The sequence below is a fragment of the Nitratireductor sp. StC3 genome (assembly GCF_003015025.1).
GTDB lineage: Bacteria > Pseudomonadota > Alphaproteobacteria > Rhizobiales > Rhizobiaceae > Mangrovimarina > Mangrovimarina alexandrii.
Window position 1 is genome coordinate 443,491 of record NZ_PYBP01000002.1, and the last position, 107,024, is coordinate 550,514.

General features: G+C 66.8%; 103 protein-coding genes and 1 tRNA gene (1 of these 104 running past the window's edge). 47 read left to right on the plus strand and 57 right to left on the minus strand.

The genetic code is table 11. The features are described 5' to 3' along the window. Positions 1-508 carry the 5' portion of a caspase family protein gene (locus C7T96_RS06645; protein WP_158264315.1) on the minus strand. Its footprint begins 2,900 nt before the window's first position, so the window shows 508 of its 3,408 coding nt (coding positions 1-508); the start codon lies at positions 506-508; its stop codon lies beyond the left edge, outside the window. Between the two features lie 384 nt (positions 509-892). Between C7T96_RS06645 and lysM the strand changes: the two genes are divergently transcribed. Together lysM and C7T96_RS06655 are read left to right on the plus strand one after the other, a co-directional pair. Beyond that, positions 893-1,408 carry a peptidoglycan-binding protein LysM gene (gene lysM / locus C7T96_RS06650; RefSeq protein ID WP_106570382.1) on the plus strand — a complete coding sequence of 172 codons (516 nt, stop codon included), beginning with the start codon at positions 893-895 and terminating at the stop codon, positions 1,406-1,408. Between the two features lie 90 nt (positions 1,409-1,498). Continuing rightward, positions 1,499-2,119, plus strand: a complete 621-nt coding sequence (locus tag C7T96_RS06655; protein ID WP_106570383.1) for an alpha-ketoglutarate-dependent dioxygenase AlkB — start codon at positions 1,499-1,501, stop codon at positions 2,117-2,119. A 48-nt stretch (positions 2,120-2,167) separates the two neighbouring features. Here C7T96_RS06655 and C7T96_RS06660 read toward each other — a convergent pair whose 3' ends face one another. The 10 genes from C7T96_RS06660 to C7T96_RS06705 all read right to left on the minus strand — a co-directional run bounded on the left by C7T96_RS06660 (position 2,168) and on the right by C7T96_RS06705 (position 9,455). Continuing rightward, on the minus strand, positions 2,168-2,938 hold the full coding sequence (locus tag C7T96_RS06660) for a class II aldolase and adducin N-terminal domain-containing protein (RefSeq protein WP_106570384.1): 771 nt from the start codon (positions 2,936-2,938) through the stop codon (positions 2,168-2,170). Further along, complete coding sequence (ureG, locus tag C7T96_RS06665; RefSeq protein ID WP_106570385.1) at positions 2,935-3,597, minus strand: urease accessory protein UreG; 663 nt, start codon at positions 3,595-3,597, stop codon at positions 2,935-2,937. The genes C7T96_RS06660 and ureG overlap by 4 nt, the downstream gene beginning before the upstream one ends. Beyond that, entirely contained in the window at positions 3,594-4,250 is a 657-nt protein-coding gene (locus C7T96_RS06670; protein WP_238719790.1) for an urease accessory protein UreF, read from the minus strand. The genes ureG and C7T96_RS06670 overlap by 4 nt, the downstream gene beginning before the upstream one ends. Continuing rightward, positions 4,247-4,528, minus strand: a complete 282-nt coding sequence (locus C7T96_RS06675) for a YrhK family protein (protein WP_106570386.1) — start codon at positions 4,526-4,528, stop codon at positions 4,247-4,249. The genes C7T96_RS06670 and C7T96_RS06675 overlap by 4 nt, the downstream gene beginning before the upstream one ends. A gap of 69 nt (positions 4,529-4,597) precedes the next feature. Beyond that, a complete protein-coding gene (locus C7T96_RS06680; protein ID WP_106570387.1) occupies positions 4,598-5,104 on the minus strand; it encodes an urease accessory protein UreE in 507 nt (168 codons plus the stop codon). Then, a complete protein-coding gene (locus tag C7T96_RS06685; protein WP_106570388.1) occupies positions 5,104-5,706 on the minus strand; it encodes a glutathione S-transferase family protein in 603 nt (200 codons plus the stop codon). The genes C7T96_RS06680 and C7T96_RS06685 overlap by 1 nt, the downstream gene beginning before the upstream one ends. Positions 5,707-5,760: 54 nt before the next feature. Further along, entirely contained in the window at positions 5,761-6,354 is a 594-nt protein-coding gene (locus C7T96_RS06690; protein ID WP_106570389.1) for a hypothetical protein, read from the minus strand. Positions 6,355-6,502: 148 nt separating this feature from the next. Then, complete coding sequence (locus C7T96_RS06695; RefSeq protein WP_106570533.1) at positions 6,503-7,048, minus strand: peroxiredoxin; 546 nt, start codon at positions 7,046-7,048, stop codon at positions 6,503-6,505. Between the two features lie 294 nt (positions 7,049-7,342). Beyond that, positions 7,343-9,055, minus strand: coding sequence for an urease subunit alpha (gene ureC, locus C7T96_RS06700; RefSeq protein WP_106570390.1), 1,713 nt, complete (start codon positions 9,053-9,055; stop codon positions 7,343-7,345). A 4-nt stretch (positions 9,056-9,059) separates the two neighbouring features. Next, entirely contained in the window at positions 9,060-9,455 is a 396-nt protein-coding gene (locus C7T96_RS06705; RefSeq protein ID WP_199190423.1) for a hypothetical protein, read from the minus strand. Positions 9,456-9,553: 98 nt separating this feature from the next. On the opposite strand from C7T96_RS06705, the gene C7T96_RS06710 reads away from it, so the two are divergent. Further along, complete coding sequence (locus tag C7T96_RS06710; RefSeq protein ID WP_106570391.1) at positions 9,554-10,042, plus strand: hypothetical protein; 489 nt, start codon at positions 9,554-9,556, stop codon at positions 10,040-10,042. Positions 10,043-10,082: 40 nt separating this feature from the next. Here C7T96_RS06710 and C7T96_RS06715 read toward each other — a convergent pair whose 3' ends face one another. From C7T96_RS06715 to C7T96_RS06730, 4 genes are all read right to left on the minus strand, one after another. Further along, on the minus strand, positions 10,083-10,388 hold the full coding sequence (locus C7T96_RS06715; RefSeq protein WP_106570392.1) for an urease subunit beta: 306 nt from the start codon (positions 10,386-10,388) through the stop codon (positions 10,083-10,085). Between the two features lie 4 nt (positions 10,389-10,392). Then, the gene (locus C7T96_RS06720) at positions 10,393-10,977 is read right to left on the minus strand and encodes a HupE/UreJ family protein (RefSeq protein ID WP_245414079.1); all 585 of its coding nucleotides are present in this window, start codon (positions 10,975-10,977) and stop codon (positions 10,393-10,395) included. After that, positions 10,974-11,327 carry an urease subunit gamma gene (locus C7T96_RS06725; RefSeq protein ID WP_106570535.1) on the minus strand — a complete coding sequence of 118 codons (354 nt, stop codon included), beginning with the start codon at positions 11,325-11,327 and terminating at the stop codon, positions 10,974-10,976. The genes C7T96_RS06720 and C7T96_RS06725 overlap by 4 nt, the downstream gene beginning before the upstream one ends. 118 nt (positions 11,328-11,445) lie before the next feature. After that, on the minus strand, positions 11,446-12,285 hold the full coding sequence (locus C7T96_RS06730; protein ID WP_106570394.1) for an urease accessory protein UreD: 840 nt from the start codon (positions 12,283-12,285) through the stop codon (positions 11,446-11,448). 164 nt (positions 12,286-12,449) lie between these two features. On the opposite strand from C7T96_RS06730, the gene C7T96_RS06735 reads away from it, so the two are divergent. Continuing rightward, on the plus strand, positions 12,450-12,704 hold the full coding sequence (locus C7T96_RS06735; protein WP_106570395.1) for an acyl carrier protein: 255 nt from the start codon (positions 12,450-12,452) through the stop codon (positions 12,702-12,704). 1 nt (position 12,705) lies between these two features. Beyond that, positions 12,706-13,923, plus strand: a complete 1,218-nt coding sequence (locus tag C7T96_RS06740) for a beta-ketoacyl-[acyl-carrier-protein] synthase family protein (protein WP_106570396.1) — start codon at positions 12,706-12,708, stop codon at positions 13,921-13,923. A 73-nt stretch (positions 13,924-13,996) separates the two neighbouring features. On the opposite strand, the gene C7T96_RS06745 is transcribed toward C7T96_RS06740, so the two are convergent. From C7T96_RS06745 to aroA, 5 genes are all read right to left on the minus strand, one after another. Beyond that, on the minus strand, positions 13,997-15,769 hold the full coding sequence (locus C7T96_RS06745; RefSeq protein WP_106570397.1) for an alpha/beta hydrolase: 1,773 nt from the start codon (positions 15,767-15,769) through the stop codon (positions 13,997-13,999). Positions 15,770-16,024: 255 nt separating this feature from the next. Further along, complete coding sequence (gene rpsA, locus C7T96_RS06750; RefSeq protein WP_106570398.1) at positions 16,025-17,725, minus strand: 30S ribosomal protein S1; 1,701 nt, start codon at positions 17,723-17,725, stop codon at positions 16,025-16,027. A gap of 210 nt (positions 17,726-17,935) precedes the next feature. Next, a complete protein-coding gene (cmk, locus tag C7T96_RS06755) occupies positions 17,936-18,595 on the minus strand; it encodes a (d)CMP kinase (protein ID WP_106570399.1) in 660 nt (219 codons plus the stop codon). Next, positions 18,592-19,296, minus strand: a complete 705-nt coding sequence (locus tag C7T96_RS06760; RefSeq protein ID WP_106570400.1) for an SDR family oxidoreductase — start codon at positions 19,294-19,296, stop codon at positions 18,592-18,594. Before C7T96_RS06760 ends, cmk begins: the two co-directional genes overlap by 4 nt. A gap of 18 nt (positions 19,297-19,314) precedes the next feature. Then, positions 19,315-20,655 (minus strand): 3-phosphoshikimate 1-carboxyvinyltransferase, encoded by a 1,341-nt coding sequence (gene aroA, locus C7T96_RS06765; protein ID WP_106570401.1) that lies wholly within the window; start codon positions 20,653-20,655, stop codon positions 19,315-19,317. A gap of 270 nt (positions 20,656-20,925) precedes the next feature. Between aroA and C7T96_RS06770 the strand changes: the two genes are divergently transcribed. Together C7T96_RS06770 and C7T96_RS06775 are read left to right on the plus strand one after the other, a co-directional pair. Further along, a complete protein-coding gene (locus C7T96_RS06770) occupies positions 20,926-21,327 on the plus strand; it encodes a TIGR02300 family protein (RefSeq protein ID WP_106570402.1) in 402 nt (133 codons plus the stop codon). A 145-nt stretch (positions 21,328-21,472) separates the two neighbouring features. Next, a tRNA-Ala gene (locus tag C7T96_RS06775) sits at positions 21,473-21,548 on the plus strand. A gap of 149 nt (positions 21,549-21,697) precedes the next feature. Here the strand turns inward: C7T96_RS06775 and C7T96_RS06780 are convergent. Next, entirely contained in the window at positions 21,698-22,474 is a 777-nt protein-coding gene (locus tag C7T96_RS06780) for a helix-turn-helix transcriptional regulator (protein ID WP_106570403.1), read from the minus strand. Between the two features lie 121 nt (positions 22,475-22,595). On the opposite strand from C7T96_RS06780, the gene C7T96_RS06785 reads away from it, so the two are divergent. Continuing rightward, a complete protein-coding gene (locus C7T96_RS06785; protein WP_106570404.1) occupies positions 22,596-23,822 on the plus strand; it encodes an MFS transporter in 1,227 nt (408 codons plus the stop codon). Positions 23,823-24,278: 456 nt separating this feature from the next. Here the strand turns inward: C7T96_RS06785 and C7T96_RS06790 are convergent, their stop codons facing one another. Both C7T96_RS06790 and C7T96_RS06795 read right to left on the minus strand, forming a co-directional pair. After that, on the minus strand, positions 24,279-25,091 hold the full coding sequence (locus C7T96_RS06790) for an aspartate dehydrogenase domain-containing protein (protein WP_106570405.1): 813 nt from the start codon (positions 25,089-25,091) through the stop codon (positions 24,279-24,281). Positions 25,092-25,141: 50 nt separating this feature from the next. Beyond that, a complete protein-coding gene (locus C7T96_RS06795) occupies positions 25,142-26,677 on the minus strand; it encodes a malonyl-CoA decarboxylase family protein (protein ID WP_106570406.1) in 1,536 nt (511 codons plus the stop codon). Between C7T96_RS06795 and C7T96_RS06800 the strand changes: the two genes are divergently transcribed. After that, positions 26,637-27,617 (plus strand): NAD(P)H-quinone oxidoreductase, encoded by a 981-nt coding sequence (locus C7T96_RS06800; protein ID WP_106570407.1) that lies wholly within the window; start codon positions 26,637-26,639, stop codon positions 27,615-27,617. The genes C7T96_RS06795 and C7T96_RS06800 overlap by 41 nt on opposite strands. A 26-nt stretch (positions 27,618-27,643) precedes the next feature. Here the strand turns inward: C7T96_RS06800 and C7T96_RS06805 are convergent, their stop codons facing one another. Beyond that, entirely contained in the window at positions 27,644-28,315 is a 672-nt protein-coding gene (locus C7T96_RS06805) for a TetR/AcrR family transcriptional regulator (RefSeq protein ID WP_106570408.1), read from the minus strand. 209 nt (positions 28,316-28,524) lie between these two features. Here C7T96_RS06805 and C7T96_RS06810 point away from each other — a divergent pair, with 209 nt between their 5' ends. The 8 genes from C7T96_RS06810 (at position 28,525) to C7T96_RS06845 (ending at position 36,878) form a co-directional block, all read left to right on the plus strand. Then, positions 28,525-29,670: an acyl-CoA dehydrogenase family protein gene (locus C7T96_RS06810; protein ID WP_106570409.1), complete on the plus strand. Its 1,146-nt coding sequence runs from the start codon at positions 28,525-28,527 to the stop codon at positions 29,668-29,670. A 47-nt stretch (positions 29,671-29,717) separates the two neighbouring features. After that, positions 29,718-31,280, plus strand: coding sequence for a class I adenylate-forming enzyme family protein (locus tag C7T96_RS06815; protein ID WP_158264316.1), 1,563 nt, complete (start codon positions 29,718-29,720; stop codon positions 31,278-31,280). Further along, positions 31,281-32,327 carry a peptidase M29 gene (locus C7T96_RS06820; RefSeq protein WP_106570411.1) on the plus strand — a complete coding sequence of 349 codons (1,047 nt, stop codon included), beginning with the start codon at positions 31,281-31,283 and terminating at the stop codon, positions 32,325-32,327. It begins immediately after the preceding gene. Beyond that, positions 32,324-33,091, plus strand: coding sequence for an alpha/beta fold hydrolase (locus tag C7T96_RS06825; RefSeq protein WP_106570412.1), 768 nt, complete (start codon positions 32,324-32,326; stop codon positions 33,089-33,091). Before C7T96_RS06820 ends, C7T96_RS06825 begins: the two co-directional genes overlap by 4 nt. 114 nt (positions 33,092-33,205) lie before the next feature. Beyond that, entirely contained in the window at positions 33,206-34,204 is a 999-nt protein-coding gene (locus tag C7T96_RS06830; RefSeq protein WP_158264317.1) for an ABC transporter substrate-binding protein, read from the plus strand. A gap of 27 nt (positions 34,205-34,231) precedes the next feature. Further along, positions 34,232-35,008, plus strand: a complete 777-nt coding sequence (locus C7T96_RS06835; RefSeq protein ID WP_106570414.1) for an ATP-binding cassette domain-containing protein — start codon at positions 34,232-34,234, stop codon at positions 35,006-35,008. Between the two features lie 17 nt (positions 35,009-35,025). Then, positions 35,026-35,937 (plus strand): ABC transporter permease, encoded by a 912-nt coding sequence (locus C7T96_RS06840; RefSeq protein WP_245414080.1) that lies wholly within the window; start codon positions 35,026-35,028, stop codon positions 35,935-35,937. Between the two features lie 296 nt (positions 35,938-36,233). Next, a complete protein-coding gene (locus C7T96_RS06845; protein WP_245414081.1) occupies positions 36,234-36,878 on the plus strand; it encodes a 2-dehydro-3-deoxy-6-phosphogalactonate aldolase in 645 nt (214 codons plus the stop codon). Between the two features lie 16 nt (positions 36,879-36,894). On the opposite strand, the gene C7T96_RS06850 is transcribed toward C7T96_RS06845, so the two are convergent. Continuing rightward, positions 36,895-37,869, minus strand: a complete 975-nt coding sequence (locus tag C7T96_RS06850; protein ID WP_106570536.1) for a phosphotriesterase — start codon at positions 37,867-37,869, stop codon at positions 36,895-36,897. A 160-nt stretch (positions 37,870-38,029) separates the two neighbouring features. On the opposite strand from C7T96_RS06850, the gene C7T96_RS06855 reads away from it, so the two are divergent. The 10 genes from C7T96_RS06855 (at position 38,030) to C7T96_RS06900 (ending at position 49,889) form a co-directional block, all read left to right on the plus strand. Beyond that, positions 38,030-38,944 carry a phosphotriesterase-related protein gene (locus C7T96_RS06855; protein ID WP_106570417.1) on the plus strand — a complete coding sequence of 305 codons (915 nt, stop codon included), beginning with the start codon at positions 38,030-38,032 and terminating at the stop codon, positions 38,942-38,944. Positions 38,945-38,979: 35 nt separating this feature from the next. Then, positions 38,980-39,708 carry a creatininase family protein gene (locus C7T96_RS06860; protein ID WP_106570418.1) on the plus strand — a complete coding sequence of 243 codons (729 nt, stop codon included), beginning with the start codon at positions 38,980-38,982 and terminating at the stop codon, positions 39,706-39,708. Positions 39,709-39,756: 48 nt separating this feature from the next. After that, positions 39,757-40,623 (plus strand): MurR/RpiR family transcriptional regulator, encoded by an 867-nt coding sequence (locus C7T96_RS06865; RefSeq protein ID WP_106570419.1) that lies wholly within the window; start codon positions 39,757-39,759, stop codon positions 40,621-40,623. 178 nt (positions 40,624-40,801) lie between these two features. Next, the gene (locus C7T96_RS06870) at positions 40,802-41,878 is read left to right on the plus strand and encodes an ABC transporter substrate-binding protein (protein ID WP_106570420.1); all 1,077 of its coding nucleotides are present in this window, start codon (positions 40,802-40,804) and stop codon (positions 41,876-41,878) included. Between the two features lie 138 nt (positions 41,879-42,016). Further along, complete coding sequence (locus tag C7T96_RS06875; RefSeq protein ID WP_245414082.1) at positions 42,017-43,546, plus strand: sugar ABC transporter ATP-binding protein; 1,530 nt, start codon at positions 42,017-42,019, stop codon at positions 43,544-43,546. Beyond that, positions 43,543-44,523 carry an ABC transporter permease gene (locus C7T96_RS06880; RefSeq protein WP_106570422.1) on the plus strand — a complete coding sequence of 327 codons (981 nt, stop codon included), beginning with the start codon at positions 43,543-43,545 and terminating at the stop codon, positions 44,521-44,523. The genes C7T96_RS06875 and C7T96_RS06880 overlap by 4 nt, the downstream gene beginning before the upstream one ends. After that, the gene (locus tag C7T96_RS06885; protein ID WP_106570423.1) at positions 44,520-45,449 is read left to right on the plus strand and encodes an ABC transporter permease; all 930 of its coding nucleotides are present in this window, start codon (positions 44,520-44,522) and stop codon (positions 45,447-45,449) included. Before C7T96_RS06880 ends, C7T96_RS06885 begins: the two co-directional genes overlap by 4 nt. Next, positions 45,442-46,917, plus strand: coding sequence for an FGGY family carbohydrate kinase (locus C7T96_RS06890; RefSeq protein WP_158264318.1), 1,476 nt, complete (start codon positions 45,442-45,444; stop codon positions 46,915-46,917). Before C7T96_RS06885 ends, C7T96_RS06890 begins: the two co-directional genes overlap by 8 nt. After that, positions 46,910-48,445, plus strand: coding sequence for an FGGY-family carbohydrate kinase (locus C7T96_RS06895; protein WP_158264319.1), 1,536 nt, complete (start codon positions 46,910-46,912; stop codon positions 48,443-48,445). The genes C7T96_RS06890 and C7T96_RS06895 overlap by 8 nt, the downstream gene beginning before the upstream one ends. Positions 48,446-48,515: 70 nt before the next feature. Beyond that, positions 48,516-49,889 (plus strand): cytochrome P450, encoded by a 1,374-nt coding sequence (locus tag C7T96_RS06900; protein WP_106570426.1) that lies wholly within the window; start codon positions 48,516-48,518, stop codon positions 49,887-49,889. Between the two features lie 49 nt (positions 49,890-49,938). Here C7T96_RS06900 and C7T96_RS06905 read toward each other — a convergent pair whose 3' ends face one another. The 7 genes from C7T96_RS06905 to rph form a co-directional block, all read right to left on the minus strand. Beyond that, the gene (locus C7T96_RS06905) at positions 49,939-50,766 is read right to left on the minus strand and encodes a cyclase family protein (RefSeq protein WP_106570427.1); all 828 of its coding nucleotides are present in this window, start codon (positions 50,764-50,766) and stop codon (positions 49,939-49,941) included. A gap of 113 nt (positions 50,767-50,879) precedes the next feature. Then, positions 50,880-51,260 carry a YraN family protein gene (locus C7T96_RS06910; RefSeq protein WP_106570428.1) on the minus strand — a complete coding sequence of 127 codons (381 nt, stop codon included), beginning with the start codon at positions 51,258-51,260 and terminating at the stop codon, positions 50,880-50,882. Beyond that, positions 51,250-52,161: a 16S rRNA (cytidine(1402)-2'-O)-methyltransferase gene (gene rsmI / locus C7T96_RS06915; protein ID WP_106570429.1), complete on the minus strand. Its 912-nt coding sequence runs from the start codon at positions 52,159-52,161 to the stop codon at positions 51,250-51,252. The genes C7T96_RS06910 and rsmI overlap by 11 nt, the downstream gene beginning before the upstream one ends. A gap of 78 nt (positions 52,162-52,239) precedes the next feature. Continuing rightward, on the minus strand, positions 52,240-53,400 hold the full coding sequence (gene hemW / locus C7T96_RS06920; RefSeq protein ID WP_106570430.1) for a radical SAM family heme chaperone HemW: 1,161 nt from the start codon (positions 53,398-53,400) through the stop codon (positions 52,240-52,242). Then, entirely contained in the window at positions 53,397-54,050 is a 654-nt protein-coding gene (locus tag C7T96_RS06925; protein WP_106570431.1) for a non-canonical purine NTP pyrophosphatase, read from the minus strand. The genes hemW and C7T96_RS06925 overlap by 4 nt, the downstream gene beginning before the upstream one ends. Beyond that, entirely contained in the window at positions 54,051-54,461 is a 411-nt protein-coding gene (locus tag C7T96_RS06930) for a VOC family protein (RefSeq protein ID WP_106570432.1), read from the minus strand. Positions 54,462-54,473: 12 nt separating this feature from the next. After that, on the minus strand, positions 54,474-55,190 hold the full coding sequence (rph, locus tag C7T96_RS06935; RefSeq protein ID WP_106570433.1) for a ribonuclease PH: 717 nt from the start codon (positions 55,188-55,190) through the stop codon (positions 54,474-54,476). A gap of 181 nt (positions 55,191-55,371) precedes the next feature. On the opposite strand from rph, the gene hrcA reads away from it, so the two are divergent. From hrcA to C7T96_RS06950, 3 genes are all read left to right on the plus strand, one after another. Next, positions 55,372-56,442: a heat-inducible transcriptional repressor HrcA gene (gene hrcA, locus C7T96_RS06940; RefSeq protein WP_106570434.1), complete on the plus strand. Its 1,071-nt coding sequence runs from the start codon at positions 55,372-55,374 to the stop codon at positions 56,440-56,442. A gap of 124 nt (positions 56,443-56,566) precedes the next feature. Next, positions 56,567-57,253, plus strand: a complete 687-nt coding sequence (gene grpE, locus C7T96_RS06945) for a nucleotide exchange factor GrpE (protein ID WP_106570435.1) — start codon at positions 56,567-56,569, stop codon at positions 57,251-57,253. A 177-nt stretch (positions 57,254-57,430) separates the two neighbouring features. Then, positions 57,431-58,066, plus strand: a complete 636-nt coding sequence (locus tag C7T96_RS06950; RefSeq protein ID WP_106570436.1) for a trimeric intracellular cation channel family protein — start codon at positions 57,431-57,433, stop codon at positions 58,064-58,066. Positions 58,067-58,085: 19 nt separating this feature from the next. Here the strand turns inward: C7T96_RS06950 and C7T96_RS06955 are convergent, their stop codons facing one another. Next, a complete protein-coding gene (locus C7T96_RS06955; protein ID WP_127599660.1) occupies positions 58,086-59,087 on the minus strand; it encodes an adenosine kinase in 1,002 nt (333 codons plus the stop codon). A 148-nt stretch (positions 59,088-59,235) separates the two neighbouring features. Here C7T96_RS06955 and C7T96_RS06960 point away from each other — a divergent pair, with 148 nt between their 5' ends. Continuing rightward, the gene (locus tag C7T96_RS06960) at positions 59,236-59,940 is read left to right on the plus strand and encodes a sulfate transporter family protein (protein ID WP_106570438.1); all 705 of its coding nucleotides are present in this window, start codon (positions 59,236-59,238) and stop codon (positions 59,938-59,940) included. 15 nt (positions 59,941-59,955) lie between these two features. Here the strand turns inward: C7T96_RS06960 and C7T96_RS06965 are convergent, their stop codons facing one another. From C7T96_RS06965 to cysG, 6 genes are all read right to left on the minus strand, one after another. Beyond that, positions 59,956-61,566, minus strand: a complete 1,611-nt coding sequence (locus C7T96_RS06965) for a GMC family oxidoreductase N-terminal domain-containing protein (RefSeq protein WP_106570439.1) — start codon at positions 61,564-61,566, stop codon at positions 59,956-59,958. 84 nt (positions 61,567-61,650) lie between these two features. Then, entirely contained in the window at positions 61,651-62,190 is a 540-nt protein-coding gene (locus tag C7T96_RS06970; protein ID WP_106570440.1) for a DUF934 domain-containing protein, read from the minus strand. Between the two features lie 2 nt (positions 62,191-62,192). Further along, positions 62,193-62,939 (minus strand): phosphoadenylyl-sulfate reductase, encoded by a 747-nt coding sequence (locus C7T96_RS06975; protein ID WP_106570441.1) that lies wholly within the window; start codon positions 62,937-62,939, stop codon positions 62,193-62,195. Beyond that, the gene (locus tag C7T96_RS06980) at positions 62,914-64,584 is read right to left on the minus strand and encodes a nitrite/sulfite reductase (protein WP_106570442.1); all 1,671 of its coding nucleotides are present in this window, start codon (positions 64,582-64,584) and stop codon (positions 62,914-62,916) included. The genes C7T96_RS06975 and C7T96_RS06980 overlap by 26 nt, the downstream gene beginning before the upstream one ends. A 33-nt stretch (positions 64,585-64,617) precedes the next feature. Next, positions 64,618-64,926 carry a DUF2849 domain-containing protein gene (locus tag C7T96_RS06985; RefSeq protein ID WP_106570443.1) on the minus strand — a complete coding sequence of 103 codons (309 nt, stop codon included), beginning with the start codon at positions 64,924-64,926 and terminating at the stop codon, positions 64,618-64,620. 22 nt (positions 64,927-64,948) lie between these two features. Then, positions 64,949-66,376 carry a siroheme synthase CysG gene (gene cysG, locus C7T96_RS06990; RefSeq protein ID WP_106570444.1) on the minus strand — a complete coding sequence of 476 codons (1,428 nt, stop codon included), beginning with the start codon at positions 66,374-66,376 and terminating at the stop codon, positions 64,949-64,951. A gap of 272 nt (positions 66,377-66,648) precedes the next feature. On the opposite strand from cysG, the gene C7T96_RS06995 reads away from it, so the two are divergent. Continuing rightward, positions 66,649-67,098, plus strand: a complete 450-nt coding sequence (locus C7T96_RS06995) for a host attachment family protein (RefSeq protein WP_106570445.1) — start codon at positions 66,649-66,651, stop codon at positions 67,096-67,098. 4 nt (positions 67,099-67,102) lie between these two features. Here the strand turns inward: C7T96_RS06995 and C7T96_RS07000 are convergent, their stop codons facing one another. From C7T96_RS07000 to C7T96_RS07025, 6 genes are all read right to left on the minus strand, one after another. Continuing rightward, positions 67,103-67,942 (minus strand): alpha/beta hydrolase, encoded by an 840-nt coding sequence (locus C7T96_RS07000; protein ID WP_106570446.1) that lies wholly within the window; start codon positions 67,940-67,942, stop codon positions 67,103-67,105. Next, complete coding sequence (locus C7T96_RS07005) at positions 67,939-69,054, minus strand: branched-chain amino acid ABC transporter permease (protein WP_106570447.1); 1,116 nt, start codon at positions 69,052-69,054, stop codon at positions 67,939-67,941. The genes C7T96_RS07000 and C7T96_RS07005 overlap by 4 nt, the downstream gene beginning before the upstream one ends. Positions 69,055-69,059: 5 nt before the next feature. Continuing rightward, a complete protein-coding gene (locus tag C7T96_RS07010; RefSeq protein WP_106570448.1) occupies positions 69,060-70,055 on the minus strand; it encodes a branched-chain amino acid ABC transporter permease in 996 nt (331 codons plus the stop codon). Positions 70,056-70,062: 7 nt separating this feature from the next. After that, a complete protein-coding gene (locus C7T96_RS07015) occupies positions 70,063-70,785 on the minus strand; it encodes an ABC transporter ATP-binding protein (protein WP_106570449.1) in 723 nt (240 codons plus the stop codon). Next, positions 70,785-71,564: an ABC transporter ATP-binding protein gene (locus C7T96_RS07020; protein ID WP_106570450.1), complete on the minus strand. Its 780-nt coding sequence runs from the start codon at positions 71,562-71,564 to the stop codon at positions 70,785-70,787. The genes C7T96_RS07015 and C7T96_RS07020 overlap by 1 nt, the downstream gene beginning before the upstream one ends. 133 nt (positions 71,565-71,697) lie before the next feature. Then, entirely contained in the window at positions 71,698-72,906 is a 1,209-nt protein-coding gene (locus C7T96_RS07025; RefSeq protein WP_106570451.1) for a substrate-binding domain-containing protein, read from the minus strand. A 337-nt stretch (positions 72,907-73,243) separates the two neighbouring features. On the opposite strand from C7T96_RS07025, the gene C7T96_RS07030 reads away from it, so the two are divergent. Next, positions 73,244-73,801 (plus strand): LuxR C-terminal-related transcriptional regulator, encoded by a 558-nt coding sequence (locus C7T96_RS07030; RefSeq protein WP_106570452.1) that lies wholly within the window; start codon positions 73,244-73,246, stop codon positions 73,799-73,801. A 55-nt stretch (positions 73,802-73,856) separates the two neighbouring features. Here the strand turns inward: C7T96_RS07030 and C7T96_RS07035 are convergent, their stop codons facing one another. The 3 genes from C7T96_RS07035 to C7T96_RS07045 all read right to left on the minus strand — a co-directional run bounded on the left by C7T96_RS07035 (position 73,857) and on the right by C7T96_RS07045 (position 78,178). Then, positions 73,857-76,031, minus strand: a complete 2,175-nt coding sequence (locus C7T96_RS07035; RefSeq protein WP_106570453.1) for a transglycosylase domain-containing protein — start codon at positions 76,029-76,031, stop codon at positions 73,857-73,859. Positions 76,032-76,155: 124 nt separating this feature from the next. Then, positions 76,156-76,773, minus strand: coding sequence for a ribonuclease D (locus C7T96_RS07040; protein WP_106570454.1), 618 nt, complete (start codon positions 76,771-76,773; stop codon positions 76,156-76,158). A gap of 16 nt (positions 76,774-76,789) precedes the next feature. Continuing rightward, positions 76,790-78,178 carry a dipeptidase gene (locus tag C7T96_RS07045; protein WP_106570455.1) on the minus strand — a complete coding sequence of 463 codons (1,389 nt, stop codon included), beginning with the start codon at positions 78,176-78,178 and terminating at the stop codon, positions 76,790-76,792. A gap of 478 nt (positions 78,179-78,656) precedes the next feature. On the opposite strand from C7T96_RS07045, the gene polA reads away from it, so the two are divergent. Both polA and C7T96_RS07055 read left to right on the plus strand, forming a co-directional pair. Beyond that, complete coding sequence (gene polA / locus C7T96_RS07050; RefSeq protein WP_106570456.1) at positions 78,657-81,581, plus strand: DNA polymerase I; 2,925 nt, start codon at positions 78,657-78,659, stop codon at positions 81,579-81,581. Continuing rightward, a complete protein-coding gene (locus C7T96_RS07055; protein WP_106570457.1) occupies positions 81,582-82,217 on the plus strand; it encodes a LysE family translocator in 636 nt (211 codons plus the stop codon). Between the two features lie 98 nt (positions 82,218-82,315). On the opposite strand, the gene C7T96_RS07060 is transcribed toward C7T96_RS07055, so the two are convergent. The 4 genes from C7T96_RS07060 to rpe form a co-directional block, all read right to left on the minus strand. After that, a complete protein-coding gene (locus C7T96_RS07060; RefSeq protein ID WP_106570458.1) occupies positions 82,316-82,747 on the minus strand; it encodes a Fur family transcriptional regulator in 432 nt (143 codons plus the stop codon). A 145-nt stretch (positions 82,748-82,892) separates the two neighbouring features. Next, positions 82,893-83,597: an HAD-IA family hydrolase gene (locus C7T96_RS07065; RefSeq protein WP_106570459.1), complete on the minus strand. Its 705-nt coding sequence runs from the start codon at positions 83,595-83,597 to the stop codon at positions 82,893-82,895. Then, positions 83,594-84,151, minus strand: coding sequence for a thioredoxin family protein (locus C7T96_RS07070; RefSeq protein WP_106570460.1), 558 nt, complete (start codon positions 84,149-84,151; stop codon positions 83,594-83,596). The genes C7T96_RS07065 and C7T96_RS07070 overlap by 4 nt, the downstream gene beginning before the upstream one ends. 134 nt (positions 84,152-84,285) lie before the next feature. Beyond that, positions 84,286-84,972 (minus strand): ribulose-phosphate 3-epimerase, encoded by a 687-nt coding sequence (rpe, locus tag C7T96_RS07075; protein WP_106570461.1) that lies wholly within the window; start codon positions 84,970-84,972, stop codon positions 84,286-84,288. Between the two features lie 224 nt (positions 84,973-85,196). Between rpe and C7T96_RS07080 the strand changes: the two genes are divergently transcribed. The 5 genes from C7T96_RS07080 to amrB are packed head-to-tail and all read left to right on the plus strand — an operon-like array spanning position 85,197 to position 93,411. Then, positions 85,197-87,431: a caspase family protein gene (locus C7T96_RS07080; RefSeq protein ID WP_158264320.1), complete on the plus strand. Its 2,235-nt coding sequence runs from the start codon at positions 85,197-85,199 to the stop codon at positions 87,429-87,431. Positions 87,432-87,435: 4 nt separating this feature from the next. Beyond that, positions 87,436-87,858, plus strand: a complete 423-nt coding sequence (locus C7T96_RS07085; protein ID WP_245414083.1) for a hypothetical protein — start codon at positions 87,436-87,438, stop codon at positions 87,856-87,858. Then, a complete protein-coding gene (locus tag C7T96_RS07090; RefSeq protein ID WP_106570463.1) occupies positions 87,855-88,517 on the plus strand; it encodes a hypothetical protein in 663 nt (220 codons plus the stop codon). Before C7T96_RS07085 ends, C7T96_RS07090 begins: the two co-directional genes overlap by 4 nt. Before the next feature lie 35 nt (positions 88,518-88,552). Next, positions 88,553-91,630, plus strand: coding sequence for a caspase family protein (locus C7T96_RS07095; protein WP_245414084.1), 3,078 nt, complete (start codon positions 88,553-88,555; stop codon positions 91,628-91,630). Next, a complete protein-coding gene (amrB, locus tag C7T96_RS23990; protein ID WP_158264321.1) occupies positions 91,627-93,411 on the plus strand; it encodes an AmmeMemoRadiSam system protein B in 1,785 nt (594 codons plus the stop codon). The genes C7T96_RS07095 and amrB overlap by 4 nt, the downstream gene beginning before the upstream one ends. Here the strand turns inward: amrB and C7T96_RS07115 are convergent. Both C7T96_RS07115 and C7T96_RS07120 read right to left on the minus strand, forming a co-directional pair. Further along, positions 93,378-95,189 carry a hypothetical protein gene (locus C7T96_RS07115; protein ID WP_106570464.1) on the minus strand — a complete coding sequence of 604 codons (1,812 nt, stop codon included), beginning with the start codon at positions 95,187-95,189 and terminating at the stop codon, positions 93,378-93,380. The genes amrB and C7T96_RS07115 overlap by 34 nt on opposite strands. Before the next feature lie 159 nt (positions 95,190-95,348). Then, positions 95,349-96,431 (minus strand): serine protease, encoded by a 1,083-nt coding sequence (locus C7T96_RS07120; protein WP_106570465.1) that lies wholly within the window; start codon positions 96,429-96,431, stop codon positions 95,349-95,351. Between the two features lie 264 nt (positions 96,432-96,695). Here C7T96_RS07120 and C7T96_RS07125 point away from each other — a divergent pair, with 264 nt between their 5' ends. The 7 genes from C7T96_RS07125 (at position 96,696) to C7T96_RS24155 (ending at position 102,368) form a co-directional block, all read left to right on the plus strand. Continuing rightward, on the plus strand, positions 96,696-97,724 hold the full coding sequence (locus C7T96_RS07125) for a serine protease (RefSeq protein WP_106570466.1): 1,029 nt from the start codon (positions 96,696-96,698) through the stop codon (positions 97,722-97,724). Positions 97,725-97,953: 229 nt separating this feature from the next. Further along, positions 97,954-99,090 (plus strand): molecular chaperone DnaJ, encoded by a 1,137-nt coding sequence (gene dnaJ, locus C7T96_RS07130; RefSeq protein WP_106570467.1) that lies wholly within the window; start codon positions 97,954-97,956, stop codon positions 99,088-99,090. A gap of 114 nt (positions 99,091-99,204) precedes the next feature. Continuing rightward, the gene (gene pmtA / locus C7T96_RS07135; protein ID WP_106570468.1) at positions 99,205-99,813 is read left to right on the plus strand and encodes a phospholipid N-methyltransferase PmtA; all 609 of its coding nucleotides are present in this window, start codon (positions 99,205-99,207) and stop codon (positions 99,811-99,813) included. Positions 99,814-99,891: 78 nt separating this feature from the next. Next, positions 99,892-100,188 carry a hypothetical protein gene (locus C7T96_RS07140; protein WP_106570469.1) on the plus strand — a complete coding sequence of 99 codons (297 nt, stop codon included), beginning with the start codon at positions 99,892-99,894 and terminating at the stop codon, positions 100,186-100,188. A 141-nt stretch (positions 100,189-100,329) separates the two neighbouring features. Continuing rightward, positions 100,330-101,817 (plus strand): multicopper oxidase family protein, encoded by a 1,488-nt coding sequence (locus tag C7T96_RS07145; RefSeq protein ID WP_106570470.1) that lies wholly within the window; start codon positions 100,330-100,332, stop codon positions 101,815-101,817. Positions 101,818-101,909: 92 nt separating this feature from the next. Next, on the plus strand, positions 101,910-102,176 hold the full coding sequence (locus C7T96_RS24470; protein WP_348627226.1) for a DUF411 domain-containing protein: 267 nt from the start codon (positions 101,910-101,912) through the stop codon (positions 102,174-102,176). Positions 102,177-102,221: 45 nt separating this feature from the next. Beyond that, positions 102,222-102,368 carry a hypothetical protein gene (locus C7T96_RS24155; protein ID WP_164749906.1) on the plus strand — a complete coding sequence of 49 codons (147 nt, stop codon included), beginning with the start codon at positions 102,222-102,224 and terminating at the stop codon, positions 102,366-102,368. Between the two features lie 183 nt (positions 102,369-102,551). Here C7T96_RS24155 and C7T96_RS07155 read toward each other — a convergent pair whose 3' ends face one another. The 3 genes from C7T96_RS07155 to gshB all read right to left on the minus strand — a co-directional run bounded on the left by C7T96_RS07155 (position 102,552) and on the right by gshB (position 106,721). Continuing rightward, positions 102,552-103,628: a D-alanine--D-alanine ligase family protein gene (locus tag C7T96_RS07155; RefSeq protein WP_106570472.1), complete on the minus strand. Its 1,077-nt coding sequence runs from the start codon at positions 103,626-103,628 to the stop codon at positions 102,552-102,554. Between the two features lie 435 nt (positions 103,629-104,063). Continuing rightward, positions 104,064-105,596 (minus strand): YifB family Mg chelatase-like AAA ATPase, encoded by a 1,533-nt coding sequence (locus C7T96_RS07160; RefSeq protein ID WP_106570473.1) that lies wholly within the window; start codon positions 105,594-105,596, stop codon positions 104,064-104,066. Between the two features lie 183 nt (positions 105,597-105,779). Beyond that, complete coding sequence (gene gshB / locus C7T96_RS07165; RefSeq protein ID WP_106570474.1) at positions 105,780-106,721, minus strand: glutathione synthase; 942 nt, start codon at positions 106,719-106,721, stop codon at positions 105,780-105,782. Positions 106,722-107,024: the final 303 nt, after the last annotated feature.

Genomic DNA, 107,024 nt, shown 5'->3' on the forward strand with positions numbered 1-107,024 from the left:
CGCGGGACCGGATGACCCGGCGCGGGCGCGAATAGTCGTAAAGATCCTGCACGACGATCCGGTAGCGCTGCGCCTCGACCTCGAGCCTGTGCGTCCCGGTTTCCGTCAATTGCCATTCGCCGCATTCCGACATCGCGACCACCGCCCAGGACAGGCCGAACCGGCCTTCGCGGAACGGCTTGACCTCGAACCGGCCGGCTCGCGGTGCGTCGGGTGTTTGAAGTGGCACCATCGCGCGCGTCCATTTCCGCGCGAAGCCGACCCCGAGCGGACCCGGCGTTCCGCCCGGCAGCGGGATCACGCCGTCGCCGCCGAAGCGCACATCGTCGATCGTGACGACGAAAAGCCAGGCGCTGGTTCCCTGCGGAAAGGCGCGCCCGTCGCGCGACCAGCGCACCGTGACCGGATCGCCGGCCGCAATCACCGCGCCGGCCTCGATCTCCACGTTGATGTCGGCGGCGACGTCGCGTGCCTGGGCTTCGCGTTCGCCGCAGCGTTCCGCGGCCATGGCTGCCTGTCCGGCGAGCATCGCGGCCAGCGCCGCGGTCAGAAATCGAATGGGCCCCCGTGCGAGCATTTCTCCCCCCTCTGCCTTCCGGCGGAAAATGGACCGATTTGCGCGTCCGGTTCAACCGTCCTGTCCGCACCGGGCCGGTTCCGCTCCGCCAGCGGTCAAGACCCGAGGATCAGATCGGGCGCGCGCCTTCGAGGCGAACGGGGTCGACGAGCAGCCGCCTGATGGCGGGTGTCACCGAAACCAGGGGCCGCGGAAAACGCATCGCTGCCGCTCCCGATCGCGAGAGAGTCGTTTCAAAACGCGCGCGAGGTCTTCCCTTTGTCGTCTCCAGATGCAAAATTTCCGGCTGGATCATCACACTGGAGCGAGACTGCCATGGGACTCTTCGACTTCGTCAAATCGGTCGGCAAGAAAATCGGCATCGGAGGCGACGACGAGGCGCCCGACGCCGGGTCGGTGAAAAAGGAGCTCGATTCCCACGAGCTGGGCACCGAGAAGGTCGATGTCGAGGTCCAGGGTGACAAGGTGGTGCTGAAGGGCGTGGTTTCCGACCAGTCCGCCTTCGAAAAGGCGGTGATCGCGGTCGGCAACACGCTTGGCATCTCCAAGGTCGAGGCGAGCGAGCTCAAGGTGGTCGCGCCGGAGTCCGGGCTGAAGCTCGACAGTGTCGACATGACCGAGCTGGTGGCCGCCGCCGCGCCGGCCAAGGACCCGGTTTTCCACACCGTCGAGAAGGGCCAGAACCTGTGGAAGATCGCCGAGGCGCATTACGGCAAGGGCAAGGGCGCCAAATATACGGTGATCTTCGAGGCCAACCGGCCGATGTTGTCGGATCCCGACAAGATCTATCCCGGCCAGGTGTTGCGGATTCCGCATCTCGCCGAGGCCTGAACCGCCCGAGCCGGTTTCGGGTTGCCAGTCGCGAAGCGGCGGAACACGGTTTCCGCCGTTTTGCGTTTGGGAAGACCCGGGGAGGCCGCGATGACGGAACTGCCGTCCGGCGTGCGCCACGTCGCCAATTATCTCACGCCCGCCGACCAGGCCGCGCTGGTGGACGATATTCGCGCCGTTGTCGCCGAGGCGCCGCTCTATACGCCCGCGATGCCGCGAACCGGCAAGCCGCTGAGCGTGCGCATGACCAATTGCGGCGCGCTTGGCTGGGTGACGGATCGCGACGGCGGCTATCGCTACCAGCCCACCCATCCCGCAACGGGTCGACCGTGGCCGTCGATCCCGCCGCTTCTCACCGCGATCTGGAACGCGCTTTCCGGCTACCCGCATCCGCCCGAGGCCTGCCTGGTGAATTTTTACGCGCCCGGCGCCAGGATGGGACTGCATCAGGATCGCGACGAAGATGAATTCGCCGCGCCCGTGTTGTCGATCTCGCTCGGCGATGCCTGCCTGTTTCGGGTCGGCGGCACCCAACGCGGCGGGCGCACCGTTTCGATCAGGCTGGAAAGCGGCGATCTCGTCGTGCTCGGCGGCGCGGGACGGCTTTGCTATCACGGTGTCGACCGTATCTATCCCGGCACATCGGACTTGCTGAGGCAGCCGGGGCGCATCAATTTGACCCTGCGCCGCGTGACCAGGCCGAAACCGTAGCGGCGTTGCGCCGTGGACCGAAACGGCGGCGGGCGCCGTCGGGAGCGCTCAGTTCCGGTAGGTCGAGCCCTCCTCGTCGAGGATCGCCTTCAACTCGTCGAGATGGCGCCGGGCGGCGGCGACCGGATAGGCGTCCATCTGCGCGGCCACCTTGCGCGCCACCGTGTCGGGCAGCCGACGCAGCGTCTTTCCGGTCCACAGCGCCTTGATGTAGGTTTCGCAGGCGCGTTCGAAATAATAGAGCCGGTCGAAGGTTTCCGCGACCGTGTCGCCGATCACCAGCACCCCGTGATTGCCCATCACCATCACCTTGACCTTGGGATCGTCGAGAAGCGTGGCGCACCGTGCGCCCTCCTCGGCGAAGGCGAGCCCGCCATACTGCTCGTCCACCACCACGCGCTCGAAAAACATCGCCGAGGTCTGGTCGATCGGCGGCAGGGTCGAATCGGCGAGCGAGGCGAGCACGGTCGCATGGACGGAGTGCACATGCATGACGCAGCGCGCGTGGGGGCAGTCGCGATGCAGCGCGCCGTGCAGGCCCCACGCCGTCGGGTCCGGCGCGTCCGGACGCCGCATCGTGTCGGGGTCCTCGGCGTCGAGCTCGATCAGGTCGCTCGCCTTGATACGGGAAAAATGCATCATGTTGGGATTGATCAGGAAACGACGGCCGGAAGGATCGAGCGCCAGCGAGAAATGGTTTGCGACCGCCTCGTGCATGCCGAGCCGGGCCGTCCAGCGGAAGGCGGCGGCCAGATCGGCCCGTTCCTCGGCGAAGGGCAGGGTCGCGCCCGTCGATCGGGCGGTCGCAACGACGCTCATGGCGTGGCTCCCGTTCGGTCCGGCTCGGCCTGCGCGGGCGCTACGCCGCGCAGGCCGCCGGTCTCGACGATGAAGTCGACAATCGCCGCGACGCCGTCGCCGCGCGACAGATCGGTGAAACCATAGGGTTTGCCGCTGCGCATGCGCGCCGCGTCGGCCTCCATCGCGCCCAGATCGACATTGACGTGCGGCGCGAGATCGGCCTTGTTGATGACGAGATAGTCCGAGCGCGTGATGCCCGGACCGCCCTTGCGCGGAATGTCGCCGCCCTGGCACACCGAAATCACGTAGAGCGTGAGATCGGCGAGATCCGGCGAGAAGGTGGCAGCCAGGTTGTCGCCACCCGATTCGATGAACACGATGTCGAGATCGGGGAACTTGCGGCTCAGGCCGGCGATTGCCTGCAGATTGATCGAGGCGTCCTCGCGGATCGCGGTGTGCGGGCAGCCACCGGTTTCGACCCCGACGATCCGGTCTTCGGAGATCGCCTGCAGGCGCGCCAGCATCTGCGCGTCCTCGGTGGTGTAGATGTCGTTGGTAACCACGCCGATCGAGAACTCCGCGCGCATCGCCTTGCACAATTTTTCCGTCAGCGTGGTCTTGCCGGCGCCGACCGGCCCGCCGATCCCCACGCGCAGCGGTCCATGCGTTTGTGTCATGAGCGGAACAGCCTCGAATAATGCGTTTCGTGCCGCATCGCGGCGATCTCCGCCATGATCGTCAGCGAGCCGAGATCGTCAAGGCTCGATGTCGCGGCGCGGCGCGCCGTGTCGGTGACGGTCTCCTCCAGGTCGGCGAGTAGCGCCACGCCCGCCGTCTGGCCGATGACGCCGAGACGGATCGCCGCCTGCAGCAGGTTGGAGGCGAAGGCCTGCAGGAAGGCGGCGACGGCCGCTTGGCAGGCAATGTCGTGGTCGCGCGCCGCAGCGGCGACGGCGACGCAATAGGCGCAGGTTTCGGGCAAAGCGTCGAGCGCCGGACAGGACCAGGCGGTCACCGCATCGCGAAACGCCGCGCCCTGCAAGGTCGATTCCAGATGGCGTTCCTTCGAACCGGCCAGCGCCTCGGCGAGCGCGTTGATTTCGGCGAGGTCGCCGCCATCCCCGGTCCGCCGCCAGGCCTCGCAAAACAACACCGCGTCGTTCCAGCCCGACCCGCGTCGCAGGACCATCTCGATCCAGTCGCGCAACGCGTCCTTGTCGGCGGCCATCCCGGCCGCAACCGCGCTTTCGAGCCCATGGCTGTAGCTGAACGACCCGACCGGAAAGCTCGGCGACAGCCAGGCCTGCAGCCGCAGCAGATCGCGCGTCACCGTTTCGCCGCCGCATCCAGATCGTCGAGGTCGCCGATCCTGAGATAATGGAGCTCGCGGACGAGCCGGATCGTCGGTTTCAGGCCGAAAAACGCCGATCCGACCACGAAGAACCAGATCGCGACGGTTTCCACGGAGGGATAGAAAAACAGCACCGACCCGACCAGGAAAAGCATCGCGGCCGAAAAGTCGACGCATGTGTAGCCGAGTTCGTAGACGGCGTAGAGCCGGCGATGGCGTTCGGAGCGGCTTCGGTTGGCGGGGTCGAAAAGGGTCACGGCGGTCGGTTCTCCCTGTGGCATTCCTCGTGCCCGTTGCCACCGTCAAACGCTGCCGCAACGAGGCGTTCAGCCATGGCCCTCTTCGCGCCGGCCAGGCCCGGCCGGTTCGTGCGCATGGCTGTGCCCGTGTCCCGAATAGGCGCCGCGCAGCGGGCTGAACGGCGCGCTGATCTCGGACACTTGGGCCCCCAGCCCTTCCAGCATCGCGCGGATGACATGGTCGCGCACAATGACGATCCTGTGCGCCTCGATCTGCGCGGCGAGGTGCCGGTTGCCGATATGCCAGGCAAGCTCGCTCAGATGCAGCCGGTCGCGGCCCCGGATATCGTAGAGCGCCTCCTCGGCGGCGATGATTTCGGCATGGCGGCCGTCGTCCAGCACCAGCACGTCGCGGTGCTCCAAAACGACCGTCTCGGGAAAGTCGACCAGTATCCTGTCGCCATGGGCGAGCGCGACAGTCTTGCGGCGCAGGTGGCGCTCGTCATGCGCAAGCACCGCCAGGTCGAAGGGAACCGGCCGCGCCGAATCGGCGGCGATGTCGGCGGCGCGCCGGAAATGGCTCGCCCGAAGCATCAGGATCCGCCGCCGGCGGCCTGGGCGCGCGCGCGCGCCGGACGCGCCAGCACACGGTCGAGATAGGCGTTGACCCGATCGGAGGCGATCGCGAATTTGGCGCCGCGGGCCCAGGCGCCGATATCGCCCAGCATCACGTCGACGGCGGAAAAACGGTCGCCGAGCGCGTAGTCGCGGTCCGCAAGACGCCGGTCGAGCGCCGCGATCTCGGCGGCGAAATCATGTGCCGTCGCCGGGCCGACATCGGCGCGCAGCGTCTCCGGCAGCAGGAAGCGGTGGCGCAGCTTGTTCCACAACGGCGCCTCGAGCTCCGATTGCAGAAAGAACATCCAGCCGTCCAGCTCGGCCCGGCCGGCCAGGCCCGGCTCCGGCCCCATGCCCTTGTCGGCGTGTTTTTCGGCGAGATAGCAGCAGATCGCCGCCGAATCCGTCACCACCGTCTCGCCGTCGACCAGCATCGGCACCTTGCCGGACGGGTTGAGCGCAAAGGCTTCGGGCGAGCGGATCTTGACCTCGACGAACTCGTAGGGCTGGCCGAGCTCTTCCAGCATCCACAACACGCGGCTGACCCGCGATCCGCGCGATCCGACGGCCTGATACATGATTTGTCGTCCTCCGCCGCGGCCCGGCCGCGTCTTGGTGTTCGGTGCGGTGCCCTATCCCGGTGTGTCGAACAGGCGCCAGATCCACGATATCTGGTAGATCAGCGCAAACGCAACGAAGGCGGCGTGAAAGACGCGATTTCTCGTCGACACCGCCACGATGCACAGGATGACGAACAGCACCGTGCGCACCATGTACTCGTTGCCGAAACGGGCGAAATGCGCCGTACCCTTCAACAGCGTGTCGACAATGTCGAGCAGGTAGGTCGACGCCAACAGGCCGAAGAACCAGGCCCGGCGGGCCAGGAAGAACTCTTCGTAACTTTGGTAGTCCCACATCGAATCGGGAAACAGCAGCGCGCACAGCAAAAACAAAACGACCGCGTAGGATATGATGAAGAGATAGACCCCGAAGGTCCAGCTCTCGACCTTGAACAGCCCGTATTCCCACCACCAGAAATGCACCAGCATCAACAGCAGCGACGCGACCCAGGCCAGGTGGACGGGATAGAGCGGATATTGGCGCGGATGCTGGATGATGCGCGCCACGCCCGACAAAAGCCGCGCGACCGCCAGGCCCACGACCATGCCCATCACGATGCGGATATGCGGATAGATCTGGGTTGAAGAAACCGCGTCCGTTTCCATCGTCCTCGCGTCCGTTCGTCAAGGCGGCGGCCAACTCCCGCATTCGATGGAACGGCCGGTCGCGCCACTATGCGCGGATTTTTCGCGCAAAAACAAACCCCGGCGCGCGCGGGCGGCCGGGGTTCGCTCGATCGACGATCGCGAAGGATCAGGCCGCTTCGGCAACCTTGTCCTTTTTCAGCGCCTCGAGGATGGTCTGCGGCGAGGACGCGCCGTAGGGGTCGGTCTCGCAATTGTCGGAGAAGCCTTCCTCCTCGAACCATTTCTCGACAACGCCGTCATTGACGACGGCGCCGTAGCGCCAGGAACGCATGCCGAAGCCGAGATTGTCCTTGGCCACCAGCATGCCCATCTTGCGCGTGAACTCGCCCGAGCCGTCGGGAATGAGCTCGACATTCTTCAGCCCCTGCGTCTTGCCCCAGGCGTTCATGACGAAGGCGTCGTTGACGGAGATGCAGTAGATCGCGTCGATGCCGAGGGCCTTGAACTCGTCGTAGAGCTTCTCGAAATCGGGAAGCTGGTAGGTCGAGCAGGTCGGCGTGAAGGCGCCGGGCAGCGAGAACAGCACCACGCGCTTGCCGGCGAAATAGTCGGCGCTGGTCTTGTCTTCCCAGCGGAACGGGTTGGGACCCTCGATCGTCTCGTCGCGCACGCGGGTGCGGAAGGTGACATCGGGCACTTTTTTGACGGTCATCTGCAACTCCTTCAAGCAATGTCCGGCGGCGCCCGAGAGGAACCAGGCGGCATCGCACGGGACGTTTTGGGATTTCCGGCTGCCGGGAGGAGGGTGACCGGAAACTCTCGGGGATAGATCATGTTGCACCGGCGAAGTGAAGCCCTTCGCAGCGCGGCAAACCGTTGCAGCCGGTCGGGAGCGCAAGGGCATCGTCATGGCGGAGACGATCGCGACGGGACCGCCCTGTCGGTCGAGTTGGGCCAGGACGCCTTCCGGCGCCTCGCTACGTCGCGCCGTGGGGCGCAAGCTGGTCTAAAACAAAAAATAGCGCTGCGCCATCGGCAGCACGCTCGCCGGTTCGCAGGTCAGCAGCTCGCCGTCGGCGCGCACGTCGTAGGTTTCCGGATCGACCTCGACGGTCGGGGTCGCGTCGTTGAGCACCATCGCCTGCTTGCCGATCCCGCCGCGGGTGTTGTCGACGGCGACCATCGCCTTGTCGACGCCGAGCGCGTCTTTGAGCCCCGCCGCCAGCGCGGCCTTTGAAACGAAGGTGACCGACGAGGCCGCCGGGGCGCGGCCGAAGGCGGCGAACATCGGCCGCATATGCACCGGCTGCGGGGTCGGGATCGAGGCGTTGGGGTCGCCCATCGGGGCGGCCGCGATCATGCCGCCAACCAGCACCATCTCCGGTTTGACGCCGAAAAAGGCCGGATTCCAGAGCACGAGATCGGCGCGCTTGCCGGCCGTCACCGAGCCGATTTCGGCCGCCATGCCCTGCGCGATCGCCGGGTTGATGGTGTATTTGGCGATGTAGCGGCGCACGCGCAGATTGTCGTTGTCGCCGGTTTCCTCGGCCAGCCGGCCGCGTTGGCGTTTCATCTTGTCGGCGGTCTGCCAGGTGCGGATCAGCACCTCGCCGACCCGGCCCATCGCCTGGCTGTCCGACGAGATGATCGAAAACGCGCCGAGATCGTGCAAGATGTCCTCCGCCGCGATGGTCTCCTTGCGGATGCGGCTTTCGGCGAAGGCGATATCTTCCGGAATCGTCGGCGACAGGTGATGACAGACCATCAGCATGTCGAGATGCTCGGCGATGGTGTTGACGGTGTAGGGCCGGGTCGGATTGGTCGAAGACGGGATCACGTTGGCGAGCCCGCAGATCTTGATGATGTCGGGCGCGTGGCCGCCGCCGGCGCCTTCGGTGTGGTAGGCGTGGATCGTACGCCCCTTGAAGGCGTCGATCGTGGTTTCCACGAAGCCGGACTCGTTCAGCGTGTCGGTATGGATCATCACCTGAACATCATGGTCGTCGGCCACCCGCAGGCAGGTGTCGATGGCGGCCGGCGTCGTGCCCCAATCCTCGTGCAGCTTCAGCGCGCAGGCGCCGCCCAGCACCATTTCGTGCAGCGCCGCGGGCAGGGATGCGTTGCCCTTGGCCGCCAGGCCGATATTCATCGGGAAGGCGTCGAAGGACTGGATCATGCGGCCGATATGCCAGGGGCCCGGCGTGCAGGTGGTGGCGAGCGTGCCGTGGGCGGGACCTGTCCCGCCGCCGAGCATGGTCGTCACGCCCGCCATCAGCGCTTCCTCGATCTGCTGCGGACAGATGAAATGAATATGGGCGTCGAAACCGCCTGCCGTCACGATCCGGCCTTCGCCGGCGATCGCCTCGGTGCCGGGACCGATGACGATGTCGACGCCTGCCTGCGTGTCGGGATTGCCGGCCTTGCCGATTGCCGCGATGCGCCCGTTTCTCAGCCCGATATCGGCCTTGACGATGCCGCTCGCGTCGACGATCACCGCATTGGTGATGACGGTGTCGACCGCACCCTCGGCGCGGCTTGCCTGGCTCTGGCCCATGCCGTCGCGCACCACCTTGCCGCCGCCGAACTTCACCTCCTCGCCATAGACGGTGAAATCCTTCTCGATCTCGATGAAAAGCTCCGTGTCGGCCAGCCTTATCCTGTCGCCGAGCGTGGGGCCGAACATCTGCGCATAGGCGGACCGCGAGAGTCTTGCCGGCATTGTCTTATTCCTCCCCGTCCTGCCGCCAGGCGGCGCTCCGATAACGCGCGGGGATCGGGTCGACGAGCGGGTCGTCGAAGCCCAGCGCCTCGAGCGCGTCGAACCAGCGGTCGCGCTGGCTTTCGGGCAGTCTGGTCCCGCACCAGGGGCAGTGGCCGATCAGGACGGTGGAGGCGCCGCCGTCGTGCACGATCAGGCCGTATTCGTCGAAGACTGCGCTATAGGCGATCAGCATATCGGGACAGGTGAACGGATCGTCGGCGTGTTCGGCGCAGCCATTTTCGAGGGCGTTTGTCATTTGCGTGCAGCAATGCCGCACGGTCGGGGTGGCGAAATCAGGCGGAAGACCGCCGGGATCGAGCCACAAAACACGAAAATCGGGAAAGAGCCGGCTCGACATCACATTCTCGACGGATTGGGAACGACAATGACGCGTGCCGCGTTCGGACAATCGGGTCGCGTGCGCGCCAGATTTGAGCGGTAAGGAGAGATCAGGTGATGGTTGATACGATGGACGGCGAGGCGGGAGCACTTCACCTGGCTGTCGGCGCGCTGCTCATAGCCGCCGCGATGTCGGTAACGCCGCTGGCCGCCCAGGGGCTCGACAGCGAGAAGGCGATCGATTCGATTGTCGGCTCCGATGTCGTTGAAGAAGAACAACAGGCCGCCGCCGCGCCGGAGCGCATCGTCAAGGCGATCGAAAACACGGCGCAAAGCGCGCGGGAAGTGCGTCACAAGTTCAATCTGGAGCGCATCGACATCGTCTTTCTTCCCGATGCGGCCGACAACAAGGCGCCGGGCGAGATCGACAGCAAGCTTGAGGAATATGCCGAGGAGATTGCCGATCTGCGCCGCGAGATCGAAGGCAACGCCATGCTTTACCACGCCATCGATTCGCGCTCGGTAATGGTCAGGGACGTGCTTGCGGTCGAGTTCGACGACCAGAACGGCGCCACCGTCTTCGCCGCCGCGAAACCCGCCCGATAGAGGCGGCGCGGCCGATCGGCGGGTTTTCGGGCCTGTCATCTCACAATTTTCCCATCACCATTTGCCGGAACCCGTAGACCCGGCGCGCGCCGCCGAGCGGGACCAGCGTCACGTCGCGCTCCTGGCCCGGCTCGAAGCGCACCGCGGTGCCGGCGGGAATGTCGAGGCGCATGCCGCGGGCGGCCTCGCGGTCGAACACCAGCCCGGCATTGGCCTCGAAAAAATGATAGTGGCTGCCGACCTGGACCGGACGGTCGCCGCTATTGGCGACCTTGAGCGTCACGCTCGGGGCGCCCGCGTTGAGCTCGATCTCGCCTTCGACGGTGATGATCTGACCGGGAATCATCGCGCTAGCCCGCCAGTGCCAGCCACAGACCGCCGAGCGCGGCGGCGGCTCCCGCGCCGCGCGCGATCGGGTGCGGCGCCCGACGAAGCAGACGCCCGCCCGCCTGGACGAGCGCGCCGCCCGCGGCCAGAAGCAGCGCGGTCGCCGCGACGAACCCCACGGCGTAACCGGCGGAACTGCCAAGCTCCGCGCCGTGCGCGTGGCCGTGAAACAGCGCGAACAACCCGACCAGGGCGGCGGCGCCGCGAACCGGTACCGGCAGCGCCAGCGCCGCAAGGAGGCCGATGGCAACGACGGATGCCAGGATGACGGGTTCCACGAAAGGCAGCGCCGTTCCCGCGTGCGCCAGCAAGAACCCGGCGACCATGATGGTGATGAAAGCCAGTGGCAGTTGCCAGAGCGCCCGTCCGCCGAGCGAGGCCGCCCATACCCCGGTCGCGACCATCGCCAACGCATGGTCCGCGCCCGAAAACGGGTGCGCGAACCCGGCGGCGAACGCGCCGTGCACATCCGGCCCGGAATGGGCAAGGGCGGGCGTTGCGGAGGCCGCGAGGATCGACGCGGCAATCATAACGGCGGTTCGCTTCACGGGGACCTTCCTTCCTGTGGGGATGTCGGGGTTGCGTCGGGGGGGCGCGCGCGGATCGGCTCGTGCACGGTGACCAGCTTCACGCCGTCGGGAAAGGTCGCCTCGACCTGCACGTCGTGGATCATGTCGGCCACGCCCTCCATCACCTGGTCGCGGGTCACGACATGCGCGCCGGCTTCCATCAGCTCGGCGACCGGGCGGCCGTCGCGGGCGCCTTCGACGAGGAAATCGCTGATCAGCGCGACGGCTTCGGGATGGTTGAGCTTGACGCCGCGTTCCAGGCGCCGCCGCGCCACCATGGCCGCCATGGCGATCATGAGCTTGTCCTTTTCCCGCGGCGTCAGATGCATGGGCGTCGTTCCGGGCAAGATCGCTGCATGGCCGCCGCGCCGATCGCCCCCGGTTGCCGGAATGGTCGCGCATCGGCCCCGCCGCGACGCCGGCCGGCCCATCGATGGATTTCGCGCATCAAAATGACCAAAATTTCGGCACTCCCGCTTCTTCGTTGAGCAAACCGATCAGCGGCACCAGCCGTTTTCTGAGCGCGTAGCCGTCCGCTGCGACAATCCTGGCAAGAAGCTTGCCAGTTCCGGCCACTTGCCAGGCGCTGACCCCGCCATCTTCGGCGACGATCGCGCGCGCGGCCGAGAGCGACCGCTGGGGCGCGCCGCCAATCTTGAGCACCGTCGCCATCGCCAGGCCGCCATTGAGCGCGCAAGGATGCGCGATCAGGCTGCCAACCGCGCCGTCCAGCGCGAAATCCTCCGCATGGACGAGGCGGCCCTGGCTGCGGACGCGCCAGCGATCCCGCATGAGCGCGCCGCCGATGCGCTCGCCCATCGCCAGACGGCCGAACAGCGTCGCTTCCACGAACAAGCCCTGCGCGTCGCCGTCGAGCTCGATATCGATTTCTCGCGTGAGCGCGGAGTGGTCGAACAGGATCGTCTCCTGCGGCAGCCATGCGATGCGGCTGCCTGCGCCGGCCCGGATCGTGCAGGCGATCCGGGCGACGTCGCCGCCGCTGCGGTAGATCTTTTCGCAGGCCTGGCTCGTCACCGACAGCGCCGTTTCGGGGCCGGCCTCGATCGACCAGGCGAGGCGGTCGCCGCCTGTCAGGCCGCCGGCCGTGTTGATCAACACCGCTTCCAGCGGGTCCGCCGCGCGCCTGGGCAGGCGGATTTTGGCCGCGCCGGCCTGGTGCAGGTCGCGCAGGCACGTGCGCGCGGCCGCGTGCTGAACGACGAGCCGCGCATGCCCGTCGGCGCGCTGGGGCAGGCAATCGGCCGGCGTGTCGATCAAAACGTCCATCACTGCGGCTCCGCGACCGTCGAGCTTAGCGGATGGTGGTGAATTGTCGAGCGGCGCCACGAGGCCGGAGCAAAGCGCCCGTCGCCTTATTGTGGCGGGAAGTGTAAGCGTCTAGAACACGCAGCAAGGGCGCATGTTCGCCATGCAGAGGGATCCGGGGATTAATGAGCGATCAACTGGCCGACGACATTCTGGATAAGATCGCGGACCATGCCGGTCTCGACAAGACCGAGATCACCGACGAGACCGAGCTGATGGAACTCGGTATCCATTCCCTGGAACTGACCGAGATCATCTTCGACATCGAGGAAAAATACGACATCGAGGTGGAGATGAACACGTCGGAGGCCTGGAGCAGGCTCAAGAATGTCGGCGACGTCGTCAAGGCCGTGCGCGCCTTGATCGAAGCCAAGCCCTGACATGTCGGATCGCGGCAACCGGATCGTCATAACCGGGCTGGGCGGCATTTGCGCGCTGGGGACCGATGTCGGCGCGATCTGGCGGTCCATGGCCGCCGGCAGGCCGGGTATCGGCCCGCTTACGACGGTGCCGCCGCACGATTTGAAGGTGATGATCGGCGGCGAGATCGCGCAGCTTCCCGACCACGGGCTCGAGCGGCGCCAACTCGTCACGATGGACCGCTTCAGCCTGCTGGCGACGATCGCCGCGCGCGAAGCCCTGCGCCACGCCAAGATCGAGGTGACGCCCGAGAACGAATACCGCATCGGCGCGGTGATCGGGACCGGCATATGCGGCTGGGAGGCGATCGAGGAAAGCTATCGCGCGGTCTTTCTGGAGGGAAAGAAGCGCGCCAACGTCTTCACCGTGCCGCGCGTCATGCCGGGCGCGGCCGCCGGCCAGGTCAGCATGGTGAACGGTCTGCGCGGACCGGTCTTCGGCGTGACCTCGGCCTGTTCGTCCTCCAACCACGCCTTCGCCGCCGCCCTCGATCAGTTGCGGGCCGGGCGCGCCGACATGATGCTGGCGGGCGGTGCCGACGCGCCGCTGGTCTATGGCGTCATGAAGGCGTGGGAATCGCTGCGTGTGCTGGCCAAGCAGGCCTGCCGCCCGTTCTCGGCCGATCGCGACGGCCTGGTGCTTGGCGAGGGCGCGGGCGTGGCCGTGCTCGAGACCTACGACCATGCCCGCCGGCGCGGGGCCCCGATCCTTGCCGAACTGGCCGGCATCGGCATGTCGGCGGATGCCTCCGACATCGTCGCCCCGAACGTCGAGGGTCCCGCGGCAGCCATGCGGGCCTGTCTCGCCGATGCCGGGCTTGCGACCGACGGGATCGACTATGTCAACGCCCACGGGACTGGGACCAAGGCCAACGACAAGATCGAGACCGAGGCGCTCGGACGGGTGTTCGGCGAACGCGCCGGCGATCTGTCGGTATCCTCGACCAAGTCGATGCACGCGCATTGCCTCGGCGCCTCCGGCGCGCTGGAGATGATCGCCTGCGTCATGGCGGTGCGCGAGGGCATCGTGCCGCCGACCATCGGTTATCGCGAGGCCGATCCCGAATGTCCGCTCGACGTGACGCCCAACGAGGCCAGGCGGCGCGACGTGCGCGCGGCGATCAGCAACGCCTTTGCCTTCGGCGGCACCAACGCGGTCGTCGCCGTCAAGCGGGTCTGAGCGCGGCGCGACGAGGCTCGACCGATCGGCTCTATGGTCGGGGCGGCTGTCTGGCGGCCCCGGCCGGGGCATCTCAGTTTCCGAACAGCTTGCCGAGCGCCTTTTCGAGCTTCGAGCGTTCCTCGGGGTCGGCGGTCGCCGGCATGATGAAGCGGTTCAGGAAAAGCCGCGCGTCCTTCACGGTGGCCACGCTGCCGCGGCGCAGATAGGACAACGTCGACAACAAGACGTTGTCGTCGCCGCACGCGGCGGGCGAATAGATCCAGTAGGACCCGTTCTCACCCTGTGCCTTTTGCATGCCGCACCGCTTGTCGGGTGGCGCGTCGCGCCAGAACAAGGACAGGATGTCGGTCAGCGCCGAGGGATTGTTGGCGTAGTAGCTGTGCTTGAGCATGTCCTCGCCGATCCCGGTCATGTCGATACTGTCGACCTCGGCGGTGTGCAGGATGTTGCGGCCGCCCTGGCCGGCGCGCGGGGCGTCGCCGTGCAGCTGTCGCGACACCGCCAGCGCCCAATCCTTGTTCGAGGCGTAGAGCGTGATCCGGTTGGCGATCGGACGGATGGTCTTCATCATCTCGGCGAACAGCCCGGCATCGAGATCGGGCGCGGTGAACAGCACCTGGTCGAAGGCGGGCCGCTTGCCCTTGTAGCGCAGCGCGAACAGTTCCAGCGCGTCGGTCATGGCGCGGTTGCCCATCGAATGGGCGATCAGGTGGATGCGCGTGGCGCCCGATTTGGCGACCAGATCCTCGAGAAAGCGGCTCAGGCGTCGGCCCGACAGGTTCACCACCGCGGTATCGGCGATATAGCTCATCACCGAAGCGCGCGACGGCCAGGAATAAAGCACCGGCAGGCCGTCGAAATTCATGTCGTAGGCCATCTGCGCGGTGCGCTGGGCGGCTTCGTGGAACGGCACGTTGAAACCGTGCACGAACACGAAGGCCTCTTGCGAGCCGGATGCGGCGGCCTGCTGGCGCATGGCGCCGAACACGGCTTCGGGCGATCCGGGAGTCACCGATTGCAGCACCACGTGCCGTTCCGGGTCCTCGCGGAACTGAAAGGTCCACCAGGACGGTTTCTCGATCTGGCCCGGGCGGTGTTGCTCGGGAATGCTCACCGTCGCCTCACCCATTTCCAGCTCGCCGCGCTGCCCGCCGTAAAACTCGTTCGGCACCGCGCTGCCCGAGCGGGCGCGGTCCGTGGCGTAGTAGATCTTGACCCTGGTGAATTCCTTTTCGGGATCCGGGTCGAAGGCACGGCTGCTTTCCTCCAGCCGGCGCGCGCTTTCCTCGTGGGCGGCGATGGCGCCTTTGGCCGCTTCGGCGGCCGTGGCGCCTGCGGTTTCCGCGATCGCGGCGAGCTCCAGCAGCAGCGGCGGGATCGCCTCGTCCAGCGCTGCCAGACGGGCGATCGCGAGCGCCCTTTCGAGCGTGGCGACCGCGGCCTCGGGATCGCCGAGCGCGCGCTGGTCTTTCGCCAGCGCCCGCAAGACGGGCACCAGCTCGGGCGCGCTCTGCCCGTCGCTGTCGCCGATCTGCGCGGCAAGATCCTGGCGGGCCTGCGCCGCGGCCGCCCGATCGCCCTTGCGCTCCTGCAGCTCTGCCAGGCGCGCCAGCAGGTCGCGCAGCGATCTAGGATCGGTCTCCTCGGCGCGGGCCGCCGTCAGCAGCGCGATCGCCTGGTCGACATCGCCCTCGCTGACCGCCTGCTCGATCCTGACGCCGAGCAGCGGATCGGTCGCGGCCGCCGGCGCAAGCGTTCCGGCGACCAGCGCCGCCGCCAGCGCGATGGCGCCAAGCCGTTTTCCCGTCGGAAAGATCGGGGACGAAAAAAACCTGCCGAACATAGCCCACCCGCGCCTGTCGAAATCCTGTTGCCGTGGCCGCCGTTCTAACGACTATCCCGGCTTCGCGCGACGGCACAATGAACGCGCACCCGTTCCCGGCCGCGGCGACCGCCGATCATGGCGCGCGAATGTGGAATATTTGCGGTTCGCCGCGCCGGCCGGCCAAAGCCGGCGTGCGGCCGGACGGCGCGGATAAGAAAAACCCCGCCGGATCGCTCCGGCGGGGTCTGGTTTCGAGCCTGGTTCGGCGAGGGCTTAGTTGTCGCCCTGCTTCTTGAGCGCGGCGCCGAGAATGTCGCCGAGCGAGGCGCCGGAATCGGTCGAGCCGAACTGGGCCACCGCCTGCTTCTCCTCGGCGATCTCCAGCGCCTTGATCGACACGTTGATCTTGCGCGTCTTCTTGTCGAACATCGTCACGCGGGCATCGACCTTCTGGCCGACGGCGAAACGCTCGGGGCGCTGCTCGTCGCGGTCGCGCGACAGGTCGGAGCGGCGGATGAAGGCCTCCAGGTCGTGATCGACCAGCTTGACCTCGATGCCGCCATCCTTGATCGCGGTGACCTCGCAGGTGACGATCGCGTTCTTGCGCAGATCGCCGGAGGCGGCCGCTTCGCCGACGGCGTCACGCGAAAGCTGCTTGATGCCGAGCGAGATGCGCTCCTTGTCGATATCGACGTCGAGCACCTGCGCCTTGACCATGTCGCCGCGATTGTACTCTTCGATCACCTGCTCGCCCGGGCGCACCCAGTCGAGATCCGACAGATGGACCATGCCGTCCACGTCGCCTTCCAGGCCGATGAACAGGCCGAACTCGGTCTTGTTCTTGACCTCGCCCTCGACGATCGCGCCGACCGGATGGCTGCTGGCAAACGCGTCCCAGGGATTTTCCAGGGTCTGCTTGAGGCCGAGCGAAATGCGGCGCTTCTGCGGATCGACCTCGAGCACCACGACGTCGACCTGCTGGGTGGTCGACAGGATCTTGCCCGGATGCACGTTCTTCTTGGTCCACGACATCTCCGAAACGTGGATCAGGCCCTCGATCCCCGGTTCCAGCTCCACGAAGGCGCCGTAATCGGTGATGTTGGTGACCGTGCCGGTGATCTTCTTGCCGAGCGGATATTTGGTGCCGATATCTTCCCACGGATCCGCCTCGAGCTGCTTCATGCCCAGCGAGATGCGGTGGGTTTCCTGGTTGATGCGGATGATCTGCACCTTGACCGTCTGGCCGATCGACAGGATCTCGGTCGGATGGTTGACCCGGCGCCATGCCATGTCGGTGACGTGCAGCAGCCCGTCGATACCGCCGAGATCGACGAAGGCGCCGTAATCGGTGATGTTCTTGACAACACCTTCCACGACCTGGCCTTCCTCGAGGTTCTGCACGATCTCCGAACGCTGCTCGGCACGGCTCTCCTCGAGCACGGTGCGGCGCGAGACGACGATGTTGCCGCGGCGGCGATCCATCTTCAGGATCTCGAAGGGCTGCGGATTGTGCATCAGCGGGGTGACGTCGCGGATCGGCCGGATGTCGACCTGGCTGCGCGGCAGGAAGGCGACGGCGCCGTCGAGATCGACCGTGAAGCCGCCCTTGACCTGGTTGAAGATGATGCCCTCGACGCGTTCGCCCTTGGAGAATTTCTCTTCCAGACGCGTCCAGCTTTCCTCGCGGCGCGCCTTGTCGCGGCTGAGCATGGCTTCACCGAGCGCGTTTTCGATCCGCTCGACATAGACCTCGACCGTGTCGCCGACATTGAGCTGGCCGTCCTTGGCCTTGGCGCCGAATTCCTTCAGCGGCACGCGGCCTTCGACCTTCAGGCCGACATCGATGATCGCCATGTCCTTCTCGATGGCGGTAACCGTGCCCTTGACGACCTGGCCTTCGCCGGCATTGGTTTCCTGGAAGGATTCTTCGAGAAGGCTCGCGAAATCGTCGCGGGTGGGATTGGATTGTGACATTGAAGCTCCTGGGTGCCCGACTGTCTGGCGGGCGGCACCGGCGGTTCGTGTTGCGTTACGCCTGTCGGCGCGCCCCGCTCTTGCGAGCAAATCGCCGCTTCTGGCGGCGGTCCGGTGCATCGGGACGCGGACGGACAATGATTGTATCGAAAGCAAAAAAGCGGATCGCCTGCCTCCCCGCATAGGGGACGAGCAGCGCGCCGCCTCGTTTCAGCTCCCGTTCCGGCCGGCAATCGCATCGTCGATGATCGCTTTTGCTGTCTGGAACGCGGTTTCTATATCCATTTCGGACGTATCGAGCAAGTGCGCATCGTCCGCCGGCCGCAGCGGCGAATCGGCCCGGCCCATGTCGCGGGCGTCGCGGCGCTCGATGTCGGCCAGGATGGCATCGTAATGGGCTCCGTCGCCGCGGTCGAGAATCTCGCGCAGGCGCCGTGTCGCGCGCACGGCGGCCGAGGCGGTGACGTAGAGTTTCACCGCCGCGTCGGGACACACCACCGTGCCGATGTCGCGCCCGTCGAGCACCGCGCCGGGCATCGCTGCCGCGAAGGCGCGCTGGGCCGCGACCAGGATGGCGCGCACGCCTGCCATCACCGCCACCTTGGAAGCGGCCTCGCCGATGGCGTGCGTCGACAGCGCTTCACGGTCGAGTTGGGCCAGGTCGATTTGCCGGGCCGCTGTTTCGGCCGCCGACACGTTGTCGAGCGGCAGGCCGTGGGCCAGCATGCGATGCGCCACGGCGCGGTAGGTCAGGCCGGTGTCGAGATGGCGCAGCCCGTAATGCGCGGCCAGCCGGCGCGCCAGCGTGCCCTTGCCGGACGCGGCCGGACCGTCGATGGCGATGACGAGCGGGGCGGACGCGCTGCTCATACCGACCTGGTGATGCCGCCGTCGATGCGCAGGTTCTGGCCGGTGATATAGGACGACCTGTCCGAGGCGAGAAACGCGATCAGTTCGGCGACCTCGTCGACCGTGCCGTAGCGGCCGGCGGGAATGCGCGCGCGGCGCTCTTCCTTCTCGGGCAGGGAATCGATGAAGCCCGGCAGCACGTTGTTCATCCGGATATTGTCGGCGGCGTAGCGATCGGCAAACAGCTTGGTGAAGGCGGCAAGCCCGGCCCGGAACACGCCCGAGGTGGGAAACGCCGCCTCGGGCTCGAAGGTGGCATAGGTGGAGATGTTGACGATCGCGCCGCCGTTTTGCGCCTGCATCACCGGCGTGACGAGACGGGTAATGCGCACGACGTTGAGCAGGTAGAACTCCATGCCGCGATGCCAGTCCTCGTCGGAGATCGCCAGCACCTCGCCCTTGGGGCCGTGGCCGGCGCCGTTTATGACCGCGTCGACGCGGCCGTAGCGCTCCATCGTCCGGTCGACGAAGCGCTTGAGGTCGTCGGGTTCGAGATTGGAGCCGGTGAAGCCGAGCCCGCCCAGTTCGCGGCCGAGCGCCTCGCCCTTGCCCGATGACGACATCACCGCCACGGCGAAGCCGGTTCCGGCGAGCTTGCGCGCCGCCGCGGCCCCCATGCCGGACCCGCCGCCGACGATCATCGCGACTTTCTGGTCACCCATCGCAGCCTTCCTTTCGCCTCACGCCACATCCGCTCCGAGCCCGGTCATCAGGTCCATGAACTCGGGAAAGCTGGTCGCGATCATCGTCCGGTCGTCGACCGCCACCGGGTTTTCGCTCGCCAGCCCCAGAACGAGGAAGCTCATCGCGATGCGGTGGTCGAGATGGGTTGCCACCGTGCCGCCGCCGAGCCCCTTGCCGTCCGGTCGGCCGCGCACGGCGAGCGTGTCGGCGCCCTCCGTGCAGTCGACGCCATTGGCCTCCAGCCCGCGCGCGACAGCGGCCAGGCGGTCGCTTTCCTTCACGCGCAATTCGTCGAGCCCCCGCATCAGCGTCTCGCCCTCGGCGAAGGCGGCCGCCACCGCCAGCACCGGATATTCGTCGATCATCGACGGCGCCCGCTCGGCCGGCACCGCGACGCCCTTGAGCTCGGATGCGCGCACGCGCAAATCGGCGACGTCCTCGCCGCCTTCCATGCGTTCGTTGAGCAGCTCGATCGAGGCGCCCATCTCGATCAACGTCGTGATCAGCCCGGTGCGGGTCGGGTTCATGAGCACGTTTTCGATCGTGATGTCGGAACCGGGCACGACCAGCGCGGCCACAAGCGGAAAGGCGGCCGAGGACGGGTCGCCCGGCACCGCGATCACCTGGCCGGTAAGCCGGCCCCGGCCTTCCACGCGGATATGGCGGGTGCCGTCGGCGTCGGTCTCGACCTCGATCGCGGCGCCGAAGCCGGCGAGCATCTTTTCGGTGTGGTCGCGGGTCATCACCGGCTCGATCACCGTCGTCACGCCCATGGCGTTGAGCCCGGCCAGAAGCACGGCCGACTTGACCTGGGCGGAGGCGACCGGAACCCGGTAGCTGATCGGCGCGGCATGTTTGGGCCCGTGCAGGGTAAGCGGCATGCGGTCCCCGTCCGCCGCCTCCAGCACCTGGACGCCCATTTGCCGCAGCGGATCGAGCACCCGGCCCATCGGCCGCTGCGACAGCGATGCGTCGCCGACGAAGCGCACGCGCATGTCGTAAGGCCCGACCAGGCCCATGGTCAGCCGCGAGCCCGTGCCCGCATTGCCGAAATCGAGCGGCGCCTCGGGCTCGAGCAGGCAGCCATTGCCGGTGCCCGTCACCACCCATTCGGCGCCGTCGCGCACGACGCGTGCGCCCATCGCCGTCATCGCCTCGCCGGTGCGCAGCACGTCCTCGCCTTCCAGCAGGCCCGAAATCCGTGTCTCGCCGGAGGCCAGGCCGCCGAACATCAGGGCACGGTGGGAAATCGACTTGTCGCCGGGCACGCGCACGCGCCCGACAAGCGCGCCGGAGCGGCGGGCGGTGGCGGGCGATTGCGTGGCGGGAGCGTTCATCGTGTGTCGATCCTGATGCGGGCATGATGCGCGATTGTCCGGCTAGGCGCCGGCGGCAAGGGCGGCGGTGTCCTATCACGGCTTTTCGCCACGGTCATCCCTGCCGGTCCGGGCCTGAAAATCAAGCGGGGCAAAGGCCGCATTTGGCTTTGACAGCACGCCAAACTGTGTTTATGGGGACCGATCTTTTTTCAGCAATGAAATGCCCGTTTCCGAGGCGTCAGGCGATGCGGCCGGCCAGAACGGGCCACATCGCGACGAGGCGCTGCCGTGGCTAAACCCGAACTAGGCACCAAACGCATTTGCCCCGAGACGGGTCGAAAATTCTACGATCTGGGCAAGGACCCGATCGTGTCCCCCTATACCGGCACCAGCTATCCGCTGTCTTATTTCGAGGCCGGCGCGGTCGTGGAGGAGGAAGAGGAGGTCGAGCAGACCGAGGTCGACACCGAGAGCGAAGAGAGCGGTGCGGAAATCGTTTCGCTTGAAGAGGCCGAGGAGGAAGAGACCGGCAAGAGCAGTGATCTTCCCGACATCGACGGCGACGATGACGACGATGTCGATCTGGGCGACGATGACGACGACGACACCTTCCTGGCGAGCGACGACGAGGACGACGATGACGTCACCGGAATCATCGGCGTCGGCGGCGAGGACGACGAGGAAACCTGACCGCCGAAAAATTCCCGCGCAGATCGCGTCCATGCGGGCTTGATCTTCGCGTCTGGCGGCGATAGAAGCCGCCAGCACTTACGCACCGACCCAAGCGGTGCGACGACCTCTTCGCCGGAAACGGCGCCGGTTTCGGCCGGAGTGTGGGGCCATAGCTCAGTTGGGAGAGCGCTTGAATGGCATTCAAGAGGTCAGGGGTTCGACTCCCCTTGGCTCCACCAATTTCACGCTGTACAGCCCGGAGACATAGGTCTCCCGTTTTCGACAATGGTTTTGTCGTTTTCTTGCAGCCTGCGGCCAGCGCCGGGACCGTCGGCGGGCCTTTGCGCGCCGCGCCGCGCTTGGCCGAATTGACCAATTTGCACATGCGTTAAAGCGCAGCGAATGGCGGCTTTGCGACAAACTCGCGCGGGCTGACGCCGAGGGTCCGTCGAAACATATAGCTGAACGCACTGGACGAGTCGTATCCCATGTCCAAGGCAACCGTTGTCACATTCTGACCGCTGGCCAAAAGCGAGACCGCATGCAAGACGCGGGCATGCCGCAGCCACCGCGACGGCGGCATCCCGGTCTCGGAGACGAAGAGACGTTCGATGGTCTTGCGGCTCGCGGGTGCGTCAGCGAGCCATGCCTCGACCGACCGAACCTTTCCCGGATCGTCAAGCGCCGCCTCGGCGAAGCCGCGAATGCGATTGTCTTGCGGCATCACCAGGGAAAGCGGCACATCCCGCGCCGACAGTATTTCGTGCCGAAGAAGCCCATAAAGGGCACGGATGTGTTTGGCCGTCCTGGCCTTGATGCCGTCGGGCATGGTCGCCCTAAACAACGCTCCGAGAAGCGGCGTCATCGCGAAGACGCGGCAAGCGCTGCCGAGCCTTTCGGCCTCATCGCGATTGACATCGACATAGCGCATCACGTTCTCGGACCCAAAGCGCAACCAGTGCTGAGCGTCTGGCGGTATCCAGACCGCCATGGCGGGGCTTAAGAGCAGAACGCGGTCCGATGTTCCCACATACATCGAACCTGAATCGGCCGAGATGAGCTGGCCGAACTCATGCGAATGCCAATCGGAATTCGCCCCTGCATCCTGCGTGTTCGTTTCACCGAGATAGGATGGTCTATCCGTTCCAAGCGGCTCACTGTTCATCAATGACGAATCCTCGATGCTAGAAGGCTAATCCTCGACGGAAAGACATAGCGCGAAGGGGTAGGCTTCGCCAGGAAACCGGACAGGGCGTGCAGCCTTTCGCATCGGACGGCAGTGCCAGATGAACAATCGCGCATTCATGACATGGTTCGCCCTGGGCCACCTCGCCAACGACTGGCCGATTGCCGCCCTTTGGCTGATCGTGCCTGCCGCCGGACTGTCCATGGGGTTGTCGCCCGTCGAGGTCGGCCTGCTCTTCACGCTGTTCAACCTGGGCGGTGCGCTGGCCTACATTCCGGCCGGCTGTCTGGCGGATCATGTCTCCAACCGTGGCCGTCTGCTGGTCGTGACGTTCTGGTGGGTTTCGATCGGGTATGGCGTGGCCGCCCTTGCACCGGGGTTCTGGAGCCTCGCCGTGTTGCTCGCGGTCGCCGGGATGGGCAACGCGGCCTGGCATCCGATCGCGACCGGCGTGCTGACGCGCGACAACAAGGACGGTCGGGCGAAGGCCTTGGGCATTCACGCCATAGGCGGGTCTTTCGCCGAGGTGCTGGCCCCATTGTCGGTCGGGTTTCTTTTGTCGGTCGTCGATTGGCGCGCTGCATTGGTCATCTCAGCGGTTCCCACCGTCCTGTGCGGGCTATGTTTTCTCAGGGTGGCGCGAGCTGTTCCGGCGGTCGAAAGCAGGACGGCCCTTCGCGAGGACCTCGCCGGCCTTATCCGGACGTGGCGGACGGGTCGCGGCCTGCGCATCGTTGCGATGATCTGCCTGTACAACATGGCATTGATCGCGCTTCTCAGCATGATCCCGCTCTACCTCACGGCGGTCCACGACCTCGCGTCGGCCAGCATTGGCATCATCTTAGCGGCGCTGCTTATCACCGGGGCGCTGGCGCAGCCGTGGGCGGGATCGCTGTCCGACCGAGCGGGGCGCGGTCCGGTCCTCGTTCTTGGCAATGGAACCGCTGCTTTCGCCGTCGCCGGCTTGGCATTCGGACCGCCCTTCTGGCTCATGATCCCGTTGATGGCAGTCGCCGTTGCCGCACTCGATGCGATCCGCGCGGCGATGTTGGCCGCCGCCGTCGATCACTCAGAGCGGAGCGAAGGCAAGACCCTGGGCCTCGCCTTTGTTCTCATGGATGGAGTCGGAGCCTTTGGGGCGGTGTTGGCCGGGATGGCGGCGGGTATCTCCTGGCAGCTCATGTTCGCACTCGCCGCCGCGTTCGCCGTGACTGCCGCGGTTCTCGGTGCGGGAAGCATGGCAAGTCGCGACCAGATCCCTTCTCGAGAGCGCGTGTCTAGAAAGAAAGGACACGCCGCCGCGAGGACTTGGAAGAACGGCTCTTAACGAGCCCGCGCCTCCTCCAGGACATGGACATGAGGAAGCGGAGACGGAAACCGCGAAGCGTTTTGGGAGCCGTAGAACAAGGCTCCTCATTCTCTGAACCGACATTGGTGGGATGGCAGCCTTGTCCTACACAGCCGCCCGTCCCGCGTCGTGTAGCGAAGGGCGGCACCGGTGGGATGAAAGACATATGTGGCCAACATGGAAGGATCATCGCGTTGCGGGCTTCCCTCGCATTGATTTTGCCGTGTTTTCCTGTCCAAAAACGGAAATCATATGTAGCAGTCTTCACATGTTTCAAGGCAGCGAACGTCGTTCGACGCCTCCGCGAAGGCCGGTGAAAGCTTGAGATGCGGCATCGGTTTCACGCCGGGCGCTTTGGTCGCCTCCCTTCCACAAGCCGGATAGGTTCGTGCGATTCGCGACAGGAAGCGCGACGAGACAATCGGCCTAGGAGCCTCACACGACGTCGATGGCGTCGAAGCGCCCGAGCCCGGTTTTGATGGAATAGAGCAGGGAAGCGAACATCTCCGTGCCCGAGACGCCGATCGCGGGTTGGTGTTTTTGGGTGCGCACCACCGATCCGTCGCGACCGACAGCCTCGACTTCGGCGATGGCGCAATCCAGATCCGGGTCGGCGACCAGCCTGCCGACGCAGCGGTCGAGCCCGACGGTCGCCAGCGCGCAGGTCACCATCGTGTTGACATTGCGCGGAAACAGGAGGGCGATCTCGCGAACGGGGCCCTCGAAGACCGTTTGCGCCCGCGCGATCGTCTCGGGCCTTATCCCGCTTACGGAAAAGTCGATGTTGAGCGGGTTCTTGCGAAAGGTGATGGTCACGTCGCGCCACATCGACCTTGATGCAACCAGGCTTGCCGCGCCGACAAGGGCGCCCGCGGGCAGGAGCAGCCGGGTGCCGTTGCGCCGCGCAGCCTCTGCCAGCGCTTCGTGGAGCTCCGCATCGGCCAGCGCCGACACCGATAGCGGCATATAGTCGGCAAAGGTCAGAAAATTCGCGCCGTGCCTGCGGGTGACGTCGGGGTGGGCGGCTTCCACGATCAGGGTCGGTCGACGTGTGGCGAAGCCGGACAGGTCGTCAAGGCGATGCGATGCATCGACGCCGGAGAGGCGTTCGGCGCGGCGTGCCCAGACAAAGGCCGGTTCGAGCCCGAGCGTTTGCCCGGCCGTGTCGGTCAGAACGTCATAGAGCTGTTTTCCGACATAACCGAAGCCGGCTATGCCGATGCGTGGGGCTTCAACGGCGTTTTGCAATCGGATCTCCTGTTTCGTCTGGCGTGGTCGGCTCCGGCAGTGCGACCGCGTCAGGCCGACCGTCTCTGGATCTTGTGGCCCGCAAGCCGACTTATCGCGGCGGTGGACGCGACGATCCCCTGTTTGCGGTACCGCAGCAGGTTGGTCTCGATTTCGCTCGGTTCGTAGCGGTAGCTGACCATCAGGCCGAAGCTGCGCGACCAGCCCTTCCGGGAGCGATCGGCCGGCCAGTGAAGCTGTTCGATCCGCGCACCGTTGCCGAGGTGGAAGCGCGCGACGCTGTCGACGGGCTGGCCGTCACCGCGCCGCGCTTCGAGCAGGTAGCGCGCGCCGCAACTCAGGATCGCGTTCTTTATGCCGTCGCCGTCATCCGCTGACGGACCGCGCTCGGCAGCGGTCTCGAGCGCGCCGACGACCGCCGCGGCCGCTTGGTCGTTCGTTTCGGCCCGCGCGCGTAGCCATTGCCGAAAACCCGGCATCGGCGAGAGTGTGACGAATGTGTCGATGTGCGGCGCACTGCGGGCGATTTCGGCGATCACGCGTTTGATCAGGGTATCGCCGAACGAAATGCCGCGCAGGCCCGGCTGGCAGTTGGAAATCGAATAAAACACCGCGCAGTTCGCATCTTCCCGGTCGAGCACGGTGCGCGACTCGTCCAACAGATCGTCGACGGCGGTCGGGATGTCCCGTGTGAGCGCGACCTCGACGAAGATCAGCGGATCGTCGGCGAGCAAGGGATGAAAGAAGGCGAAGCAGGCCCTGTCAGGCGGATCGATCCGCCGACGCAAATCGTCCCAGTCCTTGATTTCGTGCACAGCCTCGTAATTGATGATGTGCATCAGCACGTTGGCCGGGCTCGACCAGTCGATGCGTTGCAGAACGAGAAAGGCGCGGTTGAACCAGCCTGAGAGCAGGTGTGCCAGATCCGCCTCCAGCGGCGCCAGCACCGCATGGTCGTCGAGCGACGACAGCACGGTGGCGCGCATTGCGGCCAGTTCTGCGGTTCCGTCCTCCGCCTCGTTCAGGCGGCTGAAAAGCAGATGGCGCGGCGGCGTCGCTGCCGCGTGCACGGCGCGTGCCGCCTCCGGTCCTGGTTGGCGCAGGAACAGCGCAATGGTCTCCTCAAGCTTCGGCAGGGCGGGTTCCAGAACGGTCGCCAGCTGGCACAGGAAATCGAGCTTTGCCGCCTCATCGAGACTGCGATAACCGGCAAGTATGTCCTCGGCCTCCGAGCCGTCCACGGCATCGCGCTGACTGGATGCCAGCGTGACGCACCGTGCGACCAGGGCTTGCGCGCCTCCGGCCGTCACGCGGCGCCTGCGGCCGGAGGCGCGGCCGTTCATGATGGTGGCCAGAAGATAGCGCAGATTGGTCAGGTTCATCGTCGGAATCCGTGATGGCCGCCAGCGGAGAGGAGGCGGGATGACGCAGGCAATCGTGATTGAAGTACATTCAAAATTCAATACTATATTGTATATTATTGAATGAATGCGCTCCGGGCGCGTCGGTGAGAAAGGGAGGTTATTCTTGCAGGTACCGAAAACGATGAGGGTGGTCGAGATCGCGGGTTTCGGCGGTCCGGACATGCTGCGACCGGCCGAGAGGCCGGTTCCGACACCGGAGCGGGGCGATCTCCTCGTCCGGGTCGTTGGCGCAGGCGTCAATCGGCCCGACGTCGCCCAGCGCCAGGGTGTCTATCCGCCGCCGCCCGGCGCGACGGACCTGCCAGGCCTGGAAGTGGCGGGGCACGTGGTCGCCGTCGGACCCGGCACGTCGCGTCATGCCGTCGGCGATGCTGTCACCGCCCTCGCTAACGGCGGAGGCTACGCTGAATACTGTGTCGTGCCGGAACGTGCCGCCTTGCCGGTGCCCGGCGATATCGATCTGCTCACCGCCGCGGCAATCCCCGAAACCATGTTCACGGTGTGGCACAACGCGTTCGAGCGCGGCCGTTTGCAGGCTGCAGAAACCCTTCTGGTCCACGGTGGCGCAAGCGGCATCGGCACGATGGCGATCATGATGGCCAAGTGTCTGGGCGCCCGGGTGATCGTGACCGCCGGCTCGGACCAGAAATGCGGCGATTGCCTGGCACTCGGTGCCGACCATGCCGTCAACTACAAGAGCGAGGATTTTGTCGAGGCGGTCGAACGTTTTACCGACGGCCGCGGCGCCGACGTGATCGTCGACATGGTGGGCGGCGACTATCTCGAACGCAACCTCGCCGCCGTCGCGGTCGAGGGGCGGATCGTCCAGATCGCCTTTCTGGAAGGCATGAAGCCGGTTGTCGATCTGGGGTTGTTGATGCGCAAGCGCGCCAGTCTCACTGGATCCATGCTGCGCTCCCGCTCCGACGATGACAAGGCGGCGATCGCGCGCGCGGTCGAGGCGTGGGCGTGGCCGCATGTCGAGCGCGGCGCGATTCGCCCTGTGATCGACAAGGTGTTTCCGCTGGAGGCGGCGGCGCAAGCCCATGCCCGCATGGAAAGCGGCGCCCATTTCGGCAAGATCGTCCTCGAGGTCGCCTGACCGACCGTCTCGCGGACGGCTGCTGCCTATCGGTCGCCGCTTTCAGCGCTCATCCGCATGATGGCGCGGAAGGCGGCGTCCTGGCGCTGCCGGCGGCGATCGCGTTCTTCGCGCCGGTAGATCATCGCCTCGCCGAAAATCAGCGAATAAAGCAGCGTCGCCTGCGCCTCCGCGATCGCGGCGTCCGTGGTGAGCGCGGTCAACTGCCGGCGCAGATACTCGATCCGTTCGTGGTCGACCTTATGCAGCATGGCGCGAATCGCCGGCTCGCTGTGGCCCCAGTGGCGGATCGCCTGTTCGGTGCGGAAATTCACCCGACCCGAATTCGCCTCCAGGAACAGCTTGTGCAGCTTCTCCGACGGGGTGCCGCCGAGCTTTTCGACATGCTCGATCAGGGCCAGCGTCTCGCGCTCCTCCCAGGTCTGCAGGAGCTTGCGCATGAAGTCGTCGCGTCCGGAAAAGTACCAGTAGAAGCTTCCCTTGGTGATGCCGAGCTTCTTGCACAGCGCATCGAGTCTGAGCGAGCCGGGTCCCTTGCGGCCGAGTTCCCTCAGCCCGATGTCCAGCCAGTTTTCCGGTGTGACGTCGGGTTTGCGTCCGGCGTTGCTTTTTCGTCGGCGCAGATAGCGGCTGCCAGGATCGCCGCCGCCCGGATCGCGCTCTGCGGTCGTGTTGTCGTGCTTGTCCTTCAAGGCCATCTCAACCTCCGCGCGCCGTTCGTGCGCGTCTGCCTGGCGCCCAGTCGCTCATGCCGGCCACCACCGGCTCTGCGGCATCGTGAAACTTGTTCTATCAAAATCCACCGCTGCGCAAGTGTCAATTCCATACTATACGAAATGGTATTGACAGAACGATATCTCGACGGCATTCATGCATCGACAATGAGGCATGGAGGCACGATTCCGGCATGAAATTCGGAATTCCAAGAACGCTTTATGACGACGTTCATGAGCAATTCCGCGATACGGTAGTGCGCTTTATCCAGGCGGAAGTCTTGCCGCATTACGAGTCGTGGGAGGACGCCGGCCGCACGCCACGCGAGATCTGGAAGCGCGCCGGTGAGATCGGCATTCTGGGCACGAGTGTCCCGGAGGCCTATGGCGGCATGGGCGGCGACTTCCTGTTCGACGCCATCGTGCTGGAGGAACTGGGTCGTTTCGGCGTCGCCGCGCCGGCCTGGGACATGCACGCCTACATCATCGCCCCCTTCATTACCCATTTCGGGACCGAGGCCCAGAAACAGGAATGGCTGCCCAGGATGGCCGACGGCACGATGATCGCCTCGATCGGCCTGACCGAACCTGGCGGCGGCAGCGACCTGAAGGAATTGCGCACCTCCGCGGTGCGGCGCGGCGATACCTATGTCGTGAACGGCGCCAAGACCTTCATCACCAACGGCCATATCGCCGACCGGGTTCTGCTCGCCACCAAGACCGCGCCGGAAGCCGGCGCCAAAGGCGTGACGATGCTGTGGGTCGATCTCAACAGTCCCGGCATCACCCGTGGCAAGAACCTGAAAAAGATCGGCAACAAAGCGCAGGACACGGCGGAGTTGTTCTTCGACAATGTCGAGGTGCCGGCCGACTGCGTCATCGGCGGCGAGAACGAAGGTTGGCGCGTGCTGATGCACGGCCTCGTCCAGGAACGCCTCGTCGTGGCGGTTCGCTCCGCCGTCATCGCGGAGGCCGCCGTCGATCAGACCGTCGAACACGTCAAGCAGCGCAAGGCGTTCGGCAACACGGTCTTCGATTTTCAAAACACCCAGTTCAAGCTGGCCGAAATGGCCTCCGACGTCGAGGTGGCCCGCCCCTTCGTCGATCGTTGCATCACGCTTCATGCGCGCGGCGAACTCGACATGGTGACGGCGGCCAAGGCGAAGCTGTGGACAACCGAACTCGCCGATCGCGTGCTCGATGATTGCCTGCAGTTGCATGGCGGGTATGGCTATGTATGGGAGTTCCCCATCGCCAGGGCCTGGGCCGATGCGCGGGTCCACCGCATCTACGCAGGCACGAACGAGATCATGAAATACATAATCGGTCGCCAGCTCTAGGGTCGAACCCCGTCGATCTGGCCGCCTTGCGCCTGGAGGAGTTTGGCGTGGAGGAGACAAGAACGGTCGGTTCGCTTTTCGAGCGGGCCTGCCGGTTGAACGGCGAACGGGCGTTTCTGCTCGAAGACGGCCTGCGCCTGACCGGGCGTGAGGCAACACGCGCCCGCGCCAGTGCGGCCGCTGCCCTGTCTGCGAAAGCGGTCGGGCCCGGCGACACGGTCGCATTTGTCTGCGGGCCGTCCGTCGCGCATACGGTGTCGTTTTTCGCCGCGCAGCATCTTGGCGCGGTTTGCTGCTGTCTGCACGTCAAGGAAAGCGATCAGCGTATGGCAGGCACGCTGAGCGCGGTCGGGCCGCGCCTGATCGTGTGCGACGCCGACCAGGCCGAGCGCCTACGCGCGCTGCTTGCGCAAACCAATATCGCCGCACCCGTGCTTGTCGCGGGCGAACTGCTCGGGTCGGCTGTCGGTTCCAAGCAGATCCAAGCCGCGTCGCGTCGCGATGCCGACCCCGCGGTCATTCTTCTGTCCTCGGGCACGACAGGCGCTCCCAAGCAGGTGTTGCACACGCAGCGAACCGTGCTCGCCACCGCCGCGATGGCCGCGCCGGTCTATGGCGCGGAGGGACCCGACGACGGTGTCGTCATTCCCATGGCACCCTCCTTTGCCGCCTGGCTGCACACCGTGTTGCCGTTTCTTGCGATCGGCGCGAAACTCTATTTCGAAAAGGCCTTCGACGCCGCGCGTTATGCCGACATCATGGATCGCGAGGACCTGACCGTTGCAGCCATGGTGCCGACACTGTGGCGCGCGGCATTGCCGGCGCTCAGCGCCCGCACGCCGCGTCGGCTCAAGGTGGCGATGTTTTCCGGCGAGCCGGGAACGCCGGATCTGGTCGCGGCGCTCAAGCAGCTCGCCCCGCGCCTGCGCAGCGTCTACCTTTCCTCCGAAGGAGGGTGCGCCTGCGGCATCGTCGCCGATGAGGACTTGCTGGGCCGGCCCGGCATGGCGGGTGCAGCCGGCTGCGCCGTTGAAGGCGGGGCGCTGCGGGTCGTCGATGCGGTTTCCAGCGATATGACGCCGCTGCCGCCCGGCACCATCGGCGAAGTCGCAATTCGCGGCCCCTCCCTGTCGCCGGGTTATGTCGGCCAGGAGGATTTGACGGCTGAGGCCTTCCGGGCGGGATGGTGGCGCACCGGCGACCTGGGTTTTGTGGACGAGTCCGGCGTCCTGCACCTCAAGGGTCGGCTCGACAATCGCATCAATAGCGGTGGAATCAAGATTTATGCCGAAGAGGTCGAGGCGGCGCTGTTGAGCCTGGCCGAGGTGCGGGCCGTTGCCGTTGTCGGCATGCCGGACGAACGCTGGGGCGAGCGCATCGAGGCCCATGTCGTGCCGGCCGATCCCGCGACGACGGCGGCACAGATCGCCGATGCCGTGGCCCGGGCCGAGGTGCTGCCGAAGGCCATGCGGCCCAAAGCGATCCACATTCTCGACGCGTTGCCGACCGGACCGACCGGAAAGCTTTACCGCAAGGCCCTGCGCGAGCCCCGTGCTGCGACGCCGTCGGGACATTCCGCCGCGAGACCCGAAAAGAAAGGTGCTGCCTGAATGCTGGCCGATCGTATCGAGGAAAAATGGATCGACGTATTTGTCGCGCTGTTCGGCATGTGCGGGATCAAACCGGGCGACGATGTCGTCATTCTGTCCGAAACCCAGTCTCGGCAGCTCAATGTCCATCTCGCCGAACTCGCTTTGCTGCGGCTCAAGGCGCGTGCCTTCCATCTGGTGATGCCCACCCCGCCGCTGCCGGTCAAGCTGCCGATCCGCTCCACCGGCGCGTCTTTCGCCCTGCAAAGGAACGGCGTGGCCGTCGGTGCGCTGGCGCGGGCCGCCGTGGTCGTCGACCTGACGGTCGAGGGTCTGATGCATGCGCCCGAAACGCCGGAAATCCTCAAGGGCGGAGCCCGCATCATCAATATCTCCAACGAACATCCCGACGCGCTGGAACGACTGCTTCCCGACGAGGCGCTGAAGCACAAGACCCAGAGCGCCCGACGCCTCATGAAGGCGGGGCGGCGCATGCGCATCACCTCCGACGCCGGGACCGACATGACGGCCGACCTGGATGGCGCCGCCGCCGTTGGCATTCATGGCTACACCGACAAACCGGGCACGCTGGCCCACTTTCCGGGCGGCATCGCACTTGCCTTTCCTAAGGCGGGCGCCGTCAACGGTCGCCTGGTGCTCGATGCGGGCGACATCAATCTAACCTTCAAGCGCTATATCGAAAGCCGGGTGGTTCTCGATATCGAAGACGATTACGTCACCGCCATCGAGGGCAGCGGCACCGATGCCGAGTTGACCCGACGCTATATCGCGGCCTGGGGAGACCGCGAGGCCTATGCCACCTCCCATGTCGGCTTCGGGCTCAACAAGACCGCGCGCTACGAGGCGCTCGCCATGTACGACCAGCGCGATTTCAATGGCACGGAAGTGCGCGCCTATGCCGGCAACTTCCTGTTTTCGACCGGCGCGAACGAGTTCGCTGGCCGCTACACGCTTGGTCATTTCGACATCCCCGTCGGCCGCTGCACGATTGCGATCGACGGCACGGTGGTGGTCGACCGCGGAGAACTGACGGGAGAATTCGCATGAGTTCGGGCATCAGCTACAAATCCAGGGGCGTCGGCCCGGCGCTGGTCTTTCTGCACGGGGTCGGAGGCGGTGCGGAGAGCTGGGACGCGCAGCTCGCCTTTTTCGGCGATCGTTTCCGCGCGCTGGCATGGGACATGCCGGGTTACGGCGGCTCGGCGCCGGCGGCGCCTGCGGATTTTCCGCAATGGGCGGAGGCGTTGGCTGCCTGGCTCGACGAGATCGATGTCGAGCGCTGCGTTCTAGTCGGCCATTCCATCGGCGGCATGATCGCTCAGCAATTCATGACGCGCCATGCGCACCGGGTCACCCGGCTGGTCCTGTCGGCGACAAGCCCGGCCTTCGGCCGTCTCGACGGCGACTTCCAGCGCGACTTCATCCGCAGCCGGATCGGGCCGCTCGACGACGGCAAGACGATGAGCGATCTGGCCGCGCAGTTCATTCCGGGTCTGGTGGGCGCGGATGCCGACCCGGAGGGTATCCGCAATGCGGTCTCCACCATGTCGCGTGTCGCCCCGCAAACCTATCGCGACGCCATGCAGGCTCTGGTCCGCTTCGATCTGCGCGACTGGCTCGCCTCGATCGGCGTTCCGACCTTGCTGGTCGCCGGCGAGCACGACAAGGCCGCCCCCGCCAAGGTGATGGAGCGCATGGCGGAGAAGATCCCCGACGCGCGCTATGCCTGCGCGGCCGGCGCGGGTCATCTGGCCAATATGGAGCGTCCGGAGGTGTTCAACGCCATCCTGGCGGAATTCCTGGAAGCATAGAGGCCTCATTCAATACCATACCAGATGGTATTGACCGGATTATGGTTCCGTGGTCCTATCGCCTTGGAGCCAAAAACGAAGGCCCGACGCGGGCATGATAATGGAGGGGTACTGATGGACGTTTTTTCTCGGAGGACGCTTCTTGCGGCAACCGCATTGCTGGTATCGACCTTTGCCGCGCCGGCGATGGTGCAATCGGCCGCGGCCGACGAACCCAAGAAGATTGCGATCGCCAATTTCGGCCCGCACGGCACACTCGAACAGGTCGTTGACGGCTTCAAGCAGGCACTGACGGACAAGGGCTACAAGGAGGACGACGGCGTCGTCTACGAATACAGCCACGGCAATTTCGATCCGTCGCTGATCCCGCAAATATTGCGCAGCCTCGAGGCGACCTCGCCAGACCTCCTGATGACCATTACCACCCCGGTGACGCTGGCCTCCATCGATCTGATCGGCGACAAGTCTCTGCCGATCGTCTTCGGCGTCGTCACCCAGCCGGTCGCCGCTGGCGTCGTCCCCTCCTGGGACAAGGGCTCCGATCGGTATGTCGGCGCTTCCAATCTGCCGTCCATGAAGGCGGTGATCGGATTTGCGCGCGCTTTGCTCGGCGACGTGAAATCCTTCGGCATGCTCTACAATTCCGGCGACGTGAACGACGTGATCCTGCGCGACTACGCGGCATCGGTCGCCGAGGAAATGGGTCTGGAATTCCGCTCCGAAAGCGTGGAATCGCCGAACGACATTCAGCAGCGCACGATGGCGCTCGACGGGGTGGACTTCATCTACGTCATCCCCTCCAGCATGTTGCAGCCGACGGTCCCCGCGCTTGCTTCCGCCGCCGATCGCATGGAAATACCGGTCATCAGCGCCACGCCGGACGGCGTTCTGGAGCATGTCATCCTCGGCGCTTTCTCGATCTCATGGGAGAAGGTGGGCTATAATGCCGGCTTGCGCGCCGTCCAGATTCTGGAAGGTGCCAAGCCGTCCGAATTGTCAAACTACCGCCCGACCGAGGAAGACCACACCCCCTTCATCAGCGCGCGCAGGCTCAAGGATGCGGGGCTCGAACTGCCGGCCGCGCTCAAGGATTGCAACTGCGTGGTGGATTGAGCGGTATCTGACAGGATCGACGGACACATGCTGATCACCACAGGTCTCAGGAAGACGTTCAACGCGGGCACGATCAATGCCCGCACCGCCCTCGACAACGTCTCGCTCTCGCTCGACCAAGGCGATTTCGCCGTCATCATCGGTGGCAATGGTGCGGGCAAGAGCACGTTTCTCAACTCCGTTGCCGGGGAGGTGAGCGTCGATGAAGGCAGGTTGTCGATTGCAGGTCGGGACGTGACCGCCCTGCCGACGCATCGCCGCGCCGGTCTCGTCGCGCGTGTGTTCCAGGATCCGCTGGCCGGCAGCGCCGGCTCGATGACGATCGAAGAGAACATGGCGCTCGCCGCGCGTCGCGGTCTGACGTCGCGGCTGCGCTTCGCGCTTGATGGCAAGCGGCGCGAAACCTATCGCGAAATGCTGAGCGTCTTCGGGCTGGGTCTGGAAAACCGGCTGACCCACAAGGTCGAGCTCCTGTCGGGTGGCCAGCGGCAATCGCTCGCTCTGGCCATGGCCATCGTCACCACGCCCCGGCTCCTCCTGCTCGACGAACATTGCGCCGCGCTCGATCCGAAGACTGCGGACACGGTGATGCAGGCGACGCTCGCGGCGGTGGAGAACCAGCGCCTGACCGCGTTGATGGTCACCCACAACATGCAGCACGCCATCGACTACGGCAATCGCCTGGTCATGATGATGGACGGCCGCATCGTGTTCGAGGCGCGCGGCGACGACAAGAAGAACCTGACTATAGAACAGCTCGTCGATCGCTTTCATCTCGTCGACGACAAGATGCTGCTCGCCTGATCCTGCGAACTCCAATCATGACCCCGGCAATGGACATCATCAACGTCTTCTTCAACCTCATCCCGATCACGCTGCTCCAGGGTGTGATCTATGGCTTCGTCGCGCTGGGCATCATGATCCCGTTTCGGATGCTGTCCTTTCCCGACCTTACCGCCGAAGGCTCCTTCCCGCTCGGCGGCAGTGTCGCGGCCGCGGCCATCGCCGCCGGGATGCATTCGATAACGGCGACGCTGCTGGCCCTGGCCGCCGGCTTTCTCGCCGGTTGCGCGACCGCGCTCATTCACTTGAAGCTGCGGCTCAACACGCTCTTGTGCGGTATTATCGTCCTGACGATGCTGTTCAGCGTGAACATCCGCATCATGGGCAAACCCAACCAGCCGATTTTCGCCCAGGACAATCTGTTCGACATCCTGCTCGGCGAGTACGCCCGCGTGCTCCCGCTTCAGATTGGTTTGGTCGCCGTCCTGCTGGCCGCGACGACCGGCCTGCTGCTGCTGTTTTTCAAGACCGAGTTCGGCACGGCCATGCGTGCGGTCGGGGCCAATCCGCTGATGGCGCGCGCGCAGGGCATCTCGATCTGGCGCCACACCATTCTCGGCATCGGCCTTGCCGGCGGCCTGTGCGCTGTCGGCGGCGCGCTGCTAGCGCAGAACCAGAGTTTCGCCGACGTCAATATGGGTTTCGGCGTGCTGCTCAACGGATTGGCCGCGGTGATCGTCGGCGAAACCTTGGTCGGGCGTGATTCGCTCGCCCGGCAACTGCTGGCGCCGGCGGTCGGCGCGATCGCCTATTATCAGGCCATCAGCCTCGCGCTCGCTCTCGGCCTCGAACCAAGCGACCTCAAGTTCCTGACCGGCGCCTTCGTCCTTATCATGCTGGCCATTCCGCGCCTGAAGGGGCAGCGCCAGGCGGCGAGCACGCCGGCGTAGGAGCCTCTGATCACGCGGGGGCCTTGCGCCCACTCGAGGCGGCGGCGGTCCCGACCGCCAGGCAGATACGCAGTCTCGCCGTCTCGCGGTCCGCGACGAGCAGGAAACTAGCTTGGTCGCCCCGCGCTCTGGGTGCCCGGCCCATGCGCCCTGGCGCGCGTCGATTGAACGTCCGGGGCGGAGCGGCGTGCAGCCCGGCGCCGGAACGGGCGGCAGGTCTGCGACATTACCTGTCGCGTCACGGCGGCCATCGGTGCTATCCGGGCGGGCGACGATTCTATCGAAAGGACCCCGGTTTGAACGCGCATCCCGAAACGAGCTGGCCGAAACTCACCCGCGATCTGGTCGCCATCCTGCGCGGCGTCGGGCCGGGCGAGATCGAGGCGATCGGCGACGCGCTGGTCGAGGAAGGTTTCGAGGCGATCGAGGTGCCGCTCAATTCCCCCGACCCCTTGCGCTCGATCGATAAGCTTGCCGCGCGTCACGGCGCGCGCTGCCTGATCGGGGCGGGCACGGTGCTGACAGAGGCCGATTGCGGCCGCGTCGCAGATGCCGGCGGTCGGCTGATGGTGAGCCCGAATGTCGACCCGGCCGTCATCGGTGCGGCCCGCGCGCGCGGCATGGTCACCATGCCGGGCGTTTTCACGCCGACCGAGGCGCTGCGGGCGCTTGCCGCCGGCGCGTCCGGCCTGAAATTCTTTCCCGCCGGCGCGCTCGGACCGTCGGGCATTGCCGCGATCAGGGCCATCTTGCCCGCCGACGCGCTGGTCGCCGCCGTCGGCGGCGTCTCGGAGGCGAGTTTCGCCGATTATGCCCGTATAGGCGTGCGCGCCTTCGGGCTGGGCTCCGGCCTCTACAGGCCGGGCGACACAGCCGATACGGTGCGTGACCGCGCCAGGCGGGCCGTGGCGGCCTACGACGCGGTCTATGCCCGGAACTGAACGGCTACGCTGACCCTCAGCCGCTGAAGGCGAAGGCGCGCTGCGGATTCTCGACCAGGAATTTGTGCACCAGCGCCTCGCCGTCGAAACCGGCCTCGCCGGCTTCCTCGATGAAACGCGGCACCCATTTCTCCAGGATGTAGCCCATGCCGAGCCCGCCTTGCCCGTAGCTGGCGAACATGGTGCGCCGGGCGATGTCGCCGCCGACGAGAACCTGGTCGGCATGGCCGTGGCGGACGAGGTCGAGGATGCAGCGCGTGCGCACGTCCTCGGGATAATATTTGACCCGGGTGATGCCGTCGAAGGAGAAAAAGGCGCCGCTATCGGCGACCTTGCGGTGCAGCCAGGCGTCGGGATTGCGGTCGAGATGGGCGATCGTCAGCCGGGCCGGATCGACGCCTTCCTGCCTGACGAGATCGAGCTGCTCGAGCGCCATCGTGCCGAGCTCGGTGTGCGAATGGATCGGCGCGCCGGTCTGCTTGTGCGCGTCGAGAACGGCGAGCAGCACCTTGGTCTCGGCCTCGCTCATCGTGTTGTAGCCGGTGCCGAACTTGACCACGCCGCCCTTGATGTCGGTGCCGTCCATGCCCTCGGTGACCTCGGCGACGACATGGCGGGCGAGCTCGGCGCGGCTCTTTGCTGCGATCCATTGGGCAAACGTCGCGCCGGTGCCGGGCATCGTGCCGGGCCACATGATCGCCTTGTTGAAGCCCGCCGTGGCGATCACCTGCACGCCGGCCGCCTTGGCGATGCGCTTGACCGTACCGACGTCGCGACCGTAATCGATCGCGGTCGCGTCGTAGATCGTGCGCCCGCCCGCCTTGGCGAAGAGTTCCAGTTCGGCCTGCGACGCTTCGGGACTGTCGAGCAACAGGTCGACGTCGCCCTTTTCCTTCCACAGCGCCGGAATGCAGTAAATATGGTCGTGGGCATAGGTTACGCCCATCTCGGTCGGATCGATATCGCCGTCCACGGTTCGTACAAAACCCATCTTGTCGCTCCGTATGAAAATGATTTTCATACCGATTATATCAAGAAAATCACGTATAAGCACGTCAGAAAAAGTTCTGCGAAAATAATTGCAATAAGATGCGCATTTGCTACCTTAGGCGCGACGCGCCGCTGCGGGCGCATTTCGGCAAGAGGCATGCATGGCTTTGATCCGTACGGTGCTGGGCGACATCGAGGCCGATGGTCTCGGGCTGATCTATACCCATGAGCATCTCATCACCTGTCCGCCCGCCGTCCAGAAGGACCGCGATCTCGAGCTGTCGAGCTATGAATGCTCGCTGCGTGAGTTGACGATCTTCAAGGAATGCGGCGGCACGCTTCTGGTCGAGGCGACCACGCTGGATTACGGGCGCGATCCGGCCGCCATGGCGCGCATGTCGGCCGAGGCGGGCGTGCCGGTCGTCGCGGTCAGCGGTTTCAACAAGGCCGCCTATTTCCCGCTCTGGGTGGAGACGACGCCGCTCAACCGGATCGCCGACAAGCTCGTGCGCGACGTCACCGAAGGCATGGATGGCGGCCCGCATAAGGCCGGCCATCTGAAGTCCGGCGGCTCGTATAATTTCATTCACGCATTGGAGGAAAAGACCACCCGCGCGGTCGCCCGGGCCCACAAGGAGACCGGCGCGCCGATCTGGCTGCACACCGAGGCCGGTACGATGGGCCTGGAAATGCTCGATCTGCTGGAGGGCGAAGGCGTCGACCTGGAGGCGGTCGTGGTCGGCCATTCCGACCGCAACCCCGATCCCTATTACCATGCCGCGATCGCCAATCGCGGCGCCACCGTCCAGTTCGACGGCGTGGCCAAGGTGAAATATCATCCCGACAGCACCCGCATCGCCTGCGCCAAGGCGCTGATCGAGGCCGGACATGCGTCGCGCCTGATGATTTCGGGCGATATGGGACGCGCCTCCTACCTGGCCGGTTATGGCGGCGGGCCGGGCTTTGCCTTCATCGCCACCAAATTCATTCCGCGCATGCGCGGCGAAGGCATCGACGACGCGGTCATCGACACGATCTTCACGGCCAATCCCGTGCGCTGGCTCGCCCGGTTCTGACCGATCGGCCCCGAAACCCTGATCCGCGAGATCCCATGACCGTCGAAGCGAAATATCTGAGCCGCGATGCCTTTGCCGAGCGCATCGCCAAAATGCCCGCGGTCATCCTGCCGCTGGGCGCGACCGAGCAGCACGGCCACCATCTGCCGCTCGGGGTCGACATCATCCTGGCCGAGGCGCTGTCCAAACGGATCGCCGAGGCGACCGGCGCCACGGTGATGCCGGCCATGCCGTTCGGCTATTCCTGGGTGTGGCGCGACGATCCGGGCTCGGTCAGCGTCGAATCGCGCACGCTCGAGGACGTGATCTGCCAGGTGGCCGAAAGCCTCGCCCGCCACGGCGTGCGCCACGTCTTCCTCGTCAACGGCCACGAAGCCAACGGCGCGACGATGAAATATGCCTCGCGCCGGCTTTGGGATCACGCCGACGTCAAGGTCTGGCGGCTGTTTTATCCCGATCTCGCCGCCGTGATGGCCGAACATTGCGAAAGCCCGACCTGGCAGGGCATCGTTCACGCCTGCGAGTTCGAGACGTCGCTGATGCTGGCCGTCGCGCCCGACCTCGTCGACATGACCAAGGCGGTGCGCGAATATCCCGAGCGCGACCGCGGCTACTTCCAGGGCGGGCGTCCGATGGGCGAACTCAGCCGCAGCGGCGTGTTCGGCGACGCCACGCTCGCCACGGCCGAGAAAGGCGAGGCGATGCTGGCGATCTTTGTCGAGAACATGGCGAGAGCCGTGCGCGAGATTTGCGCGGACGGCTGACCTGCTTCATACCGGTTCCATCGCCAAACGAAGCCGCCGGGATGGGCCATGAATGACGTCTTCAGCCGTATCAGCAAGATCTATCCCAGCCTGAAGAAGGCGGAACGGCGCATCGCCGATCTCATTCTGGCCGACGCGGATTTCTTCCTGCGCGGCTCGATCACCGAGGTCGCGCAGGCGGCCGGCGTGTCCGCGTCGTCGCTGACCCGCTTCAGTCGCCATCTCGAGGTCGAGGGGTTCCGCGAGCTCAAGCTCTCGGTCGCGCAGGCCAAGAGCGCACAGAGCCCCTATTACCACCAGTCGGTACAGGCGTTGAACGAGATCGAGATCGCCGAGGGGCGTCTTGAATATCTCTACCTCCAGCAGATCGTCGCCGCGCTCAACTCGACCTTCTCCCGGCTGGACGCGGAGGCGCTGGTTGACGCGATCCGCGCGATCCGCTCCGCGCGCCGCATCCGCACCTTCGGGGTGGCCGTGTCCGGCCTGATCGCGTCCGAGACGGCGATGCGTTTCATGCGGCTGGGACTGGAGGCGAGCTATGTCGGCGACGCCCATTTCATGCGCATCGCCTCGAGCCTGCTCGGCGCCGGCGATGTCGCGATCTGCATATCGCATACCGGCCGCTCGCAGGAGGTGCTCGAGGCCGCCGACATGGCGCGCCGCCAAGGCGCCCAGGTCGTCGGGCTCACCGCGCCCCACACGCCGTTGTCGCGCAAGGCAGACATTTTGCTCGAACTGTCCGTTTTCGAGGAGATCGACATCTACACGCCGTCGATCTCGCATTTTGCCTATCACTACGTCATCGGCCTGCTGGCTTTTCATATCGGGCAGTCGTCCGACCTCGACCGGGATGCGCTGCTGGCCAAGATCAAGGCAGGGCTCGCGCCGGGGCAAAGCACGGAATCCGCACAATGAAAATATTTGCAAGTTTTTTTAATTTGTAAAATCAATTATTTAGCAGATTCATGATCCTGTAGGAAAATCTTTACATTTCTGGAGGTGATGCTAGAGTCGGCCGCGATGGAAACCGGTCGCGGCGCTGTTCTGAACGTTTCAGGCGCAGCGGGGCCGACCAACGCATAGGGGAACGGCAATGAGAATTTCGGGTATCTGCACAGCTTTCACGGCGCTTCTTCTCGCCTCGACCGCGCAGGCCGAGACAGAAGTGACGCTGCATTCGGGCCTGGGCCCCGCCGAGGGCGCGACCCTCGTCGACGTGTCGAAATACGAGGCCCGCCGCGACGGCGCCTACACGATCGGCTTTTCCAACGTCTTCACCGGCAATAGCTGGGTGGTGCAACTGCTGGAAGAGGCAGCCTGGCGTGCCGAGCAGTTCCCGGAAATCGAGCGCTACATCGTGACCGACGCCAATTTCGACCCCTCCAAGCAGGTGGCCGACGTCGAGGATATGCTCGCCCAGGGCGTCGACGCGATCGTCATCAATCCGACATCGCCGGTGGCGATCGTTCCGGTGCTGGAAAAGGCCTATGATGCCGGCGTCGCCGTGATCATCGTGGCCGCCGACGCCGAGACCGACAAGGCGACCGTTCGCATTCTGGCCGATCAGGTCAAGTTCGGCCGCGACGGCGGTGAATTCCTCGCCGAGGCGATGGGCAACGAGGGCAAGGTGATCGCGCTGCGCGGCATTGCCGGCATCTCCGTCGATACCGATCGCTGGGCCGGCGCGGAGGAAGTTTTCGCCAAGCATCCCGGCATCGAGGTGGTCGGCGAGGTCTATGCGCAATGGGCCTACGATCAGGGTCGTCAGGCCTGCGAGAGCCTCGCGCTCGCCCATCCGCAGATCGACGGCGTCTGGTCGTCGGGCGGCGCCATGACCCAGGCCTGCATCGAAGTCTTCAACGAACTCGGACGCGACCTCGTGCCGATGACCGGTGAGGCCAATAACGGCTTCTTCGGAGCCTGGAAGAAGAACCAGGAGGCCGGTTTCGATTCGATCGCCCCGCAAAACCCGACCTGGATGGTCGCCGAGGGCGTCGCCGCGGCGGTGGCGGTGTTGAACGGCCAGGAGATCTACACCCAGTACAAGGTGGTCGCCGAGCCCTATACCTCCAAGGATCTGGATACGCTCTATCGTCCGGACCTGAACGATTCCTACTGGGTCGGCTCGATCCTGCCCGACGACAAGCTCAAGGAGCTTTACGGCAACTGAGCCGCGCAACGCGCCATCGGGCCGGACGGTCGCTCGACCGCCCGGCCCGTATCCTGTCCGGCGCGGCCGGATGTGCGGGCAGTGCAAACGGGCTATGGTCCCGAAAGTCGATCGCAGTTCCCCGGCAGGGAAATGGCGATGCAGCGAGGATGCGTGAAAGACGTCATGGCGGCCACCGCACCCCTGATAGAGGTCGAATCTCTCAGCAAGTCTTTCGGGGCCGTGCGCGCGCTCCAGGACATGGCGCTCTCCGGGTATGCCGGCAAGGTCCATGCCGTCATGGGCGAGAACGGTGCCGGCAAGTCGACCCTGATGAAGTTGCTGTCGGGCGTGTTCCGGCCCGATTCCGGCTCGATCAGACTGCATGGCGCCGAAATGGCATTTCATCATCCGCGTGACGCCCAAAAGGCGGGAATCTCGACGATTTTTCAGGAATTTTCCCTGCTGCCCAACCTGTCGGTCGCGGAAAATCTCTTCCTGGGGCGGGAACGCCAGGACGGACGCAGGCTTGGCGCCGCCGAGATACGCCGCCGCACGCGCGAGGCGCTGGCCGCGCTCGACCTGCGCATCGATCCGGATTGGCGCGTCGGCTCGCTAAGCGTCGGCCACCAGCAGATGGTGGAGATCGCCAAGGGCGTGCTCGCCGATGCCTCGGTCTTCATCTTCGACGAGCCGACGGCGGCGCTCGCCTCGCATGAGGTCGAGACATTGTTTGCGCTGATCAGGCGGCTCGCCGGCAATGGCAAGGTGATTTTCTACATCTCGCACCGCCTGAGCGAGATCTTCGCCATTTGCGACGATATCACGATCATGAAGGACGGCCGTTTCGTGCGCACCGTCGCCACGGCTGAAACCGATGTCGACGAGGTTATCCAGGGTATGGTCGGCCGGCCGATCGAGGAACTGTTCGAGCCGCGCGCCGAGACGCTCGGTCCGGTTCTGCTCAAGGCGGAGTCTCTCGTGGGCGAGGCGGCGCCGAAGCCGCTTTCGATCGAAATCCGCGCGGGCGAAATCGTCGGCATTGCCGGCCTCGAGGGCCAGGGCCAGCAGGAACTGATGCGGCTGATCGCAGGCTTCGCCCCGGCGCGCGCAGGCGCCTTGACGCTCGCCGACAGGCGCGTCGAAGGCCTGTCCGCCCGGCGCCGGATGGCAGCCGGCATCGGTTTCGTGCCGGAAAACCGCAAGGATGACGGCCTCTTTCTGTCGCTCGATATCGGCGCCAACATGGCCACGGCCGAGATCGCGCGGCGCCGGCTCCTCGGCTGGGTGCCGGGAATGGGCGCGCGCATCGCCGAGATCATGCGCCAGCTTGCCGTCAAGGCGCCCGACGCGCGCACGCCGGTGGTCGATCTCTCCGGAGGAAACCAGCAGAAAGTGGTGCTCGGACGCTGGCTGATGGCCGGCGCGCGCGTTCTGTTGTGCGAGGAGCCGACCCGCGGCGTCGATGTCGGCGCCAAGCGCGAGATCTATCGCCAGTTGCGCAATTTTGCCGGCCAGGGCCGCGGCGTTCTCGTTACCTCGCGCGAATTGCCGGAGCTGATCGGCCTGTGCGACCGGCTGCTGGTCATTCGCAACGGTGAACTTGTGGCCGAGACGATGGCGCGCGAGGCAACCGAGGACGACCTTCTGCGCAGCGCCCTGCCGGCCGCCGAAAGCGAGGCGGCATGAGCGCGCTGCCCGCCGAACCCCGCCGCGCCGGCCTGCTGGCGCGGTTCCGCCAGGATGCCTTCTGGTATCGCCAGCGCGGCGCGGTCCTGTCCTTCGCCGTGCTTGCAGCGATGCTGGTGCTCGTGGCGGCCGTCGTTCCGGGAACCTTCTATTCCGCGACCAACCTGTCCAATCTCGCCGGCCAGCTCGCGCCGCTTTTTCTGGTCTCGCTTGGCCAGACCTTCGTGCTGCTGGGGGCCGGGTTCGACCTGTCCGTCGGCGCGGTGATCTCGCTGTCCTCGGCGATCCTCACGCTCGACCTCGCCGATCCGGTCAAGATCCCGCTCGCCTTCGCGGCCGCCGCAACGGTCGGCCTCGTCAACGGCTGGGGCTGCGTCCATCTGCGGGTTCACCCGATCATCATGACGCTGGCCACCAGCTCGATCGTGCAGGGGCTGGCGCTGATCCTGCTGCCGACGCCCGGCGGCGTCGCGCCCGGCCTGCTCGTCCACCTGGCCTCCGGCACGTTCATGGGCCTGCCCGCCGGCTTCTACTGGATCGTCGCCGGCACGGCCGCCGCGATCTGGCTCGTCCACGGCACGACCTACGGCGTGGGCCTCTACGCGACCGGCCAGAACCCGCAGGCGGCATGGATGAGCGGCATCGAGGCGCCGCGAATCCGTATCCTGACCTATGTGATCTCGTCGCTGATGGCCGCGCTTGCCGGCGCCTATCTCACCGGCCGGCTCGCCTCCGGCGATCCCAATGTCGGCAGCGCGCTCGGCCTCGACAGCGTGCTCGGCGCCGCGCTCGGCGGCACGCTGCTTTCGGGCGGCGTCGGCGGGCCGATCGGCACCATCGCGGGCGTGCTCATTATCGGCGTCCTCAACAACGGTCTCAATCTCGCCGGCGTGTCGCCCTACTACCAGTTCGTGGTGAAGGGATCGATGCTGGTGCTCGCCGTCAGCCTGTTCCGCCGCAAGGAGGCCGGGCTTTGAAACGCGTCCTCACCGCCCTTCCGCCGGCCCTGTGGGGCCTGGCCGCGGTCTGCGTCTTCGCGGCCTTCACCCAGCCGCAATTCCTGTCGCTGCCCTTCCTGATGATCCTGTTGCGCCAGGCGGCGCCGCTCGGCATCGTCGCGCTCGGCCAGACCTTCGTCGTCGCCAACCGTTCGCTCGACCTGTCGGTCGGGGCCACCATCGCCTTCGTCAACCTGATCGTCGCGCACGCCATGTGGAACGGCTACCCGCCGGCGCTGGTCATCGCGATCGCCTTGTCGGCCGGGCTGGTCATCGGACTGGTCAACGGCGTGCTCGTCACGGTCCTGCGCGCATCGGCCGTAGTGGTCACGCTCGGCACGGCGGCGATCGTCACCGGCATCGGCTTCCTCTATTCGGGCGGCGCGCCCGGCAACGCCATGCCCGAACTGATCAAATGGCTCGGCCGCGGCCGCATCGGCATGGTTCCGGTCTCCGGCCTGGTCTGGGCCGCCTTCGGCGTCGTCGCCTTCGTCCTGCTGCGCCGGCTGACCCTTGGCCGCTACATCTTCGCCGCAGGCGACAACCCCTCGGCCGCCACCTATTCCGGCATCCCGGTCAACACCACGCTGCTGATCTCGCATGTGTTGAGCGGACTGTTCGCCGCCAGCGGCGGGTTGCTCCTGTCCGGCCTCGTCGGCGTCGGCTCGCTCAATCTCGGCGCCGACTATATCTTGAGTTCGATCGCCGCCGTCATTCTCGGCGGCGCGGTCTTCGGCGGCGGCGCCGGCGGCGCCATCGGCACCATGCTTGGCACCGCGCTCCTGGTGATGGTGCTCAACCTGCTCACCGTCTTCGGCGTCGACCAGCCCGGCAAGCTGATCGTGCAGGGCCTGGTGATCGCCGTTGCCGCCGTCATCTACCAGCAGGGCCGGCGCAGTGGCTGAAACACTCACGCTCGGGATCGATTTCGGCACCTCCGCCGTCAAGGCGGTCGCGCTCGATGCCGCGGGCGGCGTCCGCGCGCTCACCAGCGCCGCCTACCAGACGGCCAAGCCGGCGCCCGACCGTGCCGAGCAGGACCCGCAGGACTGGTGGCGGGCGCTCGGCGAAGTGTCGCGCACCGTCATGGCCGCGCTCGGCTCGGCCAGGATCGGCGCGATCGGCCTGTCGGGCCAGTTGAACGGCATCGTGCTCGTCGACAAGGCGGGCGCGGTGCTGCGTCCGGGCCTGATCTGGCTCGACCAGCGTTGCGCCGAGGAGACGGCCGAACTCGAGCTGCGCCATGCCGACCGGCTTGCCCAGACGGCGTCCTCGCCGATCTCGCCGATCGCCGTGCTGCCCAAGCTGCGATGGCTCGCCCGTCACGAACCCGGGACCATGCGGCGGACGGCGCGGGTCTTCCAGGTCAAGGATTACATCTTGTGGCGGCTGACGGGCGTGGCCGCGACCGAGGCCAACGAGGCCTCGGCCACGCTGCTGATGGATCTCGGCCGCCGCGCGTGGGCGGACGACCTGGTTGAACTGGCCGGGCTTGCGCCGGCGCAGCTTCCGCCGATCCGCCCTTCCGACGCCGTTGCCGGGCGCGTTCATGACGCCGCGGCGTGCGCGACCGGCCTGCCGGCGGGCGTACCGGTCGTGCCGGGCTCCGGCGACACGGGCGCGCTCGCCGTCGGCTGCGGTGCCTATGAGGCCGGTGTCGCCGCCGTCACGCTGGGCACCGCCGGCCATGTCGTGGCCGCGGTACCCAATCGCGGGCCGGGCGCCGTCAACGGGCTGTGGCGCATGGCCCATGTCAGCGCCGACCGCGAGCTCTGGCTCGGGCTGATTCCGGCCGGTGGCCTGTCGATCGCCTGGCTGCGCAACCTGGCCTCCGGCTTCGGCGGCACGGCGACGGGCTTCGAGGCGCTGGAGCGCCTGCTTGCCGCCGCGCCCGCGGGGTCGGCCGGAGCGACGTTCCTGCCTTTCCTGGAAGGCGCCGGCACGCCGTGGAACGATCCCCAGCGCCTGGCCGGCCTCGCCAATCTCAATGTCACCCATGGCGCGGCCGAGCTGGTGCGCGCCGTCTATGAAGGTGTGGCCTTCAACGTGCGCGCCTGTCTCGACGCGTTCGAGGCGGCGGGCGTCGGCCTCTCGCGTATCCATCTTGCCGAGGGTGGCGCCAGCTCGCCCGCCTGGTGCCAGATCATCGCCGACGCGCTCGATCGCGAGGTCCATGTCGTGGCCGAGCGCGACACCTCGGCCGTCGGCGCCGCGATCCTGGCGCGCGCGGCGATCGAGGCGGCCGATCTCGCGGCGATCGTGGCGCGGTCGGTGCGTATCGAGCGCGTCCACCGGCCCGAGCCCGCCCATCGCGCCGCAATGGACGCGGCTTGGCGTCGGTTTTGCGCGCATGCCGGAACGACAAGTGCGTAGCCGGCTTTATATCGGCCTCGACGCCGGCACGTCGCTAACCAAGGCGGCCATTTTTGATCTCGACGGGCGCGAACTGGCGGTCGCCGAAAAGCCGACCGCCGTCCAGCGGCCGCGGCCGGGTTGGAGCGAGATCGATCCCGGCGAGGCCTGGGCGGCGGCGACCGAGGTCGTCGCCGGCGTCGTGCGCGACAGCGGCGTCGACCCCGGCTCGATCGGCGGCATCGGGCTTTCGGCCGCCATGGTCGGCGCCTGGGTGCTCGACCGGCAGGGCCGCCCGCTGCGCCCGGCGATCACCTGGGAAGACAGCCGCGCGCAGGCGCTGATCGACGAGCATGTCGCCGCGGACCCGGCCTTTCTCAGCCGCATCTTCGCCTCCTCCGGCTCGGTCATGCAGCAGGGCTGCACCCTGCCGGTGATGGCCTGGCTTGCCCGCCACGAGCCGGCCGTGCTGGCGCGCGCCGCCCATGTGCTGAGCTTCAAGGACTATCTCAGGCTGCGCATGACGGGCCTGATCGCAACCGACCGCAGCGAGGCGGCGGTGGTGCCGGGCTCGGCACGCGAGCGAAACCGTTCCGAGGCCATGATCGCCCTGTTCGGCCTTGCCGACCACGCGCATTTGCTGCCGCCGGTCGCCGATTCGGAGACTTTTTTCGGCGGCCTGACGGCCGAGGCCGCCGCCCTGACCGGTCTGCGCCCGGGCCTGCCGGTCGCCGTCGGCGCCGGCGACGTCGCGGCGACGGTGATCGGCGCGGGCGGGCTTGCCGCCGGCACCGGCACAGCCGTGCTCGGCACCGCCTGCATGGTCGGCGTCACCCATGACCGCCCGGTGTTCGAGCCGGCCGATATCGGGCTGTTGTTCACCCTGCCCGGCGATCGCTGGTACCGGGCGATGCTCAACGTCGCCGGCACGCTCAATCTCGACTGGGCCTTTTCCACACTCGCGCCGGACCTGGCCTCCAGCCCCGATCGTTTCGCTGCGCTCGACCGCATGTTGGAGACGACGCCGCCCGGCGCGCACGGCCTGACCTATCTCCCCTATCTGTCCGACAGCGGCATCATCGCGCCGCGCGTCGATCCCGCCGCCCGCGCCCAGTTCAGTGGCCTGACCCCGCGCCACGACCGCGCCTGTCTGTTCCGCGCCGTGGTCGAGGGTGTGGCCTTCGCCATGCTCGACCTCTTGGAGGTGCTGTCCTTCGACGGAGAGCGGCTGGTTCTGACCGGCGGCGGGGCCAAGAATCCGCTGTGGGCGCAGATGATCTGCGATCTCGTCGCGCGGCCGGTCGAGGTTCCGCGGGGATCGCAGTTCGGCGCGCGCGGCGCGGCGCTGCTGGCCGCGACCGCCGCCGGCGATTTCGCCACCGTCCACGCCGCGTCCGTCGCCTTTTCCGGCCTTGCCCGGCGCTTCGAGCCCGACCCGGCCCGGCGCGCGGCGCTGATGCCGGCCCTTGCGCGTTACCGCGCCGCGCGCGACAGGCTGTTGGGCGCGCCCGGGCGCCGAGCCGGCGCCTGCGGCCCGGAATCGATGTAAATCGGCCTGACTTTGGTCTAGTCTGCGCTAAATCCTAAAAATGCATAGCGCGCTCACCGGACACCAGACCATGGACATCAAGCCGGCTCCCTTCATCCCGCCCGCGCCGAAGCCGCGCACCAAGCCGCCCTCGACGCTGCAGATGATGCGCATCGTCTACAAGAACCCGCTCGAATTGTGGGGCGAGCCCTCCTACAACGAGAAGTGGATTTCGATTTCCACCGGTATTGGCGGGCCGCTGGTGATCGCCAACGACCCGCGCCTCATTCGCCACGTGCTGGTCGACAACGCCAAGAACTACAAGATGGCACGGGTGCGCCAGAAAATCCTGCGCCCGATCCTGCGCGACGGCCTGCTGACGGCCGAGGGCCAGGTCTGGCGGCGTTCGCGCAAGGCGATGGCGCCGGTCTTCACGCCGCGCCACATCCATGGCTTCGCCGCGCCGATGCTGGCCAGGAGCGAAGCCTTCGCCACCCGCTACGAGGACAGCGCCGGGCCGGTCGACATCGCCCGCGACATGACCATGCTGACCTACGATATTCTGGCCGAGACGCTGTTTTCCGGCGAGATCGCCGGCGAATCCGACAATTTCGCGCGCCAGGTCGATCATCTGTTCGAGACCATGGGCCGGGTCGATCCGCTCGATCTTCTGGGTGCGCCCGATTGGCTGCCGCGCTTTACCCGCATTCGCGGCCGCAAGACCATGGCCTTTTTCCGCCAGATCGTCGCCGAGACGATGGCGATGCGCAAGCAGCGCATGGCCGACGATCCCGACGGCGTGCCGAACGACTTCCTGACCTTGCTGCTGCGCGCCGAGGGGCCGGACGGTCTCGGCGCGGCCGAGATCGAGGACAACATCATCACCTTCATCGGCGCCGGTCACGAGACCACCGCCCGGGCGCTGGGCTGGACGCTTTATTGCCTCGCCGAAGCGCCCTGGGAGCGCGACAGGGTCGAGGCGGAGATCGACGCGGTGCTTGCCGCCGAGCCGGATCCGGCCGCCTGGCTCGACAGGATGCCGGCGACCCGCGCCGCCTTCGAGGAGGCGATGCGGCTCTACCCGCCGGCCGCCTCGATCAGCCGTGAGGCGGTCGAGCCGGACCGCTTCGAGGATCTGGAGATCGTCAAGGGCGCGCAGATCCAGGTCATGCCGTGGACGATCCACCGCCACCGCAAGCTGTGGGACCAGCCCGAGGCCTTTTTGCCGGAGCGGTTCCTGCCGCAGAACCGCGAGCGCATCGACCGCTATCAATATCTGCCCTTCGGCGCCGGACCGCGCGTGTGCATCGGCGCCAGCTTCGCGATGCAGGAGGCGGTGATCGCGCTCGGCGTGCTGTTGTCGCGCTACCGCTTCGACACGGTCGCCGAAACCAGGCCGTGGCCGGTGCAGAAACTCACCACCCAGCCCGAGGGCGGGCTGCCGATGCGGGTTTCCCGGCGCTGACGCCGCGCGGCCGTCCGCGGGCGCCAGGGCCGGGTTTGTCGATGCTCGGCTACACCATGGCGATGACGCGCGAGGGGCCGCCCGTGCCGCCGCGCAGCTTCGGCGCGCCGACCACCAGGGTCGCGCCGCTCGCCGGCAGGGTCTCCAGATTGGCGACGCATTCCAGTCCCCAACGCCCCGACGGCAGCCAGGCGTAATGCACGGCGAAATCGGGCGAAGGTCCGTGATCGAGCGACAGCGTGTCGACCGCGATACCCTTGACCGAAGGCGCCTCCATCAGCATCTGCGCGGCCTCGACGTGAAAGCCGGGGAAATGCATGGTTTTGCCGTCCTCGCCGACATTGCGGAATGTGTCCGTCTCCAGATGCGCGCCCCAGCCCGACAGCATCGCCACGCACGCCCCTTCGGGCAGATCGCCATTGGCGTCCGTCCAGGCCTTGATGTCGTCCGGCGTCACCTGGGCGTCGGCATTGTCGGCCGCCTTCTGGCGGATATCGATGATGGCGAGCGGGCAGACCAGGTCCGCCACGGGAATTTCGGCCACCGATTTGCCGTCGGCGGAAAAATGCAGCGGCGCGTCCAGATGGGTGCCGGTATGCTCGTTGAAGCGCCACTCATTGATGTTGAATTTGTGCTCGGCGTAATTGAACACCACCTTCTTGAACAATTGCTGTTCGTCGAAAAAGGTCGGGAACGCCTCGAACAGATCGTGGGTCAGATCCTCGGCCTTGGTCGGCATTGCCTTTTGCGCAAATAGCGGCGCCGGCGCCGCGAGCGTGGCCGCCGCGGCCGCGCCGGCCACGGCACCGCCCTTGAAGAAGTCGCGCCGGGAAAGCATGCGGTCCTTGACGCTGTCGATCACGCAATGGTGGCACATGGTCATTCCTCCCTTGAGAACGAAATCGCCGCATTCGCTCAAGCATGATCCGCCGCACGGGTTGACGCAAGGGAAGCTTTTGCCGGCCGGACCGGCGGTCACGACGACAGGTTCTACCGGCCGCGCCCGAAAAACGCGTTTTCGACATGCACCGGCCAGCGCCGCGGCAGCACCGCCACCAGATCGAAGCGGATCGAAAGCCGGCCAAAATCGGCCTGCCGCGACAGCCAAGTGTCGGCGGCGGCCTCGATGCGTCGCTGCGCGAGCGGGCCCACCGCCTCCATCGCCGCGGCGAGCGTCGGCCGCGCCTTGACCTCGACGAAGGCGACGAGATCGCCGCGCCGGGCGATCAGGTCGATCTCGCCGTTCCGCGTCCGGTAGCGGCGCGCTAGGACCCGGTAGCCCTTGAGCGTCAGGGCCAGCGCCGCCAGCCACTCGCTGCGGTGGCCCCGGCGATAGGCGCGCTGCCGCCGCGAGGAGGGCTCATCGGCCATCGGTTTCGGCCTTGAGCGCAATCAGCCGCCGGTAGAGCTCCGCCTTCGCGCCGCCGGTCATGCGCGCGGCCTCGCCGGCGGCTTTGGCGGCAGGCATCTCGGCGGCGAGCTCGAGCAACAGCGCGTCGACATCCTCCGGCGCGCGTGGCGCGTCGTCCGCGGGTGGAGCAACGCACACCACCACCTCGCCCTTCGGCGCGCCGGCCTCGGCGTAGTGCCGGCCAAGCTCGGCCAGCGTACCGCGCCGCACCTCCTCATAGGCCTTGGTGAGTTCGCGGCATACGGCCGCCTGGCGTGCGGCGCCCAGCGTCTCGGCCATTGCGGCCAGCGTGTCGGCAAGGCGGCGCGGCGATTCGAAAAAGATCAGCGTCGCCGCAACCGTGGCGAGAGCGGCCAGTCGGGTGCGTCGTTGGCCGGCCTTAGCCGGCAAAAAACCGGCGAAGAGAAACGAATCCGACGGCAGGCCCGAGGCGACCAGCGCCGCCAGCGGCGCCGAGGCCCCGGGAACCGGCACGACCTTGATGCCCTCGCCGAGGGCCTGGCGGGCGAGGCGAAAGCCCGGATCCGACACCAGCGGCGTGCCGGCGTCGGAGACCAGCGCCACCGACCGGCCCTCGCCGAGCGCGGCGAGCAGCTTCGGGCCGGCCTCGGCGGCATTGTGTTCGTGATAGGCGACCGGTTTGCGCCGGATCGCATAGCGCTCGAGCAGGCGCCGGGTAATACGCGTGTCCTCGCAGGCGACGATATCGACCGCGGCCAGCGTTTCCAGCGCCCTGATGGTGATGTCGGCGAGATTGCCGATCGGCGTGGCGACCAGATAAAGCGCCGGCTCCGGCGCGCGCGCCGTCAGCGCCGCCTGGCCGATCACGAATGTGCGCTCTGGCTGTGGTCGCTCGCTCATCGTCGTTCCCGAATGTCCACCTGGCCGGGCGCTGGATACCAGGCCTCGGCGGTGTGCCCGGACCGTCCAGGGCAGACCCTACCGTGCCAGATCGGCGACCACGGCGTCGAGCACGATCATGCCCGCCTGCGTCGCGCGCAGCCTGGAGTTGCCGATCGGGGCGACGAGATGCTCGCCTTGCAGGACGGATATGCGTCGTTGCGAAAGCGGCCTGCCGGCGAGCGCCTCGTAGCGGGCAAGATCGATGCCTTCGGCCAGTCGCAACCCCATCAGCAGGAACTCGTCCGCCTCCTGCGATCGGGAAAGCACTTCGCCGTCGACGACGCCGTGGCCGTTTTCCTCGACCAGCGCGCACCATTTTTCCGGCAGGCGCTCGGTAATGGTCACCGTGCGCGCGCCGTCCTCGAGGAAGCGGCCATGCGCGCCGGGGCCGACCCCGACATATTCGCCGTAGCGCCAGTAGACGAGATTGTGGCGGCTTTCGGCGCCGGGCCTGGCATGGTTGGAAATCTCGTAGGCCGGCAGGCCGCGCGCCGCCGTCACGTCCTGCGTCAGCCGGTAGAGCGCGGCCGCGTGACCCGGCTCCGGCACCGCGAACTTTCCCGCCTGATGCAGGGCGAAAAACGGCGTGCCCTGTTCGATGGTCAGTTGATAGAGCGACAAATGGTCGGCTGCGAGCCCGATCGCCTCATCGAGTTCGGCGCCCCAGGCTTCCGGCGTCTGGCCGGGCCTTGCATAGATCAGGTCGAAGGACAGCCGCTCGAAGGTCGAGCGCGCGATCTCGATCGCCCGGCGGGCCTCGGCGACGTCGTGCAGCCGGCCGAGAAAGCGCAGGTCCGGGTCGTTGAGTGCCTGCACGCCGAGCGAGACCCGGTTGACGCCCGCGTCGCGATAGCCGCGAAAGCGTTCCGCCTCGACCGACGAAGGATTGGCCTCGAGCGTGATCTCGGCATCGTCGTCGACGCTCCAATTGCGATTGATCGATTCGAGTATCGCACCGACGGTTGCCGGTTCCATCAGTGACGGCGTACCGCCGCCGAAAAAGATGCTGGTGACGGCGCGCGGACCGGTGCGGGCGCGCATATGCGCCATCTCGGTTGCAAAGGCGCGCACGAAGCGCTGCTGGTCGACGGGCTGATGGCGGACATGGCTGTTGAAGTCGCAATACGGGCATTTGGCCGCGCAGAACGGCCAATGGACATAGACCCCGAAACCTGGCGAGCGGTCGATATCGCTCATGCGGTCTCCAGCATCGCGGTGGCGAAACGCGCGAAGGCGCGCGCCCGGTGCGACAGGCCGAGATCGCCGCGCCCGGCTTCCCAGGCATGTTTCTCGCCCGCCGTCATCTCGCCGAAGGTCTGGTCGTAGCCGTCGGGCTTGAACACGGGATCGTAGCCGAATCCCTTGTCGCCGCGCGGTGGCCACACAAGCGTGCCCTCGACCTCGCCGCGGAAATATTCCGCGTGGCCGTCCGGCCAGGCCAGGCACAAAACGGCGACGAAGCGACCGGTGCGCCGGTCCGGCGTGGTCGCGCCCCTGTCCTGCAGCAGCGTTTCGACCTTTTGCATCGCCATCAGGAAGTCGCGGCCCGAACCGTCGGGTCTTTCCGCCCAGTCGGCGGTGTAGACGCCAGGTTGGCCGTCGAGCGCGTCGACCACCAGGCCCGAATCGTCCGACAGCGCCGGCAGGCCCGTCGCAGAGGCCGCGGCCAACGCCTTGGTCAGGGCGTTTTCCTCAAAGCTGGTCCCGGTTTCCGGCGGCTCAGGCAGGCCGTAATCGCCGGCCGAGCGCGCTTCGAGCCCATAGGGCGCGATCAGTTCCGAAATCTCGGCCAGCTTGCCCTTGTTGTGGGTCGCCACGACGAGTTTTCCGCCGTCCAGTCGCCTCATTCACAGCCCCCAGATTCTCGGTTCCGCAAATTCCAGCGAATTGCCGCCCGGATCGCGGAAATAGATGGACCGGCCGCCCTGCGGCCATTCGAAATCGGCCTCGATCGCCACGCCCGCGGCCTCAAGGTGTGCCTTCCAGCGTTCGATCTCGACCGCCGACGCCGAAAAGCAGAGATGACCAGGCCCATGGGCGCCATGCGGCGGCACCGGCAGCCCGGCGCCCGGCGCGCGGGGTATCTCGGTGGCTGCGGCGTCAAAAAGCAGCACGACGCCTCTACCGCAGCGGAAAAAGACGTGCCGGCCCTCGTCCTTGGCGATGCGCTCGAGACCGAGCAGTCCGCCGTAAAACGCCTCGGCGGCCTCGAGGTCGTCGACATAGAGCGCGGATTCCAGAATGCCCGCCGGTCGCACCGTCCGTCCCTTCTATCCGATCGCCATCTTCTGCAATTCGACGAGCCGGCCGATCCCCTTGCGGGCAAGCCGCATCAGTTCCTGGAACTGGTCGTCGGAGAACGGCTCGCCCTCGGCCGTGCCCTGAATCTCGACGATCCCACCCTTGCCGGTCATGACGAAATTGGCGTCGGTGCCCGCCGCCGAATCCTCGACATAGTCGAGATCGAGCACCGGTTGCCCGTCGTGAATGCCGCAGGAGATCGCCGCGACCTGGTCCTTCAGCACCTTGGAAACCGACACCATGCTGCGCGCCTCCATCCAGGAAAGGCAGTCATGCAGGGCGATGAAGCCGCCGGTGATGGACGCCGTACGGGTGCCGCCATCGGCCTGCAGCACGTCGCAATCGACGGTAATCTGGACCTCGCCGAGCGCCTCCAGATCGACCACCGCGCGCAGCGAGCGCCCGATCAGCCGCTGGATTTCCAACGTGCGCCCGCCCTGTTTGCCGGCCGTCGATTCGCGGCGCATGCGCTCGCCGGTCGAGCGCGGCAGCATGCCGTATTCGGCGGTGACCCAGCCCCGGCCCGCATTGCGCAGCCATGGCGGAACCCTTTCCTCCAGGCTCGCCGTGCACAGCACATGGGTATCGCCGAACTTGACCAGGCAGGAGCCTTCGGCATGTTTGGAGACGCCGCGCTCGAAGCTCACGGCGCGCATTTCGTCGGGCTTCCGCTTGGAAGGACGCATCACTCTGTTTTCCGCCTTTTTCATGTAAGAAAAGGGCTTGTAGCGAGCCCCAACCCGCGACGCAAAGAAAATCCGGCTTCGGCCGGGTTTTGTCGGCAACGTGCCGCCGGCACTTTGCCCCGGCGGCGGGGGCGCCTATATGTTGACAGTCCTCATAGGCATGGCGGATCGTGCTGCGGAGATGACCAAACCCTTGATCGACAAGACCTTGCAGAATCTCGACGCGCGCTCGCGCGACATATTCCGGCTGATCGTCGACACCTATCTGCGCGACGGCGAGCCCGTCGGCTCGCGCAATCTGTCGCGCATGCTGCCGTCCTCGCTGTCGCCGGCCACGGTGCGCAACGTCATGAGCGATCTGGAACATCTCGGCCTGGTCTATGCGCCGCATGTCTCGGCCGGCCGGCTTCCGACCCAGAAAGGGCTGCGCTTCTTCGTCGACGCGTTCATGGAGATCGGCGATCTCTCGGAGGAGGAGCGGCGTGTGATCGAGGCCCAGGTCAAGGCCTCGGGCAGCGATGCCTCGCTGGAACACATGCTCACCGAGGCGAGCCAGATGCTTTCGGGCATGTCGCGCGGCGCCGGGCTGGTGCTGGCTGCCAAGCACGAAACCGCGCTCAAACATATCGAGTTCATCCAGCTCGAGCCGACCAAGGCGCTGGCGGTGCTGGTGTCGCAATCCGGCGACGTCGAAAACCGCATCGTCGACCTGCCCGCCGGCGTGACGGCGGCGCAGTTGCACGAGGCCTCCAACTTCCTCAACGCCCATATTCGCGGCAAAACCCTGGCCGAGGCGCGCTCCGACATCGCCCGCCTGCTCGAGGAGACCCGCGCCGCGCTCGACACCCTGTCCCAGGACCTGGTCGAAAAGGGCCTGGCGGTGTGGGCCGGGGCCGATGCCGGCCTGCCGGCGCGGCTGATCGTGCGCGGCCGCGCCAATCTGCTGGAAAACCTGACCGCGCCCGACGATATCGAGATGCTCAAGCATCTGTTCGACGACCTGGAGACCAAGGAGGGGCTGGTCCAGCTCCTCAACCTGGCCGAGGAAGGCTCCGGCGTGCGCATCTTCATCGGTTCGGAAAACAAGCTGTTTTCCCTGTCCGGCTCCTCGCTGGTGGTCGCGCCCTATCGCGACAAGGAGGCGCGCGTGGTCGGTGCGCTCGGGGTGATCGGGCCGACGCGGCTCAACTATGCCCGTATCGTGCCGATGGTCGACTACACCGCCCAGGTTCTCTCGCGCCTGATGCAGTGAGCCCGCCCCGGTTGCGCCGCGGGTCGGCCGACACGCCGCCCGCGACCGGGCCTCTTGATTTTCCGGTCGCAAGCATCGATATCGGGCACAACTCCGAGAACTCTGTGACACACGGGATCAGTCGATGAACGACCATCCGAAGAACGAACGCGGCAAGGACGACCGGGCCGCCACCTCCGACATGGAAGCGGCAAAAAGCCACTATGCCGAAATGGGCGGCGAGGCGGACACGGCCGAAACCGGTCAGGACGGCGGGTTCGAGGCCGAGCGCGAAGCGTTTTTGAAGCTCGCCAAGGAAAACGAGGAACTCAAGGACCGCGCCCTGCGTCTGGCCGCCGAAATGGAGAATCTGCGCCGGCGCACGGCGCGCGACGTCCAGGACGCCCGCGCCTACGCGATCGCCAATTTCGCCCGCGACATGCTGACGGTTTGCGACGATCTGCGCCGGGCGATCGATGCCGTGCCCGCCGAGGCGCGCGAGCGGGGCGAGGCGGGTCTCGTCGCGCTGATCGACGGCGTCGAGATGACGGAGCGCTCCATGCATGCCGCGCTCGAGCGCCATGGCGTGAAGAAGATCGACCCCGACGGCGAGAAATTCGATCCGAATTTTCATCAGGCCATGTTCGAGGTGCCGAACCCGGAGGTTCCCGCCAGCACGGTGGTACAGGTTGTGCAGAGCGGGTACGTGATCGGCGAGCGCGTCCTGCGCCCGGCCATGGTGGGGGTGGCCAAAGGTGGCCCCAAGGCTGCTGCGAAGGACGAGGCGGCCGAACCGGGCCCGGTCAACGAACAGGCCGAAAAGGACGCCTGAGCCGCAGGGCGGCGTCCGCGCTCCCGGAGGCGGACCGGACACGACCCCGGCACGGCCTGGATCTTGAAGACGGTTCGCCGCGCCGCCTTCATGGTCTATCGTCCCGTCGGGGCATGACCTTTACGGAAGACCGAGCTCCGGTCTTCGGGATCATGGCCGGAGTGCTGGGACGCTGCGATGAACCCGCTTCTATTACTCGATTATGCCGGCGTGGCGGTGTTTGCCGCCACCGGCGCCTTGGCGGCATCGCGCAAGGAACTCGACATTATCGGCTTCCTGTTCCTGGCCGGCGTGACCGGGGTCGGCGGCGGCACGCTGCGCGACCTCGTGCTGGGCGAGCTGCCCGTGTTCTGGGTGGTGAACCCGGCCTATCTGCTGGTCTGCGGGGCGGTCGCCGTCCTGGTTTTCTTCACCGCGCCGCTGGTCGAATCGCGCTACCGGCTGCTTCTGTGGCTCGATGCGCTCGGCCTTTCGGCCTATTGCGTGATGGGGGCGGCCAAGGGGCTGGCGGTTGCCGCCTCGCCGTTGGTCGCCATCGTCACCGGCATCATGACGGCGACCTTCGGCGGCATTCTGCGCGACCTGCTTGCCGGCGAGCCGTCGGTGCTGCTTCGTCCCGAAATCTATGTCACGGCGGCGCTGGGCGGCGCGGCCGCCTTCGTGGCGCTCGACCTTGCCGGCATCGGCCCGGCCGCGGCGGCGTTCGCCGCCTTTGCCGTGGCCTTTGCGGTGCGCGGCGGGGCGCTGCGCTTCGGCTGGGCGTTTCCGCGCTACCGCAGCCGCCCGGGCCGCCGCCCGGAGGACATTTTGTGACGCCCGCCGGCGGGGCGGCCTAAAGAAGGCCGGACTGCTGGGCGGCTTCGCGCAGGTTTTTCTGCGGGCGCGGGCCGATCTGCTGGATGACGATGCCGGCGGCAAGCGATCCGAGCCGGCCGCAATCGACCAGATCGCGCCCGGTGACGTAGCCGTAGAGGAAGCCCGCCGCATAGAGGTCGCCGGCGCCGGTCGTGTCGACCAGCTCGTTGATCTCGACCGCGTCGATGGTGATGGTTTCGGCGCCGCGCACGATCACCGAGCCGTGCTCGGAACGGGTCACGGCGGCGAGCTTGCAATCCTTGCCGATCGCCTCCAGCGCCGTTTCGAACGAGGCGGTCTGGTAGAGCGATTTCAGCTCGCTCTCATTGGCGAACACGATGTCGACCGTGCCGGAGCGCATCAGGTCCAGGAACTCGTCGCGGTAGCGGTCGACGCAGAACGGATCCGACAGGGTCATCGACACCTCGCCGCCCGCCGCGTGGGCGTGCTGCGCGGTCAGGCGGATGGCGTCCTTAGCCAGCGGGGGATCCCACAGATAGCCCTCGAAATAGACGAGCTTGCTCCGTTCGGCCTTGTCGCGCTCGACATCGTCGGGGCCAAGCTCGACGCAGGCGCCCAGATAGGTGTTCATCGAGCGCTCGCCGTCCGGTGTGACGAAGATCATCGACCGGGCGGTCGGCGTCTGGCCATTGAGCGGCTGCGTGTCGAAGGCCACGCCCTGGGCGCGGATGTCGTGGGCGTAGACCTTGCCGAGATGGTCGTCGGCCACCTTGCCGAAAAACGCCGCGGCCGCGCCGAAGCTCGCAATACCGGCGGCGGTGTTGCCGGCGCTTCCGCCCGATGCCTCGATGGCCGGACCCATGCGGCTGTAGAGCAGCTCGGCGCGTTCGGCATCGATCAGGTTCATGGCTCCTTTGACGATGCCGTTTTCGACAAGGAAATCGTCATCGCAGCGTGCGAACACGTCCACAATGGCATTACCGATACACAACACGTCGAATGGCTTGGCTGAGGTCACCTTAGGTTCCGCTGGATTGTTTCGGGGAGGATTCGTTGCCGGTTTAAAGCATCTGCCGAGCGTGACAAGCCCCCTGCCGGCGCGCATCGCTTGTGCTTGCCAAGCGGCGAGCGGGTTCCTATCTGCGGCGGGCACGACGGAGCAGCCCATGATCCTTGACGCGGCGCGCGCGGCGGCGGCGCAATTGTTCACCGCCGAATTCCGCCAGGTCTTCCTGAAGTCGCTCGGCTTGACGCTTCTGGCCCTCGTGGCGTTGTGGTTCGGCCTGAGCGGCCTTTTCGACACGTTCGCCATGCCGTGGATCGACCAGATGCTGCCCGGCTTCCCGGCCTGGGCCGGCTGGCTCGGCTTCGTCGCCGCGCTCCTGTTCGGTCTCGGGCTGGCGATCGGGCTCGCGCTCCTGGTCGCTCCGGTCACCGCGCTGGTGGCGGCGCTTTTTCTCGACGACGTCGCCGAGATCGTCGAGGCCGCCGACTATCCGCAGGACCCGCCCGGTCAGCCGCTGCCGGCCATGCGCGCGCTGTGGCTGTCGCTGAAATTCTTCGCCGTCGTGATCCTGGCCAATCTGGTCGCGCTCTTGCTGCTGCTTGTTCCCGGCGTCAACATCGCCGCCTTCTTCCTGGTCAACGGCTATCTGCTCGGCCGTGAGTTCTTCGAATTCGCCGCCTTGCGCTTCCGTTCCGAAGAGGACGCGCGCGCGCTGCGCCGGCGCCATGCCGGCACGGTGTTCATGGCCGGTTTGGTGATTGCGGCATTCCTCGCGGTGCCGCTCCTCAACCTTCTGACGCCGCTGTTCGCGGCGGCGATGATGGTCCATCTGCACAAGGCCCTGTCGGCACGATCCGCGCGCTGAGGCGCGGGCGCGCCGTCAGCCGTGCGCGGCCCGCATCATCTCGGCCGCCCGTTCCGCGATCATGATCGTCGGTGCGTTGGTGTTGCCGCCGATCAGGGTCGGCATCACCGAGGCGTCGACCACTCTGAGCCCGTCCACGCCGTGAACGCGCAATTGCGGATCCACCACCGCCATCGCGTCGGTGCCCATGCGGCAGGTGCCGACCGGGTGATAGATGGTGTCGGCGCGGGCGCGGATATGCTGCATCAGTTCGGCGTCGGTTTCGCCGCCGGTGAGATAAAGCTGCTTGCGCCGATAGGGCGCCAGCGCCGGCGCGTCCAGGATGGCGCGCATCGTCTTGGCGCCTTTCAAGAGCAAGGCCGCGTCGCGGTCGTCGGCGAGATAGGCCGGGTCGATCGCCGGCGGCGCCAGCGGATCGGCGCTCGCCAGGCTGACGGTGCCGCGCGAATGCGGCCGCAGCACGCAGACATGGCAGGAAAATCCGTATCCCAGATGCAGCTTGCGGGCATGGTCGTCGACGACCGAGATGACGAAATGAAGCTGCAGGTCGGGCCTGGCGAGCGCCGGGTCGGACTTGATGAAGGCGCCGGCCTCGGCGAACGGGGTCGCGATCATGCCCGACCCGTCGCGCCGCCAGCGCAGCATGTGGCGCACCAGCTTCGCCGTTCCGCGCAGGCCGATGCCGAACAGGTCGGTCTCGTTCGATTTCCAGGACTGGATGAAGTCGAGATGGTCCTGCAGGTTTTTCCCGACGCCCGGCAATTCGTGCAGCGTTGCGATGCCGTGCCGGGAAAGTTCGTCCTTCGGTCCAATGCCCGACAGAAGCAGCAAATGCGGCGACCCGAACGCCCCGCCGCACAGCACGACCTCGCGCCGGGCCTCGACCAGCTCGTCGCGGCCCTTGCGCCGGTAGCGCAGGCCCGTCGCCCGCTTGCCGTCGAAGGCGATGCCCGTCGCGTGCGCCTTGGTGACGACGGTCAGGTTCGCCCGCTCCATCGCCGGATGCAGATAGGCCGCCGCCGCCGAGCAGCGCTCGCCCTTGCGCGGCCCGTCCCAGAACTGGGTGACCTGGTAGAGCCCGGCGCCCTCCTGCTCGGGGCCGTTGAAATCGTCGTTGCCGCGGATCTGGGTCTGGGCGCAGGCCTCGACGAAGGCATGGCTGATCGGGCGCGGTTCTTGCTGTTCGCCGACCTTCAGCGGACCGTCGCCGCCATGCAGGGCGTCGCCGCCGCGCTGATTGCCCTCCGCCCGCCGGAAATAGGGCAGCACCTCGTCCCACGACCAGCCCGCGCAGCCCGCCTCGGCCCAGTCGTCATAGTCGCCGGGGTGACCGCGCACGTAAAGCATGGCGTTGATCGCGCTCGATCCGCCGAGCGCCTTGCCGCGCGGCTGGTATCCGCGCCGGCCGTTGAGGCCCGCCTGCGGGACGGTCTCGAACGCCCAGTTGTTGAGTTTCGGCCGCCCCGGCAAGAGCGCGACCACCCCGGCCGGCGCGCGGATCAAGAGGTCGCGCCCGTCGCCGCCGGCTTCGACCAGGCATACCGAGACGGCCGGGTCTTGCGAAAGCCGCGCCGCCAGGGTGGCGCCGGCCGAGCCGCCGCCGGCGATCACATAGTCGTAAGCCATGCCCGCGTCCTCCCGCGCGCCGGTTTCCCGGCTTTGAAGGATATGAGCAAGTCGATGGCGCGCTGTAAAGCGGGGGCGTGGCGGCTACGAGGCCGCCGGCAGGCGCCGCCAGGCATAACCGGCCGCGGCCGGTGCGCCCTTTGCCGCCGGCTGGTAGTGCACGGGTAGCCCGCCGACCCGACCGGCTGCAAGCCGCGCCAGCGTGGCCGCATGCGAGACCTCGAACTCGTCGAAGCCGGTGCGCAGCATCAGGGCGATCTGGTCGATCAGCACCTGCCCCGTCGCCCGCAGCCGCCCGCGATAGCCATGGCGCTCTCGCAGCAGCGCGGCCTTCGAATAGGAGCGGCCGTCGGCGAAGCCGGGAAAGGCGAGCGCGACGAGGGGAATGTCGGCAAGCGTGTCGACGATCGCGGCGATGTCGTCGCCGGGGGCGAGCGCGACGCCGATGCGGCCGCTTTCGGCCCGGCGCGTGGTCGCGTCGAGCGCCAGCCACGCCGCGAGCGGCAGGATCACGCTGTCATTGCCGGCAAGCGCCTCGGCGCTGTCTGAATGGCGCCAGAAATCGTCGCGAAACCCGTCCGGTGTCCACAGCCGGCAGTTGGAAGCGGATGCCTGGTCGTTCATTCTCAGCCTCGAATTCGGGGATCGGCGGCGCTCATGCCGGGAAGATGGATGCCGCATTCGGTCTTGGCCGAACCGGCCCAGCGTCCGCTGCGCGCGTCTTCGCCGGGCTTGACCGGCTGCGTGCATGGGAAACAGCCGATTGACAGATAGCCGTAGGCGGTGAGCGGATTTTCGCGCAGGCCGTTGGCGCGCATATAGGCGGCGAGATCGTGCGTGGTCCACGACGCGAGCGGATTGATGCGGATCCGCGTTCCCACCGCCTCGAACACCGGCAGGCCGGCGCGCGAACTCGCCTGGAAGCGCTTGCGCCCGGTCAGCCAGGCCGCAAACGGCGCGACCGCCCGTGCCATCGGTTCGACCTTGCGGATGTCGCAGCAGGCATCCGTGTCGCGGCGGTGCAGCGTGCCGTCCGGATCGCGCGCCGCAAGCAGATCGTCGCGCGGCGTAATCACCCTGAGATCGGCGAGGCCGAGATCGTCGGCCAGCAGATCGCGATAGGCGAGCGTTTCGGAAAAATGCTTGCCGGTATCGAGAAACAGCACCGGAACGGCGGGATCGACCGCCGCCAGCATGTGCAAGAGCACCGCCGAATCGGCGCCGAAGGAGGAGACTGCCGCGATCTCGCCGGCAAAAAGCGCGCGCGCCGCCTTTTCCACGACCGCCATCGGCGCAAGCCCGCCATGGCGTGCCTCGAGCTCGGCGGCCCGGGCGCGCGCCTCGGCCTCAGGCCGCCCTGGCTTCGCGACCATAAAGCGCCTCCTTGAAGGGCGCCGGCCCGACCCGGCGATAGGCGTCGATGAAGCGTTCGGACGGGTCGCTGCGCAGGCCGAGATAGGTCTCGACCACCGTTTCGACCGCGTCGGTGATCGCGTCGGGGGCGAAGCCGCGGCCGACGATCTCGCCGATCGAACTCGTCTCGTCGCCCGAGCCTCCGAGCGTGATCTGGTAGAGCTCGCTGCCCTTCTTCTCGACGCCCAGAATGCCGATATGGCCGACATGGTGATGGCCGCAGGCGTTGATGCAGCCGGAGATCTTCAGCTTCAGCTCGCCGATCTCGCGCTGCCGCTCCAGCGAGGCGAACCGGCGCGAAATCTCCTGCGCGACCGGGATCGAACGCGCATTGGCGAGCGCGCAATAGTCGAGCCCGGGGCAGGCGATGATGTCGCTGATCAAATTGGAGTTCGCCGTCGCCAGGCCGGTCTCCACCAGCCGGTCGTAGACGGCTTTCAGGTCGGCGCGCGCGACATGCGGCAGCACCAGATTCTGTTCGTGGCTCACCCGGATCTCGTCGAAACCGTATTGCTCGGCGAGGGCGGCGACGGCCTCCATCTGCTGGTCGGTGGCGTCGCCCGGCGCCTCGCCGATGGCTTTCAGCGAAATCGTCACCGCCGCGTAGTCGGCATGTTTGTGGGTGGTCACGTTCTGGCCCAGCCAGTCGGCGAAATCCTTCGAAACCAGCCGCGCCAGGCGCACGGCGTCGTCGCCCTCGGGGCGCGGCGTCAGCGGCGGCGGCGCGAAATAGGTTTCGATGGCGCGGATGTCTTTATCCGGCAGTTTGAGTTCGCCGTCCCGCAGCGCGGCGAATTCGGCCTCGATCTGCTTGGTCAGTTCCTCCGTGCCGGTCTCGTGCACCAGGATCTTGATGCGCGCCTTGAACTTGTTGTCGCGACGCCCGTGAAGATTGTAAACGCGCACGATCGCCGTCGTATAGGACAGCAGATCCTCCTCGGGCAGGAAGTCGCGGATTTTCTTGGCGATCATCGGCGTGCGGCCCTGGCCGCCGCCGACATAGACGGCGAAGCCGAGCCGGCCATCCGCATCCTTCTTCAGATGCAGGCCGATATCGTGCACCTGGATCGCGGCGCGGTCGCGTTCGGCGCCGGTCACCGCGATCTTGAACTTGCGCGGCAGGTAGGAAAATTCCGGGTGCACGGACGACCATTGCCTGAGGATCTCGGCATAGGGGCGCGGGTCGGCGACCTCGTCGGCCGCGGCGCCGGCGAAATGATCGGCCGTGACGTTGCGGATGCAGTTGCCGGACGTCTGGATGGCGTGCATCTCCACGCTCGCCAGTTCTTCCAGGATCGCGGGAATGTCCGATAGGGCGGGCCAGTTGAACTGGATGTTCTGCCGCGTGGTGAAATGGCCATAGCCCTTGTCGTAGGTGCGCGCGACATGGGCCAGCTTGCGCATCTGGCGTCCGTTCAAGGTGCCGTAGGGCACCGCGATCCTCAACATATAGGCGTGAAGCTGCAGGTAGACGCCGTTCATCAGCCTGAGCGGCTTGAACTGGTCCTCGGTGATCTCGCCGGCCAGCCGGCGCTCGACCTGGTCGCTGAACTGCGCCACGCGGGCGTTTACGAAACTGCGGTCGAATTCGTCGTAGCGATACATGGCTTCGGTTCTCGTTGGCCGGCGCGACCCGTCTCAGGCGGCGCGCGAAATCATCGGGCGCGCCTGCTTGCCCAGGTCGCTGCGATTGGTCGGGCCGGCGGCGCGGATGCGTTCGCGCAGCCTTTTCGGCAGGATCTCTCCGTCGGCGAGCGCGACGTCGATCAGTTCGACATCGACCACCTGGTTGTTTTCATAGGCCTCGACGCCGATGCGTTCGAGCGCGGTCACGGCCTCGTCGTCGACAGCGATCGCGGCACCGGCGATCGCCTCGTTCCAGTGTCCGTTGGTTCCGAACCAAACGGCTTCGCCGTCATGCAGGCGGTTGGCGGTCAAGATCTTCATGGCTGGGTCCCGATCATGTGTATTACGCGGCAAGCGCCGTCGCCGCGGCCGCTGCGAGCGGCTGCGAGCGGTCGAAATTGGCGCCGGCGACGGCATCGCCGATAATCGTCATCACCGGTCCGGCCAGTTCGTCGCGTCGCTGAAGCGCGGGCAGGTCGGCGAGCGTGCCGTGCAAAAGCCGGCGGCCGGGCAGGCTGGCGTTCTCGACCACCGCAACCGCGGTCTCCGGCGACAGTCCGGCCTCGATCAGGCGTCCGGCCACCTCCGCGGCCACCGAGCGGCCCATATAGACGGCGACCGTCGCGCCGCCGATGGCAAGCCGGGCCCAGTCCGGCAGGGTCGATCCCTTGAGGTCGTGGCCGGTCGTGAACACCATCGACGACGACACGCCGCGCAGCGTCAAGGGCAGTTCGAAATCGGCCGCGGCGGCGAAGGCGGCGGTCACGCCCGGCACGATCTCGTAGGCGATGCCGGCATCGCGCAGCGCCTGCATTTCCTCGCCGGCCCGGCCGAAGATCAGCGGGTCGCCGCTTTTCAGCCTGACGACGCGTTTGCCCGCCGCCGCCAGCTCGACCAGCAGCGCGTTGATCTCGCCCTGCGCCTTGGAATGGCAGCCCTTGCGCTTGCCGACCGCGATCCGCTCGGCGTCGCGGCGGCCCATCTCCACGATCGCCGTCGGCACCAGCGCGTCGAACAGGATCGCATCGGCCTGCATCAACAGGCGTTGGGCGCGCAGCGTCAAAAGATCTTCCGCGCCCGGCCCGGCGCCGATCAGGGCGACATGGCCGCGCGTCGGCGCGTCCTGGCCAAGCAGGCGTTCGGCCGCTGCGCGCGCTTCCGAGATATGGCCGATCTCCATCAGCCGGGCCGGCTCGCCGTCGAAAAAGTCGGTCCAAAAGCGTCGCCTGGCGCTGCCGCGCGGCACGAGGTTCTCAACCGTATCGCGCAGCCCGGCCGCGAGCCGGGCCAGCGGTCCGAGCGCAGGCGAGAGCATCCGGTCGATCCGGGCGCGAATGATCTGCGCCAGCACCGGGCCGGCGCCCTCGGTGCCGATCGCCACGGTAACCGGGGCGCGGTTGACGATTGCCGGCGTCAGAAAGTCGCAAAGCTGCGGCCGGTCGACGGCGTTGGCGGGAATGTTGCGCGCCCGGGCGTCGGCGATCACGCGCGCGTCCAGCGCTTCCGCGCCGGTGGCGGCAAACACCAGCACGGCGCCGTCGATCTGCGCCGCCTCGTAGGGCGCGCGCAGCAACTCCGCGCCCCGCTCGGCGGCGAAGGCGGCGAGCGCCGGCGCGGGGGCGTCGGCGACGATGCGGATCGCGGTGTCGCATTGCGCGATCAGCCGGGCCTTGGTGAGCGCTTCCTCGCCGCCGCCGACGATCACGACGGTCCTGTCCTTGACCCGCATGAAAACGGGAAAAGCGTTCAATGTGCCGGCATGCGCAGCCATTGCGGCCAATCTCCTTTGCATGGCCGGTATTGTCGGTGCGACGACGCCGGATCAGAAGAAATGGGCTCGCGTGCGCTGCCAGGGCGCGCAATCGCTTTTTCACGGCCGGTACCGGCCACGGAATAAAATTCTCTCAGTCCGGCCCGTCACCGCCCTATCGGGAACGCAGTGCTTCGCGATACGTTGTTTTCGGCTGGCACCGATTGCGATCGCGACCTTTTCGGACGGCGGTTCGGCCGGGCATGCCGGAGACCACGAAATAGGAGATATCGATGACCCTCACGAAACTGCAACGCGGAACCTGGGTGCTGGTCGCCGACGGCGAGAAGGCGTTGTTCTTGCGCAATGAGGGCACGGCCTTCGAGCCGGCGCTGGTGGTGGTCGACGAGGCCCGCCAGGAGAATCCGGCTACCCGCGACCAGGGCACGGACCGGCCGGGACGCTTCAATGACGGGCCGAATCGGCATCGCAGCGCGGTCGCCGACACCGATTGGCACCGTATCGCCAAGGATCGCTTTGCCGACGATATCGCGGACAAGCTTTACCGGCTGGCACAGAAGGACGCGTTCAAGCGGATCGTCCTGGTCGCGCAGCCGCACGTGCTGGGCGAAATCCGCAAGAGCTTGCACAAGGACGTCAGCGCCCGCGTCACGGCGGAGGTGGCCAAAACGCTTACCAACCACGCGCTCGACGACATCGAGAAGGTGCTGATGGAGGACTGAACGGCTACCCGGCGAGGAAATCGCGCAACAGCGCGATTTCGCGCTCGCTTGCCAGGGTCGGGGCGTGGCCGCAATCGGCGAAGGTGACGAGTTCGGGCGCCGGACCGCGCCGGGTCATCGTCTCGGCCACCTCCGGCGACAGCACGTCGGAGGCTTCGCCGCGCAGAAGCAGGGTCTTGGCGGTGACCGCGTCGTATTTGTCCCACACGTCGAGGTCGCCCTTGTGCAGGGTGAACTGGGTGACGATCGCCGGGTCGTAATGCACGGTCACCTTGCCGTCGTCGGTGCGGCGCATCGAGGTATCGGCCATGCGCCGCCAGAAGGCGTCCGTGTTGCGGCCGAAGGGGGCGTAGTTGGTCCGCAGCCAGGCCTCGAGCTCGCCGACCGTGTCGTAGACCGGCGGGTTGCCGACATAGGAGACGATCCGGCCGCTGCCGGCCTGCGGAATGTCGGGGCCGATATCGTTGATGACCAGGTGGCTCATGCGTTCCTTCAACGCGCCGGCCGCCAGCGTCACGCCGATCAGCCCGCCCATCGACGTGCCGACCCAGCGCAGCCTGTCGATTTGGTAGTGGTCGAGCATGGTAAGCGCGGTCTCGCCAAAGCTCTTGTAGGAATAATCGGCGCCGCCCGGCCGCGACCAGCTCGACAGCCCGCGCCCGAGCGTGTCGGGACAGAGCACGAAATAGCTGTCGCTCAGCGCTTCGGCGGCCTCGTCGAAATCGCGGCCCGTGCGGGCCAGCCCGTGCCACATGACGAGCGCCGGCCGGCCGGGATCGCCCCATTCGCTCACATGCAGTTCGTGGCCGCCGGCGGCGACATAGGTCGAGCGGGGGCTGGTCATCGATGGTGTCCCTTTTTCATGAGGGTTCCCGCGATCCCGGCGGGGAAGAAATAGACGAGCAGGATGAAGAGCAGTCCGAGCCACAAGAGCCAGCGGTCCGGATTGAGCAGATCCGGCAAGAGCGGCACACCGGCCGTCGCCTCGGCCGCGATCTCCATCACATCCTTCAGGTAGAACTGCGCCAGGCTCATCAGGACGACGCCGATCAGCGCACCGACCAGCGTGCCCATGCCGCCGATGACGACCATCAACAGGATGTCGATCATGATCGCGAACGACAGCACCACTTCCGGGCCGACATATTTCAGCCACACCGCCCGCAGCACGCCGGCCAGCGCGGCGATCACCGCCGAAATGCAGAAGATCGCGGTGCGGTAGCTGACGACGCGATAGCCGATCGCCTCGGCGCGCAATTCGTTCTCGCGGACCGCCTGCAGCACGGTGCCCATCGGCGAGGCGACGATGCGCATCATCGCCAGAAACAGCACCAGGCAGCCCAGAAAGACGAAATAATAGGCCGCGATCTTGCCGTTCAGCGGCACGTCGAACAGCCTGAGCACCTTGCCGTCGGCGTCGGTGACGAGCTTGAAGGCCGGCGAGAACAGGCGCGGGACCTGATAGGTGAAACCGTCCTCGCCGCCGGTGAAGTCGGAGAGCTGGTTGGCGAGCACCATCATCACCGAGGCCGCGGCCAGCGTCACCATGGCGAAAAAGATCGCCTTGACCCGGAGCGACAGCAGCCCGATCAGCACCGCCAGCACCAGGGCGGCGGCGACGCCGAGCCCGCCGCCGATCAGGATCGCGTCGAAGCCCGGCCCCCAGGCCTTCAGCATCATCGCCGTGCCGTAGGCGCCGAGCCCGAAAAACATCGTGTGGGCGAAGGAGACGATGCCGGTATAGCCGATCAGGAGATCGTAGCTGGCGACCAGCACGATGAACACGCAGATGCGCGCGGCGACTTCCTGGGCGCGCACGTCGGGAAACAGGAACGGCGCGAAGGCGAGGCAGAGCGCGATCGCCAGCGCGACGGCGTAGACGATCAGCCGGCCGGCCGGCACGCGGCGGCGGGTGTCGGGGATCGCGGACGGGGATGTGATCGACTGGTCCGACATCGCGCTTATCCCTTGATCGCCGGCTTGAGGCCGAACGGACGCCACAGAAGGATGATCATCATCAACAGCATGTTGGAGGCGAGCGACAGTTTGGGAAACAGGAAGGCGACGTAATTGGCCAGGAGCCCGACCAGGATGGCGCCGAGCAGCGAGCCCTCGATCGAGCCCAGCCCGCCGATGATGACGACGATGAACACCAAAATCATCAGTTCGCCGCCCAGCGCCGGCGTGATCAGCCCCTGATAGCCGGCCCACATCGCGCCGCCCATCGCCGCCAGCGCCGAGCCGGCCATGAACACGCCGATGAACAGCCGGTCGATCCGGAAGCCGAGCGTCTCGACCATCTCGCGGTTTTCCACCCCGGCGCGGATCAAAAGGCCGATGCGGGTCCGGTTGAGCGCGAAATGCATCGCCACATAGACGGCGAGCCCGAGCAGGAAGGCGAAGATGCGATAGATCTCGATGGCCACGTCGCCGATGATCAGCGAGCCCTCGAGCACTTTCGGGCGCGGCACGGCCACCGGCGCCCCGCCCCAGATCGCCAGCAGCAATTGCTCGGCCACGATCAGCGCGCCGATGGTGATCAGGATCTGGCGCAGATGGTCCTTGTAGACCGGCTTGACGATGACGCGCTCGAAGAACCAGCCGGCCGCCGCGCCGAAGGCGGTGGCCGCCGCCACCGCCAGCAGCAGCGCGGCGATGTTGAGGATGGCGCTGTCGCCGGCCACCCAGCCGGCCAGCGCGGCCAGCGTGGACGCGGCGATGAAGGCGCCGAAGGAGACGAAGGCCGAATGGCCGAAATTCAACACGTCCATCAGCCCGAAGATCAGCGACAGGCCCGACGCCATCAGGAAGATCATCATGCCCATCGCGAGCCCCGCAACCGTCAGCGTGACCCATGTCGACGGCACGCCGATCAGCGCGAAGGCGAGCGCGGCGATGGCGACCGGCAGCAGGTAGACGCCGCCGAACCGGTTCAGATGTGAGGAAATCTCGGCCATGATCGTCCTATTGTTGCGCGTCCAGGCTGAGCGACAGGAGTTTCGTTTGCAGGCCCTCGTCGGCGGCGAGCGCGGCCATGTCGCCGTCATGCACGATGCGGCCGTCGTCGATCACCGTCACGCCGCGCCCCAGCGCGCGGGCGAACAGAAAATTCTGCTCGACCAGCAAGATGGTGGTGTCGGCGGCGATCTCGCGGAAGGCGGCGATCATCGCCCGGATGATGGCCGGCGCCAGGCCCTTGGTCGGTTCGTCGATCAGGATCATCGCCCGCTTCTCGATGATCGCGCGCGAGATCGCCAGCATCTGCTTCTGGCCGCCCGACAGCGCGAAGGCCTGTTTGGTCCAGAATTTCTCCATCGCCGGAAACAGCGCGAAGACCCGGTCGAGCCGGTCCTTGTCGAACTGGCCCGAACCGGTCGCAAGCCGCATGTTCTCCTCGACCGTCAGCCCGCCGAAAATGCCCATGTTCTCCGGCACGTAGGCGATGCCGAGGCGCGCGATGTCGGGCGTCGGCAGGGCGGTGATGTCGTGATGGCGAAACACGATCGCGCCCTTGCGCGCGCGCCACAGCCCCATGATGGTGCGCAGCGTCGTCGTCTTGCCGGCGCCGTTGCGGCCCAGGAGCACGTGCACGCCGCCTTCCGGGACGTCGAAGGAGACGCCGTGCAGAATATGATACTGGCCGATATCGGTGTGCACGTCGTCGAGGCGCAGGATGGCATCGCTCATCAGGCGACCTCCTCTTCGTCGTCGGCGCCGACGCCCAGATAGATCTCGCGCACCACCGGCAGCGTCATCACCGTGTCCGGCGCGCCGTCGGCGACCAGCTCGCCGTTGTGAAGCACGACGATGCGGTCGGCGAGCGCGCGCACCACGTCCATCTTGTGCTCCACCAGAAGCACAGTCTTGGTCGTGTCTTGCTTGATCTCGGCAATCAGGTCGAGGATCGCCGGCGCCTCGTCGACCGACATGCCGGCGGTCGGTTCGTCGAACATGTAGATGTCGGGCTGCATGGCGATCAGCATCGCCACCTCGAGCTTGCGCTGGTCGCCATGCGGCAGGGCGGCTGCCGGATAATGTGCGACGCCGGCGAGCCGCGCGCTCTCCAGATGCCGCGCGGCTTCGTCGCGGATATCGTCAAGGCGCGCCGCCCGGCGGAAGATGCTCGCTCCGGCGCCCTGGCGCGCCTGCACCGCCAGGCGGACATTTTCCAGCACGGAGAGCTGCGGAAACAGGTTGGTGAGCTGGAAGGCGCGGCCGATCCCGGCCTTGGCGCGCGCCGACGGCGACAGCGCGGTGATGTCGCGCCCGTCCTTGAAGACACGGCCGGCTGTGGGTCGAAGCTGGCCGGAAACCAGGTTGAACCATGTCGTCTTGCCGGCGCCGTTGGGGCCGACGATCACCGTCAGCTCGCCGGGACGAAAGGCGCAGCTCACGCCGTCGACGGCGGCGTGGCCGCCGAACCGGATCGTCAGGTCTTCGGTGCGCAGGGAAAAACGGTCAGACATCGGCAAGGGGTCCTGACGTCAAGCGTGTGGGCCGCCCGGTCGGGGAAGGAGGAGGGACGCGGGCAGGTCGTGGTCGCCATGCCCGCATCCCGGCTGTCGGTGCCGCTCCCCGTTCGCGGGGAGCGCAAAACCGTCACTCCTGGTTGTTGCGGCCGATCGGAATGTTCATTTCCTCCGGCTTGATCTCGCGCACCAGTTCCGGGATCGCCCAGTCGACGGCATCGTCGACCTTGATCTTGAAATGATACATGGACTGCAGCGCCTGATGGTCTTCGGGACGGAAGGTCATCATGCCCTTGGGCGTGTCCCAGCTCATGCCTTCCATGGTGGCGATCAGCGTTTCGGTCTCCCAGTCCTCTGCCGTCTCCAGGGCCTTGGCGATGGCGAGCGCGGCCACCATGCCGCCGGCGGTGAAGAAGTCCGGAGGCGCGTCGAAGCGCTTCTTGTGTTCGGCGACCAACCAGTCGTTGATCGCGTTGTCCGGGTTTTCGTAATAATAATAGATCGCGCCTTCCATGCCGGGCACGCGCTTGTAGGTCGGCAGCACCGGCAGGATGTGGCCGCCGGTCGAAATCTCGATGCCGTAGCGCGACGGATCGGCCGACACCAGCGCCCCCATCGGATCGCCCGAGCCGGCGACGTAGATCAGCACCACCTTGCGCCCGTCCTTGTCCTTGAGCGCGTTGAACAGCCGTTCGATGGTGGCGGTGTAGTCGGTGGTCTTCAGCGGCACGTATTCCTCCGCCACCACGGTCGCGCCGGTGCCGTCGAGCGCCGTCTTGAAGGCGGCGATGCCGTCCTTGCCGAACGCGTAGTCCTCGGCGAGCGTCGCCACGAACAGCGTCTCGTCGGGTTTCAGCGCCAGCGCCTGGGCCTGCATGTCCATCGACGAGTTGCGCGAGGTCTTGAACACGTAGCGGTTGGAGTCCGGGCCGGTCAGCGAATCGGCGACCGCCGGCTCGACGAGCAGGAGGCGCTCATATTCGGCCGCGATCGGCAGCATGGCGGTGGTCACGCCCGAGGAGGTGCCGCCGACGGCGATCAGAACCTCGTCGTCGCCATAGGCCTCGGCCAGCACCGAGCGGGCGACGTCCGGTTTGAACTGGGTGTCCTTTTCGATCACCTCGATCTTGCGGCCCTTGATCTCCATCGTGCCGTTGGTGGCGTATTCGAGACCGAGAGTGAAGCCGTTGGTGGTCTGTTTGGAAAACGCCTCGAGCGGCGATCCCGACAGGCCGTGCACGAGCGCGATCTTGACCGGGTCTTCCTGGGCGGGCGCGCTGGCCACGCCGACCACGGCCAGCGCCGTGGCGAGGGATAAGGCGGACAGTATTTTTTTCATCGGGGTTCCTCCTATGGATTCGGGATGTGTCGGCAGCCGGTTGGGGCGCCATGACGGGTCGGTGGCGTGCGCGGCGAGGCCGTCGTCACGGTGGCGGACGGGATATTCGATGCAGCGGCGGAAACACGACAATCCGCCGCCGGCGCGGTGCCGCGCGTCGACGCGGTCCGGTCCGGGCGCGTCCGAGCGCTTCTGACCAGCCGGATGGCCAGGTTCATGCCGGTTTTCCTCCCAAGTGCGCGCGAAAAACGGCCGGATGCCATTCTAGTGTTGCGCAGCCGCGCGCCTTGGTACTATCCGACTGGCCGGGATTTGGTGCAATATCGTACAAATACGCATGATCGATCGCGAAGACACGCTGCGGGAATTGGCCTTCGAGCACGCGCCGGTGGGGATCGTGTTGACCGAAAACCGCGTCATCCGCGCCTGCAACGTCACCTTCGCCGCCATGTTCGGCTATGGCCGGGGCGAGCTGGTCGACCAGTCCTTCGCCATCCTCTACCCCTCTTTCGAGGAGTTCGTGCGCATCCGCGATGTCGGCGTCGAGCCGCTCAGGGCGACCAATCGCTATTCCGACGAGCGCATCATGGCGCGCAAGGATTCCTCCTTGTTCTGGTGTCGCGTGCGCGGCCATTCCTTCACCCGCGACGAACCGCTGGCGCGCGCGGTCTGGACCTTCGCCGACCTGTCGGCCTCGCGCCCCGTCACCCGGCTGACGACGCGCGAACGCCAGATCGTCATGCATCTGGGCGAGGGTCGCACCAGCAAGGACATCGCCCGGCTGTTGTCGCTTTCGCCGCGCACGGTCGAGGCGCATCGCGCCCGGTTGTTGAAGAAATACCACGCCGCCAACGTGGCCGAACTGCTCGCCGGCCTGAGCGGCATGCCGCACTGAACGCCGCCCCGCCGGCAGACGCGCTGCGGAGCAAGCGCGAAAGCGCCGCGCCGGGTCAGCGGCCGAGGATGATGTCGACGATCGAGCGCGGCGCGTCCTCTGGCGACGCCCCGAGCCCGGCTTTCGGCCGCGGGATCGACGCCGTGCTGGTTCGTTCCACCGCGGCTGCGCCGGGGTCGTCTCGTTTGGTGGCCACGGGCAGCGCCGGCCGCGGCGCCTGATCGGGCGCGGGTGCGCGCCGCCAGCCGGCGCCGGGAAGCACCTTGACCGGCACGCCGCGATGCGCGGCTTCCATGAACTCGCGCCAGGCCAGCACCGGCAGGGTGCCGCCGGTGACGTTTTTGGTCGGCGTGCCGTCGTCGTTGCCGAACCAAACGCCGGTGGTCAGATTGGCCGTGTAGCCGATGAACCAGGCGTCGCGCGCCTTCTGGCTGGTGCCGGTCTTGCCCGCGGCCGGCCAGCCGAAAGTGGCCTTGCGTGCGGTTCCCGAACGCACCGTCTCGGCCATCATCGCGTTCATCATCGCCACGATGTCGGGCTTGAGCACGCGCGGCACCGTGCCTGGCCTGTGCTCGTAAAGCACCTTGCCGCCGACAGTGCGCACGCGGCGCACGATATGGACTTGCGGGCGATAGCCGCCATTGGCGAACGGCACGTAGGCGGCGGTGATTTCCAGCGGCGTGACTTCCGACGTGCCGAGCGCGATCGAGGTGTTGGCGGAAAGCTGCGATTCCACGCCGAGCCGGTGGGCGGCTTCCACCACGGCGCGCGGCCCGACCTCCATGGCAAGCTGCGCGGCGACCGAGTTCAGCGATTTCGCCAGTGCCGTCGTCAGGCTCACCTGCCCGTAATATTTGCCCTTGTAGTTGTCCGGCGCCCATTTTCCGATCCGCACCGGCGCGTCGTTGCGCGTGCTTTCGGGGGTGCGGCCCTGCTCCAGCGCGGCCAGAAAGACGAACGGCTTGAAGGCCGAGCCCGGCTGGCGGCGCGCCTCGGAGGCGCGGTCGAACTGGCTGTTGGCGTAATCGTAGCCGCCGACCATGGCGCGCACCGCGCCGGTGCCGTCGATCGACACCAGCGCGCCCTGGCTGACCCGGAGCGTTTCGCCGTTTTCGCCGATCAGGCGCCGGATCGAGCCTTCGGCGAGTTTCTGCAGCGTGAGGTCGACCGTCGTTTCCACGACCACGTCGGCGCGCACGTCGCCGATCAGGCCGGGCAGCTCTTCCATGACCCGATCGGCCACGTAGTGCTCCGCGCCCGACCAGTAGGCGGCCGCCCGCGTCGCCGGCGCGCTCATCGCCGTCGTCATTTCGCGGCCGTTGATCATGCCCTGTTCGTTCATCGCCGAAAGCACGATCTGCGCGCGCGCCTCGGCCGCCTTGGGATCGCGCGCCGGCGAAAGCCGCGACGGCGCCTTCAGCAGGCCGGCCAGAAGGGCGGCTTCCGACAGGGTGACCTGGCGCGCCGATTTGCCGAAATAGCGCCGCGAGGCGGCCTCGACACCATAGGAGCCGGAGCCGAAATAGACCCGGTTGAGATACATTTCCAGGATCTGCGCCTTGGTGTGGCGCTGTTCCAGCCACAGCGCCAAAAGCACTTCCTGGACCTTGCGCTCGATGGTGCGGTCGGGTTCCAGAAACAGGTTCTTGGCGAGCTGCTGGGTCAGCGTCGATCCGCCCTGGACGAGCCGTCCGTGCACCAGATTGGCCAGCATGGCGCGCGCCAGCCCGATCGGGTCGACGCCGAAATGGGAGTAGAAGCGCCGGTCCTCGATCGCGATCACCGCCTGCGGGATATAGGGCGACATTTCGTGCAGTCCGACGGCCTCGCCGCCGGTCATGCCGCGATTGGCGATTAGTTCGTCCTTGACCGACAGGATCTTGACGTTGGGCGGCCGGTCGGGGATCGACCAGGTCGTGGCGCTGGGAAGCCGCGCGCCGTAAAAGGCGATCAGGCCGACACCGGCGATGCCGATCCAGATCGAGATCACCAGCGACCAGTAGGCACCGCCGCGCAGCAGCGAAAACAGGGCGCCGCGCCGCCGCCGCCGCGCCCTGCCGGCCGCCGGCTTGCGCCGGGCGGTGGATTTGGACTGAGTGGATTTTTTCGGCCGCGGCCCCGGTTTCTTGGCCGCCTTGCTGCCGCGCGTCCCGGAACCGGACGTGCCGGATCTGGCCTTCGTCTCGCCGAAGGTCGGCTCGATCCGTTTGGAGGTCTTCGTTCTGGCCATAAGATGTCCGCGCCGCCCGGTCCCTCGGGCGTTGGGCGGAAAAGTAGGACGCGCGGTTTAAGGCCGGGTTAAGCGGGCGCGGCGGGCGGGCCTGTGTCCGCCGCACCCGCCCGCCGCGATAGACTCAGCTATGGGCGAAAATATCGGCCTCCGGCCAGCCCATCAGGTCGAGCCTGGCCCGTGTCGGCAGGAAGGCGAAACAGGCCTCGGCCTCCCGGGTCCGGGCCTCGCGCTCCAGACGCTCGGCCAGAACCGCGCGCAACCGATGCAAGTAGAGCACGTCGGAAGCGGCGTATTCGAGCTGCTCTGCCGTCAGCGTCTCGGCCGCCCAGTCCGAACTCTGCTGCGCCTTCGACAGCGATACGCCGAGCAGTTCAAAACATATGTCCTTCAGCCCGTGGCGATCGGTATAGGTGCGGGTCAGCCGCGAGGCGATCTTGGTGCAGAACACCGGTTGCGGCATCGCGCCGAGCGCGTGCGACAGCACCGCCAGGTCGAAGCGCGCATAGTGGAAAATCTTGGTGATCTTGCGGTTTTTCAGCAGGCTGACCAGATTGGGCGCCTTCTTCTGTCCCTTGTCGATCTGGATCACGTCGGCGCTGCCGTCACCCGGCGACAATTGCACCACGCACAGCCGGTCGCGATGCGGGTTGAGGCCCAGCGTCTCGGTGTCGATGGCGATCGCGTCGACATCGTAGTCGGACAGGTCGGCAAGGTCGTTGCGGTGAAAACGGATGGTCATGATGGTCTCCGGCGCTTCAGCGGGCAAGGGCGTCGAGAATCCGCGCCCAGGAGCGCTGGCCGCCGTGGAACGAGGACATCTCGTATTTCTCGTTCGGCGAATGCACGCGGTCGTCCGGCAGGCCGAAGCCGACCAGCAGCGAGTCCATGCCCAGCATCTTCTGGAAATCGCCGACGATCGGGATCGAGCCGCCCATGGCGATCATCACCGCCTCGTTCGGCCATTCCTCCGACAGCGCGGTCTTGGCCTTTTGCAGAAGCGGCGAATCGTAGGGCAGGTGGATCGCCGGCGAGGAGCCGTGCTCGGTGAATTCCACCGAACAGTCGGCGGGGATGCGGGCGCGCACGAAATCGCGGAACGCGGCGCGGATCTTGGCCGGGTCTTGGCTGTGGACGAGCCGGAAGGACACTTTGGCCGAGGCTTCGGCCGCGATCACGGTCTTGAAGCCCTCGCCCTCGTAACCGCCGGAAATGCCGTTGACCTCGGCCGTCGGCCGCGCCCAGGTCAGTTCGAGCACCGAGCGGCCCTTTTCGCCGGCCGGGATCGACAGGCCGATATCCGACAGGAACGTGTCGGCGCCGCGGCCGAGCTTTTCCCAGGTCGCGCGCACGTCGGCGGGCGTTTCCTCCACCCCGTCGTAAAAGCCGGGAATGGTGACGCGGCCGGTGTCGTCGTGCAGATCGGCCAGAATTTTGGACAGGATGTGGATCGGGTTGGCCGCCGCGCCGCCATAGAGGCCGGAATGAAGGTCGCGGTCGGCCGCCCTGACCGTGATCTCGTCGCCGACCAGGCCGCGCAGGGCGGTGGAGATCGCCGGGGTCTCGACGTCCCACATGCCGGTGTCGCACACCAGTGCGAAATCGGCCTTCAGCTCCGCTTGATTGGCCGTCAAAAAGGGTTTCAGCGACGGCGAGCCGGACTCCTCCTCGCCCTCGAACAGGATCGTCACCTTGCACGGCAGGCCGCCAGTGGCGGACTTCCAGGCCCGGCATGCTTCCACGAAGGTCATCAACTGGCCCTTGTCGTCGGCGGCGCCGCGCCCGGTGATGATCTTGCGGCCGGTCTCGCCGGTCTTGACCGCGGGGGCGAACGGGTCGTCATGCCACAGATCCAGCGGGTCGACCGGCTGCACGTCGTAATGACCGTAAAACAGCACATGCGGCGCGTCCGCGCTGGCGCCGTCATGATGGGCGACCACCATAGGATGGCCGGCCGTATCCCGCACCGAGGCCTGAAAGCCGAACGATTCCAGATCTTTGGCCAGCCAGTCCGCCGCCTGGCGGCAATCCTTCTTATAGGCCGGGTCGGTGGAGATCGAGCGGATGCGCAGCAGCTCGAAAAGCCGCGACAGGCTGTTGTCGAGATCGGCGTCGATGGCGCCGAGGACGGAATCGAGATTGGACATGGGTTTTCCCTGGATACGCGTTCGCCGCGCAACCTAGAGCGTTTCCAGGCGAAGTGGAAGCCGGTTCGCCGTTCGGAAACGCGTCAAAACAATAAGTTAGAGCCGGTCTGCAAGTCCGCGAAAAGCAGAACGGTTCTGGTCCGGTGAAATCGATGGGGGAAGAGCGCGCGACGAAAGAAAACGGCCACCGTGGTGGAGGGGGGGAACCACGGTGGCCTGTTGCGTGCGGCAGCCCGGAGAGGGGGGATGCGGCTGCCGCAGTGTCCGGCGAGGCGGGGGACGGGCCTTTGACCGAACTCGGCAAAAACTGCCGATGGTCTGAAGATGGTTTTTGAAAATGGCGATTCAAGGGCACAAAGATTACAAGTCTGTAACAAACCCGTGAAAGCGCCCGAAGGGCGAGGCCGATGGCAGCAGCTTGTTTGCCGCGCGTCTTTCACATGGATTTCGCGGTCCGCCCGCGCTATCCCTTCTCGCCATGAAAAAAGGCGATCATCTGTTCCTTGTCGACGGCTCCGGTTATATTTTTCGGGCCTACCACGCTTTGCCGCCGCTGACGCGCAAATCCGACGGTCTGCCGGTCGGCGCGGTGTCGGGCTTTTGCAACATGCTTTGGAAGCTGATGCAAAGCGCCCGCGACACCTCCGTCGGCGTGACCCCGAGCCATTTCGCGGTGATTTTCGATCATTCGGCGAAAACCTTCCGCAGCGAGCTCTATCCCGAATACAAGGCCAACCGCTCGGAGCCGCCGGAGGATCTGGTGCCGCAATTCGGCCTGATCCGCCAGGCTACGAAGGCGTTCGACCTGCCCTGCATCGAGATGGAGGGGTTCGAGGCCGACGATCTGATCGCCACCTATGCCCGGCTCGCCCGCGAGGCCGGCGGCGACGCCACCATCATTTCCTCCGACAAGGACCTGATGCAGCTCGTCGGCGACAAGGTGACGATGTACGACCCGATGAAGGACCGGGAGATCCGCGTTCCCGAAGTGGTCGAGAAATGGGGCGTGCCGCCCGAAAAGATGATCGACCTGCAGGCGCTGACCGGCGATTCGGTCGACAACGTCCCGGGCGTTCCGGGGATCGGGCCGAAGACCGCGGCGCAGTTGCTGGAAGAATACGGCGATCTCGACACGCTTTTGGAGCGGGCCTCCGAGATCAAGCAGAACAAGCGCCGCGAATCGATCATCGCCAATGCCGACAAGGCCCGGATATCGCGCGACCTGGTGCGCCTGCGCGACGACGTGCCGGTCGGCGAGGCGCTCGACGAGCTGGTTCTGCAGCCGCCCGACGGGCCCAGGCTGATCGCCTTCCTGAAGGCGCTGGAATTTACCACGCTGACGCGCCGGGTCGCGGAGGCCACGGGCACCGACGCGGCCGAGGTGGAGCCGGCGGCGGTCGAGGTGGATGCGGCCGGGCGCGCGCGCGGCCCGGACCTCGACGCGGGCGACGGCCCGGCGGAAGCCGGTGACGGCCGGCAGGATTCGGGCGCCGACGATCCGACCCCCGCCGCGCTCGCCGCCAGGCGGGCCGAGGCGGCCGCCGCCGAACCGATCGACCGCTCCGCCTATGTCGTCATTCGCGACATGGAGACCTTGCGGGACTGGATCGCGGAGGCGCGGGAGGCCGGCATTGTCGGGTTCGACACCGAAACCACCTCGCTCGATCCGATGCAGGCCGAATTGGTCGGCTTTTCGCTCGCGACCGCGCCCGGACGGGCGGCCTATGTGCCGGTCGGCCACAAACAGGGTGCGGGCGACCTTCTGGGCGGCGGGCTGGCCGAGGGCCAGATTCCGGTCGACGAGGCGTTGCAGGCGATCGGCGGGCTGTTGACCGACCCGGCCGTGCTCAAGATCGGCCAGAACATCAAATATGACTGGCTGCTGCTCTACCAGCACGGCATCGCCATGGCACCGGTCGACGACACGATGCTGATTTCCTACGTCCTCGACGCCGGCAAGGGCGGCCAGGGCATGGACGCGCTGTCGGAACGCTGGCTCGGCCACGTGCCGATCCCCTACAAGGAGGTGGCCGGTTCCGGGCGCAACGCCGTCACCTTCGACCTGGTCGACATCGACAAGGCGACCGCCTATGCCGCCGAGGATGCCGACATCACCTTGAGACTGTGGCGCGTCTTGAAGCCGCGCCTGGCGGCCGATGGGCTGGTCAGCGTCTACGAGCGCCTCGAGCGCCCGCTGATCGACGTCATCGCTCGCATGGAAGCGCGCGGCATTTCCGTCGACCGCCAGATCCTGTCGCGTCTTTCCGGCGAGTTCTCGCAGGCGGCCGCCGGCGTCGAAGAGGAGATTTACGAGCTTGCGGGCGAACGCTTCAACATCGCCTCGCCCAAGCAGCTCGGCGACATATTGTTCGGCAAGATGGGACTGGAGGGCGCGCGCAAGACCGCCACCGGCCAATGGTCGACCTCGGCCCAGATCCTGGAGGATCTGGCCGCGGAGGGGCACGAACTGCCGCGCAAGATCGTCGGCTGGCGTCAGCTCACCAAGCTTAAATCGACCTATACCGACGCGCTGCCCGGCTTCATCAACCCCGAGACCAAGCGCGTCCACACCTCCTACGCGCTCGCCTCCACCTCGACCGGGCGGCTGTCGTCCTCGGATCCGAACCTGCAGAACATCCCGATCCGCACCGTCGAGGGCCGCAAGATCCGCACCGCCTTCATCGCCGAACCCGGCCGCAAGCTGATCTCGGCCGACTACAGCCAGATCGAGCTGCGGGTGCTGGCCCATATCGCCGACATTCCCCAGCTCCGGCAGGCCTTCGCCGACGGGATCGACATTCACGCCATGACCGCGTCGGAAATGTTCGGTGTGCCGGTCGAGGGCATGCCCGCCGAGGTGCGCAGGCGCGCCAAGGCGATCAATTTCGGCATCATCTACGGCATCTCCGCCTTCGGGCTGGCAAACCAGCTCTCCATCCCGCGCGAGGAGGCGAGCAGCTATATCAAGAAATATTTCGAGCGCTTCCCCGGCATTCGCGACTATATGGACAAGACCAAGGCACAGGTTCGCGAAAACGGCTATGTCGAGACCATTTTCGGCCGGCGCGCGCATTATCCCGAAATCCGCTCTCCCAACCCGCACCAGCGCTCCTTCAACGAACGCGCGGCCATCAACGCGCCGATCCAGGGCTCGGCCGCCGACATCATTCGCCGCGCGATGGTACGCATGGAAAAGGCGCTGGCAGATGCCGGCCTCGACAGCGTGCAGATGCTGTTGCAGGTGCATGACGAGCTGATTTTCGAGGCGCCGCGCGACGAGGTCGAGGCCGCGATTCCGGTGATCCGCGACATCATGGAAAACGCGGCCATGCCGGCGGTTTCGATGGCGGTGCCGCTGCATGTCGATGCGCGCGCGGCCGACAATTGGGACGAGGCGCATTAATTGGACGGTTTTCTGCCGGTCTCGGCCGGAACGTTGCTGTCGTTCTCGCTGGCCTCGTTCCTGATCGAGCTCACGCCCGGCCCCAACATGACCTATCTGGCGCTGGTCGCCGCGCAGGAGGGGCGGCGGCCGGGTTACGCCACGGTCGCCGGCGTCTCGCTCGGACTGGCGGTTATCGGCTTTGCCGCCGCCTTCGGCGTTGCCGAGATCGTCCAGGCCTCTCCCTTGCTCTATGAGGCGCTGCGTTGGGCCGGTGTGGCGTTCCTGCTCTACCTGGCCTGGGACGGCTGGCGTGGCGGCGTCGACGTTGTCGCCGAGACGGTGCGGCCCGCCGCCAGGGAAAAATATTTCGCCCGCGGCCTGATCACCAACCTGCTCAACCCCAAGGCGGCCGTGTTCTACGTCGCCGTCTTGTCGACCTTCCTGGAGGCGGGGCATCCGCCCCTGGCGCAAACGCTGACATTGACGACGACCTATGTTGTTGTGGCAACGCTCGTGCATGTGCTGATCGTGACGCTGGCCGGCGCGCTCGAGCCATTGCTCAACAATGCGCGGCGCGAACGCCTGGCGCGTCGGGTCCTGTCGGGGATGCTGGCGCTGGTCGCCTTGTGGTTCGGCTGGTCGACCGCGCGCTAGCGCGTTTGCAGGCGACGTGGAAACCGGTTCGCCGTTCAAAAACGCGTCATAACAATGGATTAGAGCCGGTCTGCGATTCCGCGAAAAGCAGAACGGCTCTAGCCGGCGTTGCCGCGCAGGCGCTCGTCGGGTTCGGCCGCCGCACAGGCCGCGCACAGGCCGCGAAACTCGATCACGGCCTTGTTCGGCCGGAAGCCGCTTTCGGCCACCCAGCTTTCCAGCCGCTTGCCGACCACCGGGTCGGCGAATTCGGCCACCTGGCCGCATTTTTCGCAGATCGCGAAAGCGGTGATGCCGTGCAAATGGGCATGGTCACCGGTGCAGGCGACGAACGAATTGAGGCTTTCGAGACGGTGCACGAGCCCGTCCTTCATCAGCCGGTCGAGCGCGCGATAGACCTGCAGCGGGGCGCGAAAGCCGTCGTCGCGCAGAAGATCGAGCAGCGCGTAGGCACTGAGCGGCCCTGCCGCGCCCTCGAGCTTTTCGAGAACGAGTGCCTGGTTGCGGGTAAGCTCTGCCTTGGCGTTCATCTCATATCCTGCCATATGGCCCACTTTGTGCGCCAGCCGCGCCTCGGGTGCAAGTCGCAGGCGTGTCGCGCCCCGACTTGCATGCCGATCGCCGTCCCTCTTCCCGGAAATATCCGGCCCGTGCGACCGTCGGCCGGGCGTCCCGTCAGCCGGCGGCCGGTACTTTCTGCACGGCCGCGATCGCGTCGGCGAGGCCGGAAAGATCGTCGACGACCGCGTCGGCGCCGAGCGTTTCCAGCGCCTGTCTGGCATACCCGCCGCGCACCAGCACGCAGGGCAGGCCGGCGGCGCGCGCCGCCCCGGCATCGACGGCGCTGTCGCCGACCATCACCGCCGTGTCCGCCGTGGCGGCGATCGCGTCCAGGGCGGCAAACAGCATGTCGGGCGCCGGCTTGCTCGCCAGGCCCGGCCGGCTGCCGACCACGGCGCCGAATGCCTGTGACAGGCCGAAATGATCGAGGATCGCCTCCGTCGCGTCCTGCGGCTTGTTGGTGACGACGGCGAGCGCGGCGCCCCTGGCGCGTAGCTGCGCGAGGGCGGCCGCCGTGCCGGCCATCAGCGTGGTCCGCGCGGTCAGGCCGTCGCGATAGGCCGCCATCATGGCGTCGGTGGCTGCGGCCCTGCCGGCGGCGTCGAGCGGCCGGCCGCGTGCCTCGAAGGCGCGTTGCACCAGCTTGGCGACGCCGTTGCCGACCATGCCGCGCACCGCGGCGACATCGAGCGGCTGCGCGCCGTGTGCGGCCAGCACCGTATTCACCGCGGCGGCGAGGTCGGCCACCGAATCGATCAGCGTGCCGTCGAGATCGAACAGTACGGCAACACTGCCGGCTGGCTTGCCGTTGTGCCTCACGCGGCGTCCTTCCACTTGATCGAGCAGCCGATCGAGGCGATCTGCTCGCGCGGGCCCTCGCCGGTGCGGGCGACCTGCAGCATGGCTTCGTAGAGGTCGCGGCGCAGGTCGGCCGGTCCCTCCTCGCGCCGCGAGGCGTCCAGCCGGCCGCGATATTGCAGTTTCAGGTCGGCGTTGAAGCCGAAGAAATCCGGCGTGCAGGCCGCGCCATAGGCACGCGCGACCGACTGGTCCTCGTCGTGCAGGTAGGGAAAGGAAAACCGGTGCTTTTCGGCGAAGCGCTTCATGTTCTCGAACGAATCGTCGGGATGGCTCGTGGCGTCGTTGGAGTTGATGGCGACGAAGCCGATGCCGTTGTCGCGCAGGTCGCTGGCATCGCGCACGATGCGTCCGATCACCGCCTTCACGTAGGGGCAATGGTTGCAGATGAAGGCCACCACCAGACCGCCCGGCCCGGCCAGGTCGGAAAGTTGATGCTTGTTGCCGTCCGTTCCCGGCAGGATCGCGTCGACGGCCGGCCAGCCGAATTCGCAAACGGGGGGTATCGCAGCCATGTGGCACTCTCCTCAGCCGGGTCGGGGCGCGTCCGGGCGCGGTCGCGTCATATCCGTTGTCGCGTTGCGGCCCGTCCCCGTGCGCGACCCGGCCGCCAGTTCGGGTGGATCATGCCCCAGGCGGGCGCGTCCTGTCACGCCGCCTTGGCAAGCGCGGCGTCGGCGGCGCTGCGGATGGCGTCGATATTGTCGCGATAGGTGGCCTGGGTGCCGCCCTTGAACACCGCCGAGCCGGCGACCAGCACGGTGGCGCCGGCCGCCGCCACCAGCGGCGCCGTTTGCGGCGTCACGCCGCCATCGACCTCGATATCGATCGGCCGGTCGCCGATCATCGCCTTGATCCGACGGATCTTTTCGACCACGGCCGGGATGAAGGCCTGGCCGCCGAACCCGGGATTGACGGTCATCAAAAGGATGAGATCGAGCCGGTCGAGCACATATTCGATCACGCTTTCCGGCGTCGACGGGTTGAGCGACACGCCCGCGTTCTTGCCGAGCGCCTTGATGGCCTGCAGCGACCGGTCGAGATGCGGGCCCGCCTCGGCGTGGACGGTGATGATGTCGCAGCCCGCCTCGGCGAAGGCGGCCAGATAGGCGTCTGCGGGCGCGATCATCAAATGGCAGTCGAACACCTTGTCGGTGCGCGCGCGCACCGCCTTGATGACAGGCGGTCCGAAGGTGATGTTGGGCACGAAATGGCCGTCCATCACGTCGAGATGGATCCAGTCGGCACCGGCTGCGGCGACGGCTTCCACCTCTTCGCCGAGCCGCGCAAAATCGGCGGACAGCACCGAGGGGGCAATGATCGACTTCATCGGCATGACGCGGGATCCTTTCGTGCGGCCGCTGCAACGGTGCGAACCGGATTGCAGCGGCGCGCGCTCCGTGTCAACACGGCCGGCGCGGTCGGATGTGCGTCATCCCCGGCAGCGGCCCGTTCTTGCGGGTTTTGCTTGTTCTTGGGCGCAGCTTGAGTAGTTTTCCAAAAACGGCCCCATTGTTGGGCGACCTCTGTGGGCGAGGGACTGGGCTTGGGAGAAGTTTGATGAAGCGGATATTGCATCGCGCGACGCTGCTTGCCGCCGGCACGGCGGCCTTGGTGGCCGTGTTCACGGCCGGCATCGGCCAGGCGCTGGCGCGCACGAACTATGCCATGGTCGTCGGCGTGACGGCCTATCCGAACCTGCCGAAGCGAAACTGGCTGGTCGGGCCGCGCAACGACGCGCTTCTGGTGCGCGACTTCCTGACCACCCAGGCGCATGTGCCCTTCGAGCCGCAAAACGTGTTCGTGCTGGCCGACGACGTCGAGGGCGGCAGGGAGCCGACGCTTGCCGGCATTTTGGGATCGCTCGACGAGATCGCCGAAAAGGCCGGCCCCGACGATTTCGTCTATCTGCAGTTTTCCGGCCACGGGTTTCAGCAGACGGCGGCCGACCCGAGCACGGAGACCGACGGGCTCGACGAGATTTTCCTGCCCAAGGACACCGGACGCTGGGTCGACCGGGCCAAGGGCATGCCGAACGCGCTGGTCGACGACGAGGTCGGCAAGGCGCTGACCAAAATTCGCGCCAAGGGCGCCTTCGTCTGGGTGGTGTTCGACGCCTGTCATTCCGGCACCGCCACCCGCGCCGCGCCCGGAGACGACGTGCAGGAGCGCAAGATCGACCCCGAGGCGGTCGGGATGCCGGCCGAAATCCTGATCCCGGCGGACGGCGCGCGCAGCCTGTCGGGCGAGGCGGCCGCGGCCGCGCCGATGGAGATCGACACGGCGCCGTCCGAGACGGCCGAGATGGGCGGCATGGTCGCCTTCTTCGCCGCGCAGACCGACGAGACCACGCCCGAAATGCCGCTGCCGCGCGGGGCGAAGGGCGCGCCGAAATACGGGCTGTTCACCCACACGCTGTTTTCGCAGCTCGGCGCCAATCCCAATGTCAGTTACCGCCAGCTCGCTCAGGGCATCCTGCAGCATTATGCGGCCATCAACCGGTCTTCGACGACGCCGCTTTTCGAAGGCGACCTCGACGCGCCGGTGTTCGGCACCGAACTCGACGACTTCATTCCGCAGTGGCCGATCGCGATCGGCGAGCGCGGCGTGGAGATACCGGCCGGGCGCATCCACGGTCTGAGCGAGGGCGCGCGGCTGGCGATCCTCGACAAGCCGGGCGCGAGCGAGGAGGAGGCGATCGGCTATCTTGAGGTGACGTCGCTCGACACGTTCAAGAGCCGGCTTGTCATCGCCGGCCCGGACGACGCGGCCGAGACCGCCGACACCAGCGACATGACGGCGACCGCCGAACCCGCCGACGAGACCGGACGTGCCCTGATCGGGACCGTTTCCGAAATTCCCGAAAACGCCTTCGCGCGGCTGGTCGAGACCCAGTTCGATTTCGTGCTCAGGGTCGCCCGTCCCGGTCCTTCGGACGAATTCCCCGATGCGGTCGCCGGCGTCAATGCGCTGCTCGACGCGGTCGCCGGCGACGAAACGCGGCAGATGAGCGTCGAACTCGTCGATCCCGGCCAGCCGGCCGATCTGAGGCTGGCCGTGTTTTCGGAGGCGAGCCTGCCGGACGCGGCTTTCGACGCCAGCGCCGCACCCGGCCTGTGGTTCCTGCCCGAGGCCGGCACGATGACGCTGGAGGACGGCCGGCGTCCGCCCTCGATCATCATGCAAAGCGGCGACGACGACGCCGTCGGCGAGGCCCTGGCCTTTTATTTGTCGCGCATCTATCGCGCGACCAATCTCGCCCGCATCAGCGAGGGCTCCGACTACGGCCCCGACGAGGTGACGGTCGATTTCACCCTGCAGCGCATGGCGAGCGGCAAGGAGGAACTGATCAGCGCGACGGCCGCCCCGCGTGCCGTGCCGCAGGATCGCGTGCGGGTGACGGCGACCAACAACACCGACAATCTGGTCGATCTGAACATTCTCTACATCGGCAGCGACTATTCCATCACCCACATGGCCAAGGAGCGGCTGCAGCCGTCGGCGACCTATGACGAGGTGTTTTTGGAATTCACCGACGAGAGTTTCGGTCGCGAGACCATGGTCGCCATTTTCACCGAGGCGTTCGACGGCAGTCAGACCGAGGATCTCGGCTTCCTGGCCCAGGACGGCCTGAAACAGACCATGCGCGGCGGCGCCGCCTCGATCGCCGACGCGATCCGGGCGATGGGCATGGGCGGTGCGACCCGCGCGGCCAAGGCGGTCGGCGGCACGCAAAGCCGCAAGGCGAGAGGGTCGGTCCGCTTCTTCCCGGTGCTGACCGTGCCCAAGGGATGAGGCGATGCTTGCCGCGATGATGGACAAGAGGTCGAACCGGGTTGGCGCACGACGCGTCGTGCCGCGCCTGCGGCCGGCCGCGGCGCTGCTTGCCGGGCTTTTCGCGGTCGCGCCCGCGCCGGCGGCCGAGCCGTGCGGCCTGTGCGCGGCGGCCGTCGCGATCAACCCGCCGCTGGCGCAATGCCTGCTCGACCGCTACGCCACGCTCGCCACCAGCGGCAATGGCGTGATCGCCGTCGACCTGAGCGATTGCGAAACCGAGCGCGGCATCGTCGAGGCGCTGCCCGCCGTCGGCGGCGAACCGGACGAGCCGGACCTGAAATTCATCTTGTCGCGTCCCCAGCTCGATTGCCTGAAGAGCCGCCTCGAAGAGCCCGGCCTGGTGCGCGCTCCCGTCACGCGGATCGATCTGGGCACGTGCGGATGAGCGAGGCCGGAGGGGACGGCGCGGGCCGCAAGAAGCGCAGGAAACTGCCGGAAACGGTGACCGGCTTTCCCGACGTGCCGGCGCATGAGCTGAAGGAGGAGCCCAATCCCTTCAACGATCCCGACTGGCGCATGCTGGGCTACGCCTGGACCGGCTTCGCGCTGCGTATCGTTCTGGTGCTCGCGGCGATCTTTTCGGTCTATCAATATATGCAGGCGCGTGAGGAAAAGCGCATCGAGCGCACGCTGCAGCTGGTCGAACTGTGGGAACGGCCCCAATATCAGGAGGCACAGCGCGCGCTCAAGCAGCGGCTGAGTGCGTTGAACGAAAAACATGCCGGTCTGCTCGGCAAGAGCCCGAGCGAAGCCGAGATCGCCATCTATTACGAGCGCATCGGCCTGGAGGCGATGAAGCCGGAGGGCGGGGCGATGCCGGTCGAGGACTTCCGCGAGGCTTTCGACCGGCTGGTCTATTTTCTCAACCGGCTGTCGTTCTGCGTCGAGGGCAATCTGTGCTCGCAGGCGGTCGCCGATGCCTATTTCTTCGATTTCGCCAAGTCGTTCTGGGGTTATTTCGGCGGCTTCGTGGCCGAACAGCGCAGGCGCGGCGCGCCGAATTTCGCCAGCGCCATCGAGGATTACGTGACGGCCAAACGATAGGGGGGCTCGCGGTGAGGGACGCGGGTGACAACGCAATGGCGCACGCGGCCGCAAGGGTCGCTTTTCGCCTTTCGGCCCGCGCGGCCGTCGGGCCGGGCGCGGCATTGCCGATCGTGCTTGTGCTCGGCCTGGCGATCATGCTTCTGGCCACCGCGCCGCTTCTGGCCCAGGAGCGGCCGGAATTCTTCCTCGATCTCGACACTGGCGGTCATCGCGCCTTCGTCAAGGATCTGGCGTTTACGCCCGACGGCGAATTGCTGGTCAGCGCGTCCGACGACAAGACCGTGCGGGTGTGGGACTGGCGCGCCGGCGTGACCGTGCGCACCATTCGCGGTCGGATCGGCACGGGGCAGGACGGCAAGAACTTCGCCCTGGCGATCTCGCCCGACGGCGGCTCGCTGGCGGTGGCGGGCTGGTATGGCGACGGCACCGGCGCCGAGCCGCCTTTCGGCGATGTGCGCCTGTTCGACCTGCGCAGCGGCGCGCTGACGGCGGTTCTGTCCGGCCACGACTATGTCGTCTACGATCTCGATTTTTCCCCGGACGGCAAACGTCTGGCCGCCGGCGGGCAGGACGGGTTCGTCTATCTGTGGAAGGCTGGTGAGGCGGGCGACTGGCTGCCGGAAACACGTCTCGACGCCGATTCCTTCCGCATCGAAAAAATCGCCTTCGCCATGGGCGGCGCGCGGCTGGTCGCGGTGACGGCCGACAACGGCATCCGGCTGTGGGACATGGGGGATCTCTCCGAGATCGCGCTTGCGTCGACGCAGGCTGAGGCACTGCGCGACGTGCCGCTGCGCGCGCTTGCCGTCTCCCCCGATGGCGACAGCTTCGCCACCGGCAGCGATGCGGGCGACCTGCATCTATGGCGCGCGGCCGATGGCGGTCTGGAGCGCGCCCTGCCGCGGCGCGACTATCTGGTCGCCGCGCTTGCCTTTTCGCCCGACGGCGCCCGGCTGGTCGCGTCCTGCGGTTATCGTTGCGCCGGCCGCAACGGCCAGCAGGTGATCGCGCGCGCCGACGGCCGGACGCTGTTCGACTATCGCGGCCATGACGGCACCGTCTATGCGAGCGCCGCCTCGCAGGCCGTCGGCCTGGTCGCCACCGCGGGCGGGTCGCGCCACGAAATCCACGTCTGGGACCCGCAAGGCGGCGAGGCCAGGGCGCGGCTCCTGGGTGTCGGCCGCCCGGTCACCGCGGTCGGCATCACCGGCGACGGCGGCGAGATCGCCTGGGGCAACGCCAATCCCTGTCCCGATCGCACCGCCTGTCCCGAATTGCAGGGCGACCTGACCGACCGGCTCCTCTTGCCGACCGGGGAGCGGTTCTTCGAGCGGCCGGCGCCGGCCGGCGCGGCGTTGTCGCGGTTTGCCCGCGCCGTGCACGAGGCCGGCGCCTGGCGGCTTTCCGCCAGTGCCGGCGGCGACGCCGAGCTTGCAAACGCCGTGCTCGACATCGAGCGCGCCGGCGCGGCGCTGCACGGGATCGAAAACGACGCCACCACCGGTTTCGCCCATGCCGCCTTCTCGTTGCTTGCCGACGGAACCGGGCTCGTCACAGGCGGCACGGACGGCACGCTGATCGACTACGCGCTCGAGACCGGCCGGTATCGCGGCGAGTTTCTGGACGGCCATACCGGCGAGATCCATGCCATCGCCGAGGCGGCCGAGGCCGGACTTCTCCTGACCGGCAGCGCCGACCAGACCCTGCGCCTGTGGAACCTGAAGACCCGTACGCTGATCGCCAGCATGTTCTTCGCCGAGGCGGAATGGATCATCTGGGTGCCGCAGGGTTATTACTATTCCTCGCCGGGCGGCGACGCCCTGGTCGGCTGGCACGTCAACCAGGGTCCCGACAGCGAGGCCCGCTTCGTCAGGGCGCGCCAGCTCAAGCAGTATCTGTTCAGTCCCGAGATCGTGCGTCGCGCCATCGTGCTTGCCGATTCGGCCGCCGCCGTCAGGGAACTGCGCGGCACCGACGCCGAGCTCGACCGGCTGCTTGCACGCAAGCCGCCGGAATTCCAGGTCCGCCTGGTCGACAACCAGGACGAGGCGCGCGAGGGTTTCGTGTCGATCGAAATCAGCGGCGCCGAGCGGGCCGGCACCAGCGTTGCCGATTTCGCGATCCTGTCGAATGCGCGCCGGGTCGCGTCCTTCGCCACCCGCTCGGCGGCGGGCGGCGGCGACGCCATCGTCGTGGAGGTTCCCGTCGAGGACGGCGACAACGAGATCGTCATCTCGGGCGTCAACGAATACGGCTATCTGACCGAACGTTCGGTCAAGGCGGTCGGCCGCAAGGCGCGAGGACGGGAGCGCGCCGGCACGCTCTACCTGCTGGCGATCGGGGTCGAGTCCTATCCGCTGCTGCCGACGGCCTGCGGCGGGCGCGCCTGCGACCTTGCCTATCCGGTCGACGATGCGGTCCAGTTCGCGCGCCTGGTCGCGCAAAAGGCCGCCCCGCTTTACGAGCGCATGAAGGCGCAGATCTTCGTCAACCGGTCGGTGTTGGAGGAAAGCCCGGAGCTCGACGCCGCCCTTTCGGCCTTGCCCGCCGGCACCAGGGTGCTGGAGCCGGAAAGCGACACCATTCTCGACGAGATCGAGGATTTTCTCGATCAGGCCGGGCCGCAGGACACCACCATCGTGTTCGTGGCCGGTCACGGCATCAATATCGACGAGGATTATTATTTCATCCCCACCGACGGCCGCAAGCGCGACGACCGCTGGCGCCGCAGCTCGCTGGTCGACTGGGAGACGATCCAGCGCGGCGTCGAGCGGGCCAAGGGGCGCCGTTTCATGCTGCTCGACACCTGCCACGCGGCCAATGCGTTCAACCCGCGTCTGGAAAAGGACGCCGAGGACGCGCGCATCATCGTGTTTTCGGCGACCGCGGCCAACAACACCGCCGCCGAGCTGCCCGAACTCGGCCATGGCGTCTTCACCCATTCGCTGCTCGCCGGCCTGAAGGGCGGCGCCGACCCGACCGGCGAGGGCGTGCGGCTTCTGGCGCTGGCCGACTATATCGACCGGGAAGTACGCCGGCTCACCAATGCCCGCCAGGTGCCGGAATATTATATCGCCAAGATCGACAATTTCGTCGTGGCCAAGCCGTGAGTGCCGCCGTTCGCCGGCTCGCCGTGGGGCGCGCGACGGCGCTTTTGCGCGGCGTCCTGACCTTGCTTGCCGTCCTGCTCGCCGCGCTGCTGTCGCCGGCAGCCTATGCCGCAGGCGAAGATTGCGGCGGCGACGGCCCGGCCTTCGCCTCGCTCTACCAGCGCGACGACCTCTTCCGGCGCGCGCTTGCCGATGCCGAAAACGCGCCCGTCTCCCCTCGCCGGCTGAGCGGCGTCACGGTTCCGCACCATCTCCTGGCCGGCCATCTGATTGCCGAGGGCATCAAGGCGGCGTCGGGCCAGCGCTACAAGCGCGTGGTCGTGCTCTTCCCTGACCATTTCCGGCAAACCGACACGATGTTTGCGACCACCCGGCGCGATTTCGACACGGTTTTCGGCCGGCTCGCCATCGACGGCGAGGCGGTTGCCGGTCTGCTTGCGCGGGGCGGCGAGGTGATCGACGCGCGCTCGTGCCTGTTTGGCCGCGACCATGGCCTGCAGGCGATCCTGCCCTTCCTCAGCCGTTTCCTGCCCGGTGTGCGCGTGGTGCCGGTCGCGGTCTCGATCGCAAGCCGCCGCCAGGACTGGGAGCGTCTCGCCGCTGCTCTCGGTCCGCTCGCCGACGCCGACACGCTGATCGTCCAGTCGACCGATTTTTCGCATTATCTGCCGCACCATGCCGCGCGCGCCCACGACCAGCAGACGCTCGCGCTGCTCGCCGCCGGCACGTTCGACCAGATCGCGCGGCTGCGCCAGCCGGAACATGTCGATTCGCTCGGCGCGCTTTATGTCCAGCTCAAATTGCAGCGCGAGGTCTACGGCGCGGTGACGCTGGTCGCGGCCAACGAAAACTCGCAGCAATACGATCCGCTGCCGACGCACGAGACCACCAGTTACATGGTGGTGCTGTTCGGCCCCATGCCGATGGACGAACCCGCCCCCGCCCGGCGCGGCGCGCGGCATCTTTATCTCGGCGGCGATACCAGTTTCGGCCGCGCGATGATGAAGGCGCTGCTTGACGAGCGTGCGAGCGCGCGCCTGGAGACGGAAATCCTGCAGCGTACCGAGGGTCGGCCGCTGGTCGTCAATCTGGAGGGCGTCGTCCTGCCCAACCTGCCGGAGGGGCTTGGCCACATGACGCTCGCCATGCCGCAGGATCTGACGCTTGCCTGGCTGAAGCGCCTGAACGTCGCGGCGGTAAGCCTGGCCAACAATCACGCGCTCGATCTGGGCGAGACCGGGCTTGCCGAAACGAGAGGCGCGCTCGAAGCCGCCGGCATCGTCGCCCTCGGCCAGGGTGAATTGACCGCGATCGAAGGCGTCGAGCTGGTGGCGTTGACCGATCTCGACGTCAACGGCTCCTACCGCAACGACCTGATCACGCCCGACATGCTCGCCCGGCTGTCGGGCCGGCCGGCCGAGCGGCCGTTGATCGCGCTGGTTCATTGGGGCCGCGAATATGCGACCGATCCCGGCGCGCGGGAGCGTTATCTCGCCGAAGAGCTGTCGCGGCGCGGGGTCGCCGGCCTGTTCGGAGGCCATTCGCACGTCGCCAGCCCTGCCATGCAGGCGCTGGCCGGCGGCGACACGCTGCAGCTTTATTCGCTCGGCAATTTCCTGTTCGACCAGGGTGCGGACAAGGCATCCGGTGCGCTCGTCGAACTCACCGTCTTCGACCAGGGCACGGTCTTTGCCCGGCTGATGCCGTTGCCAAACCTGTTCGAGCTTGCGCGCACGCAGGCCCGGGCTCAGCAGGACGGCAGATCGTCGTCCGACAGGTAGCAGGCCGGCGTTTGCACCGTCGGCATGTAATCGACGAGGCGCGGCCGGAAATAAAACAGCGACACCGGCTTGCTGCGCCGCACGCTGCCGTCGGCAAAACGCGCCACGGCGCGGAACTGGTGCAGCGACGACATCGCGGCCGACATTTTTAGCCGCGCGGTGTAGCTGCGCAAATTGCGGTTGCCGCGCATGGGAATGTCGATGGCGTAGTTCTGCCGTTCGACGGGCAGCTCGACGTCGATATAACGCAAGGCTTCGGGCGAGCCGCCGAAGCCGTCGCCGCATTCGGCCGTGCTTTCCTCCATCTCGATGACGGCCAGCGACACGTCCGCCGAAAACGCCTCTTCGGCCCGCTGCCGATTGCCGCGATCGTCCGACCAGTCGTAGCTGACGGTCCCGACGGCCCGCGTCGACAGGAACCGGTCGCCCCACACCACGTCGGTCAGCTCGCCGAAATCGACCGCATTGAACACCTGGCTTTTGCACACGGCCAGGCTGTCGATCGATGGGCAGGAAAAGCGTTTGGTTTCCAGTGCCTCCACGTCGACCCCGGCCTCGGCCAGCATGGCGCGCAGCGATACGTCCACCCCTTCGTCGAAATCGGCGATCGCGCTGGTGAAGTCCCGCGTCGTCTTTTGCGGCGGCGGATTTTCCGCGTAGCTTTTTTGTTCGGTGAAGCGCACCGAGATCGTGGCGTTTTCGGCCCGGCCCCAGCCATGGTTGACGAAGGAGAAGCTCGGCCGGAAGCCGACGCAGCCGCGATGGCTCTGGATCGTCAGCATCGGCTTGCGATAGGCGAGGCTGTCGGCCACCTCCAGCGCGATCGTGTCGACGCGCACGCGCGACTTGTCGGTGGTGGCCAGTTCGGCCTCCACGAAGACCGGCGCATCGTCCCAGTCGACGACGGTAAACGAATGGCCGAACTCGGAGATTTCGCCGGTCCCGTTCCAGGCGTCGTTCATGTCCTGCGCTTCGGGATAGATGGCGATATCGTCATCGCGCATCAGGTGGACATAACGTGCCTCGGAGCGCTGGTTCATGCGTTCGTCGACCGTGATCGCGAACTCGGTGCGCGCGGCCGCGTCCTGGCCGGTCTGCACCTTGATCAGGCCGCCGGCTCCCGCGTCGGCGACCATGTCCGGGCGCTCGCCGATTTCGCGACCGTGTTGCCAGCGTGACGTATAGCTGGTGCCGCCGGGCAGGGTGGTGCGGCCCTCGCCATGGCGCTTGCCGTCGACGAACGGCCCCTGGTAGATTTCGCCGTTCACCAGAAGCAGGCGCCCGCGGCCGTTGCGCACGCCGGAGCGGAATTCGCCCTCGTAGCGGTTGCCCCGTTCGTCGACATGCATGCCATGTCCGTCGAGCGCGCCGTTCGACCAGTCGCCTTCGAAACGTTCGCCGCTGCGATAGACCAGCCGTCCCCGGCCGTGCGGCCGGCCCCCGGCCATCATGCCCTGATAGGTGGCAAACACCGCCGCGGGATCGTAGCTGGCGGCGCCGCGCACCCGCCACACGAGCTTGCCGCGCCCGTTTATGGCGCCGTCCTCGCCCAGGGCGACATCGGTGCCGGCGGCGGGGTGCCAGAGAAAATCGAGATTCTTTTGCGGATGGACATCCCAGGCCCGGACGGTTCGCCGAAACACCGTGCCGGCGTCGGTGTCGAAAAAGACCTGTGCCCGCTCGCTCCAACGCCCCTGCTGCGCCCCGGCCACCGCCGGCGGGGCGGTGCACAGGACGGCCACAAAGGCGGCAAGCCCCGCCATCCGCAAACGGATCATGAAACGCTCCCCCGATACGCCGTGTCGCGGCCTATTAAAGACCGCTGCGGATATCGGAGGCAACCGGCTTGTGCGTCGAGCGGCCCGGCGGCGGGCGAAAGAAAACGGCGGCCGCTCTGGTGCGGCCGCCGCCTTGGAAGGACGCCTTGCGCAGAAGCGCTATTCCTGGGCGATGCTGCGCACCCAGTTGAAATAGGGGCCGTTCAGCCTCAGGGCGATGTTTTCCTTTTCGGTCTCGGCAATGTTGACGCCGACGATGTAGCGTTCCTGCGTCTTGCCGTCATAGTGGTAGACAGCACTACCGCTCGAGCCCGGATAGGTATCGCACAGATAGGAGAAATTGTTCTGCGTCGCCGTACCCGGATCGACGTCGCAGCTGGCCTGCCACATCGTGCTTTGCGGCTTGTCGCCCGGATAGCCGATAATGTTGGCGGTGAACGGATAGGGCGGATCGTAGGTGGCGTAGCCGAGCCAGCCGATTTCCTCGCCGGCCGGTTTGTCGAGGATCAGAATGCCCAGATCCCACGGCACGACCGAACCGTACACGCCCTGATAATTGGTGATGTAGCCTTCCAGGATATAGGCGTCGACGAAGCTGTAACGCCCGTAGGGCGCATCGTTCTGGCCGTTCAGGCCGGGAAAGAACTCGTATCTGGCGAGCCAGCCGCCGGCATCGTGATTGTACAGGCAGTGCGCGGCCGTCAAGACGGCGCGCTTGCCGATCAGCGTGCCGGTGCAGATGCCCCAGTCGCCGTCCTTGGTCTGCGACCAGATCTGGCCGATCACGTTGAACGGATATTTCTTCGTCTCGGTGATCTGCACGCGGTCGTCTTCGCCGATCACCTGGCGCGACGCTTCGTCGAGCACGGGATCGTCCGCCGGTTCGCGGGCGTCGCCCGCATCCGCGCCGTCGCCGTTGACGAGACCGCGAATGATCTCCTTCAGCTCCTCGCTCGGCGGGGTGACCTTGCCGTCGCCGGAGCGCGAGCGCGTCGAGAACGCCTTTTGCAGTTCCTCCTCCGTCGGCATGGAGAAGTCGCGGCTGGCCTCGTCCGTCTTGATGCGCGGCGGTTTCAGGTCGACGATGCTGCGGCTGGAAAGATCCGGCATCTCGTCCAGCGCGCCGCGGGCGGATTCGCCGCTGCCCTGGCCGCCGGAGACGCTGTCGGCAAAGGCGGTGGCCGGTAGACCCGCCGACACCAGGAAGGTTCCGGCAAGAATTGCGATAAGGTTCTTTGTCATGTTGAGTAAGCTCCCAAGCCCAATGAGAAATCGAACACAACAGACAAAAAATGTCTATATCGTGGTCGGCGCGCCGCGCTCGGCCGGCTGCCGGTCTCGGGCGTTCCGTATCCGCCGGGCGGCGATGGCGCGGGTTCGTGTCGCCGCAATATTTCCCCGATCGGGCCAAGAAATCGCTTTCGTTTGGCCCGGCCCGCGCATTAAAAGTGGTCGGGCTTGGAAGAAATTTGCCGGCCGCGCGCCGGATCGTCTCGGGAGATAACCATGAAGCGCGACAAGGGATTTTTCGCTTTCGCAGCGGCCACGGTGCTGAGCCTGGCCGCATTGTCGGCGGCGGGGCCGGTTTTGGCACAGGACGGCGCGCGGGCGGGCGCGAAAGCCGAAACCTCGCCGCTCGGCCGGGTGCCGGAACTGCGCAAGGCCCAGCGCGAAAGCGGCGAGGATTCGCGGGTAATCGGCGGCACCGCAGCCGAAAAGGACGCCTATCCGTTCCAGGTCGCGTTGCTGAGCAGCGGCCTGCTCGACCCCGACCCGTTGACCCAGCTCGACGCCCAGTTCTGCGGCGGCAGCCTGATCGCGCCTGAGTGGGTTTTGACCGCGGCGCACTGCCTGTTCCAGTTCGGCGAGCTCGTCAAACCCGACAGCGTCACCGCTCTGGTCGGCGCGACCGATCTGGCCGAGGGCGAACGCATCGAGGTGGCCGAGATCATCGCCCATGAAAATTACGATCCACAGGCCTTCGACAATGATGTCGGCCTGATCCGCCTGGCGCGGCCGGCGACCCAGGCGCCGATCCGCATGACGCGCGAGGATCTGGAAACCGGCGCGGCGCGGGTGATCGGCTGGGGCAAGATGGAAAATGGCGGCTTTCCCGACACGCTGATGCAGGCCGACGTCGAGTTGTTTTCCAACGATGCCTGCAATGCCGGCATCAAGGACATCTACGCGCGCGACCTGAGGCTCGTCTTGAGCGATTACGGTCGGCGCATGCGCATTTCCCAGGACGGCATCGAGCGGGCGACCTCGCTGATCGCCGAAACCATGGCCGATCCGCTGACCGGCAACATGATCTGCGCCGGTGTGCCGAGCGGCGCCCGCGACGCCTGCAACGGCGACAGCGGCGGCCCGCTTTTCACCACCGGCGATGACGGTCCGGTCCAGGTCGGCATCGTGAGCTGGGGCGAAGGCCCGCTGAGCTCCAACATCGCCTGTGGTCACGAAAACGCCTATGGCGTCTACACCCGCCTGTCGGAGTTCCGCGATTGGGTGGCACAGAAGACGGGCGCGCAGTAGGAGCCGTCCGGCGGTCTTGTCACGAAACCCCCGGGCCGCCGGTTCGGGGGTTTTGCCTGTCCGGCGCCCGCGCATTGCTGCGCCCGCACGGCGCGGAACCGGCGAAAAATTTGCATGCAAGGCCAGACATGCTATGGCGCTGCCGGCCGGGCCTCCCTAAATCGGGGGGCATGCCGTCACACCAGCAGCATCGCACGACGTTTGTCAGCAGGATCAATTGCGGGACGAAATGAAGGCCGATTTTTACGAGACCCTCGGAGTGAGCAAGGAGGCCAACGAAAAGGACCTCAAGGCGGCCTTTCGCAAGCTGGCCATGCAGTGCCATCCCGACCGCAATCCGGACGACAGCGAGGCCGAGCGGCGCTTCAAGGAGATCAACGAGGCCTATGAGGTCCTGAAGGATCCGCAAAAGCGCGCCGCCTACGACCGTTTCGGCCATGCCGCCTTCGAAAATGGCGGCGCCGGCGGCGGGCCCGGTTTCGGCGGCTTTGGCGGCGGCGGCGGCTTCTCGGATATTTTCGAGGACATTTTCGGCGAGATGATGGGCGGACGTCAGCGGCGTTCGTCCGGCGGCCGCGATCGCGGCGCCGATCTGCGCTACAATATGGAAATCTCGCTCGAGGAGGCCTTCGGCGGCAAGACGGCCCAGATCCACGTGCCGTCCTCGGTGGCCTGCGACGACTGTTCGGGCACCGGCGCCGAGCCCGGAACCCAGCCCGTCACCTGCACCATGTGCTCGGGATCGGGCCGGGTGCGTGCCGCGCAGGGCTTCTTTTCCATCGAACGCACCTGTCCGACCTGCCAGGGCCGCGGCCAGACCATCGCCGATCCCTGCAAGAAATGCTCGGGCCAGGGCCGCGTGGTGGAAGAGCGCTCGCTGTCGGTCAACATCCCCGCCGGCATCGAGGACGGAACCCGCATCCGGCTTGCCGGAGAGGGCGAGGCCGGCCTGCGTGGCGGCCCGTCCGGCGATCTCTATATTTTCCTGTCGGTGACGCCGCACGAATTTTTCCAGCGCGACGGCGAAAACCTCTATTGCAGCGTGCCGATCTCGATGACGACGGCCGCGCTCGGCGGGGCTTTCGAGGTCACCACGCTCGACGGGTCGCAGGCCCGGGTCAAGGTCACCGAAGGCACCCAGAACGGCCGCCGCTTCCGCCTGCGCGGCAAGGGCATGCCGGTGCTGCGTCAGCCCGCCATGGGCGATCTCATCATCCAGGTCTCGGTGGAGACACCGCAGAACCTGAACAAGAAACAGCGCGAGCTGCTGGAGGAGTTCGAAAAACTTTCCTCCAAGGACAACAGTCCGCAGTCGAGCGGCTTTTTTGCGCGCATGAAGGATTTCTTCGAATCCTTCAGCGATTAGGCGTCAGCCAGGCGGTCCTTCGCCCGAATTTGAGGCACGGTTTCGACTACGGTCTCGGTTTATTGTAGTCTAGTGATGGCTGGGGCGCGGCCGATGTGCCCGGGAATTGGAGAGATGATGCGCGGCACAGACAAGCGCAGGGCGCTGACGGAACGGTTCGACGAGGAAATCCGCTTTTTCAAGGGCTGGATCGACAAGCCGAAGGCCGTGGGATCGGTGGTGCCCACCAGTTCCGTCACCGCGCGCAAGATGGCGTCCGTGATCGATCTCGGTTCCGGGCTGCCGGTTCTCGAACTCGGCGCCGGCACCGGCGTCATCACCAAGGCGATCATCGATCACGGCGTCAAGCCGCAGGATCTGTTCTCGGTCGAATACGCCGCCGATTTCGTCGAGCATCTGCGCACGCGCTTTCCCGCCGTCAACATCCTGCATGGTGACGCCTTCGATCTCGACACCGTGCTGTCGCCCTATCCGGGAATGATGTTCGACGCGGTCGTCTCCGGCGTTCCTCTTTTGAATTTCCCTGTCCAACAGCGCATAGACTTTGTCGAGCAGGTGCTGGACAGGGTTCCCGAGGGCCGGCCGATGGTGCAGATCACCTATGGTCCGCTGTCGCCGGTGCCGCCGCGCCGCGGCAACTACACGGTGAAGCATCTGGATTTCATCGTTCGCAACCTGCCGCCGGCGCAATTGTGGCTCTACCGGCGTCCGTTGAAGGCATGAGGCGGGCCTGCGGCAATCGAGCCGTAGACAGTTTCCGCCGACCGGTTTAGCGTTGTCGCGATGCCAAGCTTCCTGCGCATGCTCGCCCTTCTCCTGCTCGCCGCCTTCGTGGCGGGCAGTGTCGCGAATGCGGCCGCGACGACCGGCATGTCCGTCGGCATGTCGATGGCCGGTATCGACGACATGGCGGCCGATTGCTGCGTCGACGTGGAGGGCGCCGCCATGGATTGCGATCAGGCCTGCGGCCAGCCGCTGACGGCCCTTCCCGCGCTGCGGGCCGCGCTCTGGGATGGCCCGACCGTCGAGCCTGCTTTGCCGCGCGCGCGAGCGATCGCCGGCCGTTCTGGTCCACCCGAACAACAGCCCCCGCAATAAATATCCCGATCTGACGGGCCGGACCTGGTCCGACCCCGCCGACGCGACCGTTCACGGCGTTGTGCCGCCGGTGGCCGAGGCGCATTGGCGGCCGTTTCGCCGCCATGTCCGCGATCTCATTCACGTTTCGGGATGACAACCATGTCCATCTTCCTTCCGCCGGCGCTGACGCGTCGGAACCTGCTCGCCGGCATGGCGGGAACCGTCGCGACCGCGCTCCTGCCTGCCCGGCACGGCCTGGCCGGGGCGCCGGTCGTTCGCGATTTCGCCTTGCGCGCCGCGCCGGGCCGGTCGCCGCTGCTGCCCGCCCCCCGTGGTCGAACGCCGGTGTGGCGCTACAACGATGCCGTTCCCGGCCCGGAAATCCGTGTGCGGCAGGGCGAGCGCCTGCGCATTGCGGTCGAAAACCGCCTTGAGGAGGAAACCACGGTCCATTGGCATGGCGTGCGCACGCCCAACGCCATGGACGGCGTTCCCCAGTTGACCCAGCCTCCGATCGCCCCGGGAGAAACCTTCCTCTACGAATTCGACGCCGTCGACGCCGGAACCTTCTGGTACCATCCCCACCAGCGCAGCTTTGAACAGGTGGGCCGCGGCCTCTACGGCCCCTTGATCGTCGAGGAGGCCGAACCGCCTCGCGTCGACCGGGACGTCACCTGGGTGCTGGACGACTGGCGCCTTGGCGAGGACGCAGCGATAGTTGACGATTTCGGCGGCCGGCACGACATGATGCATGCCGGCCGGATCGGCAACGTTGTCACCATCAACGGACGGGTGGCGCGGGACTTTGCGGTTCGCAGGGGCGAGCGCATCAGGCTGCGGCTGATCAATGCCGCCAACGCCAGGATATTCGCGCTCGATTTCGCCGACCACGCGCCGCTCGTCGTCGCGCTGGACGGCCAGCCGGTGACGCCGCATCCGCCCGCCGGCGGGCGGGTCGTGCTCGGCCCGGCCATGCGCGCCGATCTCGTGCTCGACTGCACCGGTCCCGTCGGGAGCCGCGCCACGGTCGTCGATCGCTACTATGACGGGCTTGAATACGGCCTGGTCGAACTTGCCTACGGCGCCGAGCCGTTGCGGGATGCCGCGCCCGAGTGGCCGGTGGCGCTCGCCGCCAATCCGCTTGCCGAGCCCGATATCGGCGCCGCCATCCGTCACGAGGTGGTCTTCTCCGGCGGCATGATGGGCCGGATGGTGATGGAGGAAATGGCCGGCCGCATGGGAGGCGATCGTCCCGGCGGTGGTATGATGGGCGGCATGATGGGCCGGATGCGCTCGATGATGGGCATGATGCATGGCGACGGCATCTGGCTGATCAACGGCGTGGCGGCCAAGGGCCCCGTGCTCGAGCCGATGCTGACACTGGACCGCGGCCGCAGCCATGTCCTGGCGATGACCAACGCCACCGCATGGCCCCACCCCATCCACCTGCACGGACATTCCTTCCGCGTCGTCTCCCGCAACGGCGACCCCACGCCCTATCGGGAATGGCAGGACACGGTGCTGATGGCGCCGCGCGAGACGGTGGAGATCGCCCTGGTGGCCGACAACCCCGGCGACTGGATGTTCCATTGCCACATTCTCGAACACCAGATGTCGGGAATGATGGGCGTCATTCGCGTCGCCTGATGCCGGATCCAGCCGAAAGGAGACGCAAGAATGCGCAGATCGATCCACGCCTTGGCCGCGAACGCCGTGATTATCGGCGTGGCGGCCTCACGGTGACCGCGGAAGCGACCCGTGAGATCGGTCTTGCCGGCAACGGTCAACCCTACAATCTGTCGACGACCGGAACCTATGCAGTCAGCGGCCATGTGCCGGCCGGGGTGGTCGGACGACTGCTCGGCGAACGTCCCGACATCCAGGCACTGACGCTGCCCGGCATGCCGCGGGGCTCTCCGGGCATGGGCAGGACGAAGGCGGCGCCGTTCGCGTTACTCCAAGTCTCGAAATCCGGCGTCGTCACCGGCGTCTATGCACGTCGATAGGGCGCGCGCGAGCGGCAGCCATCACACGGAAAAAGGAGTGAAACGATGATGAACGGTCGGGACTATATGTGGGACGGCATGGGCGGAATGGCGATGTGGGGCATGGGCCTGGTGTGGCTTCTGGTCATCGTGGTGCTCGTGCTGGGAGCCGCCGCGCTGGTGAAATATCTTTTTTCCACCAGCGGTAAATGACGGGGCTGCGGGCCGGCGCGCCGCGTCGGCCCCGCAGGTCGGCGCGGTCAGCCGCCGGCATGTCGTGAAGGGCGGGCGCTCGATCCCGCTTCCGGAACGCCATGCTGTTTGGGCATCGAGGCCATGGGGCCGGTGCCGGGTTTGGATTATCCGGCGCCCCGGTTCATGCGGCGTTTCGAACGCCTACGTCGCGCGGCCGGCCCGCGCCAGCCCGTGCGCCACCAGCCGGTCCAGTATCTCGGGATAGCTCACGCCGCTCGCCGCCATCGCCTTGGAATACATGCTGATGTCGGTGAAGCCCGGAATCGTGTTGAGTTCGTTGACCAACAAGCGCTCGTCTGCGGTCAGGAAAAAATCCACCCGTGCCATGCCGTCGCAGCCGACGGCGCGGAAGGCCCTGGCCGCCATCGCGCGCAGCTCCCCTTCGACCGCCTCCGGCAGTGTCGCCGGCACGGTCAGCGTCGCGCCGTCTTCGTCGACATATTTGGCCTCGTAGCTGTAGAAACCGTGACTTTGCGCCGTCGCGATCTCGCCGGGCCGCGAGACGAACAGGCCGCCGTCTTCGTCCTCCAGCACGCTGCACTCGATCTCGCGGCCGTCGATGAACTCTTCGGCGAGCAGCTTGCGGTCGTTGTCGAAGCCCTCGGCGAGCGCGGCCTGGTAGTCTCCCTCGCTCGCCACCTTGCTCACCCCGACCGAGGATCCTTGGCGTGCCGGCTTGACGAAGAACGGAAGCCCGACGGCGCGCCTGAGTGCGTCGAATGACGGGACGTCATTGGCCGTGATCGTGATCGACCGTGCCGTCGGCAGCCCGGCCTCGGCGAGCAGACGCTTGGTGATGTCCTTGTCGAGTGCCACCGCGGAGCCCAGAATATCGCAGCCGGCGAGCGGCACCCGCGCCACCGCCGCGAGCCCCTGCACCGCGCCGTCCTCGCCATGAAGCCCGTGCAGCACCGGAAAAATCATGTCGATCTTGGGCAGGGCGAAGGGCGCGCCCTCGGCCGGGATCGCCAGCATCTCTCCTTCCCCGCCTGGCACCGGGCAAATCTGCGTGCCGCGCGAGGGCCGCGCCAGCGCCCCGTTCTCGTAGCTGCTGAGCAGCCACCGCCCCGCGCGGGTGATGAAGATCGGCACCGCCTCGTAGCGGGCCGGCGCCAGCGCGCGCATGACATTGGTCGCCGAAAGCACCGACACCTCGTGCTCGGCGGAACGGCCGCCGAACAAAACGGCGAGACGCAGTCTGTTTGCGAAGGGGGCCATGAAACGCTCCGGGAATGACCTGTGTTGACCGGCTTGGCGGCCCGACTGCGATAGCGCGGCCGCCGCCCGGCCGAAAGACCTTTTCGGCAAGGACGTTTGCAGCCCGCGGGACGGTTTCGTGCACGCGCGGGTCGAATCCGGATCGCCGCGGGTCGCGGTGGCCGGTGCCGGGGGTGCCTCGCGTGGGCGGGCCGGGATGCCGCGCGTCCGGCCCGATTTCGGTCGTCCACGGCGGCCGCGCGCATAAAGCGCTTCCCCGCCGCTCGCCCGAGGGCTTCGGCCAGTCCGAGGGAGAAAAGGCGGCCGCGCGTCCGTGGCGGAAAGGGCGGCGACCCAACGCGTTTCCAGGCGAAGTGGAAGCCGGTTCGCCGTTCGCAAACGCGTCAAGACAACAAGGTGGAGCCGGTCTGCCAATCCGTGAAAAGCAGAGCGGCTCTAGGCCGCCTGGGCCAGGCCCTCGCTCCCCATCCGATACGAGATCGCCTCCGCCAGATGGATGCGGCCGACCGCGTCCTTGCCGTCGAGGTCGGCCAGGGTGCGCGCGACTTTTAAGACGCGGTGATAGGCGCGCGCCGAAAAGCCGAGCTTTTCGCTCGCGTCGCGCAACAGCGCCGCACCGGCCTCGTCCGGCCGCGCGATCTCCTCCACAAGCCGGGTCGAGCACAGGGCGTTGGTGGCGACATCCTTCGCGCCGAGGCGGGCGAACCGGTCGCGCTGGATCGCGCGCGCGGCCGCGACACGGGCGGCCACGGCCTGGCTCGCCTCGCCGTCGCGAATGTGGAAAAGCTCTTGCGGCGACACCGCCGGCACCTCGATCCGCAGATCGATCCGGTCCAGGAGCGGGCCGGAAATCCGGGCCTGGTAGTCGCTGCGGCAGCGCGGCCCGCGTGCGCAGCGATAGCCCGGCTCGCCGGCGCGCCCGCACCGGCACGGATTCATCGCCGCCACGAGTTGGGCCCGCGCGGGATAGCAGACATGGCTGTTGGCGCGCGCGATCACCGCCTCGCCCGATTCGATCGGCTGGCGCAGCGAGTCCAGCACGGCCGGGGTGAATTCGGGCAGTTCGTCCAGGAAAAGCACGCCATTATGCGCCAGCGACACCTCGCCCGGGCGCACCCGCAGGCCGCCGCCGACCATCGCCGCCATCGAGGCGGAATGGTGCGGCGCCCGGAACGGCCGGCGATCCGACAGCCGCCCCTCGGCCAGTTCGCCGGCGATCGACTGGATCATCGAAACCTCCAGCAATTCGCGCGGCGCCAGCGGCGGCAGGATCGAGGGCAGGCGCTGCGCCAGCATCGACTTGCCGGCACCGGGCGGACCGCACATCAAAAGATGATGGCCGCCGGCCGCGGCGACCTCGAGCGCGCGTTTTGCCGTCTCCTGGCCCTTGATGTCGGCGAGGTCCGGCAGCGTCCCGCAGGCGGAGCGGATTTCGGCGACCGGGCGGGACAGGACCTGCGTCCCGCGGAAATGATTGGCGATCGCGATCAGGCTGCGCGGCGCCAGGATCTCCATCTCGCCGTCGGCCCACGCGGCTTCCGCGCCGGCGGCGTGGGGGCAGATCAGCCCCTTGCCGAGGCCGTTGGCGCCGATCGCGGCCGGCAACGCCCCGTGCACATGGGTGATCGTGCCGTCGAGCGACAATTCGCCGAGCACGACGAACCCTTCCAGCGCGTCGGCCGGCACCGCGCCGAGGGCGGCCATCAGCCCGAGCGCGATCGGCAGGTCGTAATGGCTGCCCTCCTTCGGCAGGTCGGCGGGCGCCAGATTGACCGTCACCCGCTTGGGCGGCATCGACAGGCCGGAGGCATGAAGCGCGGCCTGCACCCGCTCCCGGCTCTCGGCCACCGCCTTGTCGGGCAGGCCGACGATCTGCATGTTGATCTTGCCCGGCGCGATCATCACCTGAACGTCGACCGGAACCGCCTCGATGCCCTGGAAGGCGACGGTGCTGACCCGCGCTACCATCTCCGCTTCTCCCCGACCACGGGAGCGCCGTGCAACCGGTGCGTTCGCCCGCACGCGCCCTCGGGTCGAATTAAGCACAGATAGGCGTAAGTCTCAAGAACATTACAAGAACAATCTAGCGTTTAACGTGCATATTGGTTGCATGGGATTGCATTGCCGTGAACGGAACGGCAACGCCGCCGCTCAGGTCCGCCGTGCCTCGACCGCGTCCCAGAACAGGGCCGCGATGTCGGCGCCGCCGAATTTCTTGACCTCGCGCACGCCGGTCGGCGAGGTGACGTTGATTTCCGTCAGCAGGCCGCCGATCACGTCGATGCCGACGAGGATGAAGCCGCGTTCCTTCAGCGCCGGTCCGATCCGCGCGCAGATCTCGCGCTCGCGCTCGCTCAGCTCGGCATGTTCGGCCCGGCCGCCGACATGCATGTTGGAGCGCGAATCGTGTTCGGCCGGCACCCGGTTGATGGCGCCGACCGGTTCGCCGTCGATCAGGATGATGCGCTTGTCGCCGTCGCGCACCGCCTTCAGGTAGCGCTGGACGATATAGGGTTCGCGAAACATCTGGCCGAACATCTCCAGCAGCGCGGCGAGGTTCCGGTCGGCTTCGTGCAGATGGAAGATGCCGGCGCCGCCATTGCCGTAGAGCGGTTTGACGATGATGTCGCCATAGTCGCGCCGGAACGCGGCGACCTCGCGCGGATCCTTGGTGATCAGCGTTTCCGGCATCAGGTCGGCGAATTCGGTGACGAAGATCTTTTCCGGGCTGTTGCGCACCCAGGCCGGATCGTTGACCACCAGGGTGGCGGGATGGATACGCTCCAGAATATGGGTGGTGGTGATGTAGTTCATGTCGAACGGCGGATCCTGGCGCAGGAGCACCACGTCGACCTCGGAAAGGTCGAGGCGTTGCGGTTCGCCGAGCGCGAAATGGTCGCCGGCGACGTCGCGCACCGTCATCGTCTCGGCCCAGGCGAACACCGTGCCGTCGCGCATCGACAGACTGTCGGGCGTGTAGTGGAAAAGCTGGTGGCCGCGCCGCTGCGCCTCCAGCGCCAGGGCGAAGCTCGTATCCCCCGCGATGGTGACGGTGGAAACGTGGTCCATCTGGATGGCGATTTTCAAGGACATCGACAACTCCGCGTCTGGGCCCCGAGGCGACAAGGGGGTGAAGCCATCTATCCAATTCCGGCGCGAAAGCCAATCCGCCGCCCGCGGCCGGCCGGCCCGGTGCTCGCCGTCAGGTTGGAGCAGGCGATACGCTTCCTAAACGGTTTTACGCAAGAATACGCTCAATCAGACAGGTCTAAAGCTAGGCTCAGGACCTATTAATTCCTTTTGAGATGTGATTCACGGTCTTTGAGAAGGAGGCCGTGATGGGTGATTTGTTTCTGCTGAGCGAGGGCCAGATGGCGCGGATATCGCCGTACTTCC

Coding starts and splice junctions, on each gene's coding strand:
- cysG (WP_106570444.1), bottom strand. CDS start 66,376: ATGGCTGCGCATGCCGGCACATTGAACGCTTTTCCCGTTTTCATGCGG.
- ureC (WP_106570390.1), bottom strand. CDS start 9,055: ATGCCGGCAAGACTCTCGCGGTCCGCCTATGCGCAGATGTTCGGCCCC.
- hrcA (WP_106570434.1), top strand. CDS start 55,372: ATGACCAAACCCTTGATCGACAAGACCTTGCAGAATCTCGACGCGCGC.
- C7T96_RS06810 (WP_106570409.1), top strand. CDS start 28,525: ATGAAATTCGGAATTCCAAGAACGCTTTATGACGACGTTCATGAGCAA.
- grpE (WP_106570435.1), top strand. CDS start 56,567: ATGAACGACCATCCGAAGAACGAACGCGGCAAGGACGACCGGGCCGCC.
- C7T96_RS06900 (WP_106570426.1), top strand. CDS start 48,516: ATGGACATCAAGCCGGCTCCCTTCATCCCGCCCGCGCCGAAGCCGCGC.
- C7T96_RS06855 (WP_106570417.1), top strand. CDS start 38,030: ATGGCTTTGATCCGTACGGTGCTGGGCGACATCGAGGCCGATGGTCTC.
- C7T96_RS07095 (WP_245414084.1), top strand. CDS start 88,553: ATGGCGCACGCGGCCGCAAGGGTCGCTTTTCGCCTTTCGGCCCGCGCG.
- C7T96_RS06785 (WP_106570404.1), top strand. CDS start 22,596: ATGAACAATCGCGCATTCATGACATGGTTCGCCCTGGGCCACCTCGCC.
- C7T96_RS06655 (WP_106570383.1), top strand. CDS start 1,499: ATGACGGAACTGCCGTCCGGCGTGCGCCACGTCGCCAATTATCTCACG.
- C7T96_RS07000 (WP_106570446.1), bottom strand. CDS start 67,942: ATGACCAGCCCCCGCTCGACCTATGTCGCCGCCGGCGGCCACGAACTG.
- C7T96_RS06835 (WP_106570414.1), top strand. CDS start 34,232: ATGCTGATCACCACAGGTCTCAGGAAGACGTTCAACGCGGGCACGATC.
- C7T96_RS06995 (WP_106570445.1), top strand. CDS start 66,649: ATGACCCTCACGAAACTGCAACGCGGAACCTGGGTGCTGGTCGCCGAC.
- C7T96_RS06735 (WP_106570395.1), top strand. CDS start 12,450: ATGAGCGATCAACTGGCCGACGACATTCTGGATAAGATCGCGGACCAT.
- dnaJ (WP_106570467.1), top strand. CDS start 97,954: ATGAAGGCCGATTTTTACGAGACCCTCGGAGTGAGCAAGGAGGCCAAC.
- rpsA (WP_106570398.1), bottom strand. CDS start 17,725: ATGTCACAATCCAATCCCACCCGCGACGATTTCGCGAGCCTTCTCGAA.
- cmk (WP_106570399.1), bottom strand. CDS start 18,595: ATGAGCAGCGCGTCCGCCCCGCTCGTCATCGCCATCGACGGTCCGGCC.
- C7T96_RS07090 (WP_106570463.1), top strand. CDS start 87,855: ATGAGCGAGGCCGGAGGGGACGGCGCGGGCCGCAAGAAGCGCAGGAAA.
- C7T96_RS06685 (WP_106570388.1), bottom strand. CDS start 5,706: ATGTATCAGGCCGTCGGATCGCGCGGATCGCGGGTCAGCCGCGTGTTG.
- C7T96_RS07035 (WP_106570453.1), bottom strand. CDS start 76,031: ATGGCCAGAACGAAGACCTCCAAACGGATCGAGCCGACCTTCGGCGAG.
- C7T96_RS06660 (WP_106570384.1), bottom strand. CDS start 2,938: ATGAGCGTCGTTGCGACCGCCCGATCGACGGGCGCGACCCTGCCCTTC.
- C7T96_RS07005 (WP_106570447.1), bottom strand. CDS start 69,054: ATGTCGGACCAGTCGATCACATCCCCGTCCGCGATCCCCGACACCCGC.
- rph (WP_106570433.1), bottom strand. CDS start 55,190: ATGCGTCCTTCCAAGCGGAAGCCCGACGAAATGCGCGCCGTGAGCTTC.
- C7T96_RS07125 (WP_106570466.1), top strand. CDS start 96,696: ATGAAGCGCGACAAGGGATTTTTCGCTTTCGCAGCGGCCACGGTGCTG.
- C7T96_RS07020 (WP_106570450.1), bottom strand. CDS start 71,564: ATGTCTGACCGTTTTTCCCTGCGCACCGAAGACCTGACGATCCGGTTC.
- C7T96_RS07080 (WP_158264320.1), top strand. CDS start 85,197: ATGAAGCGGATATTGCATCGCGCGACGCTGCTTGCCGCCGGCACGGCG.
- C7T96_RS06780 (WP_106570403.1), bottom strand. CDS start 22,474: ATGAACAGTGAGCCGCTTGGAACGGATAGACCATCCTATCTCGGTGAA.
- C7T96_RS06825 (WP_106570412.1), top strand. CDS start 32,324: ATGAGTTCGGGCATCAGCTACAAATCCAGGGGCGTCGGCCCGGCGCTG.
- C7T96_RS07015 (WP_106570449.1), bottom strand. CDS start 70,785: ATGAGCGATGCCATCCTGCGCCTCGACGACGTGCACACCGATATCGGC.
- C7T96_RS06925 (WP_106570431.1), bottom strand. CDS start 54,050: ATGAGGCGACTGGACGGCGGAAAACTCGTCGTGGCGACCCACAACAAG.
- C7T96_RS07120 (WP_106570465.1), bottom strand. CDS start 96,431: ATGACAAAGAACCTTATCGCAATTCTTGCCGGAACCTTCCTGGTGTCG.
- C7T96_RS06910 (WP_106570428.1), bottom strand. CDS start 51,260: ATGGCCGATGAGCCCTCCTCGCGGCGGCAGCGCGCCTATCGCCGGGGC.
- C7T96_RS06795 (WP_106570406.1), bottom strand. CDS start 26,677: ATGTCCGGACCGCCGAAACCCGCGATCTCGACCACCCTCATCGTTTTC.
- C7T96_RS06860 (WP_106570418.1), top strand. CDS start 38,980: ATGACCGTCGAAGCGAAATATCTGAGCCGCGATGCCTTTGCCGAGCGC.
- C7T96_RS07140 (WP_106570469.1), top strand. CDS start 99,892: ATGCTCGCCCTTCTCCTGCTCGCCGCCTTCGTGGCGGGCAGTGTCGCG.
- C7T96_RS06950 (WP_106570436.1), top strand. CDS start 57,431: ATGAACCCGCTTCTATTACTCGATTATGCCGGCGTGGCGGTGTTTGCC.
- pmtA (WP_106570468.1), top strand. CDS start 99,205: ATGATGCGCGGCACAGACAAGCGCAGGGCGCTGACGGAACGGTTCGAC.
- C7T96_RS06970 (WP_106570440.1), bottom strand. CDS start 62,190: ATGAACGACCAGGCATCCGCTTCCAACTGCCGGCTGTGGACACCGGAC.
- C7T96_RS07155 (WP_106570472.1), bottom strand. CDS start 103,628: ATGGCCCCCTTCGCAAACAGACTGCGTCTCGCCGTTTTGTTCGGCGGC.
- C7T96_RS07145 (WP_106570470.1), top strand. CDS start 100,330: ATGTCCATCTTCCTTCCGCCGGCGCTGACGCGTCGGAACCTGCTCGCC.
- C7T96_RS07085 (WP_245414083.1), top strand. CDS start 87,436: ATGCTTGCCGCGATGATGGACAAGAGGTCGAACCGGGTTGGCGCACGA.
- C7T96_RS06760 (WP_106570400.1), bottom strand. CDS start 19,296: ATGGGTGACCAGAAAGTCGCGATGATCGTCGGCGGCGGGTCCGGCATG.
- C7T96_RS06820 (WP_106570411.1), top strand. CDS start 31,281: ATGCTGGCCGATCGTATCGAGGAAAAATGGATCGACGTATTTGTCGCG.
- ureG (WP_106570385.1), bottom strand. CDS start 3,597: ATGACACAAACGCATGGACCGCTGCGCGTGGGGATCGGCGGGCCGGTC.
- C7T96_RS06875 (WP_245414082.1), top strand. CDS start 42,017: ATGCAGCGAGGATGCGTGAAAGACGTCATGGCGGCCACCGCACCCCTG.
- C7T96_RS07160 (WP_106570473.1), bottom strand. CDS start 105,596: ATGGTAGCGCGGGTCAGCACCGTCGCCTTCCAGGGCATCGAGGCGGTT.
- C7T96_RS06830 (WP_158264317.1), top strand. CDS start 33,206: ATGGACGTTTTTTCTCGGAGGACGCTTCTTGCGGCAACCGCATTGCTG.
- lysM (WP_106570382.1), top strand. CDS start 893: ATGGGACTCTTCGACTTCGTCAAATCGGTCGGCAAGAAAATCGGCATC.
- C7T96_RS06745 (WP_106570397.1), bottom strand. CDS start 15,769: ATGTTCGGCAGGTTTTTTTCGTCCCCGATCTTTCCGACGGGAAAACGG.
- C7T96_RS06740 (WP_106570396.1), top strand. CDS start 12,706: ATGTCGGATCGCGGCAACCGGATCGTCATAACCGGGCTGGGCGGCATT.
- C7T96_RS06840 (WP_245414080.1), top strand. CDS start 35,026: ATGACCCCGGCAATGGACATCATCAACGTCTTCTTCAACCTCATCCCG.
- C7T96_RS06710 (WP_106570391.1), top strand. CDS start 9,554: ATGGTTGATACGATGGACGGCGAGGCGGGAGCACTTCACCTGGCTGTC.
- rpe (WP_106570461.1), bottom strand. CDS start 84,972: ATGCCGATGAAGTCGATCATTGCCCCCTCGGTGCTGTCCGCCGATTTT.
- C7T96_RS06680 (WP_106570387.1), bottom strand. CDS start 5,104: ATGCTTCGGGCGAGCCATTTCCGGCGCGCCGCCGACATCGCCGCCGAT.
- C7T96_RS06695 (WP_106570533.1), bottom strand. CDS start 7,048: ATGACCGTCAAAAAAGTGCCCGATGTCACCTTCCGCACCCGCGTGCGC.
- C7T96_RS06985 (WP_106570443.1), bottom strand. CDS start 64,926: ATGAAGATCTTGACCGCCAACCGCCTGCATGACGGCGAAGCCGTTTGG.
- C7T96_RS06980 (WP_106570442.1), bottom strand. CDS start 64,584: ATGTATCGCTACGACGAATTCGACCGCAGTTTCGTAAACGCCCGCGTG.
- C7T96_RS06960 (WP_106570438.1), top strand. CDS start 59,236: ATGATCCTTGACGCGGCGCGCGCGGCGGCGGCGCAATTGTTCACCGCC.
- C7T96_RS07025 (WP_106570451.1), bottom strand. CDS start 72,906: ATGAAAAAAATACTGTCCGCCTTATCCCTCGCCACGGCGCTGGCCGTG.
- C7T96_RS07030 (WP_106570452.1), top strand. CDS start 73,244: ATGATCGATCGCGAAGACACGCTGCGGGAATTGGCCTTCGAGCACGCG.
- aroA (WP_106570401.1), bottom strand. CDS start 20,655: ATGAACGCTCCCGCCACGCAATCGCCCGCCACCGCCCGCCGCTCCGGC.
- C7T96_RS06975 (WP_106570441.1), bottom strand. CDS start 62,939: ATGGTCGCGAAGCCAGGGCGGCCTGAGGCCGAGGCGCGCGCCCGGGCC.
- C7T96_RS07040 (WP_106570454.1), bottom strand. CDS start 76,773: ATGACCATCCGTTTTCACCGCAACGACCTTGCCGACCTGTCCGACTAC.
- C7T96_RS07010 (WP_106570448.1), bottom strand. CDS start 70,055: ATGGCCGAGATTTCCTCACATCTGAACCGGTTCGGCGGCGTCTACCTG.
- rsmI (WP_106570429.1), bottom strand. CDS start 52,161: ATGAGCGAGCGACCACAGCCAGAGCGCACATTCGTGATCGGCCAGGCG.
- C7T96_RS06850 (WP_106570536.1), bottom strand. CDS start 37,869: ATGGGTTTTGTACGAACCGTGGACGGCGATATCGATCCGACCGAGATG.
- hemW (WP_106570430.1), bottom strand. CDS start 53,400: ATGAGCGATATCGACCGCTCGCCAGGTTTCGGGGTCTATGTCCATTGG.
- polA (WP_106570456.1), top strand. CDS start 78,657: ATGAAAAAAGGCGATCATCTGTTCCTTGTCGACGGCTCCGGTTATATT.
- gshB (WP_106570474.1), bottom strand. CDS start 106,721: ATGTCCTTGAAAATCGCCATCCAGATGGACCACGTTTCCACCGTCACC.
- C7T96_RS06715 (WP_106570392.1), bottom strand. CDS start 10,388: ATGATTCCCGGTCAGATCATCACCGTCGAAGGCGAGATCGAGCTCAAC.
- C7T96_RS07070 (WP_106570460.1), bottom strand. CDS start 84,151: ATGGCTGCGATACCCCCCGTTTGCGAATTCGGCTGGCCGGCCGTCGAC.
- C7T96_RS06800 (WP_106570407.1), top strand. CDS start 26,637: ATGAGGGTGGTCGAGATCGCGGGTTTCGGCGGTCCGGACATGCTGCGA.
- C7T96_RS06865 (WP_106570419.1), top strand. CDS start 39,757: ATGAATGACGTCTTCAGCCGTATCAGCAAGATCTATCCCAGCCTGAAG.
- C7T96_RS06870 (WP_106570420.1), top strand. CDS start 40,802: ATGAGAATTTCGGGTATCTGCACAGCTTTCACGGCGCTTCTTCTCGCC.
- C7T96_RS06905 (WP_106570427.1), bottom strand. CDS start 50,766: ATGTGCCACCATTGCGTGATCGACAGCGTCAAGGACCGCATGCTTTCC.
- C7T96_RS06805 (WP_106570408.1), bottom strand. CDS start 28,315: ATGGCCTTGAAGGACAAGCACGACAACACGACCGCAGAGCGCGATCCG.
- C7T96_RS24155 (WP_164749906.1), top strand. CDS start 102,222: ATGATGAACGGTCGGGACTATATGTGGGACGGCATGGGCGGAATGGCG.
- C7T96_RS06705 (WP_199190423.1), bottom strand. CDS start 9,455: ATGTCGAGCCGGCTCTTTCCCGATTTTCGTGTTTTGTGGCTCGATCCC.
- C7T96_RS06690 (WP_106570389.1), bottom strand. CDS start 6,354: ATGGAAACGGACGCGGTTTCTTCAACCCAGATCTATCCGCATATCCGC.
- C7T96_RS07060 (WP_106570458.1), bottom strand. CDS start 82,747: ATGAACGCCAAGGCAGAGCTTACCCGCAACCAGGCACTCGTTCTCGAA.
- C7T96_RS06880 (WP_106570422.1), top strand. CDS start 43,543: ATGAGCGCGCTGCCCGCCGAACCCCGCCGCGCCGGCCTGCTGGCGCGG.
- C7T96_RS06725 (WP_106570535.1), bottom strand. CDS start 11,327: ATGCATCTGACGCCGCGGGAAAAGGACAAGCTCATGATCGCCATGGCG.
- C7T96_RS06730 (WP_106570394.1), bottom strand. CDS start 12,285: ATGGACGTTTTGATCGACACGCCGGCCGATTGCCTGCCCCAGCGCGCC.
- C7T96_RS07115 (WP_106570464.1), bottom strand. CDS start 95,189: ATGATCCGTTTGCGGATGGCGGGGCTTGCCGCCTTTGTGGCCGTCCTG.
- C7T96_RS06965 (WP_106570439.1), bottom strand. CDS start 61,566: ATGGCTTACGACTATGTGATCGCCGGCGGCGGCTCGGCCGGCGCCACC.
- C7T96_RS07045 (WP_106570455.1), bottom strand. CDS start 78,178: ATGTCCAATCTCGATTCCGTCCTCGGCGCCATCGACGCCGATCTCGAC.